This is a genomic window from Tatumella ptyseos ATCC 33301 (genome assembly GCF_000735525.1).
GTDB classification, from domain to species: Bacteria; Pseudomonadota; Gammaproteobacteria; order Enterobacterales; family Enterobacteriaceae; genus Tatumella; species Tatumella ptyseos.
The window spans coordinates 110,486-225,828 of sequence record NZ_JMPR01000028.1; the positions used below are offsets into that span (position 1 = coordinate 110,486).

The window sequence follows — 115,343 nt, forward strand, 5'->3', positions numbered from 1 at the left end:
AAACCCTCGTTGTGGATCGGCCCCGGCGTTATTGCCTTATTGTTACTGATAGCGATGATCCATGCGATCAGTACGGTTAATGATCAGGGGATCGACGGAACCGTGATCGCCGCTAAAGCGGTGGGGATCAGTCTGTTCGGCCCGTATGTCCTGGCGGTGGAACTGGCATCCATGTTACTGCTGGCCGGTGTGGTGGTGGCCTACCACATTGGTCGTGAAGAACGCCGTGGTGAAGTATTAAGTAACCTTACAGATGACTCAGTGCAGGCTAACAGGGAGGAACAGATATGATACCTCTGCAACACGGACTGATCCTTGCAGCAATTCTTTTCGTACTCGGACTGACCTCGCTGATCGTCCGGCGTAATCTGCTGTTTATGCTGATTGGTCTGGAAATTATGATCAATGCCGCTGCGCTGGCGCTGGTGGTGGCGGGAAGTTACTGGGGGCAGGCAGACGGTCAGGTGATGTATATTCTGGCCATCAGTCTCGCGGCGGCAGAAGCCAGCATCGGACTGGCCTTATTGCTGCAATTACATCGTCGTCGTCAGACCCTGAATATCGATTCAGTGAGTGAGATGCGCGGATGAACCTTCTCTATTTAACTATTTTATTGCCACTGCTGGGTTTCCTGTTGCTGGCATTCTCCCGGGGCCGCTGGTCAGAAAATGTCTCCGCCACGGTGGGGGTAGGATCTGTCGGACTGGCGGCTCTGGTGACTCTGTATGCCGGCATCGATTTTTTTGCGCACGGTGAAGCGCTCTATCAGCAACCGCTCTGGACCTGGATGCAGGTCGGACAGTTCAATATTCAGGTCAGTCTGACGCTGGATGGACTGTCGATGACCATGCTGTCGGTGGTGACCGGGGTGGGTTTTCTGATCCATATGTTTGCCTCCTGGTATATGCGTGGTGAAGAGGGCTATTCGCGTTTCTTCGCCTACACCAACCTGTTTATCGCCAGTATGGTCGTTCTGGTACTGGCGGATAACCTGATGCTGATGTATCTGGGCTGGGAAGGGGTAGGGCTGTGCTCTTATCTGCTGATTGGTTTCTATTACACCAATCCGGATAACGGTAAAGCCGCGATGAAAGCATTTATCATCACCCGCATCGGGGATGTCTTTCTCGCCATTGGCCTGTTTATCCTCTACAACCAGTTGGGTACGCTGAATTTCCGGGAGATGGCCGCTCTGGCGCCGGAACACTTTGCCGCCAATAATCACCTGCTTGAGTGGGCGACACTGATGTTACTGGGCGGTGCGGTCGGTAAATCGGCACAGTTACCTCTGCAAACCTGGCTTGCGGATGCGATGGCGGGTCCGACCCCGGTATCCGCACTGATCCATGCGGCAACAATGGTCACCGCGGGGGTCTATTTAATTGCCCGGACGCATGGGCTGTTTCTGCTGACGCCGGAAGTGCTGCATCTGGTCGGGATTATCGGGGCTATTACCCTGGTGCTGGCAGGATTTGCAGCACTGGTTCAGACAGATATCAAACGGGTACTCGCCTATTCGACCATGAGCCAGATTGGCTATATGTTCCTGGCCTTAGGTGTACAGGCCTGGGATGCGGCGATTTTTCACCTGATGACCCATGCTTTCTTTAAAGCGTTGTTGTTCCTCTCTTCCGGTTCCGTGATCCTGGCGTGCCATCATGAGCAGAACATTTTCAAAATGGGTGGCTTGCGTAAGCGTATCCCGCTGGTCTACACCTGCTTCCTGGTCGGGGGCGCCGCGTTATCGGCATTACCGATCATAACGGCCGGTTTCTACAGTAAAGACGAGATCCTCTATGGTGCGATGGCTAACGGTCATCACCTTCTGCTGATCGCCGGTCTGGTGGGAGCGTTCCTGACGTCGGTCTATACCTTCCGGATGATTTTTATCGTCTTCCATGGTGAAGAAAAAATTAAGGCGCATGCCGGGAAAGGGATCACTCACCATTTACCGTTGCTGGTACTTCTGGTGTTGTCGACCTTTATCGGGGCGCTGATCACACCCCCTCTGCGTGGCGTGTTACCGGATACAGGAACAGGTGAAGCCGGTAAAACAGTGCTGGAAATCACCTCCGGCGTGGTGGCGGTGGCCGGAATTGTGATAGCGGCTCTGCTATGGCTGGGGCGCAGAACACTGGTGACGGCTGTTGCAGCCAGTGCGCCCGGACGTTTTCTTTCCCGCTGGTGGTTTGCTGCCTGGGGCTTTGACTGGCTCTATGACCTGGTGTTTGTCAAAACCTTCCGGGGCATTGCCTGGCTGCTGAAATCGGATCCCTTCAACGCCTTGGTTGATCTGTCAGGCACGGTTTCGCGGGCTGCGGGCAGGGCTCTGGCTGTAAGTGAGAACGGGTATCTGCGCTGGTATGTGGCCTCCATGGGGATTGGTGCAGTCGTCGTGCTGGCGTTAATGCTGGTGGTTTGAGGTGAGCGGAACAGAGTAGGGTGCAGATACACCTTTGTCTTTCGAAGCTTGATAAATTTTCGCGGTGGCATGACTGCCGCGGATCACTAAAAGGGAACCTAACGCCGTGTTACTACCTTGGCTAATTATCCTCCCCTTCGTCGGCGGCTTGCTCTGCTGGCTGGCTGAACGCTTAGGCGTCAGAGCACCACGCTGGATAGCGTTGCTGACCATGGGGTTAACGCTGGTCCTTTCCTTGTTACTCTGGTCTCAGGGGGGGTATTCATTCACTCAGGCTGCGGGGATCCCGCAGTGGCAATCGTCTTTTTCTGTTCCCTGGATCCCTGCATTCGGCATCAGCTTTCATCTGGCGATTGATGGTTTATCGTTGCTGATGGTTGTGCTGACCGGTCTGCTGGGTGTGATGGCCGTTCTCTGTTCCTGGAATGAAATTCAGAAGTATCAGGGCTTTTTTCACCTGAACCTGATGTGGATCCTGGGCGGGGTGGTCGGCGTTTTCCTGTCCGTTGATCTGTTCCTGTTCTTCTTCTTCTGGGAACTGATGCTGGTCCCGATGTACTTTCTGATTGCCCTCTGGGGACATAAAGCTTCGGACGGTAAAACACGGATTTCGGCAGCCACTAAGTTCTTTATCTATACCCAGGCGTCCGGGCTTATCATGCTGATCGCTATCCTCGGACTGGTGATGGTGCATTATCACGCCACAGGGGTCTGGACATTTGACTATGAACAATTGCTGCATACGCCGATGTCTTCGACGGTGCAGTATTTGCTGATGCTGGGCTTCTTTATCGCTTTTGCGGTAAAAATGCCGGTTGTGCCTTTGCATGGCTGGTTACCGGATGCGCACAGTCAGGCACCGACCGCGGGTTCTGTTGACCTGGCCGGTATTTTGCTGAAGACCGCGGCCTATGGTTTGTTACGCTTCAGTCTGCCGTTATTTCCGCAGGCATCCGCAGAGTTTGCTCCTATCGCCATGGGGCTGGGACTGCTGGGGATTTTCTACGGGGCCTGGATGGCGTTCTCCCAAACGGATATCAAGCGCCTGATCGCCTACAGTTCGGTTTCACATATGGGGTTTGTCCTGATTGCCATCTATACCGGCAGTCAGCTGGCATTTCAGGGGGCGGTAGTGCAGATGATTGCTCATGGTCTGTCTTCCGCGGCGCTGTTTATTCTCTGTGGTCAATTGTACGAGCGACTGCATACCCGCGACATGCGTCTGATGGGCGGATTGTGGGCGCGTATTAAATGGTTGCCAGGGCTCTCACTGTTCTTTGCGGCAGCCAACCTCGGCATGCCGGGGACCGGGAACTTTGTTGGCGAATTTATGATCCTGACCGGCGGTTTCCGCACGGTGCCGGCCATTATTGTGATTGCAACGTTCGGACTGGTATTTGCTTCGGTGTACTCTCTTATCATGATACAGCGGGCATATTATGGTGCGCCTCAATCTCCGGCACCGCTGCGGGGGTTGTCTGTGCGTGAGTTTACGATGATTCTGGTACTGGTGGTGCTGCTGGTTCTGTTGGGGGTTTACCCGCAACCGATTCTGGATACCTCAAATGCTGCGATGAGCAATATTCAGCACTGGTTTACCGTTTCAACTTCTATGACAAGGCCGTGATCCGCCATGACAATTACTACTGAACAATTGATTGCACTGCTCCCCCTGTTAATCACCGGATTAACCGTGGTGGTCGTGATGCTGTCTATTGCGTGGCGACGTAATCACTTTGTGAACGCTACGCTGACAGTCATTGGTCTTAATATCGCGCTGGTGTCTCTGTGGTTTAGCGGCCATAGCGGGGGGGCAGACGTTACCTCCCTGCTGCGGGTGGATGGCTACTCGGTTTTTTACAGTGCGCTGGTTATCCTGTCCGGGCTTGCGACCTGCACCTTCGCTTACCCCTGGCTTAAGTCTTTCAAAGACCACTGTGACGAGTTCTATCTGCTGGTCGCCATTGCTGTGCTGGGAGGTATTGTACTGGCGAGTGCCGATCACCTGGCCTCACTGTTTATTGGTGTTGAACTGCTCTCTTTGCCCCTGTTCGGTCTGGTGGGTTACGCCTTCCGCCATAAGGGATCACTGGAAGCGGCCATCAAATATACTTTGCTGTCTGCCGCGGCTTCATCTTTCCTGCTGTTCGGTATTGCGCTGGTCTACGCAGGGTGCGGGGAACTGACCTTTGCAGGACTGAGCCAAAGCCTGACGGGAGCGGCGCCGGCATCACCTCTGATGCTGACCGGGTTCGGCATGATAGTGATTGGTGTCGGGTTTAAACTGTCGCTGTTTCCGTTCCACCTCTGGACGCCGGATGTGTATCAGGGCGCGCCGGCACCGGTATCGGCGTTCCTCGCCACCGGCAGTAAAATCGCTATTTTTGCGGTGGTGATGCGTTTATTCCTGGACGTGCCGATAAGCCAGAGTGAGGGGATGCGAACGGCACTGGCGGTTATTGCTTTCGCCTCTATTCTGGCGGGTAACCTGATGGCACTGGCCCAGAATAATATTAAACGGATGCTGGGCTACTCCTCTATTGCTCACCTGGGGTATTTGATGGTGGCGCTGACAGCTGCCGCTTCCCATGAGCTATCCATCGAAACGTCCGGGGTCTATCTGGCGGGGTATCTGTTCAGCAGCCTGGGGGCCTTCGGTGTGGTCAGTCTGATGTCGGGGGCAGGTAATGAGAGTGATACTGACTCATTGTACTCCTATCGTGGATTGTTCTGGCACCGCCCGGTTTTGTCCGGCGTACTGGCGATGATGATGCTGTCGCTGGCTGGGATCCCTGCCACACTCGGTTTTATCGGTAAGTTTTATGTGCTGGCTTCGGGCGTTCATGCCGGTCTGTGGTGGCTGACCGCCGCCGTTGTCGTCGGAAGTGCCATCGGGCTTTACTATTATCTGCGTGTTACCGTCAGTCTGTTCCTGAGCGCACCGGGCTTACATCATCGGGATACGACTAACAACTGGGGATACACCGCCGGCGGTATTGTGGTGCTGATCTCGGCTGTGCTGGTGTTATTACTGGGCGTTTACCCGCAACCGTTGATCTCGCTGGTCAGACTGGCGCAGCCCTTACTGTAACCGGCTTGCTTTGCGGTATCTGATTAAAAGGCCATGGGTTCCATGGCCTTTTTTTATCTCCGGAGGTGCCGGAAAAAGCGGAACCGGTCCCGATCTCTGAACCCGGATTACAGTTTCGCTGGGCCCGCATTCCTTGCGGGAATATTTACCGGTGTTCTGTCTGGCGGACGGTGTGTTAACCGGTGTTTTCCGGGGCAGTGGTTTACTGCTACAGTCATCAGCAGACAGGTACGCGGCCAGGCAGTTCAGTGCCGGAAGTTTTTAAACCCGCGGTAAAATCAGGACAAGAATATGCAGCAAGTGATCTGGAAAGATTACCACCACACTGAATTACCGGTTGCAGAGTGTTATCAGATGCTGGCATTGCGTAATCAGGTATTTATTGTTGAGCAACAGTGCCTTTATCAGGATATCGATGGCGAGGATCTGCGGGGAAATAACCGGCATCTGTTCGGCTACCGTGACGGTTTGCTGGTGGCTTATGCACGGATCCTGGTGGCGGAAACTGCTCCGGAAGAGGTAAGCATCGGGCGGGTTATTGTCGCTCCGGCGGCACGCGGGCAGGGACTTGCTTATCTGTTGCTCGACAGACTACTGGAAAGTTGCAGGCTTCACTTTACTGCGTTGCCGATACATTTATCCGCTCAGGCACATTTGCAGGCATTTTATGCAGGCAGGGGATTTGTGGCCGAAGGGGATATTTACCAGGAAGACGGGATTGATCACATCGCGATGAGGTTACAAAAATAACGGAGCCCGCAGGCTCCGTCAGAGGTTATCAGCCAGCGCTCATCTGGCGATCATCCACATATTTCCGCTGGTCGGGTGCCGGCGGAACATACTGATACATCCAGGTTTCGCTGAGTGTCTCATCTTTCGTACGCAGGAACAGACGCATATTGACCGGTGCCGTTGAATCACTGTCAGGATACCAGTCAAACAGGATCCGGTACGCGTTCAGAGGTTCGACATACAGGATTTCAACCTGTTTAAACGTTCCGGAAGAGACGGTGATCACCGGCTCAATGCCTTTCGGGGCTGCAGCTTTCAGGTCTCCGCCCACAAAGTCGATAGCAAAGCGGCGGCACCAGACTTCCGGGAAGTGCTCACCCGGTGCCCAGCCCTCAGGGAAACCGCCGATACCTGTGCGGGTTGCACCCACACGAGCAAGCGAGCTTTCTACCGGTGGCAGGCTGCTCCAGTACAGTTTGTACTCAAAGCTGAGTGTATTACCGGCTTTCACCGGAGTCTCCGGTTGCCAGAAACAGACAATGTTATCCAGTGTTTCACCCGTGGTCGGGATCTCCATCAGATTTATTGCCCCTTTGCCCCATTGACCAACAGGCTCTACCCACAGGCTGGGCCGTTTGTTATACCAGCCAATAACATCCTGATAATCAGAGAAATCATGGTCAAGTTGTAACAGACCAAAACCGCGCGGGTTTTCATCGCTAAAGCTGTTAAAGGTCAGGCGTTGCGGGTTATTCAGCGGCCGGGCAATCCACTCACCTTTGCCTGTCCACATCGCCAGGCGATCAGAGTCATGAATTTGCGGGTGGTAGGTGTTACACATCCGGCGATCGTTGGTACCGCAGCTAAACATACTGGTCATCGGAGCGATACCCAGTTGTTCTATATCTTTACGTACATACAGACTGTTTTCCACCGTCATGACGACACGCTCTTTCTCGCAGTCGATGGTGAATTTGAACGCACCGGTCAGGCTGGCTCCGTCCAGCAGCGCATATACTACAAAAGTGGTGTCCTGAGGCTTCGGCGTTTCAAACCAGAAGGCGGTAAAATCAGGAAACTCTTCATGGTTAGTAAAGGTATCAATAGCAACCCCGCGCGCAGATAAACCGTACTGATAAGTGTCATCGACCGCACGGAAGTAGCTGGCGCCAAGGAACGATACGATATCTCTGCGGGCCAGTTCCGGTTTTTTGAAGACACGGAACCCTGCAAAACCGAGATCGGTTTTCCCTTTTAGTTGGCTGACGTCCACATGTGCATCATTGTAATTAAACAGCTCGGGGCGGAAATGGACTTCTCTGGCATCATGTGTTGCGGGATCGACAGAGAACATACGGATACGGCGTTTGAAACCCATCCCGACATGGAAGAACTGCACATCCAGTTCACGATCCGGGACATTATTCCACAAGGAATGACTGGCATCATACTGTATGGCGTTGTAGTCCTGTGGGGTTAGATTGGCCAGGGTTTCTGGCAACGGGCCCGGCGCGCCGGCCCAGGGTTTTTTCGCCAGTGCTGACGCCTGTTGTTTCAGCTGACTGAAATCGAATTTTCTGGCATTACCATCGGCGATCCCATCGGCCGCCCAGGCCTGGTTTGCCAGCAGTGAAGATAAACCTGTCATAGAACCAAGAGCCGAGACAGCCATCGTTCCTTTAATAAACTTTCTGCGATTCATGCCGGAAACATATCCTCTGTTGTTAAAGTGTAGAGTGGCTGCGGTAAGCGTTCCCCGGTCACTGTGCCGGTGAGCGCAATTCATCTGTTACGACAAAGCACCCCCGCTAAAATTCACTGTTAAGAAATTTATCAGATTAATCAGAGAAGCGATGCTTTTTCGTGGGTGATGAACAGGAATTTTATTCTAATTGTCGGGGAGTGTTAGCAGAAAATTCCGGATGAGGCCTTTAGCGGGTTCGGCATCCCTGTCTTTGTGATTATTTTTACCTGTCTTTATCAGGTCAATAGCTGAAAAGCGTTGCCGGTGGTATTTTAAGAAAGAGAAAGTTTTTTATTTTTCCGGTCAGAGGGTTAACAGATGTCCGGCCGGTGTCCGTCCTTAATAAAGGAGCTGCACGTGAAGATAGAGATGTTATCGACCGGTGATGAAGTCCTCTACGGACAGATTACTGATACCAATGCCAGCTGGCTGGCAGAAACCCTGTTCTCTCAGGGACTGGTAATGACACACCGCTCCACGGTCGGGGACTCTCTGGACTCGCTGGTTGAGGAACTCACGCAACGCAGTCAGGTCGCAGATGTGTTGATAGTTAACGGCGGTCTGGGGCCGACCAGCGATGACTTAAGCGCGCTGGCGGCAGCGACGGCTTGTGGCGTACCACTGGAAATGAATAAGCCATGGCTGGCGCATATTGAAGACTTTTTCAGGCAGCGCGGACAGCCGATGGCGCCGCAAAATCGTAAACAGGCCGAAATTCCCCAATCGGCGGAAATGATTAATAACCGTGCAGGGACGGCCTGCGGTTTTAGCGTCACACTCAATGGATGCCGGATTTTCTTTACCCCCGGAGTCCCTTTTGAATTTAAGATCATGGTGACCGAACAGATCCTGCCCCGCCTGCAACAACAGTTCAGCCTGCCGGAGCCTCCTCTGTGTCTGCGTATGACAACGTTCGGCCGCGGTGAAAGCTCACTGGCGGCGATGCTGGAAGCCTATCCGCTGCCTGAAGGCGTCACTATGGGTTACCGGGCTGCCATGCCAGTGGTTGAAATCAAACTGACCGGGCCGCAACGTCTGAAAGCGCCCATGCTGGCGCTATGGCAGCAGATCCGCGAAGCTCTGAATGAGTGGGTTCTGTTTGAAGGGACGCAAGGCTTGCCTGCGCAACTGGCGGCGCTCCTTTCATCGCGCGGGCTCTCTCTGGCCGTCAGTGAAATGTATACGGCCGGCTTAGTACACTGGCAACTGGCCGGTGCGGACGTCCCGCTCAGGGGAGGGGAGTTACCGGTTTCTGTCCCGGAAACATTAGCTCAGATGGGGGAACGTGCAGCGGCACTGGCCCGAAAATCGGGCGCTGAACTGGCGCTGGTGATCGGCGGGCTGGATAATGAATCGCTGGGGGTTGCATTAATGACCCCGGAAGGGCTTCAGGCTGAAAAGTTAACCTTTAGCAGCAGCCGTCATTCACTTGCCATGCGTCAGGAACTGATCAGCACAGTGGCACTGAACCGGCTGCAACGCTGGCTACAGGGGAAATCAGCCCCGCAATCTTATAGCTGGCTGAAGGTCAGTGAACGGTTCCCGCCGACCCGGTAGCAGGGCAGTGATCCCTTTCCGGCACAGGTACGGCTACACCGGTTAACCATTGGCGATAGCACGACTGCAACAGGGTGAGCGCACAGGCCGCCGATACAAAGGCTACCCGCAGGAATTTATATTCAAACTACCGGCGGAGGCTGACTCAGGGGCGTTACCGGCGGGATGGGGTTCGCGTTGACCTGGCGGATAAAACTGCCACCGGGGAAAAGTGAAGAACACCTCTTTTCCCCGGCAACAGGTTCACAGTTCCAGCTCAATATCCCCGACGGGCTGACAGCAGCAGGGGAGGATTTCTCCCTGCTGAATAAATGCCAGCGGTTGGCTGCGATAGCATACCTGCCCTTTGCACAGCCTGACGCGGCAGGAACCGCAATAACCTTCACGGCACTGATACTCCACCTCCAGCTGATGTGCTTCAAGTGCACACAGCAGGTTAGGGTGTTCACTCTCTACACATTCCAGCTGCTGGCCGGAGCGGGTAAGCGTTACGGTAGCAGATTTGCCGTTCATGATTACAGCTGGAAGTCGTTGAAATCGTCGGCCCCGACTTCAGAGTCGATCTGACCCACTAAATACGAGCTGACTTCCACTTCCTGTGGTGCTACCTGGACGTTGTCGGAGACCAGCCATGAATTAATCCATGGGATTGGGTTCGAACGGGTCTGGAAAGGCAGATCCAGTCCGACGGCGTGCATACGAATATTAGTGATATATTCAATATACTGGCACAGGATATCTTTGTTCAGGCCGATCATGGAACCGTCACGGAACAGATATTCTGCCCACTCTTTCTCCTGGATGGCCGCCTTTTTAAACAGCTCATAACACTGTTGCTGGCATTCTGCGGCAATCTCTTTCATTTCCGGGTCATCTTCACCGCTGCGCATCAGGTTCAGCATATGCTGGGTACCGGTCAGGTGCAGTGCTTCATCACGGGCAATCAGGCGGATAATTTTAGCATTACCTTCCATCAGCTCGCGTTCAGCGAAGGCAAATGAGCAGGCAAAGCTGACATAAAAGCGGATCGCTTCCAGGGCATTGACGCTCATCAGACACAGATAGAGTTGTTTTTTCAGGTTACGCAGACTGACCACCACTTCTTCACCTGCCACCTGGTGAGTACCTTCACCCAGTAAGTGCCAGTAATTGGTCATCCGAATCAGGTCATCGTAGTAACCGGTAATATCTTCCGCACGTTTCAGGATCTGTTCGTTGGTGACAATATCGTCGAACACCAGCGCCGGATCATTGACGATGTTACGGATAATATGGGTGTAAGACCGGGAGTGGATCGTCTCTGAAAATGCCCAGGTTTCAATCCAGGTTTCCAGCTCCGGAATCGACACCAGTGGCAGCAGGGCCACGTTCGGGCTGCGTCCCTGAATAGAATCCAGTAAGGTCTGATATTTCAGGTTACTGATAAAAATGTGCTTTTCGTGTTCAGGTAACGACTGATAGTCGATTCTGTCACGGGCAACATCCACTTCTTCCGGACGCCAGAAAAAGGACAGTTGCTTTTCGATCAGTTTTTCAAAAATATCGTATTTTTGCTGGTCATAACGGGCAACGTTGACCGACTGACCGAAAAACATCGGTTCTTTTAACTGGTCGTTTTTATTTTGTGAAAATGTAGTATAGGCCATCAGGAAACATCCGATTCATACAGGCTGACGTTTCAGCGGTTAACTAAAGCCAGGGGCAAAAAGCGTCCCCTGGCGGAAAGGGTTAAATCTTGCAGGCGCCGCCTTCACAACCATCATCGGCCGGCGCAAGATCATCCTGAGAATCCTCTGCACCGTCACGGGTGTTCTGGTAATAGAGGGTTTTTACGCCGAATTTATAGGCCGTCAGCAGGTCTTTCAGCAGCTGTTTCATCGGCACCTTGCCGTTAGGGAAACGGGAAGGGTCGTAGTTAGTGTTTGCAGAAATCGACTGATCGACAAATTTCTGCATCAGCCCGACCAGTTGCAGGTAACCATCATTCGAAGGCAGATCCCACAGCAGTTCGTACTGATCTTTCAGCGCATCATACTCAGGAACGACCTGACGCAGGATACCGTCTTTCGAGGCCTTGATACTGACGTGACCACGTGGTGGTTCAATACCGTTAGTCGCGTTTGAAATCTGTGAAGATGTCTCAGAAGGCATCAGGGCAGATAATGTCGAGTTACGCAGGCCGTGTTCTTTAATTGATGCCCGCAGTGCTTCCCAGTCCAGGTGCAGTGGTTCATCACTGATAGCATTCAGGTCAGCTTTATAGGTATCAATAGGCAATACGCCAGCGGCATAGGTGGTTTCGCTGAACCACGGGCAGGCACCTTGCTCTTTCGCCAGTTCGTTAGACGCTTTCAGCAGATAGTACTGAATGGCTTCAAACGTTTTATGGGTCAGGTTATTGGCGCTGCCGTCAGAGTAGCGTTTACCGTGTTTTGCCAGGTAGTACGCAAAGTTAATTACGCCGATACCCAGGGTACGACGTCCCATCGCGCCACGTTCGGCAGCAGGGATTGGGTAGTCCTGATAATCCAGCAGAGCATCGAGTGCCCGTACCGCCAGTACGGAAAGCTCTTCCAGTTCATTAAGGTCGCTGATAGCGCCCAGGTTGAACGCAGACAGTGTACAAAGGGCTATTTCCCCGTTTTCGTCATTCACGTCGTTTAACGGACGGGTCGGCAGGGCAATTTCCAGACACAGGTTAGACTGACGTACCGGGGCAATGGCCGGGTCAAACGGACTGTGGGTATTACAATGGTCGACGTTCTGGATGTAGATACGTCCGGTCGACGCACGTTCCTGCATCATCAGTGAGAACAGTTCCACCGCTTTAATACGCTGTTTACGGATGCTGCTATCCTGCTCGTATTGCGTGTACAGACGTTCAAATTCCGCCTGATCAGCAAAGAAGGCATCGTACAGGCCGGGAACATCTGACGGGCTGAACAGGGTAATATCTTCACCTTTCAGCAGACGCTGATACATCAGTTTGTTCAGCTGGACGCCATAGTCCATATGACGGACACGGTTACCTTCAACGCCACGGTTATTCTTCAATACCAGCAGGCTTTCAACTTCCAGGTGCCATAACGGGTAGAAAAGTGTCGCTGCACCGCCACGTACGCCACCCTGAGAACAGGATTTCACGGCGGTCTGGAAATGCTTATAGAACGGAATGCATCCGGTGTGGAAAGCTTCGCCGCCACGGATCGGGCTACCCAGTGCACGGATACGGCCCGCATTAATCCCGATACCCGCACGCTGTGAAACATATTTCACAATCGCACTGGACGTCGCATTGATGGAGTCCAGGCTGTCACCGCACTCAATCAGTACGCAGGAGCTGAACTGACGGGTAGGGGTACGTACACCCGCCATAATAGGTGTCGGCAGAGAAATCTTGAAGGTAGATACCGCATCATAGAAGCGTTTGATGTAGTCAAGACGCGTCTCACGCGGGTATGCAGAAAACAGGCACGCTGCGACCAGGATATAAAGGAACTGGGCGCTTTCATAAATGTCACCGTTAACACGGTTCTGTACCAGATATTTTCCTTCCAGCTGTTTAACCGCGGCATACGAGAAATTCATGTCCCGCCAGTGATCGATAAAGCCGTCCATCAGGGCAAACTCTTCTTCACTGTAATCTTCCAGCAGGTGAGCGTCATATTTCCCGCGGCTGACCATAGATTGGACATGGGTCAGCAGTGCAGGTGGCTCAAACTGGCCGTAGGCTTTTTTACGCAGGTGGAAAATAGCCAGACGAGCGGCCAGATACTGGTAATCCGGCGCTTCACGCGAAATCAAATCTGCTGCAGCTTTGATGATGGTTTCATGAATGTCGGAGGTTTTGATTCCGTCATAAAACTGGATATGGGAGCGCAGCTCGACCTGAGAGACCGAAACATTCTGAAGACCTTCCGCTGCCCAATCGAGTACCCGGTGTATTTTATCGAGGTTGATTCGTTCCTGGCTTCCATCGCGTTTCGTGACGAGCAGACTTTGATTCATGTCGCGTTTACCTATCTATGCATGAGTATCAGTGAGTTATATATTCCGGGCACTTATGCACAGATTTTCCTTTGTGAATAAAACTGTGGATAAGCACTACATGTAGGGGGTGTTCAGAAAATATATAACAAGATAGGGTTTATTTTAGTGAGATCCTGCGACTTAACAAGAGAAAAAAATGATGTTAAACCGGGTTGTATTTTTCTGTTTTTTTCGAAGCCCGCATGATTCAAGGCATAAGATGATGTCAACGATTTGAAGAAAAATTTTCTTTCCGGACTCAGTCGCCGATTTTTCGCGCACAGCAGGGGTGCCGGGAAAAGAACAGTTGCACGACGGGGTGAAAAAAGAGACTAAAGCTGGATTATTTCCCGGCAGGAAAATTTTGTCGGCCTGCCGGAAAACATATCAGCACAACTCTCCGCAAAAACGACAGTGTTATTCCGGGCAGCTGGTATGGACCATATAATTGACATCGACGCCGCGGCCCAGGCGGAACTGATTGGTGAGCGGATTATAATGCAGGCCCGTCATCCCTTCTTCACGCAAGGGAGTTTCATCCACCCAGTTAAGTAATTCGGCCGGGCGAATGAATTTTTTTACATCATGGGTCCCGCGGGGCACCATGCGTAATACGTATTCCGCACCAAACACCGCCATCAGCCAGGCTTTAGGGTTACGGTTGATGGTCGAGAAAAACACTTGCCCCCCCGGTTTCACCAGTTTTGCACAGGCATGGATGACAGACTGCGGATCCGGGACGTGTTCCAGCATCTCCATGCAGGTCACCACATCATACTGACCGGCAAACTCACTGGCGTGTTCTTCAACCGTTTGCTGAACATAATGGACGGTAACACCGGTTTCCAGGGCATGCAGACGGGCAACTTCTAAGGGTTCTGCGCCCATATCCAGACCGGTGACATGGGCACCTTCACGGGCCATGCTTTCGGCCAGAATACCGCCGCCGCAACCGACATCCAGTACCTTCTTACCAAACAGGCCCTGACTGTTCTGACTGATATAGCCCAGTCGCAGCGGGTTAATACGGTGCAGAGGTTTGAACTCACCTTCCAAATCCCACCAGCGGGAAGCAACGGCTTCAAATTTCGCAATTTCCTGGTGGTCAACGTTCTGTGGTTTTTCCTGAGAAGGCATATTCATATCACTACTCCTGACAAAATTTTCCCGAGTATAAACGCTTACAGCGCTTGCGGCATCCTCCGTCTGCGTCCCGGGGCAACTAATGTGACGCTGACGTTCACCGCAGGGCTGGTTTGTGATATGATTTGCGGCCTTAACAGTCGGCAATATCTAGAGGGATATCGGCTCCATGAGCGACTTAGCAAGAGAAATCACACCGGTTAATATCGAGGAAGAATTAAAAAATTCTTATCTTGATTATGCCATGTCGGTCATCGTTGGCCGTGCATTACCTGACGTCCGTGATGGACTGAAGCCCGTACACCGTCGTGTACTGTTTGCCATGAGCGAACTGGGTAATGACTGGAATAAAGCCTACAAAAAATCTGCCCGTGTTGTCGGGGATGTGATAGGTAAATATCACCCGCACGGTGATTCTGCCGTTTATGACACCATCGTCCGTATGGCTCAGCCTTTCTCACTTCGCTATATGCTGGTGGACGGGCAGGGCAACTTTGGTTCTATCGATGGCGATTCCGCAGCAGCCATGCGTTATACCGAAGTCCGTATGGCGAAAATTGCCCATGAACTGCTGGCAGACCTGGACAAAGAAACCGTTGATTTTGTACCCAACTACGATGGTACAGAACAGATCCCTGAAGTTCTGCCGACGAAAGTCCCTAATTTGCTGGTTAACGGCTCATCCGGTATTGCGGTGGGGATGGCAACAAACATTCCTCCGCATAACCTGAATGAAGTGATTAACGGTTGTCTGGCCTATATTGATGATAATGAGATCACCGTTGAAGGCCTGATGGAACACATTCCTGGCCCGGACTTCCCGACGGCTGCGATTATCAATGGCCGTCGTGGTATTGAAGAGGCCTACCGCACCGGACGTGGCAAAATTTATATCCGCGGGCGGGGGCAGGTCGAGACTGACGCCAAAACCGGCCGTGAAACGATTATCGTGCACGAAATCCCTTATCAGGTGAACAAAGCACGTTTGATTGAAAAAATCGCAGAACTGGTTAAAGAGAAGCGAATCGAAGGGATCAGCGCGCTGCGCGATGAATCTGACAAAGACGGTATGCGTATCGTTATTGAGATTAAGCGCGATGCCGTCGGTGAAGTGGTATTAAATAACCTTTATTCACTGACCCAGTTACAGGTATCTTTCGGGATCAATATGGTTGCCCTGCATCAGGGGCAGCCAAAAATTATGCCGCTGAAAGATATTCTGGAGGCCTTCGTACGTCACCGTCGTGAGGTCGTGACCCGCCGGACCATTTACGAACTGCGTAAAGCCCGTGACCGTGCTCATATCCTGGAAGGTCTGGCTGTAGCGTTGGCCAACATTGACCCGATTATCGAGTTAATTCGTCGTGCACCTTCACCGGCAGAAGCCAAAGCCGGTCTGGTAGCCACGCCGTGGCAACTGGGTAACGTCGCCGCCATGCTCGAAAAAGCCGGTGATGACGCCGCTCGCCCGGAATGGCTGGAGCCGGAATTCGGTATCCGTGACGGTGCATACTACCTGACCGAACAGCAAGCCCAGGCCATTCTGGATCTCCGTCTTCAGAAACTGACCGGGATGGAGCATGAGAAACTGCTGGATGAATATAAGCAGCTGCTGGAAGAAATTGCCGCACTGATCTTTATTCTGCAGGACTCTGACCGTCTGATGGAAGTTATCCGCGAAGAGCTGGTGGCTGTCCGTGAACAGTTTGGCGATAAGCGTCGTACTGAAATCACGGCAAACAGCGCGGATATCAATCTTGAAGACCTGATCAATCAGGAAGATGTTGTCGTTACGCTTTCTCACCAGGGCTATGTGAAATATCAGCCACTGACCGATTATGAAGCGCAGCGTCGTGGTGGCAAAGGGAAGTCAGCGGCCAGGATCAAAGAAGAAGACTTCATTGATCGTCTGCTGGTTGCGAATACCCATGACACTATCCTCTGCTTCTCAAGCCGTGGTCGCCTCTACTGGATGAAAGTCTACCAGTTACCGGAAGCCAGCCGCGGGTCACGTGGCCGTCCTATCGTAAACCTGCTGCCGCTGGAAGCGAACGAACGTATTACCGCAATTCTGCCGGTACGTGAATACTCCGAAGGACTGAATATCTTTATGGCGACCGCCAGCGGTACCGTGAAGAAAACCGCCCTGACCGAATTCAGCCGTCCGCGTAGCGCCGGGATCATCGCCGTCAACCTGCGTGATGACGATGAGCTGATCGGTGTGGCACTGACTGACGGTAATGATGAAGCGATGCTGTTCTCTGCTGCCGGTAAGGTGGTTCGCTTCTCTGAACAGGCTGTCAGACCGATGGGCCGTACTGCATCAGGTGTTCGTGGTATTCGACTGGCCGAAAATGACCGGGTGGTTTCACTGATCATTCCTCGTGAAGAGGGTGCGATCCTGACAGTGACACAGAACGGTTACGGTAAACGTACGGATAATACCGAGTACCCGACGAAGTCCCGTGCCACTCAGGGTGTTATCTCTATCAAAGTGACAGAGCGTAACGGTCCGGTGATCGGTGCGGTGCAGGTGGTCGACAGTGATCAGATTATGATGATCACCGATGCCGGTACCCTGGTACGTACCCGTGTTTCTGAAGTCAGTGTGGTTGGCCGTAATACACAGGGCGTGATACTGATCCGTACTGCGGAAGATGAGAATGTCGTGGGCCTGCAACGTGTGGCTGAACCGGTTGAAGAAGATGAACTGGATGCTATTGATGGTACGGTTGCAGAAGGTGAAGACGACATTGTTCAGGAAGCCGAATCAGATGATGATGCGGCACCGGAAGACGAAGAATAAATTCTTCACGTTTTCAGGTTAACCCCGGGAGACACCGCATTGCGGTGTCTCTTTTTTTTACCTGTGCCTGTCCCGTGACAACCACGACAATATGGCGCGGGTTGTGATAATCTTACTCCCTTCAGGGAAGACTGTAGCGTTATAGTGATGATGTGCAGGGTTTCCTTCCGTCATTGAATTTTCCAGGCTTACTGCAGTGAGTATCCTTTGAAATATCTCGTCTCTTTTCGTACCACATTACGTGTCTCCCGTTACCTGTTCCGGATCCTGGCGCTTTTGCTTTGGTTACTGGGCGGTCTGCTAAGTGCATTTTATCTGTTGAATGTATTGCATGAGAAAGAGTCGGATATCAGGGAACAACTGTCCGGTAACTTTAGCCAGGCGGCCTGGTATGTCGCGCATACGAATGAAGCCATGCGCGAGCTTAAATATATTACTGAAGGTCAGCTGAACAATACCCCGGATGGAAATACCTTTATCCTCAGCAGCGGGAATAAAGATTTTTCTCCCCGCTATTCCCCGCTGTTCAGTGATGATGATTGCAATACGACCAATGCCACCTGGCGCACGACCTTATCCACCCTGGGGGGGTTCATACATTACTGGGAAAGCCAGTATGTTTCTTCATATGAGATGAGCCGGATTTTCCTGCTGAATAATGGCAGTAATTGCCTGGCCACCTTCTCTTTCGGGAACAGTGATGTCAGTGGTGATTTCAGTACCCGCTCGCTGCAGGAAAATGTTTTACGGTTCCATAACAGTAGCTCCAATGAGCAGCGTAACCCCGTTTACTGGATCACTGCCGGTAACCAGCCGGGGGTCGGGGCGTTCTATATGATGATGCCGGTTTATACCGGTAATCAGCCGGTGGCACTACTGAGTTTTGAGCAAAATCTTCGGCTGGATGAGCTGACGACCCCGGGCAGTGTGCCGGTGGTGACGTCCATTGTTAACAGTGATAACCAGTTGCTGTTGTCCACCGATAAGGACGCTAACAGCAGCACCTTCGAATGGCTTCCGGACGATAAGGTCTGGTTCGGTTACAGCGACGGCTACCGTCAGCTGATCCTTAAGCAGTCGCTGACATCAAGCCCGTTCAGTATTGTGTATTCACTGTCTACCGACTTGCTGTTCAACCAAATGAAGCTGATGATTATCAACGCCGTCTTACTGAATATCTTCAGTGCACTATTACTGATGGTATTGACGATCATTTTCGAGCGGCGAATGCTCTATCCGGCGGAGGAAAATGCGATCCGTCTTGAGGAACATGAGCAATTTAACCGAAAAATTGTCGCCTCTGCGCCGGTCGGTATTTGTATTTTACGGACCAGTGATGGCAGTAACGTCCTCAGCAACGAGCTTGCCCATAATTATCTGAGTCTGCTGACCGCTGAAGATAAAGCCCGGCTGACCGATATCATCAGTGGACAGCAGGTTAATTTTGTTGATGTGTTGACGGGTTCCAACACGAATCTGCAAATCAGTTTTGTGCATAGCCGTTATCGTAATGAGGATGTCGCGATTTGTGTACTGGTGGATGTCAGCGCCAGGATCAAGATGGAGCAGTCATTGCAGGAAGTTGCGGATGCTGCAGAACAGGCCAGTCAGTCAAAATCGATGTTCCTGGCGACGGTCAGTCATGAATTGCGCACACCGCTTTATGGCATTATCGGTAATCTGGACTTACTGAAAACCCGCGAGCTGCCCAGGAATACGGAAGCGCTGGTCAGTGCCATGAACAACTCGTCAGATCTGTTGCTGAAAATTATTAACGATATTCTTGATTTCTCGAAGATTGAATCTGAACAGCTGAAGACCGAACCTTGCCTGTTCTCGCCGCAAGAAATGGTCGGGCACATTATTTCTAACTATCTGTCGCTGGTCGTAAAAAAACGGCTGACTCTCTATTGCATGATTGAGCATGATGTCCCGACATCCCTGTTTGCTGACCCGATGCGTCTGCAGCAGGTAGTCTCTAACTTGCTGAATAATGCGATAAAATTCACGCATACAGGCTGCATTATTTTACAACTGTATCAGCATGAGGGGTATCTGGCCTTCCGGCTGCGTGATACCGGCGTAGGGATCCCAACCCGGGATGTATTACGGCTATTTGATCCGTTCTTCCAGGTCGGGACGGGCGTTCAGCGTAACTTCCAGGGCACCGGACTGGGGCTGGCTATTTGTGAGAAACTGGTCAGCATGATGGACGGGGATATCGCCGTGGAATCCGAGCCGGGAATGGGCAGTCAGTTTACGGTACGTATCCCGGTTTATCAGGGGCAGTGGCAGCCTGCAGTCACCGATCTCACCGGCCGGCGGGTATGTATTGACCTGAAAAATACGATGTACGCAGATTACCTGACCCGTAATCTGCAGGCACTGTCGATTATCGTCAGCCGGGACCGGGCACAACTGACTCCGGAAGATATCTATATTACCGATAGTGATGAAGGCAATGGACTGGTATGCCGGGCGCGTATCTGTTTCAGTAGTGAACATACCGGCTTCCCGATGGAAGTTCAGCCTGGCACCTGGGTGATGACGACCTCCATGCCTCATGAGTTACCGGATCTCCTGCGGCGGATTTACCGTCCGGCCATTGAGAATAAATACCCGGCAATGGCGGCGGAAGATAAACCGAAAGCGGCGTGCCACGATGATATTTTGATTCTGGTCGTTGATGATCATCCTATCAACCGGATGCTTTTATCCGGCCAGTTACACACCATTGGCTATCAGGTAAAAACGGCTCAGGACGGCGTGGATGCACTGAACGTACTGAAACGTATTGATGCTGATATCATTCTCAGTGATGTGAATATGCCGAATATGGATGGTTATCTGCTGACGCGGACGCTACGTGAATCAGGCTGGACTCGCCCGGTGATCGGGGTAACCGCTAATGCGCTGGCCGATGAAAAACAGCACTGTCTGGAGGCGGGGATGGATGCCTGTCTCTCAAAACCTGTGACCTTACAGGAACTGGGTACGACGCTGGCCGGGTATGTGGAACGTATCAGGCATGAACGGGCATTGGCAGAGTAAATCGGGTGTCGGGGGCAGGGCCGATAAGCAGGAGCCGGGAGTGACGCAGGGCGGGCATACGGAACCTGTCAGGCGGAAAGGGCGGTGTGACCGGGGAGTGCCCTGCCGTAACAGCAGGGCAACGGACGCGGATTATTCTTTGGGTAAGCTGCTGCTCACTGAAGAAAGGTAGTTCAGCAGGGCAATATCGTTGTCGACCCCCAGCTTCATCATGGCCGACTTTTTCTGACTGCTGATAGTTTTGATACTACGGTTCAGTTTGCGGGCAATTTCTGTGACCAGGAAACCTTCTGCAAACAAGCGCAGGACTTCACTTTCTTTCGGTGACAGACGTTTGTCTCCGTACCCGCCGGCACTGATTTTTTCCAGCAGCTTGGCGACTGACTCAGGAGTGTATTTCTTCCCTTTCTGCAGGGCGGCCAGCGCCTTAGGCAGATCGGTCGGCGCACCTTGTTTCAGCACAATCCCTTCAATATCCAGGTCCAGTACGGAACTCAGGATGGCCGGGTTGTTGTTCATTGTCAGAACAATGATAGCCAGGTCAGGGTAATGACGTTTGATATATTTGATAAGCGTGATCCCGTCGCCATACTTATCGCCCGGCATAGACAGGTCGGTGATCAGTACATTGGCTTCGAGTTTGGACAGGCTATTGATAAGTGCTGTTGAGTCTTCAAACTCACCGACGACATTGACCCACTCGATCTGTTCGAGAGATTTACGGATCCCGAACAAAACTATCGGGTGATCATCGGCAATAATTACGTTTAAGTTATTCATCTTTTTATTTACCTTGCTGCAATAGTTGGTTGACGTAATCGTCAATGTCCCTGGCAGCTTCTTTAATGTTTAAATCATCGCACTTTTCAATGAAAAGCTCTAACTGCTCACACTGTGCTTTACCGGCATCGAGACCCAGCATCGCGAAAACACCTTTAAGCCGGTGTGCTGTCAGAGCGAGTGCGGCATAATCTTTATCAGCAAGTTCAAGAGATAATTTAGTGACGTCATCGGGTACAGTATCCTTAAATATCTGAAAATAACCGGGTTCCTCCAGCACTGAATTCCCGCTATTTTCAGGAGCTTCCTCCATCTCATCCTCGGTCAGTTGTTTTTCAATCAATGAAAGCAGAGCTTCCAGCAGTGCCTGATTCAGATTGTAATTCGCACGGTACTGCTGCGGGTTAATAGCTGAGTATCCGGGTTCAGTACCCGTGATAAGTACAGCCCATCCCGAAAGCCTGGCCGGGACATCAGTGATCAGGAAATCATAGTCCTGGACTGAAACCCGCTCGTCGGCAATGACACATTTGGCCCCCCAGTACTCCAGCTGACGGCTAACGATTTTATAGATATCATCAACCACCACATCAACCAATACTGTAATTCCTTCCAGTATTTTCTCGTCCTGCTCTGCTTCCTGAGTCTGTACAGGTAACAAGAGAGTGACATTGTAATGAGTCCCCAGATCTGTCTTAGAGACAATATCCAGTTTTCCGCTCAACGCCTGACAGAACTGACGACAGAAAAACAGGTCCATACTGTTCGACTTTTCGTCATTCTCTGTACTGACATCGCCACTGAACGGAAAATGTACGTTCTCAAGCTCTGTCTTATTCAGACCCTGACCAGTATCTACAATATTTACCATTAGTCGATCAGTTTGTTCCGGGCTTGCGCCGATCCGGACAGAAATTTTTCCCCAATGGGTGGTTCCGAAGGAATACCACAATAAAGTCATCAGGATTTTTCTGACAATGGTACTGTCACCGAGGCGAATCTCATCGGCAGGGCAGAGATTATTGACAATAATGTTCAGCCCCCGGGTATTTAGCGAAGGGAGTAACTCCGTCACTATTTCATCCAGCAATTTTTGCAGGCTGAACGCCTCTTCCCGGGCTGACCAGCGATGATTTTCAAGCTCATTAAGCAGAATAATATTATCTGTCAGACGTAACAGATGATCACTGTAATCAGCCAGTGGCTGCCAGTCGGAGAGGGTGACGGAGCCCTGCAGAGCAGAAAGATGGTTACGCAGGCGTGATACCGGCTGATGGAAGGTCCGGCCGATATTTTCCAGTAGCTGGCGACGGATAAGGTGATTTTTATCCAGCACCTTCTGTGCATGCTGCAGTTTTTTATTGATCAGGATCTCGCGATCCTGATTACTGATAATAAAGAAGCGGTATTGCGGCGAACAGTGACTCTGCTGGTGTCTGACTTCGTAGACTTCATTATTAATTGTGACCTGCAGCATGCCCTGAGCATTTTCTGATAACGACACAATTTTTTGCAGGTTCAAATGCGGGATCAGTTGTGCGGCTTTCTCGTTACTGACCACTTCCCGATGTGCATTGAAATCATAGATAACAAATCCAACCGGCAGGCTATCAACCATCTCTTTATTCAGGATACGCAACAGCTCCAGTTCAGGGTTGGTTTTATCTTCCTGCGGAGCCTGATAGCGGCGCAGCAGGAAGCTGGTGGCCAGAGACAGGACAAACAGTAACAGACACAAACCGAGCGTCAGAGCAAACTCATGAATGGCCTGGTTCAGCAACATCAGGATTGACACCTGATACGTAATCACCATGGAGGCCGATGAAAGCGGGGCGAATAATTCCACTGAGGCTGTTGCCAGGTTCAGTCTGTCCGCTGTCGATATATCCTGATTGCCGGAGTCCGTATCATGAAACATCATCAGGTCCGGTCTGAGATTGCCGATCAGTAAATCGTTAACAGGAAGATCAAACGCCAATACCGTGGCCAGATGGCCTGGCTGGTTAAAGGTGGTTCGCAGTGTAAAATAGTAATCATTACTGTCTGCGGTGTGGCGTAACTCTGAAAAACTTTCGCGTTCATCCAGAGTATTGGCTTGCTGAAGCATTTCAGCTCTGCGGGTCGAAACCAGCCCGGTGATACTTTCACCGTTATAGCGGACCATCATATCTTTCAGGGGCAGGGTAGAGACCATCGTCATGCTGTTATCCTGACCATTAAGATAATACATGGACCAGACATTCTTTTTGATGCCCCACAGCGTATTCAGGAAGTCAGAGATATTATTGGCGGTTGCCAGTGTACTGCTGTCGTGAGAACCAAAGATCAGTGCCTGGGTCTTACCCTGTTCAGTGACCGGCGCATAGATATCCGGACGCAAACGAATTTCCTGCAGTCCGGCGGCCGGAGTATCATCATCGCTGTCCGTACTGCTGTTCTGATTCTGATAAATCTGCCAGGTCGCGAACCGGTAGGTATCGATACGTAATTGCAGAGACCGGGAAAAACTGCCCAGTAAGGCCTGCTGATGGTGTAACTGAGCCCCCAGGCTGTCATAAATGATGCTCAGAAAAATAATGACCACGATGACATTGAACAACATCATGAGTTTGAACAGTGGTCTTGAGGGCAACTGGCTATTTTTTCCGGACATAACGATCTGAACCTGAGGTCAAAGAGAACATACAAACGAAGGGGGATCCACACAGTCAGGCTGTGTACCACCAGCCGTTATCCGGCCGTCTTTAACCGCCGGATGCCACTGCTTTTCTGTCAGAAGACAGCTTAACCGGCTAAAAGTATCGTCAAAAAATGCGGAAGTAAAGGCAGAGTCCGAAATAAACCCTGCCCGGACTCCCCTGTTGCGCAGTAAAGGCCGCCCCATTTCCATTCAGCGAAATCTGTAATATTTCATTGAATGGCAGGAACCGTTTTTTCAGTAATAAAAGGCGTATTTAAATAGAACCGAATCCTTTCAGTATTCATCCGCCAGTCTGATCCTTCCGTAAATTAAATTTTTTAATAACATTACTTCACTGATTAAATATATTTCTGCACAGATGGCAGGTAGTCTTTGTCAGGGCGGGAGATACCGGTAGAATGGGGGGCGACTAAAACGCAATAATATTACGACATACTATTGCAAAAAGGCATAAAAAACCGGGCCAATGGCCCGGAGGGAATTATAAAAATCATTCGGGGGAATGAAGGTAATAATGAAATAAATGATGATAGCAAGAAGAATTATATCTCCCCGTTCTACGCTTTGTTTACCTTTGAGTGCGGTGATTTTTATATTTTTGAATTTTGTGGATCTTTACAAAATTCTTTTGCAATAAGTGCGCTATTGATTTTTTAAGATGATTTTTAGTTGATTTGACCAATAGTGCGGATTAAAAGAGAATAATGAAATTAAGAAAGTTCCCGGTAGAAATACTTTGTCGCTAATTTCAAAGAAATTGAAACTATTTAGTCTGTTTAGTATCATTTCGCTGATAGAAAGACAGCTTTCCTGATTTAACATGATGTTACGTGTATTTTTTTGACATTTTTATACATTGACCCGGAGCGTCACTGACGCCGGAAGGTCCACTTGAGGGTGATAACATGAAATTAAGCGTTCTTTCATTACTGGTTCCTGCACTTCTGGCGGCGGGCACAGCCAATGCCGCTGAGATTTACAATAAAGACGGCAACCAGTTAGATCTGTACGGTAAGGTTGATGGCCTGCATTATTTTTCCGGTAATAACGGTCAGGACGGCGACCAGTCATATGTGCGTTTAGGCTTTAAAGGTGAAACGCAAATCTCTAATCAGTTAGCGGGTTATGGCCAATGGGAATACCAGATGGCTGCGAATAACGCAGAAGCGGACGGTGCTGCAGATAATTACACCCGTGTCGGTTTTGCCGGATTGAAATTCGATAATGACGGCTCCTTAGATTATGGTCGTAATTATGGTGTAATTTACGATGTCTCTGGCTGGACGGATGTGTTACCGGAGTTTGGCGGAGATACGTACGGTGCTGATAACTTTATGTTCCAGCGTTCCAGCGGATTATTAACGTATCGTAATACTGATTTCTGGGGCCTGATTAATGGACTGAATGTTGCGGTTCAGTACCAGGGTAAAAACGGCAGTGGGACTGAAACAGCCAATGGTCGCGATGTCTTAGGCCAGAACGGCGATGGCTGGGGGATGAGCGCGACCTACGATCTGGGTCAGGGTGTTTCTCTGGGGGGGGCGATGTTCTCATCTGATCGTACCGACCAGCAGAATAATTACTCCGTTGGCAACAATCATATTCTGGGTAGCGGCGATAAAGCTCAGGCTTATACCGGTGGTGTAAAATATGATGCGAATGACGTCTATCTGGCGGCGATGTACACGCGTTCTTACAACGCAACCCGCTTCGGAACCAGCAGCTCCACGGCTTACGGCTATGCGAATAAAGCAGATAACTGGGAATTAGTGGCACAATATCAGTTTGACTTTGGTTTACGTCCGTCTCTGGCTTATGTGACTTCACGTGGCAGTGATATTGGTAAATACGGCTCGCAGAACCTGAAAAAATATATTGATGTCGGTACTACCTATTACTTTAATACAAACATGTCGACCTATGTGGATTATCAGATTAATCTGATGAAAAATAACGACTTCACTGAAAGCGCGGGTATTAATACCGATAATATCGTTGGCGTTGGACTGGTCTACCAGTTCTGATGGATGGCGGGGAATAACCTGATGTTATTCCCCGTATCATTTCCTGCTGAGGCTTCGGAAAAATATTTTATCTGGGTTTTTCAGTGTCATAACGACAGGCTTCATCAGCGGGTTCTGCAGACATAACCTGAGAGTAACTCCCCGAATAATTACCTTCCAGCGCGGCTCCTGCCTGAGTTAATACACCGGAAGCGATCCACTCTGTCCATAGCCCTTTCAGTTTACGGGTGAATATCGGATTCATTTTCATCTATACACCTCATCATTGACACCAGACCGGCTTTGAAAAATGCAATAACTATGCCAGCGTGTAGCACGGATGTTCACGGTAAAGCGCGTCAGTTTTGTTAATATGCCGCCTCTGTAGGGTGCAGTGAGACGTTACTCCTGACGCAAAAGCGTGCAGAAGGACGGTTTGCACACATGTTTCTATATTTCAGGTGATCATTGATGAAAGCATTTTTAGGTGCGGGCTTGCTGTTTGCTGCAACTCTGGCCCTCACTGGTTGTGATAATTCACCAACGGCTTCGGCACAAAACAGTGTACTGTCAGGTAAAACGATGGGGACCGTCTGGCGTGTTACTGTTGCCGGTGTTCCGGCGGCCCGACTTCCGCAGTTACAGGAGGCGATTAGCCGCCAGTTGAGTCATGACGATCAGGAACTCTCGACCTGGAAAGCGGATTCTGCGTTATCCCGTTTCAACCAGTACCAGGGAACAGCTCCCTGGCCGGTCAGTGAAGGGATGGCCGATATCGTGACGATGGCCTTACGTATCGGGAAGAAAACTGACGGTGCGATGGATATTACGGTCGGGCCATTGGTGAATCTGTGGGGCTTTGGCCCGGTTGCGGCTCCCGAACATACGCCGGATCCGCAAGCTATTGACAGTGCTAAAGCTCTCACCGGACTGCAACATCTGAAAGTCATTCAGACCTCACAGGGTCAGGCACTGCAAAAAGATCTGCCAGGATTGTATGTGGACCTGTCAACCATGGGTGAAGGGTACGCGACCGATCATCTGGCACGGCTGATGGAATCTGAAGGTGTCACCAATTATCTGGTTTCGGTGGGAGGAGCCTTGCTGTCGCGGGGCCAGAGTGCCGGCGGACGTCCCTGGCGTGTGGCTATCCAGCAACCGACGGACCAGGAGGATGTGGCGCAGGCAGTGGTCGATCTGCAAGAACATGGGATCAGTACGTCCGGAGACTACCGGAATTACTATGAGCTGGATGGTAAACGGATCTCTCATATTATTGACCCGGCGACCGGCCGGCCGATTGAGCATAAACTGGCTTCAGCCACTGTTATCGCTACCACAGCGATGGAGGCCGATGGCTGGGATACCGGACTGATGGTACTTGGCACAGAAAAAGCCAAAGCGCTGGCCATTAAACAGCATCTTGCCGTTTTTCTGATTATCCGCGAGGGAAATAAATTCGTGACCTGGAGTTCACCTTTATTTAAATCATTCCTGGTTTCACAGGATCATTAAAGGAGAGACGTGACCTGATGCTGGATCTGTTTGAAGGTGAAACCCCCTGGCAGGAGGTGCTGGCAGAAGATGCAATGATCCTGCGTCGTTATGCCAGAGACGATGCTCAGTGGTTATTCCGCCACATTATGCAGGTGGCTTCGCTGCGTCCGTTTCAGCATCGGATCACGCCGGGCGGGTTCCGGATGTCGGTGGCGATGACCCACTGTGGTTCACGGGGCGGTTATCCGGAAAGTATGCCTGTGACGCCGGTCAGTTTACCGGCAGAACTGAAGCAGTTTGCTGTCCGGGCTGCAGGCAATGCAGGCTTTAGCGGTTTTTTGCCGGACTCGTGCCTGATGAACAGGTATGCGCCGGGCAGTAAACTCACACTGCATCAGGACAAAGATGAGAAGGATTTACGCCAGCCTATCGTTTCCGTTTCTCTCGGATTACCCGCAGTGTTTCAGTTCGGCGGTTTTGAACGGTCGGATGCCCTGACGCGGGTACTGCTGGAACATGGAGATGTCGTTGTCTGGGGAGGACGCTCCAGATTACGTTTTCATGGTATCGCGCCGGTGAAACCCGGCTTCCACCCGCTGACCGGTGGATATCGCTACAATATGACGTTCCGCTGTGCCGGGTAACAGACTAGGCGGTCACTATCCAGCTAAAAACCTGTGTCTCTGTTCGCAGAAATCTTGCCGGAAAGTGGCGCCCCTGAGGCAGTGTTTCCCCCAGGGTCTCCCTCAGACGCAGGGAAGCGTGACCGGTGTTCGGGTCAAACACCGTAATTTCTGCCTGCAGGAAATCGATATACCGACCAACGATGGGCCACAGGGCTTTATACAGGCTCTCTTTCAGCGAAAAAAGCACCGTCACAGCCACAGGCCAGGGCAGAGAGCAGGATTTCAGCAGCGATTTTTCCTGTTCATTCATTAATAAGCCGGTAATTTCATCGGCAGTGGTGTGACTGACCCATTGCTCTACATCATTTCCTGTCAGACGGCCCTGGTTATCAGCCAGCAGAAAAGCCGTCCCGGCACTATGGGATAAAGAACCGGTGAATCCTGCGGGCCAGCGGGGGGAACGATCCGCATTATTGGTCAGTATAAAATCAGAGATCCCGTAACGGGAAAAAACAGTCCCGGCCAGCCATCGGCTGGCAAGATATTCCGCCTGACGCTTCGGGGCGGCAAGACGGACAGCCTGCGGACAGGGGATCGCATATCTCTCAAACTCCCGGAAATGGTAGTGAGCAATATCGAATGTCACACAGGCCAGCAGGGGAAAGACCTCGCTGCATACTCCCTGTGTCAGGAACTGTCCTGAGGGCAGGGCGATCGGCCGACCAGGAAGGGGATTATCTCCGGGAATGGTCATTGTGACGACGTCTCAGGCTGGCGGAAAAACGACAGACGGCTAACCACGCGGCTCAGCTACCGCTTGCGCTTGTCGGATCATTTGCTGTAACCGGCACAGTTGTTCCCCTTGTGCATTGAAATTATCTGCAGATAACCAGCGCTGAAAGGCTGTATTCAGTCTCGGCCAGTCGCTGTCGATGACCGAAAACCAGGCCGTATCGCGGGAGCGTCCCTTGTACACCACCGCCTGACGAAAAATGCCTTCAAACTGAAAACCTAACCGTAAGGCTGCATTACGGGAGGGGGCATTCAGACTGTCACATTTCCATTCATAACGACGATACTTAAGTGCTGAAAACACATACTGCATCAGCAGGAACTGGGCTTCGGTGGATAAAATGGTCCGCTGTAAAGACGGTGAAAACATCACATGGCCCACTTCAGTCACCCCGTTTCTGACATCTGTACGCATCAGAGAAAGCAGGCCGACGGCCCGCTCAGAGCGCAGATCCACGACAGCAAAATAAAGCGGGTCACGGCTGGCGACGGCTGTACGGATAAACGCACTGAAACTCTGAGGATCATCGAAAGGCCCGACGGACAGGTAGGTCCAGAAAGCCGGATTACCGGTGGCCGGATGAAAAGCCTGATAAAGGTGGTCGGTGTGCTGCCCGGCATTTAGCGGTTCCAGACGGCAGTATTGTCCGGTCAGTGTAACCGGACCGGGAAAAGTACGTGCCTGCCAGTTTTCCAGCGCGGGGCCTGTCGGCTGCCCGAAAATATTAATATTCTGTTCCATGCCTGTTCCCGGTTTGTCATCATTCTGATTTAACATATCCGCCTGTCCTGACGAGTGCAACCGTTTCATGCCAATACAGAAATCCTCAACTGAGCAGGAGGATACGGGCCTGTAAATGATAAACTGCCGTCAGGGATCCGTCTGCAGGCAGGCGGCATTAAAGCTTACCGGAATCTTTTTTATGACTCTTGAAGATATGCGTATTTTTATTATGGTGGTCAACACCGGTAGTTTTACTGCAGCCGCTGAACGGCTGATGCTTTCCAAACAATTTGTCAGTCGCCGCGTCGCTGCATTAGAAACCCGGCTGGCAACACGTTTACTGGTCCGGAATACCCGCCGCTTATCGGTCACTGATGTCGGTCAGGTTTTCTTCCGCCATGCCAGCCGGATCCTTGATGAAGTCAGACAAACAGAAGAAGCGATCTCCCTGCGCCAGACCCGGCTGATGGGCAGTTTTAAGATAAGTCTTCCCCATATTTTTGGTCTGCGTCATGTTGCGCCGTTACTTTCCCGGTTTCAGCAGCAACACCCGGAGGTGACCCTGGCTATCGAAGTGAATGACCGGTTCGTTGACCTGGTGGGGGAAGGGGTTGATTTAGCGTTCAGAATTGGTGCTCTGGCTGATTCAGGTCTGATCGCGCGTCAACTGGATGTTCTGCCGATGGTTCTCTGTGCCAGTCCGTCTTACCTGCAGTCTGCCGGTGTTCCGCAACATCCGGATGATCTGCTGCAACATCAATGCCTGCGGTATGGCCGGGAAGGACAACAAGGCTGGGAACTGACCGTTGCCGGGCAACGTTATCCTGTCCCTGTCAGTGGCCCGGTGACCAGTAATAACGGGGAAGTGATACGAGAGTCCGCCGAAGCCAGTTTGGGGATCGCGCTGCTACCGCATTTTGTGGTCGGGGAAGCTATCCGGCAGGGCAGGCTGATCAGCATTCTTACGGATTTTACCCCGCCGGGATTAACGCTGAATGCACTGTACCCTCAGCATCGCCAGCACAACCCGGTGATCCGCGCATTACTTACTTTTATCAGCGAGCAGCTTTTCCCCCTGCCGTCAGAGACAGAGGGCCCCTGATGGCCTCCTGCTACGACAGAATGGCTTCAGCCAATGCCCGCCATATAAATAATCAGGCAAAGTTTTGCTTTAGTTGTTCAAAAAAAATGAATGAACGCCGACTGTCTCACAGATAGAGTGTACCGTTATCATGGTATTCCCGTATCAACCGATCACGATCCTGATTTTAATAAAAACAGCAGGTTAACTCCTTACTTTCCCTGTGCTATGACAGAAAAATGCTGTCTTCTGCAAAAATTAAGACGCTTCTGAGGATGATTGTCCACTGTATGGGGACAGTCTGTCTTTTTTACGGATATTGATACTCAATTTAGTTGATGTACTATGACGACATTCCGCTGGCAAGGCAGAGGAATGCAATAATTCCCGGCTCATAAAGAGTCAAGATCAGGCCGGGTGAGTTAGCGTGTGGCAGATCACCGAGACAGGGTAACTTACGTTTCGTTGGCATAATCGTTCAGGTCACGGGTGCGGTTTAAAATTGAAAGCGCATTAACCGATAGTTTCCGCTACCACCGGGTACCGGGCGCTGTCATAAAAATATTATTAATCAGAATATTAATGCTTATGCACAGACTTTCCATACCGGTTAGTCGGGGGAATAAGCACTTTTAAGGCGAGGGTCATACTATGCAATATCTGTCATTAGAAAAATATCGTAACGGTCTGCTGTTATTAGTCCGTATTCTGTTAATGGTTCTGTTTGTGCTGTTCGGCTGGGAAAAACTGACCGGTTTCACAGGCACCATCGGGTATATGACTTCTGTCGGTGCTCCGTTACCGGCAGTGGCCGCAGCAATTGCCGTTATCGTTGAGCTGGGCTTTGGTATCCTGATCATTGCCGGTTTCTATACCCGCCCGCTGGCGATTGTGCTGGCTGTTTATACGGTGATCACCGGCCTGATGGGGCACCAGTATTGGCATATGACCGGGATGGATCAGTATATGGCGATGATTAACTTCTATAAAAATATCAGCATTGCGGGGGGCTTCCTGGCACTGGCACTGACCGGCCCTGGTAAATACTCCATTGACCGTAAGTAACTGATCTGACTCTCTGAAACACCGGTTCTCACCGGTGTTTTTTTATATTATGGCTTTGTCGTTTTTTCCGGTCTCCCGGTCAGGTCGCTGAACATCGCAGCCCCTATACCGGCAATTTGTCTGTTCAGTACGTCCATGCTTGCATCATTATCTGTGATGTAGATGACCACGATATGTGACGGTTTCCCGGCAGGTCCCGTTACCGCGATGATGCCGCGTGAGCCATGTTCACCAGCTCCTGATTTATCCGCAATAAACCAGCCCGCAGGAAGTACCTTACGCAGAAGTGGCCCGGCGACCTGATCCGCTATCATCCAGTGCAGTAACTGTTGTTGTGAGGCTGCGGTCAGTATTTTACCGCTTAACAGGTTGCGCAGTGTTCGAGCCATGGCCTCTGGTGTCGTTGTATCGCGCGGGTCGCCTGGCAGGGCTTCGTTTAACTCCGGCTCCTGACGATCAAGCCGGGTCATCGGGTCGCCTGTCTGGCGTAAAAACCGGGTTAACGCCTGCGGTCCTCCGATAGAGGAGAGCAGTAAATTAGCCGCCGTGTTGTCACTCATCGTGATGGCGGCATCGCATAATCCGGCAATAGTCATCCCCTCATTGAGATGCTGCTTCGTGACAGGGGAATACTTTTCCAGATCCTGCTGACGATACATTATGCGACGTTCTGGCTGCTCCCGCCCGGAATCGATACGGGCTAATACCGCGCCGCATAGCAGGACTTTATAAGTGCTCATCATCGGGAAGCGTTCCCCGGAACGATAACTTTCACGGAGCGCGCCGGTGGCAAGATCAAGCTCTGCAAAGCCGGCCCGCGCATGCAATTGTTGTTCAGCCAGTTTTGCCTGCTCCGGGGCAAGGCGGGGGGAGGCAATGACCGGCAGACAAAAGGCGGTTATTAACAGAGACAGGGGCAGATAAATGTATTTCAGGGGCATATTTTCTCAGCGTTGGTTCAGGTGAGATCGGCGAAGAAAAATGACCTCCCGCCGGTATGATCTTCTGTTTAATTCACTCTCTGACATTCAGGTTGCCCCCGGTCAGGACGTTTTTACGGAGCGTGGAACGGAGACTTAGGTGAGAGACATAAGCCTTACTCCGGGAGTCTTCATTAGTAATGAATTAACCCTCCGTCCACGGCGTACTGACTTCCTGTCACGAAGGATGAATCGTCAGAGAGAAGAAACAACGCAACGGCGGCAGCTTCTTCTGCAGTGCCAATCCGGCCCAGGGGGACCTGGCTGACCACTGAACTTTCAAAATTCTGACGCGATTCTTCAGGTAAAAAGTGTCTGAAGTTGGTTTCGATTGGACCAGGGACTAACGTATTGGCTCTGATCTGGCGCTCTGCAAGCGCGGAGGCCCAGCTTTTAACCATAGCGATTACCGCGCCTTTAGTGGCAGCGTACAAACTCGTCATGGCTGCACCTTCGTAAACAGAAGACGATGAGGTCACCAGAACTGAACTATGAGTATTCAGGGAGCCTGATAAGGCTGAGAGTTGTAACATCGGCCCCCGCACGTTGGTATTCATCATACGGTTAAATGTCTCTGCGGTAACTGACTCAGGAGAGCCAATTTCTGCAAATCCGGCATTCAGCCATAGTCCGTCAAGCATTCCCCATTGAAGAATCGAATCTCTAAGCGCTGAACTATCAGCTTCGCATCCGGCATCATTTTTGAGTATCAGTGATGTGTCCGGGAGGATTTTCTTAGCCTGTTGTAAACGTTGCTGATGAAGTCCGGTAATCGCGACCTGACCGCCTTCTTTCACTATACGCAAGGCACCCGCTAATCCCATGCCATTGGTCCCCCCCGTGATCAGTATGCGTTTTCCTTCAAATCGTCTCATTATTCAGCCTGTTACCGTTGGTTTCTCAGTATCACCCTTGCGGATGATTTCATTGATATCGTTGTACACAGAACAGGGCGGGCGGCATAACTACCAGCCCGCCGGAAAGCGGGAGATCGTGCCAGGGGATGAAGAAAACCTCCTCTGATGGCAGGCGGGGGCGACTAATAGTCGCTGACCAGCCACATATCAGATTCTTCGAACATCTCTTCCAGCATACGGTTCAGCTTTTCACGATCACTTTTGCTGGCATCACTGTTGAGGCCATTTGCCTGCATCGGCTTGACCCGCACGCTGGCCTCCGGAAAAATTTTATGAACCCGGCGGGTCAGTTCTTCCAGAATAATCTCTTTCGCGTTCTCTAAACCTTCGACATTGCGCTTATCGTATACTAATTCCACAAACATGATCACTACACCCGATGACTGGTTATATAACCAGTAATTTAGCAGGAAATGGCAGCGATAGCAGCTTTTTTATCCGTGCGGGCGGAAATAAGGCTGCTCCGGGGATAGCGCCGGCACGGAAGGCCGGCTTTGGCATATCAGCGGCGGACGTCGCTGATATGCGTGGGGTTTCCGCGACGGCTTCGGTGACCGGAAGCCGTCTTAGACAATAGCAGTCCGGCGCTATTTCTCAGCAAGTGTTGCCAGAAAATCATAACGTCTTTGTAAATCTTCTGCCGCGTCTTTCCAGAGCTGTTCAGCGACTTCCGGCTGCTGCTGATTGAGGCGCCGGAACCGCTGCTCATGGCCCAGCGTTTCTGCCAGTGCATCTGACGGAGGACGTGAGTCCAGGCTCAGTGGCGGCTTACCGCTTTCACTGCGACGCGGGTCGAAGCGGTACAGGGGCCAGAAGCCGGTGGCTGTCAGCTGACGCATCTGGTCATGGCTCAGTGCCAAATCATAGCCGTGCTCCTCGCAGGGACTGTAAGCGATAACCAGAGACGGTCCCGGATAGGCCTCTGCTTCCTGTATGGCTTTGACTGTCTGATTAAGCTGGGCTCCCAGCGAAATCTGAGCCACATACACATGTCCGTACATCATAATATTGACCCCGAGATCCTTGCGGGCCTTACGCTTGCCGTGCTCTCCGAACTTCGTCACCGCACCCAGCGGTGTCGCTTTTGACGCCTGCCCGCCGGTATTGGAATAACACTGCGTATCCAGTACCAGCACGTTGACGTTCTCATCCATGCTGAGCACATGGTCCAGCCCGCCATAACCGATATCATAGGCCCAGCCATCTCCGCCGATAAGCCAGACAGACTTATCCACCAGTGCATCCGCATCCCGTTGCAGTTCTGCTGCCAGCGGATCCTGCACCCCGTTGAGTGCTGCCTGCAGTGCGGTTATCTGCTCGCGCCGTTGTTCTGTTTCCGCCGGTTGCTGCAGTGCGGAAAATAATGTCTCCGGGATCAACTCACGGCACTGGTCGAGTAACCGTAACCCCCGGTTTTTACGGTGATCGGTCGTCAGTCTGAATCCCAGACCAAATTCTGCGTTATCCTCAAACAACGAGTTAGCCCAGGCCGGCCCGCGTCCGTGACGGTCTGTTGTATAGGGAGTGGAAGGCAGGTTACCGCCGTAAATCGATGAGCAGCCGGTTGCGTTGGCAATCAATAGCCGATCGCCCCACAATTGCGTTAACAACTTGATATAAGGGGTTTCGCCACACCCGGAACAGGCTCCGGAATATTCCATCAACGGCGTCAGTAACTGTGATGTGCGTATATCAATCCGCTCCAGTTGCTGGCTCTGCATTTCCGGCAGTTGCAGGAAGAAATCAAAGTTTGTTTTTTCTTCTTCAGCATGTTCAAGGTGCGAGCGCATATTGATGGCTTTAATCTCCGGTTGCTGGCGATCTTTAGCCGGACACACCTCCACGCAGAGATTACAGCCGGTGCAGTCCTCCGGGGCCACCTGCAGAATATATTTCCGGCCACGCATATCCCGGGACTTAACATCCAGTGATTGCAGGGAGACCGGGGCCTCATCCAGCGCTTCCGGTGCGACCACTTTGGCCCTGATCGCCGCATGAGGGCAGGCAGCGACGCAGTGATTACACTGAGTACAGAGGTCTGGCTTCCAGATGGGAATGTCGCTGGCAATGTTCCGTTTTTCCCACTGCGTTGTGCCGGAAGGCCAGGTACCGTCGGGGGGCAGGGCGGAAACCGGCAGTTTATCACCCATACCGGCAAGCATGGCGGCAGTCACGGTTTTGACAAAGTCCGGCGCGGCATCAGAGACCACCGGCGGACGTGGCCTGCTTGCGTCAGAGACCGGCTGCAACGGAATTTCATGCAACGAGCCCCGCGCCAGAGCGAGTGCCTGCCAGTTTTTTTCGACCAGTTCCTGTCCTTTGCTGCGATAACTGCGTTCAAGTGCCGCTTCCAGAGCCTGGCTGGCCTGTTCCTGCGGGATAACCCGGGTCAGACTGAAAAATGCCATCTGCATGACCGTATTAATACGCGCCCCCAGCCCGCACTGCCGGGCTATTTTCGCTGCATTAATGGTAAAGAACCTGGCCTGTCTTTCGTTCAGCACACTCTGAACTTCCCGGGGCAGGGTCTGCCAGACGCTTTCCGGGGGATGCGGTGTGTTCAAAAGAAAGATCCCGCCGGGGCTGAGGTGCTCCGCCATCGGATATTTATCCAGAAACTGGGGCTGATGGCAGCCGACAAAACCGGCCTGACGGATCAGATACGCTGAACGGATAGGATGCTCACTGACCCGTAAATGAGAAACGGTCAGGCCGCCGGCTTTTTTGGAGTCATAAACAAAATACCCCTGGGCATAACTGTCAGTATTTTCGCCGATGATTCGGATATTATTTTTGGTGGCAGAGACACTACCGTCACTGCCCAGCCCGTAGAATAGCGCTTCCATCTGCGCCAGCGAAGGCGGACGTTTTTCAGGTAATGGCAGTGAAAGACGGGTGACATCATCATAAATGCCGACGGTAAAACGGGGTTTCGGGGACTCTTTTTCCAGTTCACTGAAGATAGCCAGTACGCATTCCGGGTCAAATTCTTTAGAGGACAGTCCATAGCGGCCTCCGGAAATGCGTGGCAGTGCCTGGCGTTCACCACGGCTGACCGCATCTGCCAGCGCGCTGATAACATCCAGACAAAGAGGCTCTGCCGGTGCACCCGGCTCTTTCGTCCTGTCCAGCACGGCAATCGTGCGCACACTCTGAGGCAGTTTTGCCAGCAGATGTGCGGCAGAGAAGGGACGATATAAGCGGACTTTCAGCACACCGACCTTCTCTCCCCGGCTCAGTAACAGGTCGGTGACCTCTTCACAGGTACCGCCTGCCGAGCCCATGATGATGATGACCCGTTCCGCCTGCGGATGACCATAATAATCGAAGGGCGCGTAGTGGCGGCCGGTAAGTGAGGCAAACTGCTGCATGGTTTCTTCCACATGCCCGCAGACGGCGTCATACCAGGGGTTGGTGGCTTCACGGGACTGAAAGAAGGTGTCCGGGTTGGCGGATGTCCCGCGGATCACCGGCCGCTCAGGGCTGAGGCCTCTGGCCCGATGTTCATCTATCGCCTGTTGCGGCAGCAGAAGCTTCAGCGTTTCATCGCTCAGCGGGATGATCTTGTTCAGCTCATGAGACGTCCGGAAGCCGTCGAAAAAGTGGATAAACGGCACCCGGCTCTTCAGCGTTGCGGCATGCGAGATAATGGCAAAATCCTGTGCTTCCTGCACACTGCCGGCACACAGCATAGCGCAACCGGTTTGCCTGACCGCCATGACATCTGAATGGTCACCAAAGATGGAGAGCGCATGCGTGGCCACCGTTCTGGCCGCGACATGCAATACAAAAGGCATCAGCTGACCGCCCAGTTTATACAGGGTGGGGATCATCAGTAATAATCCCTGAGAGGACGTAAAGGATGTCGCCAGCCCGCCGGTCTGTAATGCGCCATGGACGGTGCCGATGGCTCCGGCTTCGGATTGCATCTCCACCACCCGCGGAATATCTCCCCAGAGATTACGTTTACCGTTGCCGGACCAGGCATCTGCCTGCTCCGCCATCGCAGAACTTGGGGTGATCGGGTAAATACCAATAATTTCACTGCATTTAAACGCGACTGCCGCGACCGCGCTGTTACCGTCTGTAGTAATCATTGCTCACCTGAAAATATGTAATGTATTTTTTCAGGATGGTATCCCGCTGTCATTCAGCCGTGTTTTAAATAGTGCTATCCCTGTGGACATGGGTGCGATCGTATTAAAAGAATGATTTTTACGTAGCGGCAGAGAACGACTTATCCCGCTACGGGATGCGGGAGTCTTTCACTGTCACCCGTGTCATAACTTTCCCTGGGAAAGTCAATCAGGGTGTCTTCAGGGGGGACAATAAGGCTCAGCATTCAGCAACCCGCTCCCGGCCGCCATTGCCTGTGGCACGGGGCCTGATCACCAGGCAGTCTCCGCCGGGAATGGAAGAAGAAATCCATAGGTTCTTTTTCTGCTCATCATTATGTCGCTGTCGGGTGAGACCTGATTATAAAAATTTACATAAATAATCATTAATTCATGTTTACTTACCCATACTTAAGTATGAGAATGATAGTAATTACTATTAGCATTTAATTCCGTTCGGGCAGGGTATCTCTGGTGTTAGCCACTCTTGTCATAGCATTACGCGAAGGGCTGGAAGCAGCCTTAATCGTCGGCATCATTGCCGCATTCTTACGTAAAAACGGTAAAAGCCTGTACGCCATGTGGATCGGCGTACTGCTGGCTATTGCCCTCTCTTTGCTGGTGGGTGTCGGCCTCAGCCTGACAGAACGTGCTCTGCCGCAGGCCAGACAGGAAGCCATGGAAGCCGTGATCGGCCTGGTGGCTGTCTTTTTTGTCACCGGCATGGTGATGTGGATGAATAACCACGCCCATGAGATTAAACGTCAGCTGGAAAGTGAAGCCGCCGACGCTATCCGTCAATCCAGTGCACTGGCACTCGCCGGTATGGCTTTTCTGGCGGTGCTTAAAGAAGGGTTCGAAACCAGTGTTTTCCTGCTGGCGACCTTCTCGGTCGCACAGTCAGCATCCCTGGCGGCGACCGGTGCGGTACTGGGGCTGATCCTCGCGGTTGCGATTGGCTGGGGCATTTATATCGGTGGTGTCAGGCTTAATCTTGGCCGCTTCTTCCGTTATACCGGGTTGTTTCTGATCCTGGTCGCGGCAGGGCTGATTATCAGTGCGTTGCGCAGTGGCCATGAAGCCGGCTGGCTGAATATCGGTCAGCAGCGTGTCGTTAACCTTAGTCCGCTGATCCCGCCGGGATCTGTCCGCTCGGCATTAATCACCGGAGTGCTCGGTATTCCGACCGATCCGCGACTGCTTGAGGTCTGCGGCTGGGGGATTTACATCGTGCTGACGGGGGGTCTGGTTTTCTGGCCACGTCATCTGCGTCCCGGGGCAAAGCGGCTCAGTAAGTTGCTCTTTTTCACTACAGTCGTACTGCTGGTTGCCGCCGCCGTTCTGCACTGGCGTACACCCGGCAGCAGCATCCGGCTGCCTGCCACCGCACCCTTGCAGGAAGGGGGGACGGTAACACTGCAGCTTCAACCGGCAGGGGGGTACCGTTTGGAGGTTAATGCGGGGCAACAGGTACCCGTAACCTATACCCTCGCCGCGGATCAGCAGCATATGACAGTGCAGCAGGGGGTCACATTACAGCAGTGGACCCTCAGCCGTCAGCCGCCGGTCACGGGTCTGCCGGCCACCCTGACGCTGGATCAGGTGCTGGCGCTGTCCGGCAACCGTATTCCTGTCGGATTGAGCCCGGTACAACATCCAGGTCCGTATCACGCCAGCTGGAGTGTCAACTGCACTCTGGAAGCTGAAACCGTCAGTCATGCGCTCTACCGTGCCGTCGCGCGGGAAACCACCCTGATGACGCTTTCCGGCGGCGGTTTATTATCTCCGCGGACGTTTTCGGTGCGCGCAGCGATGCCGCAGACGGGATGTCACTGGCAACTGGCGGAGAGCTGGCAAAGCGAGGTGGACAATGCGCTGCAAAAAGCAGCACAGGCTTACCAGCATCATCTGTTCCTGGCTATCGAGCTACCGATCATGCTGGTACTGATGGCGGTTATTACATTTGTTCTGGCATTGCGCCGTCTTGCGGATGTACGCAAGACAGATGAAATAGCGCATGCCGGCCATCCTTCATTATCTGAACATAAGTAAAGGGCCTTTTATGATCAACTCCATGTTTAAAAAGAAAAAGTCAGTTCTGGCATCGGCTGTTGTGTCAGCACTGTTGCTGGTGTCGCTGGAAGCCACGGCAGCGGGTACTGTGGCTCCGGTCGCTAAAGGTGTATCGCAGGTCAATATCACGTTAACCGGTGCGGAAGGCGGAACCTGTGTGGTCGACCATACCCTTGCCAAAGCAGGCCCGGTCACGTTTACGGTGGTTAACAAGACGGCGACCGCCATTACTGAAATTGAGCTGCTGAGTGATAACCGTATCCTCGGTGAAAAAGAGAACCTGGCTCCGGGCCTGCCGGCCGGTAAATTCACCCTGACGCTGGATGGCGGTAAATATCAGATTTATTGCCCTGGGGCGAAGCAGGAACTGATCAACTTTACCGTCACCGGTAAAAGTGCGGCGAAAGCTACCGGCAGCACCGCTGACCTGCTGAAGCAGGGAACAGATGGCTATGCGACCTACGTGAACGGTGTGGTGGATGCCATGGTGGTGGCCGTTAATCAGCTGAAAGCCGACATTGATGCCGGTGATCTGGAAAAAGCGAAAGCACAGTATGCCAAAGCGCGCCCGTTCTATGAACGTATTGAATCGGATGTCAGTGGTTTTGTCCTGCCAGGCTTTAAAGCCACGGATAACGCCGGTAACCTCGATTATCTGATCGATATGCGCGCTTCTAACCAGGATCCTAAGGTGGGCTGGCACGGTTTCCACGCCATTGAACGTGATCTGTTCGGCGAGGGTAAAATCACCGATAACACCAAAAAACTGGCGGCAGAACTGCAGCAGAACGTCACCCGGCTGGATGGCCTGACCAAAGGGCTGACCTATAAGCCGGAAGATCTGGCTAACGGTGCAGCCGATCTGCTGGAAGAAGTTCAGAGCAACAAAATCAGTGGTGAAGAAGAAGCCTTCAGTCACATTGATCTGGTGGACTTCGCCGGTAACGTTGAAGGTGCACAACAGGCGTTTGAATTTCTGAAACCGGGACTGAATAAAATCGACCCTGATCTGACCCGTCGGGTGGAAGCGCAATTCGCTAACGTGAACAAACTGCTGGACAGCTACCGTGATGGTAAAATTGCCGGTGGCTACCGTTACTATACTGCGGAAGTGAAGGCTGCAGATGCGGCCAGACTGAGTAAAGCTGTACAGGCATTGCAGGAACCGCTGTCTAAAATTGCAGAGAAAGTGGCCACAGCCGGAGGCGCGTGAGTGATGAAAGATAAACAGAATACGGAGCGTGACAAGACCAGTGTCTCCCGCCGTCATCTGTTAAAAGGGGCGGTGGCGGGTGCGCTGGCCATGCCAGGCATGGCAGCGGCACACAATGCAGCGGTTGCGAAAGCCGAACCTGACGACCAGGTTGATCTTTCCCGGCAACATGCATTTTATGGCCAGGGCGGACAGGCGGGAGTCACCACTCCGCCTCAGCGTCATGTGATGTATATGACGTTCGATATGACCAGTCAGAACCCGCGGGACCTGCAAATCCTGCTGGCCCGCTGGTCAGCGGCTATCGCGCAGATGATGGCCGGGGAAATCATTGGTCAGGTTGAGCCTGTCCGGAACAGCGGTATCGGAATGGATACCGGTGAAGCCCTGGATCTGGGCCCGGCGTCACTGACTGTTACCGTAGGGCTGGGGCCGGGTATTTTCACGGAAACCTACGGACTGGCAGAGAAAAAGCCGGCTTTGATGCGCGAACTGGTTCAGTTACCGAGTGATAATCTGCAACCGGCGTTTACCGGAGGTGATCTCTCATTGCAGGCCTGTGCGGATGATCCTCAGGTGGCTTATCACGCCATTCGCAACCTGGCCCGGATAGCTAAAGCCACGGGGGCAGCCGAAACACGCTGGTCGGTACTGGGGTTTGGCCGTGCATCAGCAGGCAAAAACCAGAGTACTCCCCGTAACCTGTTTGGCTTCAAAGATGGTACCCGTAACCTGACCGAACAGACTGATTTTAACAAATTTGTCTGGATCAACGACGGCGGACCCGCCTGGCAGCAGCAGGGGACCTATCAGGTGGTACGTAAAATAAAAATGCATATTGAAAACTGGGACACGGATCGTGTCAGTGATCAGAATGCCGTTTTTGGCCGTCATAAGGTCTCCGGCGCGCCGCTGAGTGGTGAAAGGGAATTTGATACGCCTGACTTTCACAAAAAGGACAGTGACGGTGCGCCGGTGATCCCGGTAACCTCACATATCAGTCTGGCGGCACACGAGAACAATCAGGGGATCCGCATCCTGCGTCGCTCCTATAACTACACCGACGGCATCAATCAACTGGGCATGCTGGATGCCGGGCTGCTGTTTATCAGTTATCAAAAAGACCCGGCCAGCTTTGAAAAGTTACAGACACGGCTCGGTGCGGCCGATGCGTTGAATGAATATATCTCACATATCGGCTCCGGTATCTTTTTTGTCCCTCCGGCACCCCGTGAAGGTGAATATATCGGTTCACAACTCTTCAGCTAAGTTACCCCGTCTGACCGTCTCTGCAATCCGGCCGGTGACAGGCATGCGTAGCGCGGTTCTTCAGGGTCTCAGGGATGAGACCCTCGGTTCCGTTTTTCTCCGGGATGAAGTGACATCGCCATGTTGTCTGCGTGGACGGGTACTCAATTTATATTCCCTCGCTTTCAGGAAAACCGGCTCCGTAAATCAGAGGGAGGCAATGCTGTCAGACAGGTTAATCTCCAGCCCGCGGAAGGCTGATGAGGAACAGACAGGGCACATCAGCGGCTAGCTGTCTCTGACAGGATAAGATCCGGATTTTAGTATTTTTATGGCAGTTGAGTTAAATAAGAAATAAACTTAACACTAAATGTTAAGGAGAATTTATGAATACTGAAATGATGATCTGCCCGCATTGCAAAAGTGAGATCCCGCATGGCGCTAATGTTTGCAGGGGATGTCAGGCAGAAATCAAGTACGGTACGCCGGGTTTATTTATGTTAGCCGGTTTTATCCTGCCGCTTCTTGCAACATCGTGGATCCTTAATGCGTTACGTACCCATTCGACCTTTGTTATGTGGTTCATTGGCTTACCTTTGACAGTTATCGGATGGTTATTCTTCTATAAGCTGAGCCAAAAACTGTTCTCTCGGCGGATACATTTTTCCCGGACTGTTAAAAAGTAAAAAACATCTCCTGTGAAGAGTGTCGCCGGGGGTTTTTCCATGCCTGCAGCGGAGAATATCAACGTTGTGTCAGGGACAGGAAAAAGTGTCGTAGCGGATGGCAGCAGAGGAGGGGCGTTATACACCCTGTCGTGACACGGCCTCCAGGGGGCGGTTGTCGTATCATTCAATGTATGGCTGTAACCCCGGGCAGTGAGTGCATATTCAGGCAAACAAAAAACCCGCAAACTCAGTGAGGATGCGGGTTTTTTGTGGGGTTTCCATCAGTCACCGGTACTGACAGAATAATGATTTGGTCGGCACGAGAGGATTTGAACCTCCGACCCCTGACACCCCATGACAGTGCGCTACCAGGCTGCGCTACGTGCCGGACTCTGAGGCACTATAGTACGGATAATTTTCAAAATAGCAATATCCGTGAACGCTAATTGTCTCATTAATCATCAGTTTGCAATAAAGCGTTTTTCTTCTGTCAGTACCTGCAACAGCAACCCAAGCTCCGGACGCTGTTTGCGCAAACGTCGTCCTTCAGCGTCATAAGTGGTGTAATTACCATCATTATTCAGCACCAGTGTCATCTGCGGGGTAGTGATGATCAGCCGGCCGGCATCATTGGTGCTGGTAACCCAGTGGTGCTGACGCTGCGGACTGAACAGGTCTTCGCCCTGAGAATAATCTTCCGCCGGGGTTGAAACATGCAACAGGCGTTGCATCAGGGTTGTCATCACATCCTGTTGATCGGTTAGCTGTCCGATACGTTGCGACGGTGTTGAAGGCCAGTGAACGACTAAAGGTACCTGTAATAACTCACGGTTACCGTCATCATCCCCGGTGTCATTGAAACTAATCCCCTGCCCGGCAGTGATGATAACGACCGTATTCTTCAGCGAGTTATTCTGCTGCAACTCGGTGAGAATTCGGGCAATTTGCTGATCAACATTGCCGCTACTCTGTGCATAATTTTTCTCACGTGCCGCCACGGTATTACCACTGGCATTAATCCCATCCAGTGACACCCATGAGAACCACGGAGCTGAAGTATTCTGTTGTTTCTGCAACCAGGCCTGCCATTGATCGACCGTCTGTCCGTCGTTTTGAGAGGTTGCTGCTGGCAGAGAGTAGTCTGCCAGTAATGCCTGACGGTACAGGGGCTGACTGAAGCCATCAGAAGAGAATAAACCAAACTGATAACCCTGATTATTCAGAGTGCTCAGCAGGGCAGAAGGCATCCGGGCCGCCAGAATCCCGTTCATATAACTGGCCGAAATACCGTAAAACAAGCCAAACAGCCCGCTTTCGCTGTTACTGCCGGAGCTGAAGTGCTGCGTAAACTGTATATTGCTGTCCGCAAACTGGCTTAGTGCCGGGAAACGGGTCGCCATATGAGACGCATCCGCTCCATTGACGGTGATCAGCATCAGATTATAGTGGCTACCGCTTTGAGTGAAATTGATATCACTGAGCGGATACGCCACGGAAACCGCATCCGGGTCTCCCTGCTGAATAAGCCGGCGCTGATATTCCTGCGGGTCCAGCAGGCCGTGTTTTTCAAGAAAGCGCCGTGCGGTCATCGGATAAGATAACGGCAGATTCGCTCTCTGCATGGTGATTGGCCGGTAAAAATTAGCATCTGCCCAGATATACAGAAGATGACTGGATAAAAATGCCACGATAAACAGCACAGCCAGAGGTTTGCCAAAACGTCGACGGTTGAGACTGCGCAGTTTCTGCCAGCTCCAGGTGGCAAAAAGCATTTCCACCAGGAAAATGACCGGCACCGAAATAAACATCAGTTGCCAGTCACGTGACATATCGCTCTGTTGCGGGTTGACCATCAAATCCCAGACCACAGGATTAAGATGCAGATGGAAACGATTAAAGACCTCGCTGTCCATTAACAGCAAGGTCAGCCCACTGGTGGCCAGAATCGAAGAGATAACCCTAAGCAATCGTTGTGACATCACAACGAACGTCAGCGGGAAAATGACCAGCAGATAAGCGGCAAAGACCAGAAAGCTGAAATGACCGACCCAGCTACAGTAAGCATAAATTCTGCCTGCCAGCGAGGCAGGCCAGTCAGTTACCAGCAGATAACGGCTGCCCAGGATTAGCGCGAAAAAAATATTAAACAGGGCGAACCAGTGCCCCCAGCTTATCATCCGGGACACTTTTTCCCTGTAGCTCTGCTGGCTGTTTACCATAGGGTTCAGATCATATCATCAATGTGCATGGTCTTCGCGGACAGAAGCCTGCAATGCTTCAGCGAAGGAACGTGCCAGAGTATGACGTTGCGCAGGCGCAACGCTGGCGTTAATCAGATTCGTCACCATATTGCCCAATACCATCAGGGAAAGGTCAGTCGGTGCTTTATCTTTTTCAAGTACTTCAACAAGTTCAGCGAGCAAGTTTTCTACACGCTCGTCACTATATCGGGATGATTGTGGCATATTATCAGTTAGCTAAGTCGTAAAAGGCGGCTATTCTACTGCAAACACGACTTTTTTTCTGCAATTTTATTGTCTGTTTACCTTCAGCATAGCGACGGTTTCGTTACTGACTGTTGTAGCCTATTGTGGCTGATCTTGCACCGTTTTTCATGTGCGGCTGGCTGAGATTTTGAATATTCTGAAAAATCACCGGGGGTCAGGACGGTATCCGGCAGGAAATAAGATTGAAAGACGTTCGGGGCAATGGTTGAATACGCATCTGCATAAGAAGGGGAGTCTGCCATGAGTCTGGATATTGACCAGATTGTCGTCCATCAGTTAATCAAACGTGATGAAGATCAGCTGGAGCTGGTGTTACGTGACTCTTTGCTGACGGCCAGCGAAGCTGTCGAAGAGATGCTGGAAGAGTTACATCGGGTCTATAGTGCTAAAAATAAGGCCTATGGATTATTCAATGAAGAAAGTGAACTGGCTGACGCCCTGCGTCAGTGCCGTCGCGGTGAGCAGGATTTTTTAGCTTTCAGTCGCGCCGCCACCGGCCGTCTGCGGGATGAGCTGGCAAAGTACCCGTTCGCGGAAGGCGGTGTGGTGTTATTTGCCCGCTACCGTTACCTGGCCACCGAATATCTGCTGATCTCTGTGCTGAATAGCCAGGCCAGTATGCGGGTGAATGAGAGCCTGGACATCAGCACCACCCATTATCTGGATATCAACCACGCGGATATTGTGGCACGGATTGATCTGACCGAATGGGAAACACAACCGGAATCGCTACGGTATCTGACCTTCCTGCGCGGACGGGTAGGGCGCAAAGTGGCAGATTTCTTTATGGACTTCCTCGGGGCCAGTGTCGGTCTGGATACTAAAGCCCAGAACCGTAGCCTGTTGCAGGCGGTCGATGATTACTGCGATGAGGCAAGCCTGGATAAAAAAGAGCGACAGGAATACCGTCAGCAGGTCTATACCTACTGTAACCAGCAGTTGCAGGCCGGTGAAGAAATCACGGTTCGGGAACTGTCGGGTGAATTACCGGAAGTGGCTGAGAAGAGCTTCAGTGATTTCGCCAGTGAGCAGGAATATTCGCTGGAAGAGAGCTTCCCTGCGGATCGCAGTACCCTGCGTCAGCTGACCAAATTTTCCGGCAGCGGGGGCGGACTGACGCTGAACTTCGATGCGATGTTACTGGGTGAACGTATTTTCTGGGACCCGGCGACAGATACCTTGACGATTAAAGGCACACCGCCCAATCTGCGGGATCAGTTACAGCGCCGGACAAACAGTAAATCGTAATCCGGTTGCATAAAAAAACGCCGCATTATGCGGCGTTTTTTGTAAAACCATTCAGCGATTAAGCACGAACGAAGTCGATGTGCTGAATTTTTGGTTTGAACGGGTGACGCTGTACGGCCTGAACTTTAACTTTAGTTTCTTTACCGTCAACAACCAGGGTCAGAACCTCAGAGTAAAACGCCGGGTTAACCTGCATGTTGATTAAAGAATCGTGGTCCAGTTCGATAGAAACAGCTGCTTCATTTCCGCCATAGATGATAGCCGGGAATTTTTTAGCTGCACGCAGGCGGCGGCTCGCACCCTTACCCTGCACTTTACGTTCTTCTGCTTTGATAGTGAACATTCTTATTTCTCTTCGTAATTCTGTTACAGGCGACCCAGCAACAGAAGGTTATTCATAAGCACTCTTACCGGATGTAAAAGCGCGCGGCATTATAACGGCTTCACTGACGCCGGGCAAATAAAATCACCCGGCGGGCGCTTTAGCGCAACTGGTGAGCTTTACGGAAACGCCCCTGGTAATCAAAGACCTTATGGCGTATTTGCCAGAAATGACCTTTTTTGCGGGCGACAATAAAGTCCGGATAACGGAAATGCTCACTCAGTGCCGCCAGGTCCGCCGCCGTTTGCCAGTGAAGCGGCGTTGCCGGGGCCTTATGATGTTGTCTTAAAAACAGCGTTTCAAAAATATGACGCTGTCCCGGGGTCTGCAGCCGGAAAAGCTCGCTAACTTCGGTGGCCTCCTCATCGTAATAGGTGACCTTCAGGCTTTCGCCCCGGCTATCGCGGCCCGGCTGCAGGGTCATCCCTGCGCAGCGTAACACCAGGGCATCTTTCAGTTTTAGCGCAGCCTTCAGCATATCGTCGGGGTCGGTCAGAATGCACTGGCACTGATGACAGACCCGGGCGGCTATGTCATTTTCCGCATTACACTGCGGGCAGGATTTAAAACGGAACCGGAAATCACACTGTTCACGGGGAGCGTCCGGGAAGTCAATGATCCCCTGGCAACGTCGGCCAAAATGCTCGGTGATGGTACCGTCGGCGGTGGTTTTGCCCCAGAACGTATTGGCAAACCCGCAGGCCGGACAGAAAACCTGTACCGGCTTATTATCACTGGCCCCTTTCGGGGTACCGATTTCCGGACTGAACAGGTCATGAGGATTACCGGCATAGTCGAGGATAAGACAATCCGTTTTACCGGGTGACAGGCGCAGCCCCCGGCCGACAATCTGCTGATACAGGCTGACGGATTCGGTAGGGCGAAGGATGGCGATAACATCCACGTGCGGCGCATCGAATCCGGTCGTCAGCACAGAGACATTCACCAGATATTTAATTTTCTGTTGCTTAAACGTGGCCAGGATTTCGTCCCGCTGCCGTGCAGGCGTTTCGCCGCTGATCAGGGCACTCTCCGGGGGCAGCAGACCGAGAATTTCCCGGGCGTGCATCACGGTGGCCGCAAAAATCATCACGCCGTGCCGGTCTTCAGAAAGTTCAATCACCTGGCGGATGATTTCCGGTGTCACACGCCGTTGTTTGCTGAGCTGATTATTCAGGTCCCGTTCGCTGAACAGCCCTTGCTGCGACGAAAAAAGGGCGGAAAAATCATAGTGAACCACCGGCATATCAATCCGGTGGGGATCGGTCAGATAACCATTTTTTATCATATAGCGCAGTGGCAGTTCATAGATACATTCATAGAACAGCGCATCCGCATCGCCGCGTACCATACCGTGGTAGTGCAGATGATAGATCCAGCCTTTCCCCAACCGGAAAGGCGTCGCGGTCAGCCCCAGCAGCCGGAGTTCCGGGCGTCGCTGGCGCAGATAAGAAAATATGGTCTGATACTGGCTTTCCTTGTCGTCGGCAATCCGGTGACATTCGTCGACAATAATCAATGAGAACGCGTCGTCAAAGGCGTCCAGGTTACGGGCCACGGATTGCACACTGCCGAACACCACTTTCCGGTGGCTCTGTTTTTGCTGTAAGCCGGCAGAGAAAATATCTGCGCTGAGCCCCAGCGCTTCATATTTTGCATGGTTCTGAGCAACCAGCTCTTTCACATGGGCCAGTACCAGTACACGGCCCCGGGCTTTGCGGGCCAGTTCGGCAATCACCAGGCTTTTACCGGCCCCGGTGGGCAGAACAATGACGGCCGGTTGCTGATGCTTACGGAAGTAACTGATGGTGGCATCCACCGCTTCCTGCTGATAAGGGCGTAGCGTAAAAGACATAAAACGTCACTTTTCCGGGACTGACTTAAGGGATCGCATGCCATCACTGACAGTGCAGTACAGAACACGCTATACTGACCGGCTGAAGATGACGGTTAGCGTCATTGTATTTACCCTTCGCTGCTACAGGCAAAAAGAAATTCATGCGACTTGATAAATTCATCTCTCAACAACTGGAAGTTAGCCGGGCTATTGCATCCCGCGAAATTCGTGCTCAGAAAGTCACCGTCGATGGCGAGGTAGTGAAAGACAGTGCTTTTAAGGTCTCTGAGGAGCATGAGGTTGCCTACGACGGTAACCGGCTGCAACAGATCACCGGCCCCCGCTATTTTATGCTGAATAAGCCGCAGGGGTATGTGTGTGCGACGGATGATGAAGAATACCCGACGATTTTATATTTCCTCGAAGAGCCGATGGCCTGGAAACTTCATTCCGCAGGGCGTCTGGATATTGATACTACCGGACTGGTACTGCTGACCGATGACGGACAATGGTCACACCGCATCACTTCGCCACGCCATCATTGCGAAAAAACCTATCATGTCACGCTGGACTCTCCGCTGGATGAGCAGGTCGCCGAACAGTTCGCCAAAGGTGTGGCACTGCGCGGGGATGACGAGGCGACAAAACCCGCCGTGCTGGAGGTGATCACCCCGACCGAAGTGCTGCTGACCATCAGTGAAGGGCGCTACCATCAGGTCAAACGGATGTTTGCTGCCGTGGGTAACCATGTTGTCGCACTTCATCGCCAGCAGATCGGCGATATTGTGCTGGATGAGGCCCTGGAGCCTGGTGAATACCGTGAACTGACCCGTGAGGAAATCGACAGTGTCGGCCTTCCTGTAGAATTACAACAAAAAACAGCGCGTCGTAAATAGCCTGTTCCCCCCGGAGAAAAAAATTGAGGCTTATCGTTATTCTGGGCTTACTGGCGATGCTGATGCCACTGTCTATCGACATGTATCTGCCTGCTATGCCACAAATTGCCAGCGACTTTATGGTATCCAGCGGTAAGGTCCAGATGACGCTGAACATCTATATCCTGGGGTTTGCTGTCGGTCAGCTCTTTTATGGCCCGCTTTCCGACAGCCTGGGGCGAAAGCGGGTGTTACTGCCAGGGATTGGGGTTTTTATCGCGGCGGCGGTGGGTTGTGCGCTCTCCGGGAGTATTGACCACCTTATCTGGATGCGGCTGCTCCATGGCCTGGCCGCGGCATCTGCCGGGGTCGTGATCAATGCCATTATCCGCGATTCTTATGCCAGCGCTGAGTTCTCACGCATGATGTCGATAATGATGCTGATCACCACGCTGGCACCGTTGCTGGCCCCGATTTTCGGAGGCTGGCTGCTGCTCGTTGGTGACTGGCAATCCGTATTCTGGACCCTGGCGGTGGCAGCTCTGGCCGGGTTCCTGCTGGTGACGTTTTTTGTGAAAGAATCGTTGCCTGTCACGAAACGTCAGCCGTTGCATCTGCGAACTATCCTGAACAACTTTATTATTTTGTTTCGTAACAAAACGGTCTTTGCGCTGATGATGGCCAGCGGATTCTCGTTTGCCGGTTTATTTGCTTTTCTTAATGCAGGGCCATTTATTTATATCCGGCTTTATCATATTTCACCGCAGCATTTCGGTTATTATTTTTCGCTGAATATCGTTTTCCTGTTCACGATGACATTTATTAATACCCGACTGGTCCGCAAAACAGGGCCGCTGTTCCTGTTTCGCATGGCCCTGATGATACAGTTTGTTGCGGGTATCGCATTATTACTGGTCTGTGCATTAGGGTTGGGGTTGTATCCTCTGGTGCTGAGTGTGGCGGTCTTTATCGGCTGTGTGTCTATGGTCTCCTCCAACGGAATGGCGGTTATTCTGGATGACTTTCCGCACATTGCCGGGACGGTTTCTTCACTGGCGGGTACACTACGCTTTGGTATTGGTGCACTGACGGGGGCGTTATTATCACTGTTCAGTTTTAACTCGGCCTGGCCGATGGCCGGAATGATTGCTGCCTGCGCCACACTTTCTGTCTTACTGTTTCGTTACGCCTCCCGAAGTCAGCGTCAGGGCAGACCGGCAGAATAATAATTAAGCAGGCAGGGGATCGGTTTGCTGGCAGGCGTTTACCGGCGGGGCAGGAGCGTATTCGTCACTGGAAAAAATAAGTCCGCTGGGATATCAGCAAAAAAAAACGCTGCCTGAGGGCAGCGTTTTTTTTAGTGTCTGGCTAAAGACTTTAAAGGCCTGATGACATTAACTGTTGACGTTAGTTAAGACCCGTCTTGCTTCGCGATAGCGATGTTTCCAGTAACTGTCATTAAGACTTGAAATCATTACGCCGCTGCTGGTGGAGGCATGGACAAAGTTATTATTGCCCAGATAAATGCCTACATGGCGGCCGGTCGAGCCAGAGTGAAACAATACGATGTCACCGGGACGCAGTTTGTTGCGTGAAACTTTTAACCCTGCATCCTGTTGTTCATAAGTCGAACGGGGTAAATCCAGACCAAACTGCTCGCGGAACGTTCGCTGAACAAAGGCAGAACAATCGATACCGCGTTTAGTGTCTCCACCCATCCGGTAACGCACGCCTTTCCAGTCAGCATACTGATCCAAAATACGGGACTTAACGTCCACATTTTTAACCATCTGCTCAAATTCAGCCTGAGACGCCTGAAGTAAAAAACCATTATGGTTGTTAACTTCATGCTTCTCTACCCGGGCAGTGGTTTGTGCGGGGGTGGTGCTACAGGCTGAAAGTAATGTTGCTAAAGCAATTGCGGGGACGACCCGCCAGATATATCTCAGAGAAGGTTGAGATTTGACCATTATATGTAGTTCCCTTCAAAGTCCTTACGACAAATTGCCGCTAGCCAGATAACAAGAAGAAAGAGAATAACCGGACGGGTATGCTGAGAGGCACTGATTATAGGAACACGCAGATAAGCAGATAAAATGCAGTGAACAGATAATACGTTAGCGCTTGTGTCAGAACATATGCCGATATAAAGGCAGGTTACCGCATAAAATGCCAACTGGCGAGTGCTTTTCGGGAAATTTTTGATTTAGATTAATCCAATAAAATTGCTTACCATTTGGGGAACAATCCGCCAAATCTGTCTTATTGTGAAAAATCACTATGACTACTGAGAACTTATCCCACTTCTCTGGCCGGCGACTGACCTGAAACCCGTTTTTTTTGGCAGGAACCCTGCAAAATCCTGACGGACATTTTCCACGCCATTACCTGCTTTGCAGGCTGCCAGGGCCTGTCATTACTGGCCTGGCGGGTTATTAACATCATCAATACTCTCGCCGGACGAACGGGTTGCCCTGTCAGGGTGCAACATTCAGGTTGCTGCGCGAAAACAGTGCATGATCTCCGGGCTACCGGCTTCGGTATCCGGTCTGTGGCACAGATAAGTGAACAGGCGTATACGTGACCCCGGAGCAGGAAGAAATAACCCGGATTTATCCTGGCTGTGACTGTTTATTATTTCTGGCACGAAAAATGCTTCACTGGCAGGTAAGGAAATAAAAACTAAGACGATATGACGAAGTTTCAGTCGCAGCACAACATGATGAGGTCTTTATGGCAAAGGGTGCATTTAAACAGAAACTAGGGCTGGTTGATCTCAGCCTGTTAGGAATAGGCTCGATGATCGGGTCCGGCTGGCTTTATGCCGCATTAACCAGTTCAGGTTATGCCGGTGCCCAGACAGGGTGGGCATGGATCCTGGGAGCCATTATCGTATTAATGATAGGTTTAGTGTTTGCTGAGCTTTCCGCGGCCATTCCGCGTGCCGGGGGATTTGTACGTTATCCTAACTTTTCTCACGGCAATGTTGTGGGGTTTGTTATCGGTGTCAGTTCGCTGCTGGCCTATACCAGTACTGCCGGAGTCGAGGTTGAGGCCGTTCGTCAGTACGCACAATACTGGTGGCCGGGGCTAAGTCACACGGATGGCAGCCCGACCGCCGCCGGGTTTCTGATCCAGATCCTGTTACTGGTTGGCTTTTTCCTGCTGAACTACTGGAGTGTCAGTGTCTTTGGCCGGGTGAATACCCTGATCACCACCTTCAAGTTTGTGGTGCCTTTACTGACCATTGCCACCCTGTTTATGTATTACCACGGTGCTAACCTGGATGTGCCACCACCACCACCGGGCGGTGCACACGGCATCTTCACATCACTGACCGGTGCAGGCATTGTGTTTGCCTACCTCGGTTTTCGCCAGGCGGTCGACTTTGCCAGTGAGGCTAAAAATCCTCAACGGAATGTCCCGTTGTCTATTATGATTGCGATTGCTGTGAGCTTTGTTATCTACATTGCCCTGCAGTATGCCTTTATGGGTGCAGTCCCTTCAGAAGCACTGACTGCCCATGGCTGGGATGGACTGAAACAGATCTTCCAGTCACCGTATGCGGATCTGGCCCGTAGCCTGGGAATTACCTGGCTGATTAACCTGATCCTGGTCGATGCGGTCATTTCCCCTGCCGGTACCGGTAATATCTATCTGGCCGGTGCCAGCCGTGTTCTGTTTGCCTGGGCACGTAACGGACACCTGTTCAAAATCTTCGGTGAGCTGGATCCTAAATCGGGTGTACCACGTGGTGCATTGTGGTTATCACTGATCCTGGCCATTGCCTGGACATTACCTTCCGAGTTCCAGGTATGGGGTGGACTGATTGGGGCAGTGACGTCAGCGACCGTTTTCACCTATATGCCAGGTCCGGTCACTCTGGGGGCATTTCGTCGTCATCTGCCCGGCATGGCACGTCCTTTCCGTCTGCCGCTGGCCTCAGTGCTGAGTCCGTTAGCCTTTGTCGCCAGTACACTGCTTATCTACTGGAGTGGCTGGTCCGTTAATGAACTGTTGATCCCGGTCTTTATTCTGGCCTGGCTGGGGTATGTCATCTTTGCGAAAAAGACAGCGACGTCTGCCCGTGACCTGAAAAGCAGCTGGTGGTTACTGGTTTACTACATACTGATCCTGGTGATTTCTTATCTGGGAACCTTTGGCGGAATTAATGCGATTGGCTCACCGACCGATATGATTCTGGCGGCTGTCGCAGCACTGGTCTGCTACTACTGGGGCGTGGCAACCAGCCTGCCTGTGCCGGAAATTAAGGATCACGAAGAACTGACTGACTGAGTATTAGCAACGCGACTCAGAAAGTATTAAACACAAGGCGCCTGATAAAGGCGCCTTTTTTACGCCTGGCTTCCCGCCTCTGCGCCTTGTTAATGCAGTACACGACCTGGTGATGCTCCCCGGAGAGGCCCGCGTACGGGATGTTCCCTCCGGCACCACCGTGCTGAGCGACGGGTCTTACGTTTTTTGCCGGAGGCGGGCTGACCCACTTTGTTACTGGCGGTTGATCACCGGCTATCCTTCCCGGATGTGTCCGGTCTGCGGGATATGCCCGTCGGCGGAAACCTCGGCTTGACTGTCAACATCAGCGGAGGATGAACAGCCCCTGACGTACAGGGGGGAATGCTCAACCCCTGGCGGTGGCCTGCTATAAATAAGAAAGGGACGACAGGAAGGTGAAAACGAAAAGGGCGGTGACGGGGCAACAATGAGTAAAAAAAACGCCAGTGCAGTCACACTGGCGCAGGTATGGAACCGTTTATTTTTTTCTGCGAGGCAGTTTTTTATCCAGATAGTTCACCAGCATGTCGCTACCCGGGGTCAATAGCCACCAGCTCATACCGACCAGAACGACAGACAGCGAGCCGACAGCGATATCGGTAAACCAGTGTGCGCCCGCCATGACACGAGGCATAGCAAAGACGAAGAAGATCACCAGGGCCTTAATAAAGGCGCGGCCGCCAAAATAACGCCACATAAAACAGGCGAAAATCATCAGCATCATCCCGTGGTCACCCGGGAAACTGTCCCCTGACGCATCTTTAGTCGGAATACCGGTCAGCTCACCTGCACGGTGAGCATTATGGAAGAACAACGTCGGGCTGCTATGAACCACCGGGATACGGTGACCCAGTTGGTTCAGCACGACCGCACTGATCAGCATGGTCACACCGATAGCCAGCATGCGATGGTGACCCGCCGCATCAGTTTTCCGCCAGTAGGAATAGTAGAGCAGTCCCATCGCTATCAGGGAAACCAGATCAAAGCCCCGGAAGTTAGTGATTGCAACGAAGATGGCAAACGCATGATGCGTCACCATCTGGTTGTTGAAACCGAAGAAAATGGCTTTATCGAGGCCGAACCAGAAACCGTGATGTTCCGGCAGATACCACGAAAAAAAGAGTGCGATGCCCAGGGCATTCAGCAACAGGATAATCATCAGACGTGAAAGGCGCATTTTATAAACTCATTTTTTAAATAACGGTGTAGGGTACAGATAAATAGATAAATGAATGTTCAACCATCCTTAATAAAGGTCAGTCACCGGCCGGTTAACCCGATCCTATTCCTGCGGCGAACATGTCAAAAAAACGCGCTTATTATACAGATTATTAAGTAAGAAAATTTGACAAATCACGTGATAAAGTAACCGTGTTCGGCGACATTTTTTCAGTTACAGCATACGGAATCCGCCAGCTGAAAGGCGTTTAAAAGCGGCGGGGGACAGAACAAGACGACCCCCGACGCTGAGGGGTTTCGATACAGAAGTCATACGAGCGCTTTGCGGGACGGTATTCAGGGGAGGGGAAGTACGGACGACCCTTGGGGTCGTCCGTGAGATCTTAATCAGCACGTCCCATATAACGACGTTCAGGGATATGAATACGGATTTTATCGCCATTGCTCAGGTATTCCGGTACCTGTACCACCAGCCCGGTACTCATTCCCGCGGGTTTGGTGCGGGCGCTGGCCGAAGCGCCTTTAATACCGGGTGAAGTATCGGTAATTTCCATATCAACGGTCTGAGGTAATTCCAGAGCCAGGATCTGGCCGTCCATGGTCAGGACATGCATCCCCGGGATCCCGCCTTCAGGAATGAACAGTAACTCTTCTTCAATCTGTTTCTGATTGAAATGATAAGGGGTGTAATCCTCATCATCCATAAAGACGTACTCTTCGCCGTCAATGTAGGAGAAACTCACGGCCCGGCGGCTGAGTGAGATAGTGTCGAGGATATCATCACCTTTAAAGCGTTCTTCTACCTTCAGTCCGGTACGGATGTCAGTAAAACGCATTTTATACAGCGTTGCGGCACCCCGTGCACTGGGGCTCTGCACATCAATATCTTTTACCAGCAGCAGCTTTCCGTTCCAGCTCAGGGCCATGCCACGTTTAATTTCATTCGCCTTCGGCATCGGTTTTCTCACTATGTCAGCAATACAGGGAATTATGCGCGCAAAGTTACTCGCGCAATGCGTGCCAGGCAAGAGAAAGAAGAGAAATTATTTAGCCTTTGATGTCGAAGGGTCTCAACAGAAGGCCGGCAGAGATAAACGTACCGCCAAGCGCAAGTTATAACTATTAGCCATCGCTTCCCCGGGATAACGGCTGATTCTCCGCTCACAAAGCCTGTAAGTGCCATCGTGGAAAAAATATCAGCAGGTGACAGTAATCAAAGTCAATACTCTGCATAGGCAATATTCCCCACGGGAGACTTTATGATACTGTAAAAAGAGATGTTATATTTTTATTATGCTTTAATTTTTAGATTATTACATGTTAGTATATGGGAAAATTACTGTAGATTTTTTGGTCATATCTCAATGCTTATAATGCGTTTTACTCACTGGGAATCCTGCTCTCCGGAGGAGTATTCTTTGTCGTGCCAACGATTTGGTTATAATTGTGAATCATCACCTGAATTTCTTAATTTCATGATGGAGCATGGGGCACCCGTTAAATTTTTCTCCTATAAAAAAAAGGGGGAGTTATTGGGGAGTGTGGCAGTAGAAAATGGCTGGTTAGCGAACGATATAAAAAATAAAACCTCTGCTGTTAATTACTTACCTATCCCCCGATGTTCTGTTTATTTACCGTTCAGTGATGCGTTAAGCAATAAACCCATTTTGCCCTTTCGGGCCAAATGTTTGCACCCGTTGCAAAATAAATTATTTTTGAATACCTCATATTCCTTGTTTAATAAAAGGAACGTGGCAATATCTAAAGATCTTCACTCGGGGTTTTCTAAAAAAACCGTCAGCACCAGGGAAAGGGAAATTCGTAAGTTTTATAACTCCGGGGGCGATTTCATCAATGTAAGCGAGGTTGATGGAAGTCAGTTATTTGATATATATAGTGATCTTTACTATGCGCGCCGTTCGGAAAGAATAGAAATGGCGGATGTAAACAGAGAGTTTTTTATTAAGCATAGCTCCTGTTTTAAAGGCAATCTGATGATGTTAAATGATGAGCCTGTCGCTATTCAATTATTGGTTTCTGTTATTAGTCACGGTAAATTCTTTGTTGACTTTATTAATATCGGATATCGTCAAACGAAAAATTCACATTCATTAGGAACAATGATTATGTGGAAAAATCTCACTACTCTGACTGAGGAGGCGAAGGAGAAGGGACTCGATTTATTCTATTCTTATGGTTTCATGTCGGGTGAATATAAAAACCGATGGTGTAATCCGCACAGTACGGGGCGTGTCCTGATATAGCGCGTATCCTGGTCTCCGGATCATGCTTAAGACAGGTCTCTGAAGTCATGCTCATATTTAAACGGATAAGGGTCAGGCATTACCGGGGAAAGCCGCAACCTTGCTGAAATCTCTCCGGATTTTCTCCGGAGCTGTGTGTTTTTGAGTTGGGGGAAGGGATAAACAGGCGCATTGAGTTTATGCCGGCCTGTGGCAGATTAAGATTTTGGCGGTTTTACTTTCATAAACGTCATGGGTACGTTTCTAAAAAGACAACCGCGCCGTGGCGATAGCCCTTCACATTCAGGGGGCTGTGATGGCCTCCAGCGCTATCAGATAAGTCATTGCATTATCACGACTCGTTGAACACATTTCACCAGAAGCCTTGAGGCCTGAGCAAACCGCAGGCCGCAGAGGCGAGTTAAATATTTGACACGAATAATCTTCTGAAAGTTGAGCGCATCGGGTATTGGCAGGCTTACCCTTCGGCATACCGGGGATAGGGCTTGAAATTGAGGGTGCGATACAACAAGCACCACATCCGGCACGACATTCCATCATGACCTCTGGTTAAGCATTTTGCAGACTGCGACGTTAACATACTCATTAAAGGACAGGAACACGCATTATGCGGCGGGCCACTCCGGTGAAGTTGTAAGCAGACCTGTTTAGGGTCAATCGTTGCTGAAATATGCTGACGCGGATAGCGAAATCTGATTTGCGTCAATGTAAATTCAGCGCTATACCGTACAATCATCAGATAAATGTCATGAAGTGTGCGTAGCCTCAAAAAATCGCTATAAGAATTTTGTTATTCATTGCAGCAGATTTTTTTTGGTGCATATATTACTGATACGTTTCAGCTCTGCCTGTGTTCCCTGTTGTCAGTCCCGGACACTTTTTTTTCTCCGTTAGCTGAAACGATTCAACTAAAGACAGTGAGGAGTCCTATGTTCCAGCTCGATGTACAGGCGATACATACTGGCGCCAGTGCCAGTGAAAAAACTGAGGCCATACGCCAGGTCGCATCTGCTCTGGCTTCTGCCGGCAATGTGACGGAAGGTTATGTCGACGGTATGCTGGCGCGTGAACAGCAGACCTCAACATTCCTGGGTAATGGTATCGCTATCCCTCATGGTACAACCGACACCCGTGATCAGGTGCTGAACACCGGGGTCCAGGTCTTCCAGTATCCGCAGGGCATTCAATGGGGTGAAGATCAGGTGGCTTATGTGGTTATCGGCATTGCCGCTAAATCAGATGAGCACCTGGCGTTACTGCGGCAGTTAACTCATGTGCTGAGTGATGACAGTGTGGCTGAAACACTGAAAACCGCGTCAGCTGAAGATTTACGTGCGCTGCTGATGGGTGAAAAACAGGCGGCTGAATTCCGCTTTGACACCTCGATGATCGCCACCCGGGTGGAGGCGACTGACCTGATGACATTACAGGCACTGAACGCCGGCCGTTTACAGGCCGCCGGAGCCGTGGACAGCCATTTTGTCAGTCAGGTGATCTCCCATGCGCCATTCCATCTGGGGCACGGGATCTGGCTCAATGACAGTGCTGAGGGCAACCTGTTCAGCGCCATCGCGATCAGCCGTGCAGCAACCACCTTTACCACGGCAGAAAATGAGCCGGTATCCTTACTCATCACTGTCGCCGCGACTGATGACCAGCCGCTCGGGGCGCTGGGGTATCTGCACCAGTTACTGACCGGGGATCACGCATCAGCACTGAACAGTGCCGATGCCGCCGGGATCCTGGCATTACTGACCAGCGATTATGTTGAAGAAGATGAAGTGGTGACCGCGGAATTTGTGATCCGCAACGAACATGGTCTGCATGCCCGTCCGGGCACGGCACTGGTCACTACCATCAAAAATTTCAAAAGCGATATTACGGTCACTAACCTGGACGGCAGCGGTAAACCTGCGAACGGACGCAGCCTGATGAAAGTGGTGGCACTGGGTGTTAAAAAAGGCCATCGCCTGCGCTTTACTGCCAGCGGAGAAGATGCGGCAGCAGCGATCACTGCCATCGGCGAAGCCATTGATAGCGGTCTTGGTGAGGGGGCAGCATGAGCAGACGTGTCGCAACAATTACGCTGAATCCGGCCTATGACCTGGTGGGCTTTACCCCGGAAATGGAACGGGGGGAAGTTAATCTGGTAAAAACCACCGGCCTGCATGCTGCGGGTAAAGGGATTAATGTCGCCAGGGTGCTGAAAGACCTGGGGATTGATGTGACCGTCGGCGGTTTCCTGGGTAAAGATAATCAGGACGGATTCCAGCAGCTTTTCAGCGAGCTGGGGATTGCGAACCGTTTCCAGGTGGTCGGCGGAAGAACGCGTATTAATGTCAAACTGACCGAGCAGGACGGCGAAGTGACCGACCTTAACTTTTCCGGATTCGATGTGACCGCGAAAGACTGGGAACGCTTTACGACCGATTCACTGAGCTGGCTGGGCCAGTTCGATATGGTCTGCGTCAGCGGCAGTTTACCGGAAGGAGTTTCTCCGGAAGCCTTTACCGTCTGGATGAAATCCCTGCGGGCGCTGTGCCCGTGCATTATCTTTGACAGCAGCCGCAGTGCGCTGGAGGCCGGGCTGAAAGCCGCCCCCTGGCTGGTAAAACCTAACCGCCGTGAGCTGGAAACCTGGGCCGGGAAACCGTTGCCGGAATTACAGGACGTTATTGATGCCGCGCATCAATTGCGTGAAGAGGGGATTGCTCATGTGGTGATTTCGCTCGGTGCGGAAGGCGCGCTGTGGGTGAATGCTTCCGGGGAATGGCTGGCCAAGCCTCCGGCCTGTGAGGTAGTGAGTACCGTGGGGGCCGGGGATTCAATGGTCGGCGGCCTGATTTATGGGTTACTGATGCGTGAGTCCAGTGAACATACCCTGAGACTGGCCACTGCCGTTGCCGCACTGGCGGTAAGTCAAAGTAATGTAGGCGTCGCTGACCGGACACAACTGGCGGCAATGATGGCACGTGTCGATTTACAGCCCGTGCACTGACAGCAGAAGAGGAATAAATGATGAAAGCGCTGCTGATAACTGATGCGTCACTGGGAAAAGCCAGTGCATATATGGCCGAAAAAGCGGCTGAAACGGCTGCTGAAAAATGCGGACTGACCTTAACCCGTTCGCCAGCCGAGGCTGAACTTGTGGTGGTTGCCGGTAAAAACGCTCCCACCGATCCGTCTCTGAGCGGTAAGCCATTCTGGCAGGGAGATCTTCAGGCACTGCTGAATGATGCAGTGGCCTTTCTGACCACGGCTCGTGAACAGGCAACTCCCTGGCAGGCACCGGTAAATGCTCAGCCTGTGGTGGCTGAGACCAGCGGGGCCAAACGTATTGTGGCGGTAACCGCCTGTCCGACCGGCGTCGCTCATACCTTTATGGCGGCAGAAGCCATCGAGGCAGAAGCTAAAAAACGTGGCTGGTGGGCGAAGGTAGAAACCCGCGGATCAGTCGGTGCCGGTAATCCGGTCAGCGCTGAGGAAATCGCGGCTGCCGACCTGGTGATTATTGCCGCCGATATCGAGGTTGATCTGGCTAAATTTGCCGGCAAACCCATGTACCGCACCTCGACCGGACTGGCACTGAAGAAAACCGCCCAGGAATTTGATAAAGCCCTGGCGGAAGCTAAGCCGTACCATGCCGCGGGGGCGTCAGCCGATCAAGCTGCTGCCAGCGAGGGTAATAAAGAAAAGGCCGGCGCTTACCGTCACTTGCTGACCGGTGTGTCTTACATGCTGCCGATGGTGGTCGCAGGTGGTCTGAGCATCGCGTTATCTTTCGCCTTCGGGATCACGGCCTTCCATCAGGAAGGGACGCTGGCTGCCGCACTGATGCAGATTGGCGGGGGGAGTGCGTTCGCGTTAATGGTGCCGGTGCTGGCGGGCTACATTGCCTTCTCGATTGCTGACCGTCCTGGTCTGACACCGGGGCTGATTGGCGGTATGCTGGCGACCAGCACGAATGCCGGTTTCCTTGGCGGTATCATTGCCGGTTTCATTGCCGGTTATGTGGCGAAATTTATCAGTACACGGCTGAAACTCCCGCAGAGTATGGAAGCCCTGAAACCTATCCTGATTATTCCATTACTGGCGAGCCTGATCACCGGCCTGCTGATGATTTATGTGGTCGGCAAACCGGTAGCAGCCATTATGGAATGGCTTACTCACTGGCTGGGTAACATGGGTACGGCGAACGCGGTGCTGCTGGGTGCGGTGCTGGGCGGTATGATGTGTACCGATATGGGGGGCCCGGTGAACAAAGTGGCGTACGCCTTTGGTGTCGGTTTACTGAGCAGCAAAACCTACGCGCCGATGGCCGCCATTATGGCTGCCGGAATGGTACCTCCGCTGGCGATGGGGCTGGCGACTTTACTGGCTAAAAGGAAATTTAATAAAAGTCAGCAGGAAGGCGGTAAAGCCGCACTGGTGCTGGGGCTGTGCTTTATTTCTGAAGGTGCCATTCCGTTCGCTGCCCGTGACCCGATGCGGGTGATCCCTTGCTGTCTCGTTGGCGGTGCGGTGACCGGGGCTATCTCTATGGCTATCGGTGCCCAACTGATGGCACCCCACGGCGGCTTGTTTGTTCTGCTGATCCCGGGGGCGATTACTCCGGTACTGGGTTATCTGTTATCCATTATTATCGGAACGGCGCTGGCGGGTATTGCTTATGCCTTCCTGAAAAAACCGGAAGCAGTCACCGCCTGAGGGATGTGTGATTTGAAAAACAGGGCGCATTGCGCCCTGTTTTTTTATGCTGTCTGTTGTGCTTTCAGCCAGGCAATTTCATCTTTCCAGATATCCGGATTCACGGTTTCCAGAATTAACGGAATACCATCAAAGCGGGGATCTTTCATCAGCCAGCTGAACACGGTATTGCCGATATTCCCTTCGCCCAGACTGTGATGGCGATCTACGCGGCTGCCGAATTCACTTTTCGCATCATTCAGGTGCATGCCCCGCAGGTAGTTAAAACCGACAATCCGCTCAAAATCCCGGAAGGTGTTTTCACAATCTTCGACCGTACGCAGGTCGTAACCGGCGGCAAAGGCGTGACAGGTATCGATGCAGACACCGACACGGCTTTTATCTTCAACGTGATGGATAATTTCTGCCAGGTGTTCAAAACGGAACCCCAGGTTACTGCCCTGACCGGCGGTATTTTCGATGACTGCAGTTACGCCCCGCGTCTGATCCAGCGCGATATTGATCGATTCGGCAATCAGCTTCAGACAGTCTTCTTCAGCAATCTGTTGCAGGTGGCTGCCCGGATGGAAGTTAAGTAATGACAGGCCAAGCAATTCCGCCCGTTGCATCTCATCAATAAAGGCCAGTCGTGATTTTTCCAGCGCCTCACTGACCGGATGACCAAGATTGATCAGGTAACTGTCATGGGGCAGAATTTGTCCTGAGCTGAAGTTATATTTTTCGCAGGCCTGACGGAAGGCATTGATACTTTCCTCTGTTAACGCCGCAGCGCGCCATTGGCGCTGGTTTTTGGTAAACAGTGCAAAGGCCGTTGCTTCCAGTTCGTGTGCACGAAGGACCGCGTTTTCCACGCCCCCTGCGGCGCTGACATGCGCACCGATAAACTTCATTACTTTCTCCTCACTTCCCGGTCTCTGGTAGATGTGACACATCATACCTGAGGATTTACTTCATAACATGCCATACCAACAGATTGACGCCAGCGCCGCCGATAATCAGCCAGAGAAAAACAACGCCTCCCAGCAGTAGTGGCTTCAGCCCGGCAGTTTTCAGCTGAGACAGGCGGGTGCTCAGGCCCAGGGCGGCCATTGCCATTGCCAGCATGATATTATCAATGCAGTGGATCCAGCTCAGCAGGGTGTCAGACAGTAAACCGAACGAGTTAACGACGGCGACCAGAATAAAAATCAGGGCAAACCAGGGGAAGGTGATTTTTCCGGGGCCTTCAGTCTCTGCAGACGGGCGGGTGCGGTTAACCCATTGGCCCAGCAGCAGCAGGAAGGGTGCCAGCATCATGACCCGCAGCATTTTGGCAATCACTGCGGTATCTTCGGCCTGCGGACTGATAGCATGGCCGGCTGCCACGACCTGGGCGACCTCATGGACGGTCGAACCGGTATAAATACCGAACTGTTCAGCACCGATCCCCGGCAGCCAGGGGTGGATAACCTCCCAGATCAGCGGATAGATAAAAATGGCCGCCGTACCGAAGATAACGACCGTCGCCACTGCGACGGCCACTTTTCCGGCATCGGCTTTAATGACCGGTGCGGTCGCCAGCACTGCCGCCGCGCCGCAGATACTGCTACCGGCTCCGATAAGCCACACGGTCTGTTTGTCCGGTTTTATCCAGTACAGTCCTGCCAGACTGGTCACCAGAAACGTGCTGCTCAGCATGATCATGTCGGTGACCAGGCCGCGATAACCGATATGGCTGATTTGCTGAAAGGTCAGGTTAAATCCGTATAAAATAATCCCCAGTCGCAGCAGGTAATGCTTACTGAAGGCTATCCCTTGTTCGCAACGAACGTGAACCGATGCGGGCAGCAGATTACCGGTAATAATACCGGTCAGGATTGCCAGCGTCAGTGCACCCAGTCCCAGCCTGGCAATCAGAGGGATCTGGATCAGAGGCAGCATGCCTGCCGCTATCACCCCGCTGAGCAGGATACCGTTGAGCAAGGGGAGGCGGGGCAGAGGTGCCCGGTGGGGCTGGTGCAGAGTCATCGTGTTCTTCCTTCCTGAGTTACTGACCTTCATCCTGCCGGGGTTTTTCTTAAAAGAGAAATTGATTATATATTTATAATTAACCACTATAACTGGTTATAAATCGGGTGTTACCCCATCCGTGAAAAATCCGTGAGGAGAAAGAGTGCATATCACCCTGAGGCAGCTGGAAGTATTCAGCGAAATTGTTAAGAGCGGGTCGACCACCCGTGCCGCGCAGCAACTGGCACTTTCACAGTCCGCCGTCAGTGCTGCGCTGGCTGATCTTGAACATCAGTTATCGGTGAAACTGTTCGATCGCTCCGGCAAGCGACTGATTGTGAATGAACACGGTCGTTTGCTCTACCCGAAAGCCGTCTCATTACTGGAGCAGGCCAAAGAGACTGAGCAACTTTTCCGCGAAGATCATGGCGCCATCCGCATCGCTGCCAGCAGTACTATCGGTAACTATCTGCTGCCCGCCATGATGGCAGAGTACCGGCGTGATTTTCCGCAGGCACCATTGGATCTCACGGTGGGTAACAGCCAGGATGTGATACAGGCTGTCAGTGATTTTCGCGTGGATGTGGGGCTTATCGAAGGACCTTGTCATATTACCGGCATTGTCAGCGAAAACTGGCTGCAGGACGAGCTGGTGGTTTTCGCTTCACCCCGGTCAGCCATTTTCAACCAGGCAGTCACGCTGGAAAGACTGGCAGATTCGCCCTGGATCCTGCGGGAACGGGGGTCAGGCACCCGGGAGATAGTGGATTATCTGCTGCTTTCTCATCTGCCTCATTTCAGAATTGAGATGGAGCTTGGAAATTCAGAGGCTATCAAGCATGCGGTACGCTACGGGATGGGCATAAGCTGCCTGTCACGCCGGGTGATCGCCGAACAGCTGGAAAATGGCAGTCTGCGCCAGGTTCCGCTGCCGTTACCGCCGCTGACACGGACGTTGTATCGCATCCATCATCAGCAAAAACATTTGTCCCGATCGCTGACCCGTTTTCTGTCTTATTGCCGTGAACAGGATATTGTCTGACCCGGCCCGCCCGGGGTTGCTAATAATAGGCAGGGGATTATGAAGGTAACTTATAACGCAGTGGTAATGCTATACAGGTAACGGTGAGCTGGTACAATCGCGCCTCATTTTTATCCAGCATAGTGTTTACTGATGAATAATAATACAAAAACAACAGATAAGCCTGGCCTGAAACGTGTATTAAAAGCCCGTCATCTGACGATGATAGCCATTGGCGGGTCTATCGGTACCGGGCTCTTTGTCGCCTCAGGGGCCAGCATTTCTCAGGCCGGACCCGGCGGCGCACTTCTTTCTTATGCCATTATCGGTCTGATGGTTTACTTCCTGATGACAAGCCTCGGTGAACTGGCAGCGTATATGCCGGTCTCCGGATCGTTTGCAACCTACGGTGCCAAATACGTCGAAGAAGGCTTTGGCTTCGCTCTGGGATGGAATTACTGGTACAACTGGGCAGTCACCATTGCCGTCGACCTGGTCGCCGCACAACTGGTGATGGGCTACTGGTTCCCGGACGTTCCTGGCTGGGTCTGGAGCTGCCTCTTCCTGGCGGTGATTTTCCTGCTGAACGTGATTTCGGTTAAAGGCTTTGGTGAAGCGGAATACTGGTTCTCGCTGATTAAAGTGGTGACCGTGGTTATCTTTATTATCGTCGGACTGATGATGGTGACCGGTATTCTGCGGGGTGCAGGAGAGGGTGGCTGGCATAACTGGACCATTGGCGGTGCGCCTTTTGCGGGGGGATTCTCTGCGATGATCGGCGTGGCGATGATTGTCGGCTTCTCTTTCCAGGGGACTGAACTTATCGGGATTGCGGCCGGTGAATCGGAAAACCCGGGCAAGAATATCCCGCGCGCTATGCGTCAGGTATTCTGGCGGATCCTGCTGTTTTATGTGCTGGCTATCCTTATTATCAGTCTGTTACTGCCGTATACCGATCCGCGTCTGCTGCATAATGATGTTAAAGACATCAGCGTCAGTCCTTTCACTCTGGTGTTCCAGAATGCCGGGCTGTTATCTGCGGCTGCGGTAATGAATGCAGTGATCCTGACGGCAGTGCTCTCTGCCGGTAACTCCGGAATGTATGCGTCTACACGGATGCTGTTTACGCTGGCACAGGAAGGGAAAGCACCAAAAATCTTTGCCCGTCTGACGGCAAATGGTGTGCCGCGTAATGCACTGATTGCGACGACCGTGATTGCAGCACTCTGCTTCTTATCATCCAAATTTGGTAATCAGACCGTCTATATGTGGTTACTGAATACCTCAGGGATGACCGGCTTTATTGCCTGGCTGGGGATCGCCATCAGCCATTACCGCTTCCGTCGCGGTTATGTGGCGAAGGGGCATAACCTGGCAGACCTGCCTTACCGTGCAGGGCTCTTCCCGCTCGGACCGGTGTTTGCGTTTGTGCTCTGCCTTATCATCACACTGGGACAGAACTATCAGGCCTTTATGGCCGATACCATTGACTGGTATGGCGTGGCAGCGACCTATATCGGTATTCCGTTGTTCCTGGTGATCTGGCTGGGCTATAAATGGACGCGCGGGACCCGTTTTGTGAAATACCACGAGATGGAATTCCCGGCCATTTCCAAAAGTGACAGCTAATCTGTCAGTCCGGTTAGCTTAGTAATAAAAAACCCATGCAATGCATGGGTTTTTTTATGGCTGGTGTTGCGTCAGGCCGCCAGCAGATGGCGTGCGTGGAAACGAAGATGATCTTCAATGACGCTGGTAATGAAATAGTAGCTATGGTCATAACCTTCCTGCCAGCGCAGGGTCAGATCATATTGATGTTCACGGGCGATATTTTCCAGCACTTCCGGTTGCAGCTGTAGCGGGTAAAAATTATCAGAAAGCCCCTGGTCTATCAGCACCGGCAGCCGGTGGGTGGCTTCCGCCATCAGCAGGCTGGCATCATACTGACGCCATGCATCACGATCCGCTCCCAGATAGGCGGTAAAGGCTTTCTCGCCCCAGGGGACGGAAGAAGGATTGACGATGGGGGCGAAAGCCGAGACCGAGGTAAAACGTCCGGCCTCACGCAGGGCCAGTACCAGCGCACCGTGGCCCCCCATCGAGTGCCCCATAATAGCCTGACGATCGCTGAAGCTGAAGTGTTCTGCCAGCAATGCGGGCAACTCCTGAGTCAGGTAATCGTACATACGATAATGCCGGTCCCAGGGGGCCTGTGTGGCATTAAGATAAAATCCGGCTCCCTGGCCCAGGTCGTACTGCTCATCGTCGGGAACCTCACTGCCACGCGGACTGGTATCAGGCATAATCAGCGCAATACCTTGCCCGGCGGCCAGTCGTTGAGCGCCGGATTTCACGGAAAAATTCTCATCAGTACAGGTCAGCCCTGCCAGACACCAGAGCAGCGGAACCGGCTGAGCGGTCGCTGCCGGGGGCAGGAACAGACTGAATTTCATCTCACAGCCCAGCGTCGCTGAGGTATGTTGCCAGCGTTGCTGGCGGCCACCAAACATCAGATGCTCTTCGCAAAGAGTGAGTCCGGACATATCACGCTCCTGTCATTAATCAGCATTCGGGGCTGTTGCAAAGGCAACAACCGTTAAAAAAATCAGGGGGAAACGGGCGTGCAAGGCGTGCTCCCGGTAATCTCTTCGTCGGTGCCTGCCGTGGTATCCCGTACAAAAAAGCGGATCATCAGCTCCTTGAGGGCTTCAACATTCGGGGTAAACGCATCCCGTCGCCAGATAAGGCAGGTTGAGACCTGGCTATATTTCTGCGGCAGATGATGAACACGAATACGTGCCCGGTCACTCATCTGAGCCAGCACGGAATACGGAATAATGGCAAGTCCGGCCCCTCCCGCCACACAGGCAATCATCGCATGATAGGAATGAATTTCCATAATACTGCCGGGCTGTGCGTCACCTTCGCGAAACCACTCCTCCAGCTTCAGCCGGTAAGAGCAACTGTTACGGAATGCAAAAAACGTCTCGCCCTGAACATCCCGCGGGCAGGTGACCGGCAGGTGTTCACTGCTGGTGATCAGCACCAGCTCTTCACGGAAAGCGACACAACTGTGCAGTTCGTCATAACCTTCCGGGCTGTCGGCCAGGGCGGCAGCCACCGTCCCTTCGCGTACGTGGTCGATAATTTCGCCGGATGTCCCGGTGATCAGGGACAGAGAGACCGACGGATAACGCTGGTGATACGCCGCGAGCAGACCCGGCAGGCGGGTAGCCGCCGTACTTTCCATGGTGCCGAGCGCAAAATTTCCGGCCGGTTCCCCCTGGCGGGTCATGCTGATGGCTTCTTCGCTTAATGCCAGAATACGTTGGGCATAACCGAGAAAGTTATGTCCGACCGGGGATAAACGTACCCGCTGTTTTTCGCGGATCAGTAAGTCGGTTCCCAGCTCTTCTTCCAGTTGTTTAAGGCGGGTGGTCAGGTTGGACGGCACTCTGTGGAGTAATTCTGCCGCCCGGGCGACCGAGCCGGTATCGGCAACGGCACAAAACATCCGTAGCTGCACCAAATCCATAATTATTCTCTTTATGAAATGAAGTTAAAGTGATTTATTCATAATTTTTGTGATTGTAGTCGCCGCGGCGGCGGCAGGCAAGCCTGAACCGCAGGGCTGATGTGTGAAATATTTTTTGCTGCTGATGAAAGATGATCACCGTAAGCTACTGGATAATCCCGCCGGACTGATTCACAATAAGCAATAATTATGATTCGCCGCCCGTTGCCAGGGCTGAGAATTCACCTGCCGGAGAATAGTAGATGTCCCTTTTAAGTCAGGAAGCGGCACTGGTACATGAAGCACTGGTGGCCCGCGGTCTGGAAACCCCGTTACGTAAGCCTGCGCGTGAACTGGATAACACCACACGTAAAGCGCTTATTGCCGGTCATATGACCGAAATTATGCAATTACTGAACCTTGATCTGGACGATGACAGTCTGACCGAGACTCCGCACCGTATTGCGAAAATGTATGTCGATGAAATCTTTTCGGGTCTCGATTATGCCAATTTTCCGAAGATCACGGTGATTGAGAATAAAATGAAGGTCGATGAGATGGTCACGGTGCGTGATATCTCGCTGACCAGTACCTGTGAACATCACTTTGTGACTATCGACGGTAAAGCTACCGTGGCGTATATCCCGAAAGATAAAGTGATCGGTCTGTCAAAAATTAACCGTATCGTGCAATTCTTTGCACAGCGCCCGCAGGTGCAGGAACGTCTGACCCAACAGGTGCTGGTTGCGTTACAGACGCTGCTCGGGACCAATAATGTGGCAGTGTGTATTGACGCGGTTCATTACTGCGTTAAAGCCCGCGGGGTTCAGGATGCGACCAGCGCGACCACGACCACGTCACTCGGCGGGTTGTTTAAGTCGAGTCAGAATACCCGTCAGGAATTTCTGCGCGCGGTCAGACACAACTGATTTCCCCGTTATCAGGCCATATCCTTCAGGATATGGCTTTTTCTTTCCTGTCAGGGTTGTCACATGCCGCGTTATCCCCAGCTTGATTTTATCCGTGGTGCCGCCATCGCCGGCATACTGCTGTTGAATATTGTCAGCTTCGGTTTACCCTCGGCCGCCTATCTGAACCCGGCCTGGCAGGGATTTATTACGCGTCCGGATGCCATCAGTTGGGCAGTCCTCGAGGTCTTTGCGCGGCTTAAGTTCCTTAACCTGTTCGCGTTACTGTTTGGTGCCGGACTGGTGTTTCAGTTGCCGAAAGGCGGAGCCTGGATACAGTCGCGGCTGGGCTGGCTTTTACTGTTCGGCGTGCTGCATGCCGTACTGTTATGGCAGGGGGATATTCTGGTGGCCTGGTCGCTGGCCGGGATGCTGAGCTGGCGGATGATCCGCGATGCACACTCTCCCGGCGTACTGATGCGCACCGGTATTCTGTTTTACGCGGTCGGGTGCCTGATGTTGCTGTTGTTCGGGGCGATATCTTCAGGCCATGCGGGCAGTGACTGGCTGCCCGGTGCCGCCGAGGTTTTTCTTGAACAGCAACGGGTACTGCACCCGGGTATGGCTGCGATAGATTACCGCACCGATCATCTGGCATCGATGCTGGTGGCATTTTTCGGACAGTATGGCTGGGAACTGACCGGACTGATGATGATCGGCGCGGCACTGGTGCATAATGGCTGGCTACTGGGTAACCGCCCCCCGGCCGACTATCTTCGTACAGCGGCGTTATTACTGGTTCCCGGTTTTCTGCTGGAAGCCGCCGGCACGACAGCCCAGTGGCTCACTGGCTGGTCATTCCGCTGGAGCGGATTTTATCTGCAAATTCCCGGCGAAATTGCCAGCCCGCTGATAAGCCTGGGGTATGCGGCACTGGTGCTGGCCGGCTGGCAAAAAATCTCATCGATGCGGGTCGGTTATCTCTTTTGCTGCATCGGTCGTATGGCCCTGAGTAACTATCTGCTGCAAACCCTGGTCTGTACGTTGATTTTCTCCACTGCCGGGTTCTTCCTGCATTTCCAGCGCTGGCAGTTGTTACTGATAGTGCCGTTTATCTGGGTGATCAATACGCTGTTTTCGCTGTGCTGGTTACGGTATTTTCCGCGCGGGCCGATGGAGCAACTCTGGCGGATCCTGACCCGGAAAACAGCCGGTTCCGGTGAGGGATAAGCGCGTTTGCCCGGCAAGGGCGGTATCCCGGGTTAGCGTACTGCTGAGTCCGGGCCTTCAGGCCCGGTGGTAACTCCGGGTTTCACTGCCGGGGGAAGCGCGGGGGGCCGGACAGGCACCTGTGCAGCGTTAGCCGGTACCGGACATTCTGTTCCCCCCGGCAGCATCTGATGGTAATTCCGGGGGCGGCGTCCGGCATCATTATCCGCTGCGCGGGTAACACCTGACAGGGCATCCGGCGGTCTGATCGGCAAAATCCCGGTAACGGGGCCGGAAACCGCAGGCTGACCGGCAAAGGTGGCCAGCAGAGCGCAATTTGCGGCATGAGCCTGATACCCGTCAGTCAGCGGGGCGGCTTTTGCTTTGTGTTCCGGGGCGGGTTGTTCCGGGGTTCCCTGTAACTGTTGCGGCGTAATGGCCGGATAGCCCGGGGCGTTATCAGGAATTTCGGTGACCGGCGGGATAGGGATCAACGGACCAAGATAGCGAGGCTCACTTTTAAACAGGTACAAATCCGCCAGGGCGGCAATGCGTGCAGCAATTTCACGGATGCGAATACCCAGCATATTCTTAGGAGAAGGAACGGCATAGCACTGTGCTGCAATCCCCTGATGCATCGCGATAAACAGGGCGCGTTCACAATGAAAACGCTGGGTAATAATGGTGAAATCGTTAGTATCAAACACCTTACGGGTACGGATTATAGAATCCAGCGTACGGAAACCGGCATAATCCAGCACAATATCCGCCGGGTCGACACCGGCACGGATAAGATCCCTGCGCATCGTCCGGGGTTCGTTATAACTCTGCAGGGCGTTGTCACCGCTGAGCAGCAGATAATTCACCTTTCCGCTGTTATAGGCATTCAGAGCGCCCTGGATGCGGTAAAGGTAATACTGATTCAGCTCACCGGTACGGTAATATTTTGAAGTCCCCAATACCACGCCGACTTCACGGTGGGGCAGCTGACTGACGTTTTCATAAATATAGGGGGCAGTTTTCCAGCTGATCCAACGGTCAAGCCCCAATGCAGTCACGCCTGCCAGTAAAATCAGGCAACAGAGAAGGGTAAAGAGACGTTTGAGCATGCGGCCGGATCACTCATCTGATAATTAAAAAGTGACCCAAGGGTACTTGAGCCACTTCGGTCAGGCAAGCGCAGACATTATCGCTGCGCTGCCGGTGGAAGGTTCTGCTGAACGGCAATCTCAGATTGAGGTCCGACGGTAATGGCGATAGGCCGGAGTCCAGAAATTATCCTCTATCGCCTGCGCCAGTGCCTCTTCGGAGCTTTCCGGGGCGACGCCGGCGAGCCGGGCGGCACGGGCCACTTCTATCGCTATCCGGCGGGAAACCTGCTGGATATCACTCAGTTCCGGCAATACCGGGCCGGTGGGGTCGGTAGCAAGAGGCGAGCAATCGGCCAGTGCCCGGCTGGCACTCATCAGCATAGAGTCGGTCACTCTGCTGGCCCCGGAGGCAATAATACCCAACCCGATCCCGGGGAAGATGTAAGCATTGTTACACTGGGCTATCGGGTAGACCTTATCCTGCCAGGTGACCGGCGCAAACGGGCTCCCGGTGGCTATCAGTGCTGCACCCCCGGTCCAGCTGATAAGATCTGCCGGGGTGGCCTCCACGCGGGACGTCGGGTTTGATAAAGGCATAATGATTGGCCGTGGGCAGTGACGGTGCATTTCACGAATAATTTCTTCGGTAAACAGCCCGGGCTGGCCGGAAACACCAATCAGGATAGTCGGTTTGGCGTTGCGTACCACATCCAGCAGAGAAACGTGATCACTGCCGGTTTCCCAGTCGGCGATAGCCTCTGAGGACTGCACCAGACGGGCCTGGAAAGGTAACAGGTTGGTCAGTTTATCCGTCAGCAGGCCGTATCGGTCGACCATCATCACCCGGCGACGGGCTTCGGTATCGCTCAGACCTTCAGACGTCATTTCATTAATAATCTGCTCTGCAATACCGCAACCGGCGGAACCGGCACCGAGGAACACAATGGTCTGTTCTGAGAGCGGGCTGCCGGCGGCCCGGCTGGCGGCGATCAGCGTGCCAACCGCCACGGCAGCGGTTCCCTGAATATCATCATTGAAGCAGCAGAGTTTATCGCGGTATTTTTCAAGAAGCGGAGTCGCATTTTTCTGTGCGAAATCTTCAAATTGCAGTAACGCATGGGGCCAGCGCCGTTTCACCGCACTGATAAATTCCTCTACGAAGGCATTGTACTCTTCCTCACCAATGCGGGGATGACGCCAGCCCATATAGAGCGGGTCATTCAGCAATTGCTGATTATTGGTGCCGACATCCAGCACGATAGGTAAGGTGTAGGCCGGGCTGATACCACCACAGGCGGTGTAGAGTGACAGCTTGCCGATAGGGATCCCCATGCCGCCGATCCCCAGATCCCCGAGACCGAGAATACGTTCACCATCCGTCACGACGATCACTTTGACATTCTGTTTGGTGGCGTTCTGTAACATATCTTCGATATGTTCGCGGTTAGGGTAGGAGATAAACACACCGCGGGCGCGACGATAGATGTCTGAAAATTGCTCACAGGCGGTACCGACCGTCGGGGTATAAATGATGGGCATGACTTCCTGCAGATGGTCTGCCAGCACACGATAGAACAGCGTTTCATTGGTGTCCTGAATATTGCGCAGAAAGACGTGCTTATCGATATTATTTTTGAATTCCTGGTATTGCTGCCAGGCCCTTTCGGCCTGTTCTTCAATGGTCTCTACGGTTTCCGGTAGCAGGCCATTGAGGTTAAACTCGTTACGTTCCTCCCGGGAAAAGGCGCTGCCTTTATTGAGTAGCGGAAATTCCAGCAGGATCGGGCCGGCATAGGGAATATATAGCGGTCGTTTACTCTCGTAATCCAGTTCCATCATTGATACTCCGTTGTAAAGCCCGGTCACCGGGTGAGGCCACCGGAAGGTCTTTAGTTGTCAGCAAATTACGCCTTTCCCGACGTTTTTCAAACAGGTTATTTGCCGGTAATCTGTCAGATTTCCGGCAAATTCATCTCAATTTATGAGCGGGTGAGGCAGACATAATCCAGATTATGGCAGCCGAGCGCGGCCAGGGTGGTCTGAGTCGCACTGCGCTGAAGCAGAGTGGCCTCTTCCGATTCGGCCAGCACGGCACGCTGAATTTCGGCGCAATCCCCGCCTTTGAGATTGAGCAGGATCAGCGCCGATTGCAGTGGCGGTAACGTCGGATTATACGCGGCATTTTCTGCATAGCGACCGGCATAAATTGCTCCGTCACGGGTCTGCAAAGCAACGCCGCTGAATGCGTCACTGTAAGGTGCATAACTGAGGCTGGCGGCATGTATCGCCGCCTGTGTCAGCGCGTCACCCTGCGGGATAAACTGCTGGTCACTGACATCCATCAGCACGCTGTGAATGTTCAGGTCTGCCGGGCCAAAGGCGGCCGGCAGATAGTCAGCCAGCGCCCGCGGTGGCTGATCCGGCAGGCAAACCGTCAGGGACAGGCCGCTGTTTAGCTCATTCATAAATTGCCGGCAGTGACCGCAAGGCGAGTAATTGACGGTGATCGCCGCCAGTTTCTCCTCGCCCGAAAGCCAGGCGTGGGTAATGGCGCTTTGTTCAGCATGCACCGTCTGTTGCATGGTGGCACCGCTGAATTCCATATTAGCGCCGAAGTACCAGCATCCGCTGACGCCCCGGGCGATGGCTCCGACGTTAAAATGCGAGAGCGGGGTGACGGCACAACTGGCTGCCAGTGGCAGCAGGGCCAGTGCCAGGGCATTTTCGTCAAGGCCGGTGGCAGTCATCAGATGATGTACGGTTTCCGGCTGAAGAAGGGCCGTAAAATGCGGGTCATCAAGCACGGGTTTCAGTGCCTGTTGCAGAGGGGTATCAAGTGTGGCAAACGCCGTGGTAAAACGTGGATGCATACAAAGCCTCATCGGGTGAGCCGGTTATCCCTGGTTTTTATAGGTGATCCCGGTCCGGGACACAATGTAATCTGCTCTCTTATTGCAGTTCTGTGTGACAAGCCGCAAAGTTCAGAAAAATAGCAGCAGAGAGATGTCCGGCAGCAGAGGAAAAAAAAGCCGGTTTGCACCGGCTTAACGAAATAGCTTGTCAGGATTAACGCACCGGCATGCCCGGTTGCGCACCACTGTCGGCAGACAGAATAAACAGGTCTTTGCCCCCGTTACCGGCTGACAGCACCATCCCTTCAGACACGCCAAAGCGCATTTTACGCGGGGCCAGGTTTGCGACGATGATCGTCAAACGGCCGACCAGCACCGACGGATCCGGGTAAGCCGCACGGATCCCGGAGAAGATCTGGCGTTTTTCGCCGCCCACATCCAGCATCAGGCGCAGGAGTTTATCGGAACCCTCTACCAGCTCTGCCTGTTCAATCAGTGCGACACGCATATCGACTTTGGCAAAGTCATCGATGGTAATCACACCTTCCACGGACGCTTCTTCCTTTTTGGCCGGTTTTGCCACGGCAGCCGTTTTCTTCTGAGTCGCCGCCGCAGCAGGTGCTGCCTGTGCCGCATCTTCTTTTGATGCATCGACCAGCGCCGTGACTTTACTCATCTCGATCCGCTGATAAAGCGCCTTGAAAGGTGCCACAGTATGACCGGTCAGCGGCTGTGCAATGCTATCCCAGCTCAGTTCGCTGTTCAGGAAGGCTTCACTGCGGGCAGAGAGTTCCGGCAGTACCGGTTTCAGCCAGGTCATCAGAATACGGAACAGGTGGATCCCCATCGAACAGATAGCCTGCAGGTCAGCATCACGGCCTTCCTCTTTGGCAACCACCCACGGTGCCTGCTCATCCACATAACGGTTAGCCAGGTCTGCCAGTGCCATAATTTCGCGGATAGCACGACCAAACTCGCGACTGGCCCAGGCTTCACCGATTTTCTCGCTCGCATCGACAAAGGTCTGGTACAGCGCCGGGTCAGCCAGCGTCTCAGAAAGCTTGCCGTTGAAACGTTTCGTGATGAAGCCAGCATTACGGGATGCCAGGTTAACCACTTTGTTCACGACGTCGGCATTGACCCGCTGTACGAAGTCTTCCAGATTCAGGTCGATGTCATCGATACGGGAAGAGAGTTTCGCCGCATAGTAGTACCGAAGGCTGTCGGCATCCAGGTGTTCAAGCCAGGTGCTGGCCTTGATAAAGGTCCCGCGGGATTTAGACATCTTGGCACCGTTAACCGTGACATACCCGTGGACAAACAGGTTATCCGGTTTGCGGTAGTTGCTGCCTTCCAGCATGGCAGGCCAGAACAGGCTATGGAAGTAGACAATATCTTTACCGATAAAGTGGTACAGCTCGGTGGTGGAATCCTTTTTCCAGTATTCGTCGAAGTCCAGATCACCGCGTTTATCACACAGGTTTTTGAACGAGCCCATATAACCGATAGGGGCATCCAGCCAGACGTAGAAATATTTGCCTGGCGCATCCGGAATTTCAAAGCCGAAATACGGGGCATCACGGGAAATATCCCACTGTTGCAGGCCGGATTCGAACCATTCCTGCATTTTGTTCGCTACCTGCTCCTGCAGCGCGCCGGAACGGGTCCAGCTCTGCAGCATGTCAGAGAAAGAAGGCAGGTCGAAGAAATAGTGTTCGGAATCACGCATCACCGGCGTGGCGCCGGAAATCGCTGATTTTGGCTCAACCAGTTCGGTCGGGCTGTAGGTGGCCCCGCAGACTTCACAGTTATCACCGTACTGGTCGGCTGCCTTACATTTCGGGCAGGTCCCTTTCACAAAGCGATCCGGCAGAAACATGCCTTTTTCAGGATCGAACAGCTGTGAAATGGTGCGGTTCTTAATGAAACCGTTGTTTTTCAGACTGCCGTAAATTTTTTCAGACAGGACGCGGTTTTCTTCACTGTGGGTAGAGTGATAGTTATCGTAACTGATATTAAAACCAGCGAAATCTTTCTGATGTTCCTGGCTCATCTCTTCAATCATTTTTTCCGGGCTGACGCCCAGTTGCTGTGCTTTCAGCATGATGGGGGTGCCATGGGCATCATCGGCACAGATGAACCATACAGTATTGCCACGCATTCGCTGGTAACGCACCCAGATATCCGCCTGGATGTGTTCCAGCATATGCCCGAGATGGATAGATCCGTTAGCGTACGGCAGGGCGCACGTTACCATTATTTTCTTTGCGACTTGAGTCATAGTTTGCGTAGCTTTCTGTTATTTGGAAAAGAGTCTGAATGGTAACCGAAGGCACCCTTAACGTAAACAAGTGCCGGGCGATAAAGGCAGGATCGCTGACATGCCGGTCAATCTGCTACTATAAGCGAAGAAAAATGGTTTACCGGGCGTGCCGTTCGTCACGTCCCCGTCAGAAGGAGAAGGGATAATGCCGGCACTCACCCCGGAAGAATTACATGCACAGGTCAGTGCGGTAGTTGCCGCGTTTCAGCATCCAACCCTGCAACAGGATCTTATTCGCCTGCAGGCCCTGCACCATGTGGCGTTACTGGATAATGTTTTACACATTGAACTGCTCCTGCCGTTTGCCTGGCAGTCGGGCTTTGAGTCATTGCAGGAAGAAACGAGCGGAACACTTTGCCAGATCACCGGTGCTGACCGCGTGGAATGGCGACTGAGCCATGAGATTGCCACCCTGAAACGGGCCAAAAATCTGCCAGGTGCCCGGGGCGTAAAAAATATTATTGCCGTCAGTTCCGGTAAAGGGGGGGTCGGTAAGTCGTCCACGGCGATTAATCTGGCCCTGGCACTGCAGGCTGAAGGGGCAAAAGTGGGAGTACTGGATGCTGATATTTACGGGCCTTCAGTCCCCATGATGCTGGGCAGTGAGGGCGAGCGCCCTTCATCGCCGGACGGCAAGCATATGAACCCCGTGATGGCCCACGGGCTGGCAACGAATTCAATAGGGTATCTGGTGACCGACGACAACGCGATGGTCTGGCGCGGTCCGATGGCCAGTAAGGCACTGATGCAGTTGCTGAATGAGACCCTGTGGCCGGAGGTGGATTACCTGATTGTGGATATGCCCCCCGGCACCGGTGATATTCAGCTCACGCTGGCGCAAAATATCCCGGTGACGGCCGCACTGGTGGTCACCACCCCGCAGGATGTTGCGCTGCTGGATGCGAAAAAAGGCATAGTGATGTTCAATAAAGTGTCGGTGCCGGTGCTGGGTATTATCGAAAATATGAGCGTGCATCTCTGCAGCCAGTGCGGGCATGCGGAAGCTATTTTTGGTACCGGCGGCGCAGAAGCGCTGACGGAAGAGTACGGCCTGCATCTGGCCGGAAAAATCCCGCTGCATATTTCGCTTCGTGAAGATCTGGATGCCGGACAACCCACGGTGAGTCGCTGGCCCGATAGCGGGTTTACCCGACTGTATCGTGATATTGCCAGCGGTATTGCTGCCAGACTGTACTGGCAAGGCGAGGTTGTTCCGCCGGATATTTCTATCCGTACCCTGTAAACAGATTGGGTCTGTTGTCATCCTCTTACGCCGCGGGGCCTCCGCGGCGCTGCATCGGGTCTGTAGCGTATTGTCAGGCAGACCCCGCCAGTCGCCTGAGCGGTTACTGATATTTTCGTTGCCTGCCGGTGAGCGGGGCGGATGATCCCTGCGACATGCTCCGACAGAACGATAGCCCGGGTCAGTTTAATAGGTTTCAGTGATTACATTGATAATGACAGTGTATTAGCCCGTGCCCGCCCCGACGGTTACTCTGTAGCTCAACTTTTCATGGAGGGCAACTCATGTCAATTATCAATACTCAGATTAAACCGTTCAAAAACAGTGCATTTAAAGATGGCCAGTTTGTTGAACTGACAGAAAAAGATGTGGCAGGTAAGTGGAGTGTCTTCTTCTTCTATCCGGCTGATTTCACCTTTGTCTGCCCGACTGAGCTGGGCGACGTGGCAGACCACTACGACGAATTTCAGAAACTGGGTGTCGATATCTACTCAGTCTCTACCGATACCCACTTTACCCATAAAGCATGGCACGGCAGCTCAGACACCATCGCTAAAATCCGTTATGCCATGATCGGTGACCCGACCGGTGCGCTGACCCGTAATTTCGACATTATGCGTGAAGACCAGGGGCTGGCTGACCGGGGCACCTTTATCGTCGATCCGCAAGGCATTATCCAGGCCGTAGAAATTACCGCTGAAGGTATCGGTCGTGATGCTTCTGACCTGCTGCGTAAAGTGAAAGCGGCGCAGTATGTGGCGACCCACCCGGGTGAAGTGTGCCCGGCGAAGTGGAAAGAAGGTGAGGCAACACTGGCACCGTCACTGGATCTGGTCGGAAAAATCTAATACACCGCACCAGTCGACGTATTTTCACGGGTGCTCTGGCACCCGTTTTTTTTGTCAGGGGAAATGACCATGCTCGATACAACATTAAAGAACCAGCTCAGCAGTTATCTCGAAAAACTGACCCGTCCGGTAGAGCTGATTGCCAGCCTGGATGACAGTAAAGCTTCAGCAGAGGTGGGTGAGCTACTGGAACAAATTACGGGTCTGTCAGATAAAATTTCACTGCGCCGGGAAGATGCCCTGTTCAGCCGGCAGCCGTCATTTATGATTGCGCAGGCAGGGCAGACGTACGGGCCGGTCTTCTCCGGCTCTCCCCTTGGACACGAATTTACGTCACTGGTGCTGGCACTGTTACAGACCGGCGGTCATCCCTCGAAAGAGAGCCAGCAGCTATTATCCCAGGTGGCAGAACTCGACAGTGACCTGCATTTCGAAACCTATTATTCGCTTTCCTGCCATAACTGCCCGGATGTTGTGCAGGCGCTGAACCTGATGGCGATCCTTAACCCTAAGGTGACCCATACCGCTATCGACGGCGGCGTTTTCCGTGAGGAAGTGGAGCAGCGCCAGGTGATGGGCGTCCCCGCGGTGTTCCTGAACGGTCAGAGTTTCGCGCAGGGCAGACTGTCGCTGAGCGAGATTGTCAGCAAAGTGGATACCAATGCCGGTAAAAAAGCGGCGGAAGCCCTGAACCAGCGTCCGCCTTATGATGTACTAATTGTCGGCAGCGGACCTGCCGGCGTGGCGGCTGCGGTCTATGCCGCCCGTAAAGGGATCCGTACCGGACTTATCGGTGAACGTTTCGGGGGACAGGTACTGGATACCGTCGATATCGAAAACTATATATCGGTCCCGAAAACCGAAGGTGGCCGCCTGGCAGGCGCATTACGTCAGCATGTTGATGACTACCGGATTGATGTGATTGAAGCACAATCGGTCAGCCGTTTATTGCCTGCCGAAACCGCCGGTGAACTGCACCGTCTGACCACCGGATCCGGCGCGACGCTCAGTGCCAAATCCGTGATCCTGGCCACCGGTGCCCGCTGGAGAAATATGAACGTGCCCGGCGAAGAAGCGTACCGTACCCGCGGTGTCACCTATTGTCCGCACTGTGATGGTCCTTTATTTAAAGGTAAACGCGTTGCGGTGATCGGCGGCGGTAACTCCGGGGCTGAAGCGGCCATTGATTTAGCAGGCCTGACAGAGCACGTGACCCTGCTTGAATTCGCCCCCGAAATGAAAGCCGATAAAGTCCTGCGCGATAAGCTGCACAGTCTGCCGAATGTTGAGGTCATACTCAACGCGCAGACCCGTGAAGTGGTCGGCGATGGTCAGCAGGTGACCGGGCTGCAATATCAGGACCGACTCAGTGGCGAACTGCACAGCGTCGCGTTATCCGGCATCTTTGTGCAGATAGGCTTATTACCGAACACCGGGTGGTTAACGGATACCCTGTCGCTGAACCGCTTTGGTGAAATTGAGATCGACAGCAAATGTGAAACCAGCCGGAAAGGTATTTTTGCGGCAGGTGACTGCACCACCGTGCCCTATAAGCAGATTATTGTGGCTTGCGGAGAGGGGGCAAAAGCCTCATTGTCAGCGTTTGACTACCTGATCAGGACGCCGTCGCTGAATGGCTAAATTTCCTGCGCTGTAGTTTACGTCTGTATTTTTAATTATCCCCGCGGTTATCAGTAATAACCGCGGGGATTTTTTATATTAATTTTTTATTGTTCCTCAGGCGTCATCATTCGCAGGTGTTATTAATTGTTTACTGGTGATTATATTATTCACCCGGTTCCTGGATATTAATATAATTAACGTTAACAGGATTTAATGATTGAATAATAATTTACTTAAGTGGTTAATTTTAATAATTTGTTTTTATTAGCATCTTATGCTGAAATCAACGCCATTTACTGCCGCATAATTCCTGCTCTTTTACCGGGCGAAATATGCCTGCATATCATTCATGGCAGACGATGAATCAATGAAAATAAGATATCAGCTATTCGGCCTTCTGGTAGTGTTTTGCGTTATTTTACCTGCCAGTAGTAAAAGCAGGTTAGCGGACCTTGCCGATCTTTATCAGTTACCTCAGACGGGCCTGAACCCCCGTGAAGACGTGGGTAAGGGGCCGTCCACGCCGCCAAAAAACACAGCGCTTCCTGTTCAGCATTATAACCGCTGGCTCCCGTTGCTGGGGGAGCAAGCGGTAGAGAGGGGGTATGAGTTACCGCTGCCCTTCGGTATTGGCATTAACTATATGAATATCCGGCAGAATATCGATGTGAAGTCCATCGCGTTCAGTGGACTGGGCCTCGGGAACCGGGCCTTACCGGGGGGGCTTTTTGCTATTGATGCCAGTAAAACCCGGCAATATAGCCAGACCCGGACGCTTCGTCTGGATACCTGGATCCTGCCATTCTGGGATCTCTATGGCATTACCGGACAGACGCGAGGCCATTCCATGTCTTCTGTCGGGGTGGACTCTGATCCGGATCAGTTTAAAGGTGACCTGATAAACCAGATGATTGCCGGCATTATCCACGGTATGCATCATGCCGGGAGCTTCGATAACCTTAATTTTGAGCTGAAATTTAAAGGCAATACTTACGGTATAGGGACAGTGCTGGCGGGAGGCTCGGGGGACTGGTATGGCCTGCTGGATATTAATTACACTCAGACCCGTTTTGACATCCTCGATGGCAGCATCACTGCTCTGACGGTCTCACCCCGGGCGGGGTACCGCGTTGATACGCCGGGTCTCCGTGCCATTGGCTTGCCTCCCGGGAAACTGAACCTTTGGGTCGGCACCATGTACCAGAATGTGCAGCAGGAATTTAAAGGCAGCCTTAACGATTTGTCGATGCCGGCCTCTTTAAAAGCACTGATGGCGATGGCGAATCAGAAGGGGGAAGGGCGTTTCGATGTTAAACAACATCTTCAGTCGCCCTGGAACATTCTGCTGGGCGCGCAGTACAGCATGACAAAACATTTTAATCTGGCGACGGAACTCGGGTTTGCTGAACGTCACAGTATCATGGTTTCCGGCGAGTATCGTTTCTGATGTATTCAGTGTGCTTACGCAGGAGCAGGTCACCCGGAGCAGACGGCTTTCGCCGGGCTGTGGTGAGCATTTCCGGGGATATTCTCCGGGCCATTGCCGGGATATTCTGACGAGCCGGCCGGGTAAAGGACACTGGTTGCCGACGAGCGGTGCCTGGTAACGGTTTGCCTTTCAGCCTGCTATGAATATCCGTCCGGATTATGGTCCCGGTAAAGGAAGCCGTGCTCTCTATTTTCAGGCAGGGGAAGCGTTTTGAAGCAGTGGATAAGTATTCTGACCAGCATTATGGCCCTGTGCGGACAGCCTGCCAGCGCAGCACTGGCTATCGGCAGTGATTTTTCCGAATTGCCTCAGCAACAGGCCACCCGGGCCTGGCCGGTAGCTGCCCCGGCGGCGATACCGGACGGATTACGGCCCTGTTGTGCGTTCGGTTACCGTCTGAAAACACAGATTTTCGGTATCCCCGTGCCGTTTTACCGTATCGGAAACATCGCGGGAGCAGGGGCGCTGGGACAGCATACCTATAATGACAGCCGCTTCAATTCCTTACTGGCGATCAGCGGATTGGGGGCGGAAAATAATGGCATTATCTTTACCCGGCGCGGCGGATTTATTGATACGGCCCATATCCGCGACAGTGCCGACATGACCTTCTATCTGTTTACCCGCCTGTATCCGACGCTGGGGAAAGCCTTTACGCTCTCACCGGGCGGGGAAGAGCTGGCCCGGCGTAAAATAGTGTTTAAAGCATTTACGCCTCCGGCCGATCGGGCACAGGCGTATTCGCTGGCAGTCTGGCTGGCGGCCCGGATAGCGTTTGATCTTGCGGCCTGGCATGAAATTGCGCAGTGGTATGGCTTTGAGTCAGTCCCGGGCTTTCCTGAAGGGATCTCGGCCTTTTCACCGGAGGATCTTTATTCCAACCTCGTCGGGGCACGACTGGCCGCGTCAGTGCTGCTTGACGGTCATGGATACAGCCGGACAGGCTTTAATCTGGCGATGACGACCGTGTTACCGGATGCGCTGGCACAGCTGGGCGGAGTACCTGCCGCACAAACCCGCCTTCAGTTTGATCGGTTGGACCAACGCTGGTGGGACAGTACAAAAGCGGTACCGCAAAAATTTCTGTTGTTAAAACGTAACTATCAGACAGGGAGTGATCGCGTCCCGACACCGATCCCGGGGGAGCCTCAGGCCGTTTTACGGCTTGCGCTGCCGGCCAGTGTTGCCGGAGAGACGCTGGATACCCTGGCAGAACTGCAGCTCTGGCCGGGGAAAAGGATGGGGAACCTGCCGAAACCTGTCCGCTATTATACCCGCAGGGATTTCCCCGCGTTGGCCTCGTTTGCCAGGTTGAACGACCAGCAGCAGTTACGTCAGGCGGCAGGCCCGGAGTCATGATTGTCCAGCCGGCAGTGCAGGGGGATCCTGTACTGCCGGTAACGTCAGAGTTGCAGGATCACTTAATCAGACGGGCTTTACAGTTCTTACCCTTAATTTTGACCTGTTGCAGTTGCTTCAGTGCTTTCGCTGCAGAAGCTTTACGGATGGCCACATAAGCGTGGATAGGAAACATATCAATTTTACCGACATCGGCCGCCGTCAGCCCGGCGTCGCCGGTCAGTGCTCCGAGAATATCCCCCGGACGAATTTTTGCCTTACGGCCACCGTCAATACAGAGAGTCATCATTTCGGCATCCAGCGGGACGGCAGAGCGTGGCAGATCTGCGGCGGATAACCATTTTGGTTTCAGGCCGATATAGTCTTCCAGCGCATTGGCCCGCTGAATTTCGGCGGGTGCGACAAAGCTTATGGCCAGGCCCTGCTGTCCGGCACGGGCCGTCCGGCCGATACGGTGCACATGCACTTCCGGGTCAAAAGAGAGCTCATAGTTAACGACCATCTCCAGTTCCCGGATATCCAGCCCGCGGGCGGCGACGTCTGTGGCGACCAGTACCCGGCAGCTATGGTTGGCAAAGCGCACCAGCACCTGGTCACGCTCACGTTGTTCCAGGTCACCGTGCAGTGCCAGCACACTGATTTGCTGAGCAGACAGTTCGTCACAGACTTCCTGACAATCACGTTTGGTATTACAGAACACCACACAGGAAGCCGGCTGATGCTTGCTCAGCAGCGAGCGTAACAGAGATAATTTTCCGCCGCGTGACGTTTCATAAAACTGCTGCTCGATATCCGGCAATGCAGAAACATCCCCGGTCGAGATCGCTATCGGGTCGTGCTGAATACGTGCGCTGATCCGCTCAATATTTTGCGGGTAGGTCGCAGAAAACAGCAGGGTCTGCCGCGTTTTTGGCAGGTGAGAAACAACGTCATCAATGGCATCGGCAAAGCCCATATCCAGCATACGATCAGCTTCATCCAGGACCAGCACTTTGGCGTTTTCAAGACGCAAACTGTTTTTGCGTAGATGTTCCTGAATCCGTCCCGGCGTACCTACGACAATGTGGGGCGCATGCGCCAGAGAAGCCAGTTGTGGCCCCATCGGCTGGCCACCGCAAAGAGTCAGAATTTTTATATTCGCAGTAAACCGTGCCAGCCGGCGCAATTCTTTACTGACCTGGTCTGCCAGTTCACGGGTCGGGCAAAGCACCAGTGACTGTGTTGTAAAGTGAGAGACATCAATCTGTTGCAGTAAACCGATACCGAACGCTGCCGTTTTTCCGCTGCCGGTTTTAGCCTGCACACGGACATCGCGGCCCTGCAGGATGACAGGCAGGGCTTCGGCCTGCACCGGCGTCATGGAGGTGTACCCCAGTTCGGTCAGATTATCCAGCTGCGCAGCGGGCAGCGTCAGGGAAGCAAAAGATTGGGTCACAGGCTTTACTCTACTCAGGCATTAAACAGGGGGGCTCAGCGTCTGTCATCGCAGGATCAGCGCTGACAGACGGGCACAAAGAGAGGCTATTGTATCAGAGATACTCCCGTTCGGCAGGAGAATATCATTGACCAGCCGCAGCCAGTCTTTCGCTGAACCGCTGAAGCACGTCCGGGCAAGGCTTGCCGTCGCGATCACGGTTCAGTCAATGATCACTCCGGCGCCGTACCCAGAAGTTCGCTCTCTGCCGGCAGACGGCAATGGATGGCCTGAGGCAGGATCTCCATTCTGAAATGGGTACCGCTCAGTGGCTCTCCGTCCAGATTAAACGTCATTGATTGATGCGCGGTAATTTCCAGTGTCCGGCTACGGGCGCGGAGAATATTGGGGTTATCATCTTCCCGTGTCAGCGTATGCATCAGGGTAGGTAACCATTCGGCAGCGGTAATAATACTGATGTCCATCAGGCCATCATTAATCAGTGCTGCCGGACATAAACGCTGACCTCCGCCAGCCTGACGGCCATTACCAATCCCGATCACCAGAGCATCCCCTTGCCAGTTGAACTCCTCACTGCGGATCTCACAACTGTCGGCCTTCAGGCTGTCGACACGTGACAGGCCATGCAGCAGATAAGATACGCCTCCGAGAGCAGCCTTCAGCCGTGCCGGGGTTTCTGTAGTAATACGGGTTCCGAAACCGCCGGTCGCCATATTGATAAAGTAACGCTTATTATTGACGCGGATGATATCGACCGCAGTGACCGGGCCGTTAACAGCGATGCGCAATGCCTCTGCAGGAGGGAGTGGTATGCCCGCGCTGGTGGCAAAATCATTGGCCGTGCCCAGCGGTAATATGCCAAGGATCGGGCGCTCTGCAGAGGGCAGTCGGGCCAGACCGCTGACAATTTCGTTAATAGTGCCATCACCCCCCCCGGCAATCACGGTATGAACAGATAATTCCCGGGCTTCCTGCAGGTAACGTGCGGCATCCCCTGGCTCCCAGGTGACGCGGACTGCAATAGTGTAGCCTTCGGAACGAAGGTCCTGTATCGCCTGCCGGAGAACATCGTTACCGGCGCTTTTTCCGTTAAGGATCGCCAATACATTGTACGTATTTGCCATCAGTACTTCCTGCTGTTCAAACTAAGATGGGGGAAGGTATAGCATAAAACGGCGTAACATCGCACGGTGAGAAAGGCTGAAAAAGAACACCCGCCAGGGGGGCCGGGCGGGTGAATAAGATGTTGTCTGAGGTTATCAGAGCATCAATACTCTTCGTTATAATGGAGCCATACTAGCGGATAGCCTGCCCCTTCGTTGTGATCGGATTCTCAAACGCGCGCAGTTATACTTTTTCAGTCCCCATAGGGGCCTGAGTGGTGGCGCCCGTCGGTAAATTACGCAGCAGCAGGGCGAAATCCAGTTCGAGCTCCTCCGGGACTTCCAGCCAGACTTTATGGCCGTCGCCCGGGGCGACCTCGACCGGCTGGCCTTTACCGTTTTGCAGGGCCTGTAGCGTAAACGTCAGGTTGCCTGCCGGGGTCATGATTTCTAACGAGTCGTTCAGTAAAAACTTATTTTTAACCGCCACTTCCGCCAGATTTCCCCGGCGCTGACCGGTAAAGTCGCCGACAAACTGCTGGCGATCAGAGGCAGAATACCCCTGCTGATAGTTCTGATAGCTGTCATGGGTATGACGGCGCAGGAAGCCTTCGGTATAACCGCGATGGGCCAGCCCCTCAAGGGTGTTTAACAGATCGGGGTCAAAGGGTTTACCTGCCGCGGCATCATCGATGGCCCGGCGATAGACCTGAGCGGTTCTTGCGCAGTAGTAGAAAGACTTGGTCCGGCCCTCGATTTTCAGTGAGTGCACACCGGCCTGACTCAGTCGCTCTACGTGTGCGACTGCCCGCAGGTCTTTGGAGTTCATGATATACGTACCATGCTCGTCTTCAAACGCACTCATGGGCTCTTCAGGGCGCATTTTTTCACTCAGCAGAAAAACTTTATCGGTGGCAGGGCCTTGTCCGAGTGTCGGTTCGAGGGTGGTCACCGGGATCGGGTCGTATTTTTCTACGATATTCCCGTTCTGGTCTTCTTTCCCTTCCTCGACTTTATAATCCCAGCGGCAGGCATTGGTACAGGTACCCTGATTCGGGTCTCGTTTATTCAGATATCCGGACAGCAGGCAGCGTCCGGAATAGGCCATGCACAGGGCACCATGGACAAAAACCTCAATTTCCATCTCCGGCACCTGCTGACGGATCTCTTCTATCTCTTCCAGAGAAAGTTCGCGCGACAGAATAACGCGGGTCAGCCCCATCTGTTTCCAGAACTTCACGGTGGCCCAGTTGACGGCATTCGCCTGCACGGAAAGATGAACAGGCATCTGCGGGAAGGCTTCTCTGACCAGCATAATCAGCCCCGGATCCGACATAATTAATGCATCCGGTTGCATATCAATGACCGGCTGCAGGTCACGGATAAAAGTCTTCAGCTTGGCATTATGGGGGGCAATGTTGACCACCACGTAAAATTTCTTCCCGAGCTGATGGGCTTCGTTGATCCCCTGTTGCAGGTTTTCATGGCTGAATTCATTGTTACGTACCCGTAAGCTATAGCGTGGCTGGCCGGCGTATACGGCATCTGCACCGTAAGCGAAGGCATAACGCATATTCTTCAGGGTACCTGCGGGGGACAGAAGTTCTGGCTTAAACATGGTCACTCTCATTTCTGATGTCAGGTCAGTGCACTCGGCGAGCGCATCAGGGCTCAGCAAGACAACCCTACAAAAAGAAGGGGATTGTAGTGAGGGAATATCGGGTTGTAAATCTTTCTGTATGAACGGCCGTCTGGCCGTCATCTCAGAGCAGGCGGCTGCGCTGACCTTCCCAGCGGTAACCCAGGCCGTAGACCGCACGGATAAACGTCTGTTCCTGATCCTGTGTTTCCAGTTTACGACGGAGATTTTTTATGTGACTGTCGATGGTCCGGTCGGCCACCACCCGGTAATCGTCATAGAGCAGATCAAGCAGTTGTTCACGGGTGAACACCTTCCCCGGTTCCTGTGACAGAGCCGTCAGTAACCGGAATTCAGCCGGTGTCAGCTCGACAGGTTGACCGTCCCAGCGGGCACGAAATCGCCCTTTATCAATTTCCAGTCGGGCAGAGACCTCGACGGACTCTTCAGCGACGCGCAGACAGCGACGCAGGATAATCTTCACTCTGGCGACCACTTCCCTCGGGCTGAAAGGTTTACAGACATAATCATCCGCACCGATTTCCAGCCCCAGTAAACGGTCTATTTCTTCGCTGCGGGCGGTCAGCATAATCACAGGCAGATCCGAGAACTGGCGAAGTTCGCGACAGACCGACAGTCCGTCTTTGCCCGGCAGCATCAAATCCAGGATCAACAGGTCCGGCGGCGTGGCTTTTACCTGCGGGATCACGTCATCGCCGCGGCTGACGACATGGGTACGGTAACCGGCGGCCTGTAAATAATCGACCAGCAGCATGGCCAGTTTTGGCTCATCCTCAACAATCATCACCCGTGGAGAAAGGGTAGGTTCTGTCATATGTTTTGCTCACCTGTCATCAATGGCAACCTGACGAGGATAGTAACACCTCCGGCCCCGGAATGCTGGCAGTCAATGGTGCCCTGATGTGCGTCTGTGATGGCCCGGCAGATAGCCAGTCCCAGACCGGACCCTCCGCTTGCGCGGTTACGGGAGTCTTCAGCCCGGTAAAACCGGTCAAAAATATGTTGCTGCTGTTCATCACTGATGCCGGGCGCACTATCACTGAAAGATAACTGAAGGTCGTCCTGCCGTTGTTGCAGAGTGACCACCAGGCTGCCGCCGGAACGGGTATAACGCAGGCTGTTCTCCAACAGGTTATGGCATAACTGACTCAGCCTGCCGATGTCACCGACGCAGGGGGCGGTGGGCGGTAACTGAAAGTGCAGCGACAGGCCGGCATCGCGGAATCGCTGTACATAGGTGGCGCAGACACTTTCTGTCAGCTCGCTCAGGCACAGGGGCTGCATCTGATAACGTAGCGCCCCTGCATCAGAAAGTGCCAGTTGATGCAGGTCATCGACCAGTTTTTTCAGGGTCATCACTTCACTTTGTAACGAGGTGACGGCGGCCGGAGTCAGGTGGCGAACCCCGTCCTGGATAGCTTCAAGTTCCCCCTGCAGGATGGCCAGCGGCGTGCGTAGCTCATGGGAGATGTCCGCCATAAACGCCCGGCGATTGGTTTCATTTTTTTCCAGTGACTCAGCCAGTTGATTAAAATCGCGGGCCAGTTGGCCCAGTTCATCATCGCTGGTCACCCTGACCCGGGTTGCCAGTTGACCTGCCGCCAGCTGGTGGGTACCGCTAACCAGCCGTTTCACCGGGGCCAGCAGTCCGCGCGAAAGGCGCCAGGTCACGATGGCGGCCAGCAACGTTGTCAGAGCCGCGATGAGCCAGCTGGCCCGTTTTTGCTGATGGTCAAAGTTGATATCCGTGCTGCGTGTCAGTTGCTCCGGGGGAGAACCAATGACCCAACCGGCTACTCGTCCCTCCGGGGTGGTGATCGGGTGTTCAACCCGCTGAACCGGCAGTTTTTTTCGTGGTCCGATCAGCACATGGTATTGACTATCCACAATCCAGAATGGGGTACGCCAGCCAGGCGAGGGGAAGTTATCCCGCGGCTGACTTTGTTCCAGCGAGTGCAGCAGGGTGTAAATGATCCGGTTATTCTTCTGCAGAAAAGTCCAGTTCCCGTGCTGCTGATATTGCTCGGCCAGGGCATCGCTTAACAGGTTCAGGCGTTGTTCATTACTCTCACGGATATAATCGACAAACCCGTGCTCGAAGCTCATACGCATCGCCCAGTGCATGACTACCAGTACCAGCAGACAGCTACCGAAAATAGTCATAAACAGCTTCGCCCGGATGTTCACCCGCCAGTGCAGTTTCATGATTTCCGATGCCCTTTGTTTAACAGCGTATTACGGCTGAGGTCTTCAGGGACGAACCAGAAGACTATGATCGGTAGCCAGAGGAATAATCCGATCAGCAGCCAGGCCATGCTGAATGTCTGACGCAGGGCGGCAGTATCGGCGAGGGCCGCATGCCCTGAGCTTGCCAGCAGTAACCCTGCCAGGGTGACGCCGGTACTCATAGATAACTGCATCACCATCGAAAGCAAACTGTTTCCTGAAGAGGCCAGAGTGTCCGGTAGCTCTTTCAGGGTCAGGGTATTCATGGTCGTAAAACGGACCGAGTTGACGCCACCGAGCAGGAACATGACCAACGGTAATCCTTCAATCCGGTCCAGCCGTAACAAGAGCGGGAACAGCATGACCACCAGTCCCAGTAACAGTGTGGAACTGATCAGCGCACGACGATAACCGACGGTATTGACCAGCCTGACCACCACACGCTTAATCAGCATACTGCCCGCGACCATCGGTATCATCATCAGCCCGGCATGAAACGGGCTGAGACCGAGCGCCAGTTGCAGGAAAAGCGGGATCATAAACGGTAACATGCCACTGCCGGTACGGGCGACCATACTGCCGATTAACCCGATGCGGTACACCGGATTCTTAAATAAATCGAGGCTGAACAGCGCATTATCCCGGTTGAAGGCGTACACAGGGTAAAGCACCAGACAACCTATCCCCGCACTGAGCAGGACGGATAACCAGAGCGTGCGGTCTCCTGTCCATTCGCGGCTTTCCAGTGCCAGTGTCAGCGAAGCCATCGCAATGGCCAGCAGCAGAAACCCCCGGAAATCAAAGCGTCGCCCGGGTAAGCGGTAGTTTGGCAGCAGGCGGAGAGTCGCCCAGGCGCCGATGATCCCGACCGGGATATTGATCAAAAAAATCCAGTGCCAGCTGGTGTATTCCACCAGCAGGCCGCCAAGGGTAGGGCCGGCCAGCGGACCGACCTGGCCCGGTAAGGTCACGAAAGCCATCGCCGCCATATATTGGGCCCGCGGCACAATTTTCATTACCGTCAGCCTGCCGACCGGTACCATCATGGCCCCGCCCATGCCCTGCAGCACCCGCGCCATCACCAGCTGATCCAGCGTGGAGGAGAGGGCACAGCAGACCGAACCCAGCGTGAACAGTACGATAGCACTGCAGAAAATATTTCGTACCCCCAGACGATCCGCAAGCCAGCCGCTTAACGGCAGCATCACTGCGACCGTTAATACATAGGAAACAATCACCATATGCATATTCAGCGGGCTGCTATGCAGGGCCTTTGCCATGGAAGGCAGCGCCGTGTTCACAATCGTGGTATCCAGCGATTGCATAAAAAAGCCGATGGCGACGATCCACAACTGCCAGCGCACAGAGGGCGGGGTCGGTGCAGAGGCATTACCGGGTTCTGAGTGCATCACGGTTCTCCTGTGACAGGCCTGCGGCCTTTACTGAGTTTATCCATGAACAGAAATACCACCGGGGTCGTGTACAGCGTCAGTAACTGACTGATAATTAATCCGCCGGCGATGGCTATTCCTAAAGGTTGCCGTAATTCTGCGCCATCTCCGGAGGTAAATACCAGCGGAAGTGCACCAAAAAGTGCCGCCAGGGTAGTCATCAGTATCGGGCGGAAACGCAGCAGACAGGCCTGATAGATAGCCTCGCGTGCAGAGAGCCTGCCTTCCCGCTCTGCGGCCAGCGCAAAATCAATCAGCATAATGGCATTCTTTTTCACTATGCCTATCAGTAGCAGGATACCTAACATCGCAATCAGGCTGAAGGGGGTGCCGGACAGGCGTAAGGCCAGCAAGGCACCCACCCCGGCCGGGGGGAGGGTCGAGAGAATGGTCACCGGATGAATATAGCTTTCATACAGCATGCCGGTCACGATATAGACCGTGGCAATCGCCCCGATAATCAGCCATAGCTGGCTGGACTGGCTGTCACGGAACAGTTTTGCATCACCGGCAAACTCGCCGCGAATGGAGGCCGGAACCCCCAGACGAACCATCGTCTGGTCAATGGCCGAGGAAGCCTGCGACAGCGCGACACCGTCGGGCAGGTTAAACGAAAGTGTGGCAGCGGCAGACAGTCCCTGGTGGTTAACCGCGGTCGGTGTATTGCCTGGCGCCCAGTGTGCAATACGTGATAACGGTATCGACTGACCCTGATCATTGATCAGGTACATCTGGTCGAGGGCAGAGGCATTCTGCAGATACCGGGGATCCACCTCCAGGACCACTTTGTACTGATTCATCGGCCGGTAAATAGTGGAGATTTCCCGCTGGCCAAAGGCATCATTCAGTAAGGCATTCGCCTGTGCCACGTTAATCCCCAGTCTGGCCATACTGGCCCGGTCATACACCAGTTGCAGTTCACCCCCGTGGTCTTCCTGGTCTGAACTCACATCGGTCAGTTGCGGCAGATGCCGGAATGCCTCAAGTATTTTAGGGGACCACTGGCGGAGTGCCTGCAGATCATCCGACAGCAATGTGTACTGATAACTGGCGTTCGACGAGCGGCCGCCGGTATGAATATCCTGAACCGGATTCAGGTATAAGCGTGCGCCTGGCTCATTCGCCAGTGCATTTCGCAGCCTGTCGATCACCTGTCGGGCACTGACCTTTCGTTCTGCCAACGGTTTGAGCGAAATATAGAGCGAACCGCTATTGGTACGCATACCCCCGGTAAAACCGGTGACATTATCGACGGCGGGATCCGCACTGACAATGCGCATAAAATCGGCCAGTTTATCGCGCATGGCCTGGAAAGAAATACTCTGGTCAGCCTGGATATTGCCGGAGATACGGCCGGTATCCTGTTCAGGTAAAAACGTCTTCGGAAGGGTGATAAATAATCCGACCGTCAGCGCGACCGTGGCCAGTAATACGCAGAGGGTTGTTTTCGGATGGCGCAGTACGCGGCGTAATGAGCGGGCATAACCGGTCTGAATGCCGTCCATGCCTTTCTGAAACCAGGAACGGCGCCGCGGGGTGTCTGCCGGCGTCAGCTTCAGCAATCTGGCACACATCATCGGGGTCAGGGTCAGGGAAATCACCAAAGAAATCAGGATCGCGACCGACAGGGTAATGGCAAATTCATTGAAAAACCGGCCAATCAGTCCGCCCAGGAACATCAGTGGTAAAAATACCGCGACCAGCGACAGACTCATCGCCAGTACGGTGAACCCGACTTCGCGGATCCCGCGCAGAGCGGCGGCAAAAGGCTTCATGCCGGCTTCCACGTGACGGGCAATATTCTCCAGCACGACAATAGCATCGTCCACCACAAAGCCTGTGGCGATGGTCAGGGCCATCAGTGACAGATTATTCAGGCTGAAACCACAAAGATACATGGCAGAGAAACTGCCAATCAGGGAGACAGGCACCACGATCGCCGGGATCAATGTCGCTCTGGCCGATCCCAGAAACAGGAAGACCACCAGGATCACCAGGGCAATCGCGATAATCAGTGACTGTTCCACTTCATTAAGTGAGGCCCGGATAGTCGGTGAGCGGTCCTGGGCGATACTGAGCTGGATAGCCGCAGGAATTTCCTGGCGCAGTACCGGCAGTCTTTCACGGATACGGTCCACCGTTGAGATAACGTTGGCGTCAGCGGTTTTACGGATCATCATCAGGATCGCCGGTTTTCCGTCGCTCAGACCAATATTACGTATGTCCTGGACATCATTTGTCACGGTCGCAATATCGCCCAGCCGCACGGCGGCCCCGTTATTGTAGTGAACAATGACCGAACGGTAATGGCTGGCATCATCCAGCACATCATTTGTCGCCAGCTGCCAGCGTTGTTCCCCGTCATCAATAGCCCCGAGCGGCAGGCGCTGGTTTGCTGCGCTGAGCTGGCTGCGGATCTTATCCAGCGAAATGCCCTGACTGAATAATTGCTGCGGGTTAACATCGACACGCACGGCAGGGAGGGATCCGCCGCCGATGGTGACATCGCCGACGCCGTCTATCTGGGAAATCGTTTGTGCCAGACGGGTGGTGGCATAATCGTATAGCTGGCCCCGGGAATAGGTATCTGAGGTCAGTGTCAGGATCATAACCGGTGCATCGGACGGGTTGGCTTTACGGTAGGTCGGGCGTGACGACATACCGCTTGGCAACAGACTTTGGGCAGCATTCAGTGCGGCCTGGACATCGCGGGCAGCGCCGTTAATATCCCGGTTAAGATCAAAAATCAGGATAATACGGGTCGTCCCCAGCGTACTGGTGGAGGTCATTTCGCTGATACCGGAAATCCGGCCCAGAGAGCGCTCCAGTGGCGTGGCCACGGAGGCCGCCATCGTCTCTGCCGAGGCCCCTGACATACTGGCCGAGACCACTACGGCAGGAAAATCCACCTGCGGTAAGGCCGCGACCGGCAGTAAACGAAAGCCAAGGACACCCGCCAGCACGATCGCCAGCGAAAACAGCAGGGTGGCGACCGGGCGGTGAATAAACAGGTCCAGCGCCTTCACAATGACAGATCCTGTGCTGAGCCGATGTTCTGTTTACGTCTCAGTTTTTTCGACAGGCTGTCAAACAGCAGGTAGATCACCGGGGTGGTAAACAGTGTCAGCACCTGACTGACAATCAGGCCACCGACCATTGAGATCCCCAGAGGCCTGCGTAACTCTGCGCCGACACCGGTACTCAGCATCAGAGGGAGCGCCCCGAGCAGAGCTGCCATGGTCGTCATCAGAATAGGGCGGAAACGTAGCAGGCAGGCCCGGAAGATGGCTTCCTCCGGCGACATACCCTCATTCCGCTCGGCAGATAAGGCGAAGTCAATCATCATAATGGCATTTTTCTTCACAATACCGATCAGCAGAATAATACCGATAATGGCAATAATATCGAGTTCATGCCCTGAAATCTGTAAGGCCAGCAATGCACCCACGCCGGCACCCGGCAGGGTCGACAGAATGGTGACCGGATGGATAAAGCTTTCATACAGGATCCCCAGCACGATATACATGGCGATGATGGCGGCTATCACCAGCCAGACGGTACTGCTGAGGGCTGCCCGGAAGGCGAGGGCACTGCCTTCGAAGCGGGTCATCATATCTGCAGGTAAATTCAGCGACTGTTCAATGTGCGTAATCGCATCCACGGCGTCTCCCAGTGAATGACCCTCAGCAATATCAAACGATATTGTCGCCGAAGGGAACTGATCCAGATGGTTAACGGTCAGCAGCGTGTGGCGCTGTTCAATACTGGCAATGGAGGTCAGCGGAAGGGTGCCGCCTTCACTGGTGGTCAGGCGGATATTCTGCAGAGCACTGAGTCCCCCGCTGGCTGGCATAGGCTGGCCCAGCACCACGCGGTACTGGTTGGACTGAGTATAAATGGTCGAGATCAGCCGTTGTCCGAAAGCATCGTACAGTGCGTTGTCGATATCTGACATAGAAATACCCAGCCGGCTGGCGGTATCCCTGTCGACACGAATATAGGCCTCATTCCCCTGGTCCTGCCAGTCACTGCTGACACTCCGTAATTGCGGTGCCTGTTGTAACCGTGAAACCAGCCGCGGGATCCATAAAGCCAGCTCTGATTGTGACGGTGACTGCAGAGTGAACTGATAAGGCGTCCGGCTGGCGGATGTATCAATGGTCAGGTCCTGTACTGCCTGCATCCATAGCTGAATGCCGGGCAGCTGACTCACCGCGTGCTGTAAACGGTTCTCTATGGCAGGGATCCGGTCGCTACGCTGAGAGAGCGGTTTCAGGGTGATCTGTAAGCGTGCGGTATTCAGCGCGGTATTCGTCCCGTCGACACCGACAAACGAGGTAACATTCGACACATCCGGGTCTTTCTGAATGATGGCGGCTACCTGACGTGTACGATCGGCCATTCCCTGCCAGGAGACGGACTGAGGCCCCTGCAGAGTTGCCTGAATCAGGCCATTGTCCTGGGCCGGGAAGAAGCCTTTCGGGATCCCCATCCACAGCAGAACCGTCAGTATCAGGGTGCCGACAGCTACCCCCAGCGTCAGCCAGCGGTGACGCAATACCCGCGTCAGCAGACGCCCGTAACCGGCCACTGTCCGTTCAAACAGGGCCTCACAGGCCAGAGAAAAACGATTTTGCTGGTGATGGGTTCCCCCTTTCAGCATCCTGGCACACATCATCGGAGTCAGGGTAAGTGAGACCAGGGCCGAGATTAAAATGGAAACGGCCAGAGTCACTGCAAATTCACGGAACAGGCGGCCGACCACATCCCCCATAAATAACAGCGGGATCAGCACCGCTATCAGTGAAATGGTCAGTGAAATGATTGTGAAGCCGATTTCTGAAGCCCCTTTCAGGGCGGCCTGTAGCGGAGAGAGGCCATTTTCGATATGGCGTGATATGTTTTCGATCACGACAATCGCGTCATCCACCACAAAACCTGTCGCAATAGTGAGTGCCATTAGCGTCAGATTGTTCACCGAAAAGCCCAGCATATAAATGACGGCAAAAGTGCCGATCAGCGACAATGGCACAGCCACGGCAGGGATAATGGTGGCAGGAATATTCCTCAGGAAAAGGTAGATAATCATCACCACCAGGGCGATCGCCAGCATCAGTTCAGACTGAGTATCACTGACGGAGGCGCGGATATTCTGCGTACGATCACTGACCAGCTGAAGCTTCACTGAGGCCGGCAGGCTGCTTTGCAGAGAGGGGAGCAGGGCACGAATATTGTCAGCGGTGGCTATAATATTCGCCCCGGGCTGGCGCAATACATTCATCACTATCGCGCCCTGACCATTATTCCAGGCACCAAGCCACTGATTTTCAGCCCCTTGCGTGACGGTGGCAACATCGCCCAGACGGACAGGGGCATTATTCCGGTAACTGATAATCAGCTGCCGATAGTCTTCGGCATTTTTCAACTGGTCGTTCGCGGAGAGCGTTAGTGAACGTTCCGGACCATCAAGGCTGCCTTTGGGAGTATTCACATTGGCAGCACCGATAGCGGTACGGATATCTTCACTGGTTAATCCCAGTGCAGCGAGTGCCGGGGCATTCAGACTGATGCGGATAGCCGGTCGTTGCCCCCCGGCCAGAGTCACCATACCGACGCCAGTAACCTGGGAGATCTTTTGGGCAATACGGGTTTCTACCAGGTCTTCAACCTGCGTCAGTGGCAGACTTTGGGTGGTCACGGCCAGAGTCATAATCGGCGGGTCCGCCGGGTTGACCTTGTTATACACCGGCGGATCAGGTAAGTCATCAGGCAGGTAATTCATCGAGGCGTTAATGGCAGCCTGAACTTCCTGTTCAGCAATATCCAGCGGCAGGGAGAGCTGAAATTGCAGGGTGATCACGGAGGCGCCGGCGGAACTGGCGGACGCCATCTGTTTCAGCCCGGACATCTGCCCGAGCTGACGTTCCAGCGGGGCGGTAACCGACGTTGTCATCACTTCTGCACTGGCTCCGGGATAGCCTGTGACCACCTGGATGGTCGGGTAATCCACTTCCGGCAGGGCGGACACCGGTAAAAAGCGATAACCCATGATACCTGCCAGCACAATGGCTACCATCAACAGGGTTGTGGCGACAGGGCGCAGGATAAAACGACGTGAAGGCCCTCCGCCCGGGAGCCCGGAGTAGGTATTCATCAGGTGGCGTCCCCGGTGTTTTCTGCCGTTGCCGGGGTGACGATGTTGACGGCGGTGCCTTCATTCAGACGATCGAGGCCATCAGTCACTACGCGGTCCCCCGCCTGTAAACCACTATCGATTACCTGTAACGCGCCCTGCTGCGGTCCCGTGGTCACGGAGGCTCTGCGCACTTTATTTTGCGGCCCGACCACCCAGACAAAGTAACCTTTGGTATTCATCTGTAATGCCGCGACAGGGATGACTAACGCATTCTTCAGGGTGTTGACCCGCAGGCGGATATTGACAAACTGGTTCGGGAACAGCTGATTATTCTGATTGGTAAACCGGGCTTTTAGTTTCAGGGTACCGGTACTGCTGTCTATCTGGTTGTCCAGACTCAGCAGGGAGCCTTCCGCCAGCAGGCGGGTATCGGTACGGTCACGGGCCTCTGCGGGCAGTGGCTGCCCCTGTTTTTGTGCCTGAACAATGCGGTCAATATCGCCTTCCTGAACCGTGAAAATCACATCTGCCGGGTGGGTCTGTGTGATCACGACGATGCCATTGGTATCCCCGGCGGTAATGTAGTTACCGGCATCCACCTGTTTCAGACCGACAATGCCACTAATAGGCGCGGTGATTTGGCTGTACGTCAGGTTCAGGCGGGCACTCTCAACGGATGCCTGATCACTTTTGACGGTTCCCTCGGTTTCGCTGACCAGTGCCTGCTGATTATCCAGTTCCTGGCGCGCGACCAGTCCTGTCGCCGACAGTTTCTGGTAACGTCGCAGGTCGGCACGGGCATTAGCCAGCGTCGCCTGGTCTTTCGCCAGCTGGCCTTCGGCCTGTAACAGAGCAACACGAAAAGGACGGGGGTCAATCTCAGCCAGTAATTGCCCGGCAGTGACCGGCTGACCTTCATGAAAATGCAGAGACATCAGTTGCCCGTCGACACGGCTGCGGACGGTGACGGTTGAAGAGGCTGTCACGGTGCCGAGAGCGGAAATATATTGCGGGACGGTCATCACCTTAACTTCAGCCACCTGAACCGGCGGGGTGGAAGAAGCCGTACGTCGGGCAGGAGAGGCGGCCTTAGCGCTCTCCGTCTGCCAGAAATACATACCGGCCAGTACGGCAATGATCACAACACAAAAAATAAGAAAGAGACGAGTGACTCGAAGTTTTGCTTTCATGCTTAATTATGCTCTCCCGCATCATTAAATCAGGCAATATCCGCACGTTGGCCTGTCAGTATAACGATAAATCAGCAGGGAAAGTTGAAGGAAATAAGGAAATGCATCGCAGAAAGGAATAAAAGCGCTTCACGGTGCCGGGAGGAACCGGCACCGGACAAGTATTAACTGAACAAGGTTTTCGCCCAGCGGGTCAGACCGAGTGTCACCGAGCCGAAGTCATCGCCGCTGGCCAACGGGATGCCCGGCAGAACGCGGCTGATGGCCTCACGTAATAACGGAGAGCGGGCACTGCCCCCGGTCAGATAGATGACGTCCGGCCGGGTGGATGATTCGGCCATCACGCCGGAAATCTGCCGGATCATCTTCTCCAGCGGTTGTGCAATGGCGTCTTCCATTTGTTGCACTTCCAGTGCGGCAGTCAGCCCTGCATCGATATAGTCCAGTGGAACTGTGGTTTCCGGGGTTTTGGACAGGCGGATTTTACTCTCCTCCGCACTGCGGACCAGCTGATAACTCTGCTTATTTTTCCAGACATTCAGCAGGCGGGTGACTAAATCCGCATGCTCAGCATCTTTCACCATCTGGCGGAGTAACTGACCGCACTCGCCGGAGTAGAACTGACTTTGTGCATTGACATCATTGATGGCCACCGCATTCCACCAGGGGAGTGCCGGCAGGGCCGTGCCTTTACGGGCACTGCCCCCCAGCCCCAGTAATGGCATCAGCGTTTTAAAGGCCAGCATGATATCCAGATCATTTCCGCCGACACGACAACCGCTGTGGCCGAGCAGGCTATCCACACGGTCGGCTTTATGCTGCCACGCAGGCCCCATCAGTAACAGAGAACAGTCGGTCGTACCTCCGCCGATATCCACCACCAGCACCCGGGTTTCACGGGTGAGTGTGGATTCAAATTCCAGCCCTGCCGCCACCGGTTCATACTGAAATTCTATTTCACGGAAACCGGCACGTTGCGCGGCGCGTAACAGGATATTTTGTGCCTGAGCGTTGGCTTCACTGCCGCCGTTGCCCTGGAAGTTGACCGGGCGGCCAATGACCGTATGGGTGATGGCTTGTTCGGTTTGCTGTTCTGCCTGCTGACGGATATGCAGCATCATGGCACAGACCAGATCTTCAAAGAAGGCAACCTGCTGAGCCTTCAGACCCGGGGCACCGAGAAAGGACTTAGGCGACTTGACGAACCAGACATCTTCCGGGTCCGCAATATAGTTTTCCAGCGCCTGTAGCCCGAAACTGACGCCCTGCGGGGTGACCGGAATATCTTCTTCCCGGTTAAGACGCAAAGAATACTGCAACAGGGCTTTATTTTCCGGGAGCGGGAAATCAACATTGTGGCAGCGATAGAGCCATTCACTGGGGACAGTTCGCAGCGGCGCAGAGATCATCGAAGGGAGCAGCGCAGAGGAATTTTCGAGCAACAGTTGCCGGAAATTCCCGTTATCTTCTGTCGCTACTGAACAGTTAGCTGTACCGTAATCAAAACCAATAAACATGTCTGCGCCCCCGGAGAGTCAAAAAAAGGGGGCGACTTTACCCTGTTATCGTGATGCCGTAAATGGCGGACCACTAATTGGCATGACCGGCATGCAGCAGTTGGGCACGGGTATAGGGTTTTTCGATACCGGCCAGGCGTGCGGACAGGACAGACAGGAACTGCTGTGTGGCGGCAGGCTGACCGGTGAAGATGATCACCGCGGGCAGGGCCGCAAAGGCTGCCAGTTGCAACAGGCTGACTTTATTAAGCCGCGTATGACGCTGTATCAACAGGTATCCGGTACTCAGGATAGCCCCCAGCACCGCACCGCTTATCACCTCGCTGGGTGAATGCGCATGGAGTTGCAGGCGGGAATAGCCGACCGCCAGGGGTAACAGATAGCCGAACGTGATCAGTGTCCGTCGCAGCCAGGGCTGGCGGCCTCCGGAGATCATCCACATCAGTACCGGCCAGAGCACGGAGGACATCGTGGTATGTCCGCTGAACCCCGTAAAATTCAATGACTGACTGCCGAGGAAAAATCCCAGAAACATGACTTTCGAAATACTGACCAGCCCCCCGGCAATCCCGAAACTCAGTAGCCAGCCGAAGGCGGTTTGCCAGCGCTGACTTTTCCAGAATAAAAAGAGTGCAAGCAGCAGGGCGGTAGGCAGTAACAGCATACTATCGCCAAAATAGGTCAGATTCTTCCAGTACATGGTTTTCCGGTCAACAGGGCAACGGGCGGATAAAGGATCCGGCAGAGAAATGCGCCAGTATAAAGCTGGCGGAGCAGTATACATAACTTTCTCTGAAGCGCCTATGGGCAGATGCCTGAAGATAAACCACGCTTTTCTCTGGCATCAACGGGATGAAATCCCTATAATCGCCGCCGTAAACCCTCTCATTCTGCCAGTATCCCCGGTCGTTAACCGGAAATGATACCGGCTTCAGTTTCAGGTCTTTAAAACGTATGACTGACTCGTCCCATCAGTGCGTAATTGTGGGTATTGCCGGCGCTTCTGCTTCAGGCAAAAGTTTGATTGCCAGCACGCTCTATCGTGAAATTCGTGACCAGGTAGGTGACGAACATATTGGTGTTATTCCCGAAGATAGTTATTACCGGGATCAAAGCCATCTCACCATGGAAGAGAGAATTAAAACGAATTATGACCATCCTAATGCGATGGATCATGATTTATTATTGTCGCATTTACAGGCAATTAAAGCAGGTCATGCGATCGATCTCCCGGTTTACAGCTACTCTGAACATACACGGATGAAAGAAACCCGTAAGCTGGAACCTAAGAAGGTGATTATCCTGGAAGGCATTTTGTTGCTGACAGATGCCCGGTTACGCGGCGAACTTAATTTTTCTATTTTCGTTGATACGCCGCTGGATATCTGCCTGATGCGCAGGATGAAACGGGATGTTAATGAACGGGGTCGTTCGATGGATTCCGTGATGACCCAGTATCAGAAAACAGTGCGTCCGATGTTTTTGCAGTTTATTGAACCGTCAAAACAATATGCGGACATTATCGTGCCGCGCGGTGGCAAAAACCGTATCGCTATCGATATTCTTAAAGCGAAGATCAATCAGTTTTTTGAATAAAGAGTTCACCGGGAAGGCTTGCCTTCCCTGTTTTGTCAGTGAAATGGAGTTATCTGCATGAGATTGTGTGACCGTGACATAGAAAGCTGGCTGGATGACGGCCGGCTTGAAATATCACCTCGTCCTCCTGTCGAACGTATTAACGGAGCCACCGTGGATGTGCGTCTGGGCAATCAGTTCCGGACTTTCCGTGGACATACTGCGGCGTTTATCGACCTCAGTGGCCCGAAAGATGAAGTCAGTGCAGCGCTGGACCGCGTGATGAGCGAAGAGATTATTCTGCCTGAGGGCGAAGCCTTTTTCCTGCACCCGGGCGAACTGGCTCTGGCGGTCACGCTGGAATCCGTGACTTTACCGGCGGACCTGGTTGGTTGGCTGGACGGTCGTTCATCACTGGCTCGTCTGGGGTTGATGGTGCATGTGACGGCGCATCGCATCGACCCGGGCTGGAAAGGCCGGATTGTGCTGGAATTCTTCAACTCCGGCAAATTGCCATTAGCGCTGCGGCCCGGTATGTTGATAGGAGCACTAAGCTTTGAACCGTTATCCGGTCCGGCAGAGCGCCCTTACAATCGCCGCCAGGATGCAAAATATCGTGATCAGCAGGGTGCTGTAGCCAGCAGGATTGATAAAGACTAGCGAAATACACCGGGGATGGTATGAGAAGACTGATAACCACACTGGCCATTCTGCTCGTGGTCGTTGTTGCAGGAATGACAGCACTCGTGATGCTGGTCAATCCGAACGATTTTCGTGGCTACATGGTACAGCAGGTGGCAAAACGCAGTGGTTATCAGTTACAGTTATCCGGCAATTTACGCTGGCATGTCTGGCCGCGACTGAGCATTCTCAGTGATCAGGTCACCCTGACGGCCCCGGGGGCCAGTGTTCCGGCCGTCAGTGCCGGCAATATGCGCCTGGATGTCGAATTATTCCCGCTTTTATCTCATCAGCTTAAAGTCAGCCAGGTTCTGCTGAAAAACGCGATCATTCGTGATATCCCTGCGGCCGGAAGTGAACGTCCTCCGGGGGCGCCGGTGGCGCCGGAGGAGGATCCCAATACTGCCCCGCTGACCCGTGGCTGGAGTTTTGATATTGCGCAGCTGAATATCGCTGACAGTCTGTTTATCTGGCAGGATGCTCAGGGTAATCAGATCAACTTCCGTAATCTTAATCTGAGTATCCGCCAGGACCCGGTGAAACAGGGCGAGTTTGAATTAAGTACCCGTGTCTCACGTAATCAACAGAACCTGCTCTTAAATATTCAGGGCCACCTGGATGCCAGCCAGTACCCGCAACAGCTGTCATTACAGGTCAGCCAGGCTGTATATCAGGCCTCTGGCGTTGAACTGCCAGTCGGCGGAATTAACGGTCAGGCGGAATTCAGCGTCAGCTGGCAACCTGCCGCTCAGCATTTCCGGCTCTCCGGGCTGAAGTTGCAGGCCAATAATAGTGATTTCCGCGGTGAGATTGCCGGGCAATTACTGCCAGCCCCTTCATTGCACGCACAACTGACCTCCGTGAATATCGACTTTGATCATCTGCTTGCCTCCGATGGAAATTCCGGAAGTCACACGGTAGTGCGGTCAGTCAGCGCCCCGGTCATCGCCGACCGGGATGATTTACCTCTGCAGGATAGCTGGTTACGCACCGCTGATATGGATATCAGTCTTCGTTCGCAGAATGCCCTCTGGCGGGGATTACAGCTAAAAAATCTGTCACTTCAGGCGACCAGCACCGGCGGCATCACGCGGATGACTCTGCTTGACGGGCAGTTGGGTGAAGGCCATTTTTCATTGCCGGGTCAGGTAGACTGGCGTAGCACGTTACCGCAAGTGAGCCTGCGGCCACAATTGCAGGATATCAGCCTGCAGCCGGTATTATCTCTCCTCCGGCTCCCTCCGGCATTGAGTGGGGACCTGACACTGCAAGGAGAGTTCAGTGGTAACGGCTTTACTCACGAGGATATTCTGACCGGATGGCAGGGGCAGGCCAGTATTCGTGTGACACATCCGAATACCGGTGCATTTAACCTGCAGCAGATGGTCAGTGATGCCGTGGCTGTCAGCAGTGACCGGGTGAAATATCAGCCAGAGCAGACGCCGGTGATGCCTTCCCTCGACGGTAATTTCCGCCTGACTCCGGGGGTATTACGCTTTGCATCCCTGAAAGGTGAGGGGAATGGGGTACAGATAGACGCAGCCGGAGATGTGGATTTTCGTCAGCGCTCTATGGATGTCACCTTTAATTTGCTGATGACAAACTGGAAAGGGGACAGCCGGCTGGTACATCTGCTTTCAGGCCAAATCATTCCGGTACGTTTCTACGGCCCGTGGGATAAGCTGAGTTATTCGTTACCGATCACCCGTGTGCTGAACGGTGATTTCCGGAATGAATTGAAAAGCCGCTTTAATCAGTGGCAGGCGCAGACTCCGGATAAGCACCCGGCTCACCACTAGTCTTTCCTGCCCCCCGGACATTAAAGGCCGGGGGCGTCAGCGTGAGTTCCAGGTACCTTTGCTATCCTAACCGACTTATCGTCCGTGCCGTGGTCTGTGGCAGACCCGGCTATTGGCAGACGGTCCGCTTTTCATCCTTGCTGACATACCGGTGAGTATCGGCAGTTATCTGTCCTTATCGGCGTGCTCATTACTATAGTGAGTAAATAAATCCAGCAATAAAATCCGACAGTCAGACAATGATCAGAAAATGACAATATTTTGACCTGATTTAAGACTTATTATCCGAAAAGCTACTATGATAGGCAGCACTTTAGTCCTCTCAGACCTGACTGGCCGCAGGAAAAAAGTGTGACGCAGCCTAAATTCAGAGAATGCTTATGCTGCCTGTCACTGCTTTTCACTCATACTGCCGGGACTGATTTTTTTAAAAACGGAATGTTTATGACCAAATTAAAAGCAGTCATTCCTGTTGCAGGGTTAGGTATGCATTTATTACCGGCAACGAAAGCGATCCCTAAAGAAATGTTGCCGATTGTCGATAAGCCGATGATCCAATACATCATTGATGAGTGTGCGACCGCAGGGATTAAAGAAATCGTTCTTGTCACACATGCCTCAAAGAATGCGGTTGAAAACCACTTTGATACCACCTATGAACTCGAAGCCCTGCTTGAACAGCGGGTTAAACGTCAGTTACTCAGCGAAGTTCAGTCCATATGCCCTCCCGGGGTGACTATTATGAATGTCCGCCAGTCACAGCCTTTGGGGCTGGGACATGCGGTGCTCAGTGCCAGACCGATGATTGGTGACAACCCTTTTGTCGTAGTGCTGCCGGATATTGTGCTGGATGAATCGAGTGCCGATCACTTACGTTATAATCTGGCCGCCATGATCAACCGGTTTGAAGAGACCGGTCGTAGCCAGGTGCTGAGTAAGCACATGCCTGAGGAAGATCTGAGCGAATATTCGATTATTACTACGCGTGAGCCGCTGGAAAACCCGGGCGATACCAGCCGCATTGAAATGTTCGTCGAGAAACCTGAAAAAGAGGCGCTGCCGGATTCTGATCTTGCGGCGGTAGGCCGTTATGTATTGTCTGCAGATATCTGGAAAGAACTCGAAAATACCGAAGCAGGTGCCTGGGGAAGAATACAGCTAACGGATGCCATCGCCAGCCTCAATAAAAAACATCCGGTGGATACTATGTTGCTGACCGGTATTGATTATAATTGTGGTCGTAAACTCGGCTATATGCAGGCTTTTGTCAGCTATGGCCTGCGAAATCCGTCTCAGGGACAGGAGTTTCGTGAGACTCTTAGGGAAATCATTGCGAAATAATGACGGATAAAATTTTAAGATACGGAGTCTGATATGTCTGTTTTAGTGACGGGGGGAGCAGGGTACATTGGTTCCCACACGGTACTGGCGCTCCTTGAACGCGGAGATGAGGTTGTTGTCCTGGATAACCTCTGTAATGCCTCTGAAGAATCACTGCGACGCGTGGCCACTTTAGCGGGGAAAGCCCCTGTATTTATACAGGGGGACATCCGTGATCGCCAATGCCTGAAAAAGTTATTTGCAGAACATCAGGTGACTGAGGTTATTCACTTCGCTGCGCTGAAAGCGGTAGGTGAATCGACACGTATGCCTCTGGAATATTATGAAAATAATGTTGCCGGTACCGTTATTCTGCTGGAAGAAATGCGTGAAGCCGGCATAGGGAACTTTATTTTCAGTTCTTCAGCGACGGTTTACGGTGAAAATGCACCGGTGCCTTATGTGGAAACCACCCCGATAGGGGGGACGACCAGCCCTTACGGAACATCGAAACTAATGATTGAGCAGGTTATGCAGGATTTCGCTCGTGCGGATGAACGCTTCAATGCTATTGCTCTGCGTTATTTCAATCCGGTAGGAGCACATCATTCGGGTGAGATCGGTGAAGATCCTGCCGGTATCCCGAATAACCTGCTGCCTTATATTGCTCAGGTCGCCATCGGTAAACTGGAAAAACTGGGTGTTTTCGGTGATGACTACAATACACCGGATGGCACCTGCCAGCGGGATTATATCCATGTGGTCGATCTCGCAGAGGGGCACCTGAAAGCCCTGGATCATCTTAAGAAAGGCCATGGTTGCCGTGCTTATAATCTGGGGGCGGGTAAAGGGTATTCCGTACTGGAAATGATCAAAGCCTTTGAGAAAGCATGTGGCAAGGAGATCCCGTTTGAGATTAAACCCCGCCGCAGTGGTGATTTGCCGGCCTTCTGGGCCGATCCCTCACTGGCGGAGAAAGAGCTGGGATGGACAGTCACCCGCGGGATTGACGAAATGATGCGCGATACCTGGCGCTGGCAGAGTAAAAATCCGAACGGATATCGGTAATACTGATCACAGGATCTCCCCGGCAGGGGCTGTCTCAGCCCCTGCCACGGCAGAATATTCATTATAGTGAGTGGCAAATCTCTTCAGGCATCCCGTCTGTAGCGGTAACGTATTTCTAAGATCTAATAAGCTACTCATAAGAATCCGGAATGTAATTACATGAAGTATAGTCCCGGTTATTTGGTTGATATTATTTCTGTATTGACTGAAAAGGAACTTAAAGTCAGGTATAAAAGTAGTTTTCTCGGCTATCTATGGTCTGTTGCTAATCCTCTGTTATTTGCATTAATTTATTATTTTATTTTTAAATTAGTGATGAGAGTACAAATACCAGATTATACAGTTTTTCTTATCACAGGATTATTTCCCTGGCAATGGTTTGCAAACTCAGTAAATAATGCATTGTTTTCGTTTCTTGCTAATGCTCAGGTGATTAAAAAAACAGTATTTCCCCGCTCAATCATTCCGTTTTGTAATGTATTTATGGAGTTTCTGCACTTTCTCTGTACCTTGCCGGTGATTGTTGCCTTTCTGATTTTTTACGGGATATCTCCGTCGGTCAGCTGGCTATGGGGCGTACCCTTGATAGGCCTGGCACAGATGATGCTGACCTTAGGTATTGCGCTGGCTATTAGCTCGCTTAACCTGTTCTTCAGAGATTTGGAGCGGTTTGTTCCTCTGGGTATCATGCTGATGTTTTATTGCACCCCGATACTTTATTCTGTTGACCTGATCCCTGATAAATATCAATGGCTACTGACCATTAATCCGGTCTCTGAAATGATGCTGGCATGGCGGGACCTGTTTATGAAAGGCGTGATCCATTATCAAAATATTGCCTGTATCTACCTGCGGGCAATACTGGTACTGCTTGCGGGTTGCTATATATTCAATAAGCTAAAGTTTAAATTTGCTGAGATATTATGATGAGTGCTGCTATTGAATTCAGGGATGTTTCGAAAGCCTATCCTTTATATCACCATATCGGGACCGGAATTAAAGACCTTATTTTTCATCCACGTCGTGCAATGAATTTACTTCGGGGACGCAAATATACGGCAATAGAAAATATTAGCTTTACTGTAGAGAAAGGAGAAGCGGTTGCGTTGATAGGGCGTAACGGTGCCGGTAAGAGTACTTCACTCGGGCTGGTGGCGGGTGTCATTAAGCCCAGCAGTGGCAGTGTCATTACTCATGGTCGGATTGCATCGATGCTGGAGCTGGGGGGCGGTTTCCATCCTGAACTGACCGGCAGAGAAAATATCATCCTGAATGCCACTCTGCTGGGCCTGAGAAAGAAACAGGTGATGCAGAAGCTGGAAGGCATTATCGCCTTTTCAGAGCTGGGTGATTTTATTGATGAGCCTATTCGCGTTTATTCAAGCGGTATGCTGGCAAAGCTGGGTTTTTCTGTCATCAGTCAGACGGACCCGGAAATCCTGATCATCGACGAAGTCATGGCAGTGGGTGACATTGCCTTCCAGAACAAATGTCTGGAGACCATCCGTGAGTTTAAACAGCGCGGTGTCACTATCCTGTTTGTCAGCCACAACATGATGGATGTCGGAAAAATTTGTGACAAGGTTATCTGGATCGAAAACCATCGGCTGCAGGCTGTCGGTAAGGCAGACGATATTATTTCACAATATATAAATATGATGTCTTAATATGAAAAAGTTCAGAATTTACACCAGCTACCATAAACCCGGGGCTTTCCTGTCTGCTCCCTCTGTCATTCCGTTACATGTGGGGAAAGCCACCAGCCTGAATACTCTCTGCTGTGAGGGGGATGACAGGGGAGACAATATCTCCTATAAAAATCCGTTTTACTGTGAGCTGACGGCGCAGTATTGGGCATGGAAGAACGGGGAGCCTGCAGAGTACGTCGGTTTTATGCATTATCGGCGACATCTTAACTTTTCTGAGCAGCAGGACTATGAAGAAGACCTCTGGGGAGTCGTGGTTCAGCCAGAGATTGATACAGCCTACGAGGAAAAATTTCAGCTAACGGATGCGGGTATTGAGCGCTGCCTGCAGCAGACAGATATTTTATTGCCTAAAGCCTGGCCGGTGTCGAATGCCGGCAGCAGAAATAATTATATTCATTACGGAGCAGGTGACGATCTGCACATTGAAGATTATGATCTGGCGCTTGCCACCTTGTATGAACTTTACCCTGACTACAGGCCGGATGCGGAAATATTTAATCAGGCAGACTGCGGGTACTACACCAATATGTTTGTCATGAAGCGGGAATTATTTAATGAATATTCAGAATGGCTCTTCTCGATCCTTGAAGCTCTGGAGAAAAAAATTTCTTTCAGAAACTACAATGCCCGGGAACAACGGGTCATAGGACATATTGCAGAGCGGCTATTCAATATCTTCATTTTGCACAAAAGGTCGCAACGGCCGGAACTTGTTATCAAAGAGGTGCAGCGTACTTTTATAGAAAAAGAAACATTTAACGGAAAAATACCTCCCGCGTTTGACGGGCGAGCAGTACCTGTGGTGATCTGTTTTGATGACAATTACAGTATTTCCGGTGCCGCACTGATTCATTCATTGTTAAAAAATTCAGATGACCAGAGAAACTACGATATTGTTATTCTGGAAAATGGCATTTCTTCTCTTAACAAGCAAAGATTATACAGTCTGGTAAAAGATAAGAAAAGTTTTAGTTTGAGATTTTTTGATATTAATACCTTTACTGAACTGAGTGAGGTGCATACCAGAGGCCACTTTACCTCTGCGACTTATGCCAGACTGTTTATTCCGCGTCTTTTTTCTCTTTACGACAAAGTGTTATTCATCGATGCGGATACGGTAACAGAAGAGGATGTCGGAAGCGTCTATGACACTGACCTGGGCGATCATCTGGTGGCGGCGGTCCGGGATATTGTCATGGAGGGATTTGTTAAATTTGGCGCTATTTCCGATTCTTCCGACGGGCAGATGCCGGCACGGAAGTATCTGCTGAAAACCCTCGGGATGACGAGGACAGAAAATTATTTTCAGGCAGGTATTATTCTCTTTAATATCAGTCAGATGAATAAAGAAAATACGTTCGATACCCTGATGGAAGCCATGAAGGAAAAACATTACTGGTTCCTTGATCAGGATATTATGAATAAGGTGTTTTATGACCGGGTATTTTATTTACCGCTGGAATGGAATGTCTATCACGGTAACGGAAATACTCATGACTTTTTCCCGAATCTGTGTTTTTCAACCTATATGGAATTTCTTTCTGCCCGCCTCCATCCGAAGCTGATCCATTATGCCGGGGAAAATAAACCCTGGAATACTATTCATGTCGATTTTTATGATAATTTCGAAAAATACCTTTCAGGCACTCCGTGGCAGCGGGAGCTTTATTGGCGGCTGGCGGGAAAACCTGTACCGGGATCACACGGGGCTACGATGCCGTCCGGTGAAGAAGTATTACTATTACAGACCAGGATAAAGCGGAAGTTAATGCCTTTACTTAACCGATGTGCACCGACCGGGAGTCCGCAACGAAATTTTCTGATTAAGTATTATTATGCAATCCGCAGACGGATCCTAGGGTGAATGATGGGTAATAAAAAAAGTATTCTCATCGTGGGTGCCGGACTGACCGGGGCCGTTATCGCCCGGGAACTGGCCGAAGCAGGGCATGGTATCTGTATTATTGATAGTCGTTCACATATCGCAGGTAATTGCTACAGTGAACGGGATGCCCGGACGGGTATCATGATCCATACCTATGGTCCTCATATATTTCACACCGATAATCAGACGGTATGGGATTATATTCAGCGGTTTTGTACCATGATGCCGTATATGAATCGGGTCAAGGCTACTGCGGCAGGACAGGTATTTTCACTGCCGATTAATCTGCATACGATTAATCAGTATTTTCATACCACCTGTTCACCGGGACAGGCAAAAGCCTTAATTGACAGTAAAAGTGATAAATCGCTGACTGATCCGCAAAATTTTGAACAACAGGCATTACGTTTTATTGGCAGGGAGCTCTATCAGACTTTTTTTGAGGGCTATACCCTTAAGCAATGGGGCATCGCTCCTTCTGCATTACCGGCAGCCATACTGAAGCGATTACCGGTCAGGTTTACTTACGATGATAATTATTTCAGCCACCGTTATCAGGGGATGCCACGTGACGGATATACCGCTCTGGCTGCGGCAATACTGGATCATCCCCTGATCTCAGTAGAACTCAATCGATCCTTTCAGCCGGAAGATCGTGGCTGCTGCGATCATGTGTTTTTTACCGGGCCGTTGGATGCTTATTATCAGTTTGCCTATGGCCGTCTTGGCTACCGGACGCTGGATTTTGAGAAATTCTACGATGAGGGAGAGTTCCAGGGAACGGCGGTTATGAATTACTGCGATCCGGATATCCCTTTCACGCGTATTACCGAACATAAGTATTTTTCCCCCTGGGAGACCCATCAGGGATCCGTTTGTTACCGGGAATACAGTCGTCAGTCTGAGCCAGGAGATATCCCATATTATCCTGTTCGTCAGGTGGATGAGCAAACGATGCTGGCGCACTATGCGGCTCGTGCGCGGCAGGAAACACAGGTTACTTTTGCCGGACGCCTCGCGACATACCGTTATATAGATATGGATACCTCTATCGCAGAAGCACGGATAGCGGCAAACCGATACCTTCGGTCACTGCAGGACGCTGTGCCGATGCCGGCCTTTGTGGTGGATATCGTATGAAAATCACACCATTGATAGTGACCTATAACCGGCTCGGGAAGCTACAGAAAACCCTGGCAGCGACCCTTGCCTTACCGTTCGATGCCGTCGTGGTGATTGATAATTACTCAACAGACGGGACCCGGGAGTGGCTGAAAGCACAAAGTGCTCCGCATCTCCACTGTTGTTTCAGTCCGGAAAATAGCGGTGGGGCAGGCGGATTTTCCCGTGGGGTGGCTTATATTGCGGAGCATCTGACCACTGACTGGGTGGTGTTTTACGATGATGATGCGTGGCCGGACCCCTCTTTTATTGATAATTTTTCCCGCATCGCCACAGATAAATACGAACTCTATTGTGCCAGAGTACTGTCAGCCGACGGACGTCTCAGCCCGATGAATGTGCCCTGGTCCGCTCCGCAGGACACATTCTTCGCCGCGATACATTATTTATTTAATAAAAAGGCCTTTATCCCGGCCCCTGATAAAGCCTCCGGGGTCTGTACGTTTTCGTTTGTCGGGGGGATAGTCAGTTCACGGCTGATCCGGGAAAGCTGTGGCTTAATAGAGAAAGATTTCTTTATTTATTTTGATGATGTCTGTTACTCCTGGCGCCTGTTCTCACGGGGAAACCCTATTCTCTATCATCCCGAACTGCTTATGCATCATGATGTTCCTTCGGTGGCGAGCGGGCAGCCTGCATGGAAACACTATTACCTGTTGCGTAATTTATTACTGTTCCGGCGCTTGCTGAACTGCCCGCCGTTTTTTGGCCGGACAGCAATAGGGCTGCGCATAGTCCATAGCCTGCTGAGGGCACTGAAAAGCCCGCAGCGGTTTTATTGCCTGCGCTTACTGGTTAAGGCTGTTTGTGACGGCCTTTCCCATAAACGCCCCGTTTCGGGGAAACCAGGCATATGAAGAAGATTTGTTATTTCATTAATTCAGACTGGTATTTTGACCTTCACTGGCTGGCGCGTGCGCTTTCTGCCAAACATCATGGCTATGAAGTTCATATCATTACCCGTATTTCTGAAAAGAAATACCACAGACGATTTACCCGGTTAGGCCTCTGTTGCCATGCCTTACCGTTGAAAGAACGTTCCTGCAATATTTTCGGTTTTATTTCTGTACTGGTGTTCTCTTTCCTCCTGTTACGGCAGATTCACCCGTCCTTAATCCATGCGGTGACCATTAAGCCGGTGATTATCGGAGGACTTTATGCGCGCTTGTTCTCTGTCCCTTTTGTCGCAAATGTTGTCGGTCTGGGGCGGGTATTCGGGGCGGGAAACAGGTTTTACCGGTGCCTGAGGAAAGTGGTTTGCCTGTGTTATGCCTTTATTTTAATGAACCCGCGTAGCCGTATTATTTTCGAACATACTGATGATCTTGATACGTTCCGGCAGAACGTGAAATTTCCATTGTGCCGGGCATCGGTCATCGATGGCTGTGGCGTTGATGTGGAGCAATATGCTTTCAGCGAAGAAGTGACCCCCGGCCAACCGGTAGTGTTGTTTGCCAGCCGAATGTTGCAAAAAAAAGGACTGGCAGCACTGGTACGGATTAAACAGCAGCTTGCACAGGAAGGGGTTGGTTTTACCCTGCGTGTGGCAGGGATTATGGTGGCGGATGACCCTGATGCTATCCCGGCGACAGAAATCATGCGCTGGGAGGCCACCGGTGATATTGAATGGCTGGGTACCTGCAATAATATGGAGTTCCTGCTGAGGAGTGCCAGCATCGTTGCCCTACCTACTCTCTATCAGGAAGGGGTACCGCGCATATTAATTGAAGGGGCTGCAAAGGGAAGAGCATGTATTGCTTATAATAGTGGCGGTTGTAACAGTATTGTTATTAATAATGTTAATGGATTCCTGATAAACCGCGGCGATGAAGATCAGTTTCGCCGGCAGTTAAAAGTACTGATAGAGGATAAAAAATTACGGCGGCGTATGGGGCAGCAGGGACGAATGCTGGTGGTAGAGAAATTTTCGGCGGCGCGGGTGATAACGAAGACCCTGAATATCTATCGGATATTGATGGCTCGCTAAGCTGCCAGCCCTGTCGCTGAGACAGGCATCGTACAGAACACCGGCATATCCGCATGCTCTGATAAGCCCCGCCGGAGGTTTGTTGTCCGAATTGTGCTGATTTACTGGAGTAAATCGCCCGGTGCTGTTAGTTTTAATTTCAAATTTTCTTTATTATAAGTAAATTATGGGTTCAACAAAATTTGTACCCTGAGTCTTCAGACAGGAGAAAGTGATGTCCAAGCAACAAATCGGTGTAGTAGGTATGGCTGTAATGGGTCGTAACCTTGCCCTGAATATCGAGAGCCGTGGTTATACCGTCTCTGTTTTTAACCGTTCACGCGAAAAAACGGACGAAGTGATTGCTGAAAATCCGGGCAAAAAACTCGCGCCTTACTACAGTGTCGAGGAGTTTGTTGAGTCTCTGGAAAAGCCACGTCGTATTCTGCTGATGGTACAGGCCGGTGAAGCAACGGATAAAACGATCGCTTCTCTGACTCCGCATCTGGATAAGGGCGATATTCTTATCGATGGCGGTAACACCTTCTATAAAGATACCATTCGTCGTAACAAAGAACTGTCTGAGCAGGGCTTCAATTTCATCGGTACCGGTGTTTCCGGTGGCGAAGAAGGGGCACTGAAAGGCCCATCCATCATGCCTGGTGGTCAGAAAGAAGCTTACCAGCTGGTTGCGCCTATCCTGGATCAGATTGCTGCCCGTGCCGAGGGTGAAGCTTGTGTGGCTTACATTGGTCCGAACGGTGCCGGCCACTACGTTAAAATGGTACATAACGGTATCGAATACGGCGATATGCAGCTGATTGCAGAAGCCTACTCTTTACTGAAAGGTGCCTTAGGCCTGAGCAACGAGCAACTGGCTGAAACTTTCAGCGAGTGGAATACCGGTGAGCTGAACAGCTACCTGATCGACATCACCAAAGATATCTTCACCAAGAAAGATGACGAAGGAAACTATCTGGTTGACGTTATTCTTGACGAAGCCGCCAACAAAGGTACCGGCAAATGGACCAGCCAGAGTTCTCTGGACTTAGGCGAACCACTGTCGCTGATCACTGAATCTGTCTTTGCCCGTTACCTGTCTTCTCTGAAAACTCAGCGTGTTGCAGCGTCTAAAGTCCTGACCGGACCGGTAGCAAAAACCGTCACTGAAGACAGCGCAGGCTTTATCGAAAAAGTTCGTCGTGCCCTGTACCTGGGTAAAATTGTATCTTACGCTCAGGGCTTCTCTCAGTTGCGTGCGGCGTCTGAACAATATGACTGGGATCTGCAATACGGTGAAATTGCGAAAATCTTCCGTGCCGGTTGTATTATCCGTGCCCAGTTCCTGCAGAAGATCACCGATGCTTACGCAGAAAATGCGGAAATCGCTAACCTGCTGCTGGCACCGTACTTCAAAAATATCGCTGATGAATACCAGCAGGCGCTGCGTGACGTTGTTGCTTATGCCGTGCAGAACGGTATTCCTACGCCAACGTTCTCTGCCGCTATCGCTTACTATGACAGCTACCGTTCAGAAGTCCTGCCTGCAAACCTGATCCAGGCGCAGCGTGACTATTTCGGTGCACATACCTACAAGCGTATCGACAAAGACGGTGTT

General features: G+C 52.4%; 88 protein-coding genes, 1 tRNA gene and 1 pseudogene (2 of these 90 running past the window's edge). 47 read left to right on the forward strand and 43 right to left on the reverse strand.

Going from position 1 to position 115,343, the window contains the following annotated elements:
• The 6 genes from nuoJ to GTPT_RS08375 all read left to right on the forward strand — a co-directional run.
• On the forward strand, positions 1 to 291 hold the 3' portion of the coding sequence (gene nuoJ / locus GTPT_RS08350; RefSeq protein ID WP_025903342.1) for an NADH-quinone oxidoreductase subunit J. It extends 264 nt beyond the left edge of the window; the window shows 291 of its 555 coding nt (coding positions 265–555); the start codon falls outside the window, past its left edge; it ends in the stop codon at positions 289 to 291.
• Positions 288 to 590, forward strand: coding sequence for an NADH-quinone oxidoreductase subunit NuoK (gene nuoK / locus GTPT_RS08355; protein WP_029989503.1), 303 nt, complete (start codon positions 288 to 290; stop codon positions 588 to 590). Before nuoJ ends, nuoK begins: the two co-directional genes overlap by 4 nt.
• Entirely contained in the window at positions 587 to 2,422 is a 1,836-nt protein-coding gene (nuoL, locus tag GTPT_RS08360; protein ID WP_025903344.1) for an NADH-quinone oxidoreductase subunit L, read from the forward strand. Before nuoK ends, nuoL begins: the two co-directional genes overlap by 4 nt.
• Before the next feature lie 106 nt (positions 2,423 to 2,528).
• Positions 2,529 to 4,049: an NADH-quinone oxidoreductase subunit M gene (gene nuoM, locus GTPT_RS08365; RefSeq protein WP_029989505.1), complete on the forward strand. Its 1,521-nt coding sequence runs from the start codon at positions 2,529 to 2,531 to the stop codon at positions 4,047 to 4,049.
• A gap of 6 nt (positions 4,050 to 4,055) precedes the next feature.
• Complete coding sequence (gene nuoN, locus GTPT_RS08370; protein ID WP_025903346.1) at positions 4,056 to 5,513, forward strand: NADH-quinone oxidoreductase subunit NuoN; 1,458 nt, start codon at positions 4,056 to 4,058, stop codon at positions 5,511 to 5,513.
• Positions 5,514 to 5,804: 291 nt separating this feature from the next.
• Positions 5,805 to 6,263: a GNAT family N-acetyltransferase gene (locus GTPT_RS08375; protein WP_029989507.1), complete on the forward strand. Its 459-nt coding sequence runs from the start codon at positions 5,805 to 5,807 to the stop codon at positions 6,261 to 6,263.
• 28 nt (positions 6,264 to 6,291) lie between these two features.
• Here the strand turns inward: GTPT_RS08375 and GTPT_RS08380 are convergent, their stop codons facing one another.
• A complete protein-coding gene (locus GTPT_RS08380; RefSeq protein ID WP_029989509.1) occupies positions 6,292 to 7,947 on the reverse strand; it encodes a glucan biosynthesis protein D in 1,656 nt (551 codons plus the stop codon).
• Positions 7,948 to 8,307: 360 nt separating this feature from the next.
• On the opposite strand from GTPT_RS08380, the gene GTPT_RS08385 reads away from it, so the two are divergent.
• Positions 8,308 to 9,546: a nicotinamide mononucleotide deamidase-related protein YfaY gene (locus tag GTPT_RS08385; RefSeq protein ID WP_051170695.1), complete on the forward strand. Its 1,239-nt coding sequence runs from the start codon at positions 8,308 to 8,310 to the stop codon at positions 9,544 to 9,546.
• A gap of 243 nt (positions 9,547 to 9,789) precedes the next feature.
• Here the strand turns inward: GTPT_RS08385 and yfaE are convergent, their stop codons facing one another.
• From yfaE to ubiG, 4 genes are all read right to left on the reverse strand, one after another.
• Entirely contained in the window at positions 9,790 to 10,059 is a 270-nt protein-coding gene (gene yfaE, locus GTPT_RS08390; RefSeq protein ID WP_025903349.1) for a class I ribonucleotide reductase maintenance protein YfaE, read from the reverse strand.
• Positions 10,060 to 10,061: 2 nt separating this feature from the next.
• Positions 10,062 to 11,192, reverse strand: a complete 1,131-nt coding sequence (nrdB, locus tag GTPT_RS08395; protein WP_025903350.1) for a class Ia ribonucleoside-diphosphate reductase subunit beta — start codon at positions 11,190 to 11,192, stop codon at positions 10,062 to 10,064.
• An 82-nt stretch (positions 11,193 to 11,274) separates the two neighbouring features.
• Positions 11,275 to 13,554 (reverse strand): class 1a ribonucleoside-diphosphate reductase subunit alpha, encoded by a 2,280-nt coding sequence (nrdA, locus tag GTPT_RS08400; RefSeq protein WP_025903351.1) that lies wholly within the window; start codon positions 13,552 to 13,554, stop codon positions 11,275 to 11,277.
• Positions 13,555 to 13,992: 438 nt separating this feature from the next.
• A complete protein-coding gene (ubiG, locus tag GTPT_RS08405) occupies positions 13,993 to 14,718 on the reverse strand; it encodes a bifunctional 2-polyprenyl-6-hydroxyphenol methylase/3-demethylubiquinol 3-O-methyltransferase UbiG (RefSeq protein WP_025903352.1) in 726 nt (241 codons plus the stop codon).
• 169 nt (positions 14,719 to 14,887) lie between these two features.
• Between ubiG and gyrA the strand changes: the two genes are divergently transcribed.
• Positions 14,888 to 17,524, forward strand: a complete 2,637-nt coding sequence (gene gyrA, locus GTPT_RS08410; protein WP_029989513.1) for a DNA topoisomerase (ATP-hydrolyzing) subunit A — start codon at positions 14,888 to 14,890, stop codon at positions 17,522 to 17,524.
• A gap of 207 nt (positions 17,525 to 17,731) precedes the next feature.
• On the forward strand, positions 17,732 to 20,575 hold the full coding sequence (gene rcsC / locus GTPT_RS08415; RefSeq protein WP_029989515.1) for a two-component system sensor histidine kinase RcsC: 2,844 nt from the start codon (positions 17,732 to 17,734) through the stop codon (positions 20,573 to 20,575).
• Between the two features lie 132 nt (positions 20,576 to 20,707).
• Here rcsC and rcsB read toward each other — a convergent pair whose 3' ends face one another.
• Positions 20,708 to 21,355: a response regulator transcription factor RcsB gene (gene rcsB / locus GTPT_RS08420; RefSeq protein ID WP_025903355.1), complete on the reverse strand. Its 648-nt coding sequence runs from the start codon at positions 21,353 to 21,355 to the stop codon at positions 20,708 to 20,710.
• Between the two features lie 4 nt (positions 21,356 to 21,359).
• Entirely contained in the window at positions 21,360 to 24,008 is a 2,649-nt protein-coding gene (gene rcsD, locus GTPT_RS08425; RefSeq protein ID WP_029989517.1) for a phosphotransferase RcsD, read from the reverse strand.
• A 953-nt stretch (positions 24,009 to 24,961) separates the two neighbouring features.
• On the opposite strand from rcsD, the gene ompC reads away from it, so the two are divergent.
• A complete protein-coding gene (gene ompC, locus GTPT_RS08430) occupies positions 24,962 to 26,080 on the forward strand; it encodes a porin OmpC (protein ID WP_025903357.1) in 1,119 nt (372 codons plus the stop codon).
• A gap of 67 nt (positions 26,081 to 26,147) precedes the next feature.
• On the opposite strand, the gene GTPT_RS08435 is transcribed toward ompC, so the two are convergent.
• The gene (locus tag GTPT_RS08435) at positions 26,148 to 26,330 is read right to left on the reverse strand and encodes a hypothetical protein (protein ID WP_025903358.1); all 183 of its coding nucleotides are present in this window, start codon (positions 26,328 to 26,330) and stop codon (positions 26,148 to 26,150) included.
• Between the two features lie 200 nt (positions 26,331 to 26,530).
• On the opposite strand from GTPT_RS08435, the gene apbE reads away from it, so the two are divergent.
• Both apbE and alkB read left to right on the forward strand, forming a co-directional pair.
• Positions 26,531 to 27,574 (forward strand): FAD:protein FMN transferase ApbE, encoded by a 1,044-nt coding sequence (gene apbE, locus GTPT_RS08440; RefSeq protein ID WP_029990252.1) that lies wholly within the window; start codon positions 26,531 to 26,533, stop codon positions 27,572 to 27,574.
• Positions 27,575 to 27,591: 17 nt separating this feature from the next.
• Complete coding sequence (gene alkB, locus GTPT_RS08445) at positions 27,592 to 28,200, forward strand: DNA oxidative demethylase AlkB (RefSeq protein WP_025903360.1); 609 nt, start codon at positions 27,592 to 27,594, stop codon at positions 28,198 to 28,200.
• Between the two features lie 4 nt (positions 28,201 to 28,204).
• Here the strand turns inward: alkB and GTPT_RS08450 are convergent, their stop codons facing one another.
• Both GTPT_RS08450 and GTPT_RS08455 read right to left on the reverse strand, forming a co-directional pair.
• On the reverse strand, positions 28,205 to 28,936 hold the full coding sequence (locus GTPT_RS08450; protein WP_029990253.1) for a 4'-phosphopantetheinyl transferase family protein: 732 nt from the start codon (positions 28,934 to 28,936) through the stop codon (positions 28,205 to 28,207).
• 39 nt (positions 28,937 to 28,975) lie between these two features.
• On the reverse strand, positions 28,976 to 29,716 hold the full coding sequence (locus GTPT_RS08455; protein WP_029990254.1) for a GNAT family N-acetyltransferase: 741 nt from the start codon (positions 29,714 to 29,716) through the stop codon (positions 28,976 to 28,978).
• 181 nt (positions 29,717 to 29,897) lie between these two features.
• Here GTPT_RS08455 and GTPT_RS08460 point away from each other — a divergent pair, with 181 nt between their 5' ends.
• Both GTPT_RS08460 and GTPT_RS08465 read left to right on the forward strand, forming a co-directional pair.
• Complete coding sequence (locus GTPT_RS08460; protein WP_025903363.1) at positions 29,898 to 30,800, forward strand: LysR family transcriptional regulator; 903 nt, start codon at positions 29,898 to 29,900, stop codon at positions 30,798 to 30,800.
• Between the two features lie 630 nt (positions 30,801 to 31,430).
• Positions 31,431 to 31,844 (forward strand): DoxX family protein, encoded by a 414-nt coding sequence (locus tag GTPT_RS08465; protein ID WP_025903364.1) that lies wholly within the window; start codon positions 31,431 to 31,433, stop codon positions 31,842 to 31,844.
• 47 nt (positions 31,845 to 31,891) lie between these two features.
• Here the strand turns inward: GTPT_RS08465 and bla are convergent, their stop codons facing one another.
• The 4 genes from bla to nifJ form a co-directional block, all read right to left on the reverse strand.
• Positions 31,892 to 32,785, reverse strand: a complete 894-nt coding sequence (gene bla, locus GTPT_RS08470) for a class A beta-lactamase (protein ID WP_051170740.1) — start codon at positions 32,783 to 32,785, stop codon at positions 31,892 to 31,894.
• A 173-nt stretch (positions 32,786 to 32,958) separates the two neighbouring features.
• The gene (locus GTPT_RS08475; RefSeq protein ID WP_025903366.1) at positions 32,959 to 33,699 is read right to left on the reverse strand and encodes an SDR family oxidoreductase; all 741 of its coding nucleotides are present in this window, start codon (positions 33,697 to 33,699) and stop codon (positions 32,959 to 32,961) included.
• 164 nt (positions 33,700 to 33,863) lie between these two features.
• Positions 33,864 to 34,106 carry a DinI family protein gene (locus GTPT_RS08480; protein ID WP_025903367.1) on the reverse strand — a complete coding sequence of 81 codons (243 nt, stop codon included), beginning with the start codon at positions 34,104 to 34,106 and terminating at the stop codon, positions 33,864 to 33,866.
• A 222-nt stretch (positions 34,107 to 34,328) separates the two neighbouring features.
• The gene (gene nifJ, locus GTPT_RS08485) at positions 34,329 to 37,838 is read right to left on the reverse strand and encodes a pyruvate:ferredoxin (flavodoxin) oxidoreductase (protein WP_029990256.1); all 3,510 of its coding nucleotides are present in this window, start codon (positions 37,836 to 37,838) and stop codon (positions 34,329 to 34,331) included.
• Between the two features lie 492 nt (positions 37,839 to 38,330).
• On the opposite strand from nifJ, the gene efeU reads away from it, so the two are divergent.
• From efeU to GTPT_RS16725, 4 genes are all read left to right on the forward strand, one after another.
• The gene (gene efeU / locus GTPT_RS08490; RefSeq protein ID WP_029990257.1) at positions 38,331 to 39,908 is read left to right on the forward strand and encodes an iron uptake transporter permease EfeU; all 1,578 of its coding nucleotides are present in this window, start codon (positions 38,331 to 38,333) and stop codon (positions 39,906 to 39,908) included.
• Positions 39,909 to 39,918: 10 nt separating this feature from the next.
• Positions 39,919 to 41,142, forward strand: a complete 1,224-nt coding sequence (gene efeO / locus GTPT_RS08495; protein ID WP_029990258.1) for an iron uptake system protein EfeO — start codon at positions 39,919 to 39,921, stop codon at positions 41,140 to 41,142.
• A 3-nt stretch (positions 41,143 to 41,145) separates the two neighbouring features.
• Positions 41,146 to 42,411 (forward strand): iron uptake transporter deferrochelatase/peroxidase subunit, encoded by a 1,266-nt coding sequence (gene efeB / locus GTPT_RS08500; protein ID WP_029990259.1) that lies wholly within the window; start codon positions 41,146 to 41,148, stop codon positions 42,409 to 42,411.
• Positions 42,412 to 42,776: 365 nt separating this feature from the next.
• Positions 42,777 to 43,076 (forward strand): zinc ribbon domain-containing protein, encoded by a 300-nt coding sequence (locus GTPT_RS16725; protein ID WP_029990260.1) that lies wholly within the window; start codon positions 42,777 to 42,779, stop codon positions 43,074 to 43,076.
• A 293-nt stretch (positions 43,077 to 43,369) separates the two neighbouring features.
• Here GTPT_RS16725 and GTPT_RS08510 read toward each other — a convergent pair.
• The 3 genes from GTPT_RS08510 to GTPT_RS08520 form a co-directional block, all read right to left on the reverse strand.
• A tRNA-Pro gene (locus tag GTPT_RS08510) sits at positions 43,370 to 43,446 on the reverse strand.
• A 73-nt stretch (positions 43,447 to 43,519) separates the two neighbouring features.
• Entirely contained in the window at positions 43,520 to 45,277 is a 1,758-nt protein-coding gene (gene yejM, locus GTPT_RS08515; RefSeq protein ID WP_025903373.1) for an LPS biosynthesis-modulating metalloenzyme YejM, read from the reverse strand.
• An 18-nt stretch (positions 45,278 to 45,295) separates the two neighbouring features.
• Complete coding sequence (locus tag GTPT_RS08520; protein ID WP_025903374.1) at positions 45,296 to 45,523, reverse strand: YejL family protein; 228 nt, start codon at positions 45,521 to 45,523, stop codon at positions 45,296 to 45,298.
• Between the two features lie 282 nt (positions 45,524 to 45,805).
• Between GTPT_RS08520 and yejK the strand changes: the two genes are divergently transcribed.
• Positions 45,806 to 46,813: a nucleoid-associated protein YejK gene (yejK, locus tag GTPT_RS08525; RefSeq protein WP_029990261.1), complete on the forward strand. Its 1,008-nt coding sequence runs from the start codon at positions 45,806 to 45,808 to the stop codon at positions 46,811 to 46,813.
• Between the two features lie 58 nt (positions 46,814 to 46,871).
• Here the strand turns inward: yejK and rplY are convergent, their stop codons facing one another.
• Positions 46,872 to 47,156: a 50S ribosomal protein L25 gene (gene rplY, locus GTPT_RS08530; protein WP_025903376.1), complete on the reverse strand. Its 285-nt coding sequence runs from the start codon at positions 47,154 to 47,156 to the stop codon at positions 46,872 to 46,874.
• 139 nt (positions 47,157 to 47,295) lie between these two features.
• Positions 47,296 to 49,050 carry a DNA repair helicase RadD gene (radD, locus tag GTPT_RS08535; RefSeq protein WP_025903377.1) on the reverse strand — a complete coding sequence of 585 codons (1,755 nt, stop codon included), beginning with the start codon at positions 49,048 to 49,050 and terminating at the stop codon, positions 47,296 to 47,298.
• 143 nt (positions 49,051 to 49,193) lie between these two features.
• Between radD and rsuA the strand changes: the two genes are divergently transcribed.
• A complete protein-coding gene (rsuA, locus tag GTPT_RS08540; protein ID WP_025903378.1) occupies positions 49,194 to 49,928 on the forward strand; it encodes a 16S rRNA pseudouridine(516) synthase RsuA in 735 nt (244 codons plus the stop codon).
• 23 nt (positions 49,929 to 49,951) lie between these two features.
• Positions 49,952 to 51,133 carry a Bcr/CflA family multidrug efflux MFS transporter gene (locus GTPT_RS08545; protein WP_025903379.1) on the forward strand — a complete coding sequence of 394 codons (1,182 nt, stop codon included), beginning with the start codon at positions 49,952 to 49,954 and terminating at the stop codon, positions 51,131 to 51,133.
• Positions 51,134 to 51,301: 168 nt separating this feature from the next.
• Here GTPT_RS08545 and mepS read toward each other — a convergent pair whose 3' ends face one another.
• Positions 51,302 to 51,877 carry a bifunctional murein DD-endopeptidase/murein LD-carboxypeptidase gene (gene mepS / locus GTPT_RS08550; RefSeq protein WP_029991423.1) on the reverse strand — a complete coding sequence of 192 codons (576 nt, stop codon included), beginning with the start codon at positions 51,875 to 51,877 and terminating at the stop codon, positions 51,302 to 51,304.
• A gap of 763 nt (positions 51,878 to 52,640) precedes the next feature.
• Between mepS and GTPT_RS08555 the strand changes: the two genes are divergently transcribed.
• Positions 52,641 to 54,203 carry an APC family permease gene (locus GTPT_RS08555; protein WP_025903381.1) on the forward strand — a complete coding sequence of 521 codons (1,563 nt, stop codon included), beginning with the start codon at positions 52,641 to 52,643 and terminating at the stop codon, positions 54,201 to 54,203.
• Positions 54,204 to 54,681: 478 nt separating this feature from the next.
• Here GTPT_RS08555 and GTPT_RS08560 read toward each other — a convergent pair whose 3' ends face one another.
• Both GTPT_RS08560 and yeiP read right to left on the reverse strand, forming a co-directional pair.
• Positions 54,682 to 55,380, reverse strand: a complete 699-nt coding sequence (locus tag GTPT_RS08560) for a phosphatase PAP2 family protein (RefSeq protein WP_025903382.1) — start codon at positions 55,378 to 55,380, stop codon at positions 54,682 to 54,684.
• 385 nt (positions 55,381 to 55,765) lie between these two features.
• Positions 55,766 to 56,338, reverse strand: coding sequence for an elongation factor P-like protein YeiP (yeiP, locus tag GTPT_RS08565; protein ID WP_025903383.1), 573 nt, complete (start codon positions 56,336 to 56,338; stop codon positions 55,766 to 55,768).
• A gap of 519 nt (positions 56,339 to 56,857) precedes the next feature.
• Here yeiP and GTPT_RS17020 point away from each other — a divergent pair.
• Positions 56,858 to 57,646, forward strand: a complete 789-nt coding sequence (locus GTPT_RS17020; protein WP_248700191.1) for a GNAT family protein — start codon at positions 56,858 to 56,860, stop codon at positions 57,644 to 57,646.
• A 282-nt stretch (positions 57,647 to 57,928) separates the two neighbouring features.
• Here GTPT_RS17020 and GTPT_RS17800 read toward each other — a convergent pair whose 3' ends face one another.
• Entirely contained in the window at positions 57,929 to 58,183 is a 255-nt protein-coding gene (locus tag GTPT_RS17800) for a YkgJ family cysteine cluster protein (protein ID WP_071780148.1), read from the reverse strand.
• Between the two features lie 392 nt (positions 58,184 to 58,575).
• Between GTPT_RS17800 and fruB the strand changes: the two genes are divergently transcribed.
• From fruB to fruA, 3 genes are read left to right on the forward strand one after another with little or no spacing between them, the layout of a single operon-like run.
• On the forward strand, positions 58,576 to 59,709 hold the full coding sequence (fruB, locus tag GTPT_RS08575; protein ID WP_029991429.1) for a fused PTS fructose transporter subunit IIA/HPr protein: 1,134 nt from the start codon (positions 58,576 to 58,578) through the stop codon (positions 59,707 to 59,709).
• Positions 59,706 to 60,644, forward strand: a complete 939-nt coding sequence (fruK, locus tag GTPT_RS08580) for a 1-phosphofructokinase (protein WP_025903385.1) — start codon at positions 59,706 to 59,708, stop codon at positions 60,642 to 60,644. The genes fruB and fruK overlap by 4 nt, the downstream gene beginning before the upstream one ends.
• A 20-nt stretch (positions 60,645 to 60,664) precedes the next feature.
• Positions 60,665 to 62,353 carry a PTS fructose transporter subunit IIBC gene (gene fruA / locus GTPT_RS08585; protein WP_025903386.1) on the forward strand — a complete coding sequence of 563 codons (1,689 nt, stop codon included), beginning with the start codon at positions 60,665 to 60,667 and terminating at the stop codon, positions 62,351 to 62,353.
• A gap of 44 nt (positions 62,354 to 62,397) precedes the next feature.
• Here fruA and nfo read toward each other — a convergent pair whose 3' ends face one another.
• Together nfo and GTPT_RS08595 are read right to left on the reverse strand one after the other, a co-directional pair.
• Positions 62,398 to 63,243, reverse strand: coding sequence for a deoxyribonuclease IV (nfo, locus tag GTPT_RS08590; RefSeq protein WP_029989605.1), 846 nt, complete (start codon positions 63,241 to 63,243; stop codon positions 62,398 to 62,400).
• Positions 63,244 to 63,298: 55 nt separating this feature from the next.
• Positions 63,299 to 64,360: a YeiH family protein gene (locus GTPT_RS08595; protein ID WP_038011210.1), complete on the reverse strand. Its 1,062-nt coding sequence runs from the start codon at positions 64,358 to 64,360 to the stop codon at positions 63,299 to 63,301.
• Positions 64,361 to 64,505: 145 nt separating this feature from the next.
• On the opposite strand from GTPT_RS08595, the gene yieE reads away from it, so the two are divergent.
• On the forward strand, positions 64,506 to 65,384 hold the full coding sequence (gene yieE, locus GTPT_RS08600) for a DNA-binding transcriptional regulator YeiE (RefSeq protein WP_029989601.1): 879 nt from the start codon (positions 64,506 to 64,508) through the stop codon (positions 65,382 to 65,384).
• A gap of 132 nt (positions 65,385 to 65,516) precedes the next feature.
• The gene (locus GTPT_RS08605; protein WP_025903390.1) at positions 65,517 to 66,992 is read left to right on the forward strand and encodes an amino acid permease; all 1,476 of its coding nucleotides are present in this window, start codon (positions 65,517 to 65,519) and stop codon (positions 66,990 to 66,992) included.
• 71 nt (positions 66,993 to 67,063) lie between these two features.
• On the opposite strand, the gene fghA is transcribed toward GTPT_RS08605, so the two are convergent.
• Together fghA and ptrR are read right to left on the reverse strand one after the other, a co-directional pair.
• On the reverse strand, positions 67,064 to 67,906 hold the full coding sequence (fghA, locus tag GTPT_RS08610) for an S-formylglutathione hydrolase (RefSeq protein ID WP_029989599.1): 843 nt from the start codon (positions 67,904 to 67,906) through the stop codon (positions 67,064 to 67,066).
• Positions 67,907 to 67,968: 62 nt separating this feature from the next.
• Positions 67,969 to 68,898: a putrescine utilization regulator PtrR gene (ptrR, locus tag GTPT_RS08615; protein ID WP_081671422.1), complete on the reverse strand. Its 930-nt coding sequence runs from the start codon at positions 68,896 to 68,898 to the stop codon at positions 67,969 to 67,971.
• 242 nt (positions 68,899 to 69,140) lie between these two features.
• Here ptrR and folE point away from each other — a divergent pair, with 242 nt between their 5' ends.
• Both folE and yeiB read left to right on the forward strand, forming a co-directional pair.
• Positions 69,141 to 69,806, forward strand: a complete 666-nt coding sequence (folE, locus tag GTPT_RS08620) for a GTP cyclohydrolase I FolE (protein ID WP_025903393.1) — start codon at positions 69,141 to 69,143, stop codon at positions 69,804 to 69,806.
• A gap of 63 nt (positions 69,807 to 69,869) precedes the next feature.
• Positions 69,870 to 71,015, forward strand: coding sequence for a DUF418 domain-containing protein YeiB (yeiB, locus tag GTPT_RS08625; protein WP_029989596.1), 1,146 nt, complete (start codon positions 69,870 to 69,872; stop codon positions 71,013 to 71,015).
• A gap of 398 nt (positions 71,016 to 71,413) precedes the next feature.
• Here the strand turns inward: yeiB and sanA are convergent.
• From sanA to metG, 4 genes and pseudogenes are all read right to left on the reverse strand, one after another.
• Positions 71,414 to 72,103 (reverse strand): annotated as a pseudogene (sanA, locus tag GTPT_RS08630) (outer membrane permeability protein SanA); the annotation flags it as partial.
• 120 nt (positions 72,104 to 72,223) lie between these two features.
• On the reverse strand, positions 72,224 to 73,921 hold the full coding sequence (locus tag GTPT_RS08635) for an NAD-dependent malic enzyme (protein WP_025903396.1): 1,698 nt from the start codon (positions 73,919 to 73,921) through the stop codon (positions 72,224 to 72,226).
• Positions 73,922 to 74,064: 143 nt separating this feature from the next.
• Positions 74,065 to 74,955: a cytidine deaminase gene (gene cdd / locus GTPT_RS08640; RefSeq protein ID WP_029989592.1), complete on the reverse strand. Its 891-nt coding sequence runs from the start codon at positions 74,953 to 74,955 to the stop codon at positions 74,065 to 74,067.
• 196 nt (positions 74,956 to 75,151) lie between these two features.
• A complete protein-coding gene (gene metG, locus GTPT_RS08645) occupies positions 75,152 to 77,218 on the reverse strand; it encodes a methionine--tRNA ligase (RefSeq protein WP_029989590.1) in 2,067 nt (688 codons plus the stop codon).
• A gap of 187 nt (positions 77,219 to 77,405) precedes the next feature.
• Between metG and apbC the strand changes: the two genes are divergently transcribed.
• The 5 genes from apbC to GTPT_RS08670 all read left to right on the forward strand — a co-directional run bounded on the left by apbC (position 77,406) and on the right by GTPT_RS08670 (position 83,822).
• Positions 77,406 to 78,503, forward strand: coding sequence for an iron-sulfur cluster carrier protein ApbC (gene apbC / locus GTPT_RS08650; protein WP_025903399.1), 1,098 nt, complete (start codon positions 77,406 to 77,408; stop codon positions 78,501 to 78,503).
• A gap of 284 nt (positions 78,504 to 78,787) precedes the next feature.
• On the forward strand, positions 78,788 to 79,351 hold the full coding sequence (gene ahpC, locus GTPT_RS08655) for an alkyl hydroperoxide reductase subunit C (protein ID WP_025903400.1): 564 nt from the start codon (positions 78,788 to 78,790) through the stop codon (positions 79,349 to 79,351).
• Positions 79,352 to 79,420: 69 nt separating this feature from the next.
• Positions 79,421 to 80,992: an alkyl hydroperoxide reductase subunit F gene (gene ahpF, locus GTPT_RS08660; protein ID WP_029989588.1), complete on the forward strand. Its 1,572-nt coding sequence runs from the start codon at positions 79,421 to 79,423 to the stop codon at positions 80,990 to 80,992.
• Between the two features lie 349 nt (positions 80,993 to 81,341).
• Positions 81,342 to 82,421, forward strand: coding sequence for a hypothetical protein (locus tag GTPT_RS08665; RefSeq protein WP_051170785.1), 1,080 nt, complete (start codon positions 81,342 to 81,344; stop codon positions 82,419 to 82,421).
• 285 nt (positions 82,422 to 82,706) lie between these two features.
• A complete protein-coding gene (locus GTPT_RS08670) occupies positions 82,707 to 83,822 on the forward strand; it encodes a DUF4056 domain-containing protein (RefSeq protein ID WP_029990586.1) in 1,116 nt (371 codons plus the stop codon).
• Positions 83,823 to 83,880: 58 nt separating this feature from the next.
• Here the strand turns inward: GTPT_RS08670 and dbpA are convergent, their stop codons facing one another.
• The 11 genes from dbpA to GTPT_RS08725 form a co-directional block, all read right to left on the reverse strand.
• Positions 83,881 to 85,257 carry an ATP-dependent RNA helicase DbpA gene (gene dbpA / locus GTPT_RS08675; RefSeq protein WP_025903404.1) on the reverse strand — a complete coding sequence of 459 codons (1,377 nt, stop codon included), beginning with the start codon at positions 85,255 to 85,257 and terminating at the stop codon, positions 83,881 to 83,883.
• A 212-nt stretch (positions 85,258 to 85,469) separates the two neighbouring features.
• Positions 85,470 to 86,381: a lipid kinase YegS gene (gene yegS / locus GTPT_RS08680; protein WP_025903405.1), complete on the reverse strand. Its 912-nt coding sequence runs from the start codon at positions 86,379 to 86,381 to the stop codon at positions 85,470 to 85,472.
• 223 nt (positions 86,382 to 86,604) lie between these two features.
• Positions 86,605 to 87,978 carry a prephenate-dependent tRNA uridine(34) hydroxylase TrhP gene (gene trhP / locus GTPT_RS08685; protein ID WP_025903406.1) on the reverse strand — a complete coding sequence of 458 codons (1,374 nt, stop codon included), beginning with the start codon at positions 87,976 to 87,978 and terminating at the stop codon, positions 86,605 to 86,607.
• 145 nt (positions 87,979 to 88,123) lie between these two features.
• Positions 88,124 to 88,834 (reverse strand): envelope stress response regulator BaeR, encoded by a 711-nt coding sequence (gene baeR, locus GTPT_RS08690; RefSeq protein WP_025903407.1) that lies wholly within the window; start codon positions 88,832 to 88,834, stop codon positions 88,124 to 88,126.
• Positions 88,831 to 90,225: an envelope stress sensor histidine kinase BaeS gene (baeS, locus tag GTPT_RS08695; protein ID WP_029990588.1), complete on the reverse strand. Its 1,395-nt coding sequence runs from the start codon at positions 90,223 to 90,225 to the stop codon at positions 88,831 to 88,833. The genes baeR and baeS overlap by 4 nt, the downstream gene beginning before the upstream one ends.
• Positions 90,222 to 91,655, reverse strand: a complete 1,434-nt coding sequence (gene mdtD / locus GTPT_RS08700; RefSeq protein ID WP_051170787.1) for a multidrug transporter subunit MdtD — start codon at positions 91,653 to 91,655, stop codon at positions 90,222 to 90,224. Before mdtD ends, baeS begins: the two co-directional genes overlap by 4 nt.
• Positions 91,655 to 94,723, reverse strand: coding sequence for a multidrug efflux RND transporter permease subunit MdtC (gene mdtC, locus GTPT_RS08705; protein ID WP_029990590.1), 3,069 nt, complete (start codon positions 94,721 to 94,723; stop codon positions 91,655 to 91,657). The genes mdtD and mdtC overlap by 1 nt, the downstream gene beginning before the upstream one ends.
• Positions 94,720 to 97,851, reverse strand: coding sequence for an MdtB/MuxB family multidrug efflux RND transporter permease subunit (locus GTPT_RS08710; protein WP_029990591.1), 3,132 nt, complete (start codon positions 97,849 to 97,851; stop codon positions 94,720 to 94,722). The genes mdtC and GTPT_RS08710 overlap by 4 nt, the downstream gene beginning before the upstream one ends.
• Entirely contained in the window at positions 97,851 to 99,023 is a 1,173-nt protein-coding gene (locus GTPT_RS08715) for an MdtA/MuxA family multidrug efflux RND transporter periplasmic adaptor subunit (protein WP_025903412.1), read from the reverse strand. The genes GTPT_RS08710 and GTPT_RS08715 overlap by 1 nt, the downstream gene beginning before the upstream one ends.
• 164 nt (positions 99,024 to 99,187) lie before the next feature.
• A complete protein-coding gene (gene yegD / locus GTPT_RS08720; protein WP_029990592.1) occupies positions 99,188 to 100,540 on the reverse strand; it encodes a molecular chaperone in 1,353 nt (450 codons plus the stop codon).
• Positions 100,541 to 100,613: 73 nt separating this feature from the next.
• Complete coding sequence (locus GTPT_RS08725) at positions 100,614 to 101,240, reverse strand: phosphatase PAP2 family protein (RefSeq protein WP_029990593.1); 627 nt, start codon at positions 101,238 to 101,240, stop codon at positions 100,614 to 100,616.
• A gap of 254 nt (positions 101,241 to 101,494) precedes the next feature.
• Here GTPT_RS08725 and udk point away from each other — a divergent pair, with 254 nt between their 5' ends.
• The 5 genes from udk (at position 101,495) to galE (ending at position 106,983) form a co-directional block, all read left to right on the forward strand.
• Positions 101,495 to 102,136: a uridine kinase gene (gene udk / locus GTPT_RS08730; protein ID WP_025903415.1), complete on the forward strand. Its 642-nt coding sequence runs from the start codon at positions 101,495 to 101,497 to the stop codon at positions 102,134 to 102,136.
• A 57-nt stretch (positions 102,137 to 102,193) separates the two neighbouring features.
• On the forward strand, positions 102,194 to 102,775 hold the full coding sequence (gene dcd / locus GTPT_RS08735) for a dCTP deaminase (protein WP_025903416.1): 582 nt from the start codon (positions 102,194 to 102,196) through the stop codon (positions 102,773 to 102,775).
• A 20-nt stretch (positions 102,776 to 102,795) separates the two neighbouring features.
• On the forward strand, positions 102,796 to 104,595 hold the full coding sequence (asmA, locus tag GTPT_RS08740) for an outer membrane assembly protein AsmA (RefSeq protein WP_029990594.1): 1,800 nt from the start codon (positions 102,796 to 102,798) through the stop codon (positions 104,593 to 104,595).
• A 444-nt stretch (positions 104,596 to 105,039) separates the two neighbouring features.
• On the forward strand, positions 105,040 to 105,936 hold the full coding sequence (galF, locus tag GTPT_RS08745; RefSeq protein ID WP_025903418.1) for a UTP--glucose-1-phosphate uridylyltransferase GalF: 897 nt from the start codon (positions 105,040 to 105,042) through the stop codon (positions 105,934 to 105,936).
• Between the two features lie 33 nt (positions 105,937 to 105,969).
• The gene (gene galE / locus GTPT_RS08750; RefSeq protein ID WP_025903419.1) at positions 105,970 to 106,983 is read left to right on the forward strand and encodes a UDP-glucose 4-epimerase GalE; all 1,014 of its coding nucleotides are present in this window, start codon (positions 105,970 to 105,972) and stop codon (positions 106,981 to 106,983) included.
• Between the two features lie 6 nt (positions 106,984 to 106,989).
• On the opposite strand, the gene GTPT_RS17915 is transcribed toward galE, so the two are convergent.
• The gene (locus tag GTPT_RS17915) at positions 106,990 to 107,121 is read right to left on the reverse strand and encodes a hypothetical protein (protein WP_256360150.1); all 132 of its coding nucleotides are present in this window, start codon (positions 107,119 to 107,121) and stop codon (positions 106,990 to 106,992) included.
• Between the two features lie 21 nt (positions 107,122 to 107,142).
• On the opposite strand from GTPT_RS17915, the gene GTPT_RS08755 reads away from it, so the two are divergent.
• The 7 genes from GTPT_RS08755 to gndA all read left to right on the forward strand — a co-directional run.
• Positions 107,143 to 107,910, forward strand: a complete 768-nt coding sequence (locus GTPT_RS08755) for an ABC transporter permease (protein WP_025903420.1) — start codon at positions 107,143 to 107,145, stop codon at positions 107,908 to 107,910.
• Positions 107,910 to 108,650 (forward strand): ABC transporter ATP-binding protein, encoded by a 741-nt coding sequence (locus tag GTPT_RS08760; protein WP_025903421.1) that lies wholly within the window; start codon positions 107,910 to 107,912, stop codon positions 108,648 to 108,650. The genes GTPT_RS08755 and GTPT_RS08760 overlap by 1 nt, the downstream gene beginning before the upstream one ends.
• 1 nt (position 108,651) lies before the next feature.
• Positions 108,652 to 110,556, forward strand: coding sequence for a DUF4422 domain-containing protein (locus tag GTPT_RS08765; RefSeq protein WP_029990595.1), 1,905 nt, complete (start codon positions 108,652 to 108,654; stop codon positions 110,554 to 110,556).
• 3 nt (positions 110,557 to 110,559) lie between these two features.
• Positions 110,560 to 111,717: a UDP-galactopyranose mutase gene (gene glf, locus GTPT_RS08770; protein ID WP_029990596.1), complete on the forward strand. Its 1,158-nt coding sequence runs from the start codon at positions 110,560 to 110,562 to the stop codon at positions 111,715 to 111,717.
• Positions 111,714 to 112,616: a glycosyltransferase gene (locus GTPT_RS08775; RefSeq protein WP_029990597.1), complete on the forward strand. Its 903-nt coding sequence runs from the start codon at positions 111,714 to 111,716 to the stop codon at positions 112,614 to 112,616. Before glf ends, GTPT_RS08775 begins: the two co-directional genes overlap by 4 nt.
• Positions 112,613 to 113,746, forward strand: coding sequence for a glycosyltransferase family 4 protein (locus tag GTPT_RS08780; protein ID WP_029990598.1), 1,134 nt, complete (start codon positions 112,613 to 112,615; stop codon positions 113,744 to 113,746). The genes GTPT_RS08775 and GTPT_RS08780 overlap by 4 nt, the downstream gene beginning before the upstream one ends.
• 214 nt (positions 113,747 to 113,960) lie before the next feature.
• A protein-coding gene (gene gndA, locus GTPT_RS08785; protein WP_025903426.1) for an NADP-dependent phosphogluconate dehydrogenase crosses the window boundary here: on the forward strand, positions 113,961 to 115,343 show its 5' portion. 24 nt of this gene lie beyond the right edge of the window; 1,383 of the gene's 1,407 nt are visible here — the first part of the coding sequence; the start codon lies at positions 113,961 to 113,963; the stop codon falls past the right edge of the window.

Bases quoted from the DNA above. Each gene is read 5' to 3' on its own strand.
- nrdB (WP_025903350.1), bottom strand. From the start codon at position 11,192: ATGGCCTATACTACATTTTCACAAAATAAAAACGACCAGTTAAAAGAA.
- GTPT_RS08555 (WP_025903381.1), top strand. From the start codon at position 52,641: ATGGCAAAGGGTGCATTTAAACAGAAACTAGGGCTGGTTGATCTCAGC.
- GTPT_RS17915 (WP_256360150.1), bottom strand. From the start codon at position 107,121: ATGAGTAGCTTATTAGATCTTAGAAATACGTTACCGCTACAGACGGGA.
- GTPT_RS08755 (WP_025903420.1), top strand. From the start codon at position 107,143: ATGAAGTATAGTCCCGGTTATTTGGTTGATATTATTTCTGTATTGACT.
- GTPT_RS08765 (WP_029990595.1), top strand. From the start codon at position 108,652: ATGAAAAAGTTCAGAATTTACACCAGCTACCATAAACCCGGGGCTTTC.
- GTPT_RS08560 (WP_025903382.1), bottom strand. From the start codon at position 55,380: ATGCGCCTTTCACGTCTGATGATTATCCTGTTGCTGAATGCCCTGGGC.
- GTPT_RS08520 (WP_025903374.1), bottom strand. From the start codon at position 45,523: ATGCCACAATCATCCCGATATAGTGACGAGCGTGTAGAAAACTTGCTC.
- rcsD (WP_029989517.1), bottom strand. From the start codon at position 24,008: ATGTCCGGAAAAAATAGCCAGTTGCCCTCAAGACCACTGTTCAAACTC.
- fghA (WP_029989599.1), bottom strand. From the start codon at position 67,906: ATGTCCGGACTCACTCTTTGCGAAGAGCATCTGATGTTTGGTGGCCGC.
- GTPT_RS08635 (WP_025903396.1), bottom strand. From the start codon at position 73,921: ATGGAACTGGATTACGAGAGTAAACGACCGCTATATATTCCCTATGCC.
- yfaE (WP_025903349.1), bottom strand. From the start codon at position 10,059: ATGAACGGCAAATCTGCTACCGTAACGCTTACCCGCTCCGGCCAGCAG.
- ahpF (WP_029989588.1), top strand. From the start codon at position 79,421: ATGCTCGATACAACATTAAAGAACCAGCTCAGCAGTTATCTCGAAAAA.
- nuoL (WP_025903344.1), top strand. From the start codon at position 587: ATGAACCTTCTCTATTTAACTATTTTATTGCCACTGCTGGGTTTCCTG.
- GTPT_RS08780 (WP_029990598.1), top strand. From the start codon at position 112,613: ATGAAGAAGATTTGTTATTTCATTAATTCAGACTGGTATTTTGACCTT.
- GTPT_RS08460 (WP_025903363.1), top strand. From the start codon at position 29,898: ATGACTCTTGAAGATATGCGTATTTTTATTATGGTGGTCAACACCGGT.
- GTPT_RS08605 (WP_025903390.1), top strand. From the start codon at position 65,517: ATGAATAATAATACAAAAACAACAGATAAGCCTGGCCTGAAACGTGTA.
- nuoK (WP_029989503.1), top strand. From the start codon at position 288: ATGATACCTCTGCAACACGGACTGATCCTTGCAGCAATTCTTTTCGTA.
- dcd (WP_025903416.1), top strand. From the start codon at position 102,194: ATGAGATTGTGTGACCGTGACATAGAAAGCTGGCTGGATGACGGCCGG.
- fruK (WP_025903385.1), top strand. From the start codon at position 59,706: ATGAGCAGACGTGTCGCAACAATTACGCTGAATCCGGCCTATGACCTG.
- ompC (WP_025903357.1), top strand. From the start codon at position 24,962: ATGAAATTAAGCGTTCTTTCATTACTGGTTCCTGCACTTCTGGCGGCG.
- mdtD (WP_051170787.1), bottom strand. From the start codon at position 91,655: ATGCACTCAGAACCCGGTAATGCCTCTGCACCGACCCCGCCCTCTGTG.
- galE (WP_025903419.1), top strand. From the start codon at position 105,970: ATGTCTGTTTTAGTGACGGGGGGAGCAGGGTACATTGGTTCCCACACG.
- trhP (WP_025903406.1), bottom strand. From the start codon at position 87,978: ATGTTTAAGCCAGAACTTCTGTCCCCCGCAGGTACCCTGAAGAATATG.
- GTPT_RS08375 (WP_029989507.1), top strand. From the start codon at position 5,805: ATGCAGCAAGTGATCTGGAAAGATTACCACCACACTGAATTACCGGTT.
- yeiP (WP_025903383.1), bottom strand. From the start codon at position 56,338: ATGCCGAAGGCGAATGAAATTAAACGTGGCATGGCCCTGAGCTGGAAC.
- rsuA (WP_025903378.1), top strand. From the start codon at position 49,194: ATGCGACTTGATAAATTCATCTCTCAACAACTGGAAGTTAGCCGGGCT.
- GTPT_RS17020 (WP_248700191.1), top strand. From the start codon at position 56,858: ATGATGGAGCATGGGGCACCCGTTAAATTTTTCTCCTATAAAAAAAAG.
- fruB (WP_029991429.1), top strand. From the start codon at position 58,576: ATGTTCCAGCTCGATGTACAGGCGATACATACTGGCGCCAGTGCCAGT.
- glf (WP_029990596.1), top strand. From the start codon at position 110,560: ATGGGTAATAAAAAAAGTATTCTCATCGTGGGTGCCGGACTGACCGGG.
- yejM (WP_025903373.1), bottom strand. From the start codon at position 45,277: ATGGTAAACAGCCAGCAGAGCTACAGGGAAAAAGTGTCCCGGATGATA.
- nifJ (WP_029990256.1), bottom strand. From the start codon at position 37,838: ATGATTACTACAGACGGTAACAGCGCGGTCGCGGCAGTCGCGTTTAAA.
- GTPT_RS08450 (WP_029990253.1), bottom strand. From the start codon at position 28,936: ATGACCATTCCCGGAGATAATCCCCTTCCTGGTCGGCCGATCGCCCTG.
- cdd (WP_029989592.1), bottom strand. From the start codon at position 74,955: ATGCATCCACGTTTTACCACGGCGTTTGCCACACTTGATACCCCTCTG.
- efeO (WP_029990258.1), top strand. From the start codon at position 39,919: ATGATCAACTCCATGTTTAAAAAGAAAAAGTCAGTTCTGGCATCGGCT.
- GTPT_RS08595 (WP_038011210.1), bottom strand. From the start codon at position 64,360: ATGACTCTGCACCAGCCCCACCGGGCACCTCTGCCCCGCCTCCCCTTG.
- udk (WP_025903415.1), top strand. From the start codon at position 101,495: ATGACTGACTCGTCCCATCAGTGCGTAATTGTGGGTATTGCCGGCGCT.
- GTPT_RS08710 (WP_029990591.1), bottom strand. From the start codon at position 97,851: ATGAATACCTACTCCGGGCTCCCGGGCGGAGGGCCTTCACGTCGTTTT.
- GTPT_RS08760 (WP_025903421.1), top strand. From the start codon at position 107,910: ATGAGTGCTGCTATTGAATTCAGGGATGTTTCGAAAGCCTATCCTTTA.
- GTPT_RS08480 (WP_025903367.1), bottom strand. From the start codon at position 34,106: ATGTTTGTGGAATTAGTATACGATAAGCGCAATGTCGAAGGTTTAGAG.
- GTPT_RS08455 (WP_029990254.1), bottom strand. From the start codon at position 29,716: ATGGAACAGAATATTAATATTTTCGGGCAGCCGACAGGCCCCGCGCTG.
- gyrA (WP_029989513.1), top strand. From the start codon at position 14,888: ATGAGCGACTTAGCAAGAGAAATCACACCGGTTAATATCGAGGAAGAA.
- ubiG (WP_025903352.1), bottom strand. From the start codon at position 14,718: ATGAATATGCCTTCTCAGGAAAAACCACAGAACGTTGACCACCAGGAA.
- GTPT_RS08665 (WP_051170785.1), top strand. From the start codon at position 81,342: ATGAAAATAAGATATCAGCTATTCGGCCTTCTGGTAGTGTTTTGCGTT.
- radD (WP_025903377.1), bottom strand. From the start codon at position 49,050: ATGTCTTTTACGCTACGCCCTTATCAGCAGGAAGCGGTGGATGCCACC.
- GTPT_RS08775 (WP_029990597.1), top strand. From the start codon at position 111,714: ATGAAAATCACACCATTGATAGTGACCTATAACCGGCTCGGGAAGCTA.
- GTPT_RS08465 (WP_025903364.1), top strand. From the start codon at position 31,431: ATGCAATATCTGTCATTAGAAAAATATCGTAACGGTCTGCTGTTATTA.
- folE (WP_025903393.1), top strand. From the start codon at position 69,141: ATGTCCCTTTTAAGTCAGGAAGCGGCACTGGTACATGAAGCACTGGTG.
- galF (WP_025903418.1), top strand. From the start codon at position 105,040: ATGACCAAATTAAAAGCAGTCATTCCTGTTGCAGGGTTAGGTATGCAT.
- GTPT_RS08380 (WP_029989509.1), bottom strand. From the start codon at position 7,947: ATGAATCGCAGAAAGTTTATTAAAGGAACGATGGCTGTCTCGGCTCTT.
- yeiB (WP_029989596.1), top strand. From the start codon at position 69,870: ATGCCGCGTTATCCCCAGCTTGATTTTATCCGTGGTGCCGCCATCGCC.
- GTPT_RS08475 (WP_025903366.1), bottom strand. From the start codon at position 33,699: ATGAGACGATTTGAAGGAAAACGCATACTGATCACGGGGGGGACCAAT.
- yejK (WP_029990261.1), top strand. From the start codon at position 45,806: ATGAGTCTGGATATTGACCAGATTGTCGTCCATCAGTTAATCAAACGT.
- baeR (WP_025903407.1), bottom strand. From the start codon at position 88,834: ATGACAGAACCTACCCTTTCTCCACGGGTGATGATTGTTGAGGATGAG.
- nuoN (WP_025903346.1), top strand. From the start codon at position 4,056: ATGACAATTACTACTGAACAATTGATTGCACTGCTCCCCCTGTTAATC.
- ahpC (WP_025903400.1), top strand. From the start codon at position 78,788: ATGTCAATTATCAATACTCAGATTAAACCGTTCAAAAACAGTGCATTT.
- apbC (WP_025903399.1), top strand. From the start codon at position 77,406: ATGCCGGCACTCACCCCGGAAGAATTACATGCACAGGTCAGTGCGGTA.
- rplY (WP_025903376.1), bottom strand. From the start codon at position 47,156: ATGTTCACTATCAAAGCAGAAGAACGTAAAGTGCAGGGTAAGGGTGCG.
- rcsB (WP_025903355.1), bottom strand. From the start codon at position 21,355: ATGAATAACTTAAACGTAATTATTGCCGATGATCACCCGATAGTTTTG.
- efeB (WP_029990259.1), top strand. From the start codon at position 41,146: ATGAAAGATAAACAGAATACGGAGCGTGACAAGACCAGTGTCTCCCGC.
- GTPT_RS17800 (WP_071780148.1), bottom strand. From the start codon at position 58,183: ATGGAATGTCGTGCCGGATGTGGTGCTTGTTGTATCGCACCCTCAATT.
- fruA (WP_025903386.1), top strand. From the start codon at position 60,665: ATGAAAGCGCTGCTGATAACTGATGCGTCACTGGGAAAAGCCAGTGCA.
- alkB (WP_025903360.1), top strand. From the start codon at position 27,592: ATGCTGGATCTGTTTGAAGGTGAAACCCCCTGGCAGGAGGTGCTGGCA.
- GTPT_RS08725 (WP_029990593.1), bottom strand. From the start codon at position 101,240: ATGTACTGGAAGAATCTGACCTATTTTGGCGATAGTATGCTGTTACTG.
- GTPT_RS16725 (WP_029990260.1), top strand. From the start codon at position 42,777: ATGAATACTGAAATGATGATCTGCCCGCATTGCAAAAGTGAGATCCCG.
- yegD (WP_029990592.1), bottom strand. From the start codon at position 100,540: ATGTTTATTGGTTTTGATTACGGTACAGCTAACTGTTCAGTAGCGACA.
- bla (WP_051170740.1), bottom strand. From the start codon at position 32,785: ATGCCCCTGAAATACATTTATCTGCCCCTGTCTCTGTTAATAACCGCC.
- baeS (WP_029990588.1), bottom strand. From the start codon at position 90,225: ATGAAACTGCACTGGCGGGTGAACATCCGGGCGAAGCTGTTTATGACT.
- GTPT_RS08670 (WP_029990586.1), top strand. From the start codon at position 82,707: ATGGCCCTGTGCGGACAGCCTGCCAGCGCAGCACTGGCTATCGGCAGT.
- asmA (WP_029990594.1), top strand. From the start codon at position 102,796: ATGAGAAGACTGATAACCACACTGGCCATTCTGCTCGTGGTCGTTGTT.
- apbE (WP_029990252.1), top strand. From the start codon at position 26,531: ATGAAAGCATTTTTAGGTGCGGGCTTGCTGTTTGCTGCAACTCTGGCC.
- nrdA (WP_025903351.1), bottom strand. From the start codon at position 13,554: ATGAATCAAAGTCTGCTCGTCACGAAACGCGATGGAAGCCAGGAACGA.
- mepS (WP_029991423.1), bottom strand. From the start codon at position 51,877: ATGGTCAAATCTCAACCTTCTCTGAGATATATCTGGCGGGTCGTCCCC.
- metG (WP_029989590.1), bottom strand. From the start codon at position 77,218: ATGACTCAAGTCGCAAAGAAAATAATGGTAACGTGCGCCCTGCCGTAC.
- GTPT_RS08385 (WP_051170695.1), top strand. From the start codon at position 8,308: ATGTCCGGCCGGTGTCCGTCCTTAATAAAGGAGCTGCACGTGAAGATA.
- GTPT_RS08715 (WP_025903412.1), bottom strand. From the start codon at position 99,023: ATGAAAGCAAAACTTCGAGTCACTCGTCTCTTTCTTATTTTTTGTGTT.
- nfo (WP_029989605.1), bottom strand. From the start codon at position 63,243: ATGAAGTTTATCGGTGCGCATGTCAGCGCCGCAGGGGGCGTGGAAAAC.
- yegS (WP_025903405.1), bottom strand. From the start codon at position 86,381: ATGGCAAATACGTACAATGTATTGGCGATCCTTAACGGAAAAAGCGCC.
- ptrR (WP_081671422.1), bottom strand. From the start codon at position 68,898: ATGGATTTGGTGCAGCTACGGATGTTTTGTGCCGTTGCCGATACCGGC.
- GTPT_RS08435 (WP_025903358.1), bottom strand. From the start codon at position 26,330: ATGAAAATGAATCCGATATTCACCCGTAAACTGAAAGGGCTATGGACA.